Here is a 114338-nt window from a genome sequence, read left to right on the forward strand (position 1 = left end):
GAACAGCGCCCGGTCGACCTGCTCAGCCGGCTCGCCTCCATGCGTCACACCATCGCGGCCCACGCGCTCCGCCTCCCCCTCGCCGCCAGCATCATGTGTCAAAGGCAACTAAATGCTGGACTCAGATATGTGCTCGTGGCACACTTCTGCTGTGCGCACGCTTCTGTCCATGATACCGACCGAGAAGGGGCGATTGTTGTGTCGCTCAGCGGACCATCCCTGTCCACCGGACGCCGGCGGGGCCTGCGCGCGCTGACCGGAGTTTTCGCCGCCGCGCCGGCACTGCTCGTCTGGGCTATCGCCGCCCCTGGCCTGGGCGTCGAGCTGCCGTTCACCGACGCGCAAGGCAAGGAACAGGAGATCAACGCGGGCGCCGTCGTCATGTTCAGCATCGTGCCAGCGCTGCTGGGCTGGGTACTGCTGGCCGCGCTCGAACGGTTCGCACCGAACCGGGCCCTCGCCATCTGGACCGCGGTGGCGACCGCCGTCCTACTGGTGTCGTTCCTGCCGCTGGTCTCGATGTCCGCCGGCGCGGCGCTGACACTCGGCCTGATCCACCTCGTGGTCGGCGGCGTGATCATCGCCGTACTGCGGACGACCTCGCCACGCCGCACCGCGCCGGCACCCGCCGCCGCGGTCGGCTGACCGGCACCGAGCGCGCGGACGAGGCCGTCGCCGAGAGCCTGTGCTAGACGGAGATGTCGACGGGCGGCCGTAGCGGGGCGAGGCTCGCGAGCGCGTCGTGCACCGGGTTCTTCCGGAACGCGTCCACGAGCCCGCCGTCCGGCTCGGCGGTGCCGTCGAAGGCGGGAAAGGCGATCTGCTCGCACGCCGTCTGGAAACGAGGTCCCCACTTGCGGGCGCCGAGCCGGGCCGTGACCGAGCAGTTGTCCACCATGTACGCGACGTCGCGCGCGTGCATGTACGGCAGCAACGAGTCCACGGCCTCGATCACCGACTCGTTGACGATCTCCGACCAGGGGTGGCCACGCTCGGCGAGCAGGTCCACCTGGGCGGTCATCATGGCGAGAAAGGCGCCCGCGGTGAACGGCTCGATCGGCAGGTCGCGCTCGGAGCGGCGCGCCCGCACCGCCGGACCGGCCGCCCACATCGGCGAACCGCTGATCGGCGCCATCGGACGGCTCGCCAGCCGCTCGGCGGCCATCGCCACGCTGCGCAGCTCGTTGCCGGAGTCCACCTCGTCGTAGATCTCCGCGACCAGGTCGAAGGCCGGCCGGTACGTGACCGCGTACGCCCGGTCGAAGACGCCCTGCCCCTCCGGGTCCAGCCGGTCACGCACGGCGGCCAGCCCGTGGGCGGAGATGGTGCGTGCGATGGGGCCGGTCACGTTCTCGCACGACCGCTCGTACGCCGTTTGCGAGTCGTCGCCTGCCAGCCGGAACCGTTGGTACAGGCTCTCCACGAGGCCGTGCACCGCACCGAGCAGGATTGCCCGCTCGCCGACGATGTCGGAACGGTACTCGTTGTCCAATGTGGTGCCAAACGTGTACGGCGATCCCAGGCCGATCGACCATGCCAGCGCGCGCTCGACCGCCCGACCATCGTGGTCCCGGTGTACCGCGACGCTGCTGTTGATGCCGGCACCGTTGACCTCCGCACCTTGTAGATAGAGCCGCCGCACGGAGTCGCCCATCCCCTTCGGACAGACCGCGACGACGCTGACACCCGCCGGGAACTGCCCGCCCGCCTGACTCAGGTGACCGACCAGAAAGCCGTGCGAGAGCCCGAGCGTCGCACCGGTACGCAGCGCGGCGAACAACTCACCGTGGTGCGCGACGAGCGCCGCGTCCGAGATGAGTGCGATGACCAGGTCGCTGTCGGCCGCCACGGACAGCCAGTCGCCCAGCGTCCCGTCGCCGGACTGGAAGCCCTCGGCCCGCGCGGCGTCCACCGACGCGGATCCGGGCCGCAGTCCCACCGCCACGCGGATCCCGCTGCCGGCCAGCGAGTCGCGCAGGTTCAGCGCCTGCGCGCGCCCCTGCGGTCCCCACCCGAGCACACCGATCCGGCGGACGCCGTCGAGCGCCGCCGGCAGCAGTGGGAACAGGTGCCGCCCGCCGGGCACGACCGTCTCGGCGCCGCCGGGCAGCTCGACGCCACGGACGGGAAAAATCTGGGAGCTAAGTGCGGTCATGAGGCCGTTCTATCGGCGACAATCGGGTTTCAGCAAGCGCAAGTATCGCAACGACCCGTTGCGGGAGGTGAAAGAGAATGGACTCGTTGGAGCCACTCCGGGTCTTCCTGCACCTCGCGGACACCCTCAACTTCGGGCGCACCAGCGTGGAGCGGCACCTCAGCCCCGCCACGCTCACCCGCACCGTCCAGCGGCTGGAGGCACAGGTCGGGCAGCGCCTGCTCGACCGCGGGCCGCGCGGAGTCGCGCTCACCGATGACGGCCGGCGTTTCACCGAGTACGCCCGCCAGGCACTCGCCCTCTGGGAGCAGTACCGGCAGCAGGGACCGGAGAGTGCGAGCCTCAGCGGCACCCTACGGATCTTCTCCTCGGTCACCGCCGGCCAGGCCATCCTGCCCGACCTGCTGGCGCCGTTTCGCCGCGCCCATCCCCAGGTGCGGCTGGAGTTGCAGACGGGGGACGCCGCCGGGGCGATCGGCCGGCTCGACGAGGGCGCCGTCGACGTGACGGTCGCCGCGCTGCCGACCCGGGTGCCCGAGCATCTCGCCAGCGCGCCCGTGACCGACACACCGCTGGTATGTGTCGTGGCCAAGACCGCCCGGAGCCAGCGGGCAGCAGCCCGCACCGGCGACTGGACCGCGGTTCCCTTCGTGCTGCCGCGCGGCGGCCTCGCCCGCGACGCCGCCCGGCGCTGGTTCCACCGGCAGCGGCTCGACCCCGCGATCGCCGCGGAGGTGGACGGACACGAGGCGCTGCTCACGCTCGTGTCTCTCGGCGTCGGCGCCGGCATCGTGCCCCGCCTGGTACTGGACACCAGCGCGGCCAAGGCACGGCTCACGGTCATACCCACCGACCCACCCATCGGCACCTTCGTCATAGGCCTGTGCGCACGCCGCACCGATTTGCGCCGGCCCATCCTCTCGGCGTTGTGGGCGTCCGTGGCCAATACCCGTCCCTAGGCCCTGCTCGTTGTGGGCGGCCCTCATGCCCGCCCGGGCGCGGCGCGGGCGCCGATGCTGACGGCCGCCAGCAGGCAGGCGACCGCGACCGCGGCGAGCACCGCTGGATAGCCGCCGGCGCCGGTGAGCAGGCCGGCGGCGGCCAGGGGTGCGCCGGCCTTGGCGAGCAGGATCGGGGTGGCGAGGATGCCGGCGATCGTCGCGTACGCGGTGGTGCCGTAGCGGTCGGCGAGCATGGTGGGTTTGGCCAGGCTGGCCACGCCGAAACCGATCCCGAAACCCACCACCGCGAGCGCGGCGCCCACCCGGCTTCCGCCGGCCGCGAGCAACCCGAGTGCGGCGACCGCCTGGACGGCGAAGACGACCGCGACCACGACTGCGACCGGCAGCCGGCGCTGGATCCCCGTCAGCAGCAGCCGCCCGGTGACCGACAGCACGCCGAGCAGTCCGGCCACGCTCGCCGCGAACGTCGCGGAGTGTCCCTTGTAGACGAGAAATCCGACAAGGTGGATGGTCATCGCGGCCATGGCGGCGCCGTGGGCGACGAACGCGGTGGCCAGCCACCAGAACCGCCGGTCGCGCATCGCCGCCCGCACCAGCGCGGCGCGCTCGGGCGGCGTCGCGCGGTGGTGCTGGCTCGCCAGCCGCGGCGGCCCGCGGACCGCAAGAGCATGCAGCGGTACGGCGACCGCTCCGTAGACGCCCGCGAGGATCAGCAGTGCGGTGCGCCAGCCGTACCGGTCGAGCAGCACGCCGGTCAGCGGCATGAAGATGGTGCTGGCGAACCCGGCGATAGCGATCACACCCAGCACCGCCCTGGCCCGCCGGTCAGGCTCGAACCAGGAGACCACGACCGCGAGCGCGGGCTCGTACAGCACCATCGCGGCCGTGATCCCGATGCCGGCGAGTACGGCGTAGAGCTGCGCGACCGACCGCACCTGCGACCAGGCCGCCACCAGCGCGGTCGCGAGCAGGGAACCGGTGGTCATCAAGGCACGGCCACCGTGCCGGTCGAGCCATCGGCCGACCGGCACCGCCGCGGCGGCGCCTGCGAGGACGGAGCCGGTCAGCGCACCGGTCACGGCCGCGATGGAGGCGTCGAGGGACCGGGCCATCGGCTGGAGCAGGACGGCGAAGGCGTAGTACAGCACCCCGTACCCGATGGTCTGCGTGACCGCGAGCGCGGCGACGATCCGCCATCCGCCACCTTCTCGCGCACCGCGGCGTATCAACCGCGACAGCCGCCCGAGGCCACGCCGACGGTCAGCAACGGCAGGGCCGCCGCCCTGCCGCACACCCCGATCTGCGGCAGGTCGAGCTGGGGACTATCCATAATAGACTCCGTTGTGCGCTAGAGCAGAGGGCTGCGACGCTCGATGAGGACGACGTCGCGCCACTGGTTGGGGCGGCTCGCGTCCGCGTCGCCGTCACGCATCGGGCGGATCCTCACGCGTTGGCCTCCGCTGGGACGGGGGCGGGGTTGCCCATGACGACGTCGACTGCCGACGGGAAGCAGCTCACGCAGTTGTCGTTGATCCGGTAGTGCCGGGCATTGCCGACCGGCTCGATCAGCACGAACCGCACCTCGGCGAGGATCTTCAAGTGCTGTGACACGGTGGACTGGGCCAGCCCGATCGCGGCGACGATCTCCCCCACCGGCATCGGTCGCGCCTGGCGGGCCAGGTACTCAACGATCTGTACGCGGGTCGGGTCTGCCAGCGCACGGAACCAGGACGCGTACCGCTCCGCGACCTCGCGGTCCAACAGTTCGCCCACCGCTCACCGCCTTAATCGTCTATCGCCGATTAACGATAGAAAGCCTAGCGGCTTCCGTCGACGCGCCGCAACAGCCGCGCCCGGCCGTAATCGCGGTCCCGCCGGTTGACGCCGCACAATCACTCAGTCATCATTGACTCAATGTCTACTGAGTATCCCTCCGTCCGGGCGCGAGCCCGGATCCACGCCGCGCTCGGCGACCCGGCGCGGCTGGCAATCGTCGACACGCTCGCCCTCGGCGACGCGTCCCCCGGCGAGATCGCCCACGCCCTCGACATGCCGACCAACCTGGTTGCCCACCACGTGAAGGTGCTGGCCGAGACCGAGCTGGTGACGCGCACGCGCTCCGAGGCCGACCGGCGCCGCACCTACCTGCGTCTGAACCCCGACGCCCTGGCCACGCTCGCGCCGCCCCAGCTGGCGCCGGCGGGACGGGTGGTGTTCGTGTGCACCCACAACTCGGCCCGCTCCCAGCTGGCCGCCGCGCTCTGGCGCGACCGCACCGGCCGCCCCGTGGCCTGCGCCGGCACCCGGCCGGCCGCCAGGGTGCATCCCCGCGCGGTCACCGTCGCCCACCGGCACGGCCTCACCCTCGACCCGACCCGCACCGCCCACCTGCGCGACGTCGCCGTCGACGAAACCGACCTCGTCGTCGCGGTGTGCGACAACGCTTACGAAGACCTCACCGGCCCGGCACGTCCACGGCTGCACTGGTCGGTCCCGGACCCGGTGCGCGTCGACACCGACGCCGCGTTCGAAGCCGCCTATACCGACCTCGCCGGCCGCGTCGACCGCCTCGCCACCGCCCTGCCGGACGAGCCGGGGGCGGCGGCCCGATGAGTGAACCCGCGCTGTGGCGGCGGATGCTGGCCGAGTTCTGCGGCACCGCGCTGCTCGTCACCGCCGTCGTCGGCTCCGGCGTCATGGCCACCCGGCTCTCCCCCGACGACGTCGGCCTGCAACTGCTGGAAAACTCCATCGCCACCGCGCTCGCCCTCGGTGCCCTCATCCTCACCTTCGGACCCGTCTCCGGCGCCCACTTCAACCCCGCCGTCTCCGCCGCCGACTGGCTCCTCGGCCGCCGCACCGGCACCGGCCTCACCATCACCGCCCTCGGCGCCTACGCGCTCGCCCAAACCACCGGCGCCATCGCCGGATCCGTCCTGGCCAACCTGATGTTCGACCTGCCCGCTGTCGACTTCTCCACAAAGGACCGATCCGCCGCACACCTCTGGCTCGGCGAAACCATCGCCACCACCGGGCTGATCCTGCTCATCTTCGCCCTCGCCCGCTCCGGCCGCGCCGCCGTCGCACCAGCAGCCGTCGGCGCCTACATCGGCGCCGCCTACTGGTTCACCAGCTCCACCAGCTTCGCCAACCCCGCCGTCACCATCGGGCGCGCGTTCACCGACACCTTCGCCGGGATCGCCCCGGCCTCCGTGCCCGCGTTCGTCGCCGCCCAAATCGTCGGCCTCACCGCCGGCATCGGGCTGCTGGCCGCGCTCTACCCCGACGCCGGGCAGGCCGCTGGCGACATCGTCATCCCGCACGACACCACGAAGGAATCCGTGTCCTCATGAACGACAAGCCCACCGTCCTGTTCGTCTGCGTACACAACGCCGGCCGCTCCCAGATGGCCGCCGGCTGGCTGCGCCACCTCGCCGGCGACCGCGTCGAGGTCCGCTCCGCCGGCAGCGAACCCGCCGACCAGATCAACCCCGCCGCCGTCCAGGCCATGCAAGAGGTCGGCATCGACATCACCGGCCAGACACCCACCAAGCTCACCTGGGACGCCGCCGAAGCCTCCGACGTCATCGTCACCATGGGTTGCGGCGACGCCTGCCCCGTCTTCCCCGGCAAGCGATACGAAGACTGGAAGCTCGACGACCCCGCCGGCAAAGGCGTCGACGCCGTCCGACCCATCCGCGACGAGATCAGACACCGCGTCGAACAACTGCTCACGGGGCTGTAGGCCCCGCATAGGGTAGGAAGCGTGAAGCTGGACGACCGGTCCCACCTGACCTGTCAAATCCCGCTAACCGGGCTTCCACTCGGCTACTCCCTTTCACCCTGAGCGGGGAGGATGTCGCGGAGTTGGGCGCGGGCTGTGATGCCCAGCTTCGGGAACGAGCGGTACAGGTGGGTGGCGACCGTCCGCGGTGACAGGAAGAGCTGTTCGGCGATCTCCTTGTTGGTCAGCCCGCGCGCCGCGAGCCGGATGATCTGCTGCTGTTGGGGGGTCAGGTCGGCCAGGGCGTCCGGCTCGGCGGCGACCAGGCTGACGCCCGAGGCGCGCAGTTCGGCGTGGGCGAGCGCCGTCCACCCGCGGGCGCCGAGGCGGCGGAAGGTCTCAAGGGCGGCCAGCAGCAGCGGCCGGGCGTCTCCGCCGCGGCGCCGGCGGCGCAGCCACTGGGCGTACTCCAGCTCGGCCTGGGCGCGTTCGAACGGCCACCGGGTGCCGTCGGGGTCGGTGGCGGCGCGCAGGAAGTGCGGCTCGGCGTCGTCGACCTCGACGAGTAGGGCACGGGCGCGCTCCGTCAGCAGGATCAGCCGGGTGGAGAGCCCTCCGGTCACTGCCCCGGTCAGCCGGTCGAGTATCTCGCACGCCTGGTCACGCCGGCCGGTCCGGGCCGCCGCCGCGGCAAGGTCCGCCACGGCGTACCAGGATCCGTGGAAGTGGTCCGGGTCGCCGTCGCGGGTGAACAGGGTCCGGAAGTGCTCGTACGCCAGCTCGTGGTCACCGTCGGCGCTGGCGGCGAGGCCGGCGGCGTGCCGGGCCCGGCCGGCGATCGCGCGGCTCTGGCGCGGGTCGATGGCGGCGAGAGCGGCGGCCGCCTTGTCGCGGGCGGCGGCGGTGTCTCCGCGTACCGCCAACAAGCTGGCTTCCAGCGACAGGGTGCCGGCGGCGACCAGCTCGACTTGCCCCTCCGCCGCGATCGCCGCCGCGGCCGCGACGGCCGTCTCGGCCTCGTCCCACCGCCCCTGGTCGGCGTAGGCCCGGCCGAGGCACACGAACGTCGACCCGCTGCCACCTAGCGCCCCGGCGGCCCGGCGGCCCTCGATCGCGGCTTCGAGCAGGTCGACGGCCTGCGCGGTCTCGTCGAGCGTCCAGGCGGCGGCGCCTAGCGCGCCCAGTTCGAGGGGGTTGTCGGTGCGGGCCTTGGCCAGGCTCGCGAGCAGATCCTCCCGCTGGCCGAACGGGTCGGTGGCGGCGACGATCCAGATCCGCCATGGGTTGTCGGCCGGCAGCGGCATCCTGGAGGCCGCGCGCAGCACGTCGTGGCGCGCGGGCTCCTCGCCCGCGTGGTAGGCGGCGAGGGCCGCGTTGACCAGCGCGACCGCCGCGTGCTGGCCACCGGTGGCGGCGGCCGGCAGCAGCACGGCCAGCGCGGCGCGGTGGCGGGTGGTCTGGGACAGCGCCCAGCCGGTGGAGTGCGCGGCGAGCGCCAGCACGGCCGGGTCGCTGGTGTGCGGGGGTACCCGCGCGGCCAGCTCCTGCACCCAGCCCAGCTGGCCGGTGAACGTGGCCGCGTCGGCGCCCAGCGCCAGGCGCCGGGCGCGGTCGGCGGGGTCGGGACTGAGTTCCGCGGCGCGTTCGAGCGCGCGGGCGGCGGCCGCGTACCCGCCGCGCTGGCGGGCCCTGTCGGCGGTGGCTTCGAGCGCGGCGGCGACGCTCTCGTCCGGCCCGGCGCTGGCCGCCGCGAGGTGCCAGGCGCGCCGGTCCGGCTGGTCCTGCAGCGCCTCGGCGAGCGTGAGGTGGGCCGCACGCCGTTCGGCGAAGGACGCCGCCTGGTAGATGCCCGAGCGCACCAGCGGGTGGCGGAAGCGGGCCTGCCGGCCGTCGAGGTGGACGAGTCCGGCGCGTTCGGCGGGCAGCCAGTCGGCGAGGTCGGTGGCCGCCGGTCCGGCGGCGAGCACGTGGGCCAGGTCGCCGTCGGCCGCGGACGCGAGCAGGAGCAGGCGGCGGGTGGTCGCGGGCAGGTCGGCCACGTCCGCGGCGAAGATGGCCTCCAGGCGCGCGGTGAGCGGCAACGCGTTGCCGCACGGCGCGGGGCCGGCGGCGACGGCCGTTCTGGACAGCTCGACCAGGGCCAGCGGGTTGCCGGCGGCGTGGCTGAGCACATCGAGCCGGGCCCGGCCGGCGGGCGGGTCGGGCTGCAGGTCCAGGATCCGGTTGGCCTCGTCGGGGGCCAGCGGTCCGAGGGTGACGGCCGGTACGCCGGTGTCGAGGCCGGGCGGCGCGGACCGCCCTCGCGCGGCGGCGAGCAGCGCGACGGGTACGCCGTCGAGGCGGCGCGCGGCGAACGCCAGCGCGTCCAGCGAGCCACGGTCGATCCACTGCGCGTCGTCGACCACCACGAGCAGCGGCTGCTCCCGGTCGGACAGCAGGGTCAGCACCGCCATGCCGATCAGTAGGCGGTCCGGCGCGACCGGCTCGTCCTCCATGCCGAACGCGCCCAGCAGTGCTGAGCGCTGGCGGGTAGGTAGCCGGTCGACTCCGCTCAGTATCGGGCGCAGGAGCTGGTGCAGCGCGGCGAAGGCGAGGGCTGTCTCGCGTTCGCTGCCGTCGGCGCGCAGCACCTGCCAGCCGGACCCGCTGGCCTGCTCGGCCGCCGCGTCGAGCAGGGTGCTCTTGCCCATGCCCGGCTCGCCGACCACGACCAGGGCGCGACCCGGCGCGTGGAGCAGGGCGAACACCTCGGTCAGCTCCCGTTGCCGGCCGACGATTTCCCCCGCACCACCCCGGACGGGAAATGAGCCAGTTTCACGAATCAACGGGATACCTCGAATCTTTCCGCGAAGGCCCCCCGAGCTGGGCAAAGTGTAGTCAAGTGACTGACGAGCGCGCGATGACGAAGATCGCACAATGCCAGCAACGGACATGAATCGTTGGGGGACAACCATGGAGGATCAGCGCGCGCTCGCCACCGTCACCCTGCCCGAGGTCGACACCACCGGGTACCTGCTGCTGGCTGCCGAGGTGGACGGGCACAGCGGCCCGCCGAGCGAGGTCAAGCGGGCACTACTCGCCGATCTCAGGGGCAGCGCGTCCCAGCTGCGCCGCGAGATGTTCGCCAATCTGCTGATCATGACCGCGGAACGCTTACGGCCGGGAACGGACGGCCCACCCCGGTACGACGTCGCCGTGGTCGTCCAGGCGCCCACCATCGAGTCCGCGCACTGGTTGAAGGGCGACCCCGCCTTCGGCGGGCTCTACAAGCGGGTCCACGAGGCCGCCCGCCGGACCCACGTCGTCGTCACCTACAACGTCCGCAAGAACGCCTGCGAGTACGGGCCGCGGCTGCCCCGCGCCTACATGCTGATGCGGTACGTGGCCGGCGACGAGCGCGAGGTGGTGCCCGGCTGGGGTTGGACGTACCGCCGGCACCTGCTGACCGACCTGCTGTTCAGCCCCAGCGTGCGCCGCTACCGCCGCCGCACGCCCACGAGCCGGAGCATCATGTACCGGCTGGCCTGAGCCGGGTGGCGGTGCCGGCTGGTGAGGACGTGACCCCGACCGAAACCGGCAGGCATCGACGACCGCCAAGCTGACCTTCTGGACGATGACCGCGATGGTGGTCGGCAACGTCACCTACTGGGTGCTGATCATGTCGACCATCGGCGCCGTCGCACCCGCAGTCGGGGACGGCGACACCGTGCTCGCGATCGTGTTGTCCACGGTCGGCCTGTGGGGTTCTTCTTCCTCATCCGCAAAGGCGTCAAGGGCGCCACGGCGATCAACCGGATCGTCACGGTCGCCAAGCTCCTGCCGATCGTGTTCTTCGTCGTGCTGGCGCTGTTCTACCTCGACCCCGGGGTCTTCGCCGACAAACTGGGCGGGGCAGACTACGCTGGCTCGCTCTTCGACCAGGTGCGCGGCACCATGCTCGTCACGGTCTTCGTCTTTCTCGGCGTCGAGGGCACGAGTGTCTACTCTCGACACGCCAAGCGCCGCGAAGACGTGGGCCGCGCGACCATCCTCGGTTTCCTCAGCGTCTTCGCCGTCTTCGCCTCCGTCACGATCGTCTCGTACGGCATCCTGCCGATGGAACAGATCGCCGAGCTGCGCCAGCCGTCGATGGCGGGCGTGCTGGAGGCCGCGGTCGGCGACTGGGGCGAGGTCTTCGTCAGCGTCGGCCTGATCGTCTCCGTACTCGGCGCCTACCTGGCCTGGACGCCCGCGAGGCCCGATCCGCGAGGTGGCCGTCGGCGTTCTCGCGACCATCTACATCGCCTTCCTGCTGTTCGCGGCCGGCCTCAAGTTCGTGCTCGTGTCGTTCATCATCTACGCGCCGGCCACGATCCTGTTCGTCATCGCTCGCCGCGAGCAGGGACGCCGCCTGTTCTCGCCGGCCGAGTTCGAATCCCCTGTACTGGCCCGCCCGGCACCACGAGACGCTGCTGATGAAGACGATCTACGAGTTCCACCCGGACTTCGTCGGCTCGCGTTCTCGCTGCGGCCGAGCGACAAGGCACCGGGCGTTTCGGTCGTCGATCACGGCACTCGGTCCTTCGTCGACGTCGTGGCGGACGCCCTCGGTCTTGACGGGCTGCGGGTCATCGCGACCGGCGGCGACGTGTACGCCTCCGAGCGCCAGCAGTGGGACAGCGGTAACAACGCGGTCGCGCTCGAACCGGGCGTGGTCTTCACCTACGACCGGAACACCCAGACGAACACCCTGCTGCGCAAGGCCGGCATCGAGGTCATCACGATCACCGGCGCCGAGCTCGGCAGGGGCCGCGGCGGCGGCCACTGCATGACCTGTCCCATCATCCGGGAGCCCGTGACCTTCTAGCGGTGAGGGTGCTGCCTGGCCTACCTCCCTCCATGCCTGCTCAAAGGCTGAGGAACATACCGGACCGTCGATCTCGACGCAAATATCGGCTGGAATGGATTAGGTTTTCCTTAAGTACCTCATGCCAGCTTTGTCGGCGTCGCATCGATCGATACCGTAACGCCCCGTGTCTGCACCTCACCCTTCGCCTTCCCAGCCCAGACGGCGCCGCGTGCGCCGTATCGCCCTGGTGGCCGCCGTCCTGCTCGGCGCCGGCATGCTCGCCGTACCATCCGCGCTCGGCAGTGCCTGGGCGCCATGGAACGATCCCGTATCGACCTCCGGCTTCGGCCCCGGCGCCGACCCCATCGACGCCGTGCCCGCCGACGACCCGGCCGCCGGCCTGGTCTACCGCGGCCTGACGCCCGCCAAGAAAGGCTCGCCGTGCGCCGGCGGCTACGAGGTCGGCGACCGCAACACCTGCTCACACGGCCCGGACGCCGCACCACCCGGTCTGAGTGTCTCCGGCACTGTCGCGCCGATCGCCCCCGCGGCGCCCGCGCCAAAGCTGCCGAAGCGCGACAGCGCCGCGCCGAGCGAGACAGACGTGGTACAAGATGAGGGCGGCTCCCTCGCCGGTGGCGTCGCGCTCGCCGCCGACGCCGCCCCGGCAGCCGCCGCCGAGGTCGGCCCGCACGGCGTGGTGTGCGACGGCGACGGGCAGTCCGGCAAGCGGGTACAGGTGCTGTACGTCTACGGCACCGGCACGGCGAGCCGGTTCAGCGAGTACCTCGCCTCCTTCCGCAAGTGGGCGGCCGGCGTCGACACCATCTACGACGCCAGCGCCAAGGAGACCGGCGGCTCCCGCCACATCCGGTACGTGACCACCGCCGACTGCGAGGTCGACGTGCGCGAGGTGGAGATCGCCGCGGCGTCGATGAACGACTTCAACGCCACCATCTCGGCGCTGAAGAAGCTCGGGTACAACCGCACCGACCGCAAGTACATGATCTTCGGCGAGTCGCGCGTCTACTGTGGAATCGGCTCGTTCGCGGGCGATGACAGGGCCGGCTCGGGCAACCGCAGCAACGGCGGCCCGTCGTACGGGCGCAACGACGCCGGCTGCTGGAACGCCGGCGTCGCCGCACACGAGCTGGGGCACAACCTCGGCGCGGTCAACGACAGCGCACCCAACTCCAGCAAGGCCGGGCACTGCGTCGACGAGTACGACGTCATGTGCTACAAGGACGCTCCGGGCACCACGCTGCGCACCGCGTGCACGGACCGTGCGCACGACCAGCGGCTGGACTGCAACCACGACGACTACTACCACTCCAGCCCGAGCCCGGGCAGCTACCTGGCGACGCACTGGAACGTGGCGGACAACCAGTTCCTGATCCGCGGCGATGTCACGACCACGCCGACTCCGACGCCAACCACCGCGTCGCCGACGCCGTCGCTGCCCACGCCGTCGATCCCGGTGCCCACCACTCCAGCGCCCACGACTCCGGCACCCACCACCCCGGCGCCGTCCTCTCCCGCGCCTTCCTCACCGGCTCCGCCGACCGCATCGCCCACGGCTACGGGGAACCCTGCCCGGACGCTACGGATCAGCGATGTCACCGCGACGTCGGCGCGGCTGGCTTGGGACGCGGCGGCGGCCGGCACCCGGTACGGGGTGGCGCTGAACGGGCGCGTGCTCGGCTGGACCACCGCGACCGGCGTGCGGGTGAGCGGCCTGCGGGCCGGCACCACGTACCAGGCGCAGATCGTGCTGCGCGGCACCGGCTCGGCCACCGTCCCGTACACCGGGCCGGCGACCATCACCACGCCCGCCGCGGCGCGACCAGCGGCCGGAGCCTGGTTCGTCCTGGGCAACGCGCTGACCGGCACCGCGGCCGAGCTGTACGGCGCCCGCACCGCCGACGGAACGCCGCTGGTGTCGCAGCGCCGCGCGGGCACCGCCAGCCAGCTCTGGCAGCTGGAATCCGCCGGCGGCGACACGTTCCTGTTGCGCGCCAAGGCTTCCGGCAAGTGCGCGAGCGCCGCGGCGGTCGCCGGCACCCCGGTGGTACAGCAGGCCTGCGCGTCGGCTCAGCGCTGGCGGCTCCAGCAGGCGGCCGATGGCACGGTCGCGCTGGCCACGGCCTCCGGCGATCTGGTACTGGGACTCGGCGGCCAGCGGTACGCGGGCCAGCGCCTGCTGGTGCTCCAGAAGCCGGGCTCAGCCCGCTACCAGGCCTGGGTCACCATGCCCAGCGCATGAGAAAGCTCAGGGTATGAGAGGAACCAGCCGCGTTCTCGGGTTCGCGGCGGTGCTGGCGGCGGTGCTGGGTTGGCCCGGCACCGCCGCCGCGCACGCCACGGTCGCGCTGACCGTCAACACCGACGGGCGCGGCAGCGTCTCCGTCGACGTCGCCTGGTCCGACGGCCACCCGGTGACCGAGCCGATGGCCGCCACGATGACCGCGGTTCCCACCACGGCGACCGGGGCGGCGGGTGTGGGGCCGGTCGCGCTCACCCGCCTGCCTGGCCGGCCCACCGTCGTTTACTCCGGCACCCTCCCCGCCGGGGAGTGGCGGGTCACTGTGGACACGGCGCTCCCCGGCATCGGACACTGCGAGGCGCTGGTCCGCGTAAATCCGGCGGGCGCTCCCGCCAGTACCCGATGCGGTGTCACGGCCTCGGCCACGGCGCCGGCCGCCACGGCGACGGCGCCCGACCGCTCCCGCGCCCTGCTGCTCGCGGCAGCCGCGGTGGCGGCGGTGGCCAGCGCGGGGGGCGTGCTGCTGGCCATCCGCCGCCGTTCGCGGCGCCGGACCTGACCCGTGGGTCAGCGGGCCGCGCAGCTCCAGCGGACCGGCTTGCCGCCGCTGACGCCTGCCGCGAGGATGCCGTCGTCGCTCAGCGCGTAGGCGTAGGTCTTCGCGCCCTTGTTCACGCCCGGCAGCGGCCGCGGCGTGCCGTCGGCCTCCCGGAGGGACGCCGTGTGGTCGTCGTGGTTGACGGTAACCTGGCCGGTGCGGCTGACCGCCTCGATCCGTCCAGTGTCGACGGTGAAGCTCCGCCCCGTCGCCAGGTTCCACACGGCGGCGACGCTCCAGTCCACCGATTCGGGACCGGAGACGACCTCGCCACGCGCGGGCGTGGTTCCGTCCGGGGTGTCACCGCCGGGCGGGTCGCCGGCCTTCGCCAGCCGGCCGTACACCCAGTCGCCGCGAACGCCGAGCGCGTCGCCGCCCTCCGCCCCGGCTGGGCTAGGCAGGTCGCGTCCCTTGCCGTCCACCCACGCGTACGCCGACCCGCCGTCGCGCTTGCCGCCGACAACGACGCCCTCGTCGGAGATGCCGAACGCCATCGCGCCGCCGGCGGGCGCCTTCAGCACCTTCACCTGGGTCGTGGCGGTGGGTTGCTGCCACACGGCCGATGCCAGCTGGTCGCCCTTGAACAGGACGCCGCTCACCTGTCCCCGCGCGTTGATCCCGGTGGCCTCCGCGCCCGTGTACCCGTCCGGCAGCGGCAACTCGACCACCTTGCCACCGGTGTAGGCCCACGCGAACGAGCCCCCGCCCTCGCGGTCACTCTCACCGACGACGACGCCACTGTCGTTGACGCCCTGCGCCTCCCCGATGCCGTCGACCGGAATGGCCATCGCCTTGGCACCGTCCCAGACCACGGGAGTGCCCGCCGTCTTACCGCTCGTCATGGCGCCGACCAGGTACCGGCCGTCCGGCGAGCCCGCATTGACGAAGGCCTCGGTGGCGCCGGCTGGCAGCCTGAGCGGCGCGACCGTGCAGCTCGCTGGAGCGGCCGCGGCCGCCTCGGTGGCGGTGTCCTGGCCTGGTGCCGTCCCGGCCGGCTGGTTCACGAGGCTGACGCCGCCCACCGCGACGGCGACGGTGGCCACTGCGGCCGTGCCCGTCGCCAGCCAGCGGCGGCGGCGCCGGGTACGGCGCCCCGCGTTCACCACATCGGCCACCGTCATGCTGGCCGGGGGCGGCTCCACCGTGGCCAGTACCTCTCGCACTCTGCTCTCGCCGTCCGGCGTCATCGCACGCTCCTCTTGTCTGTCGTCACCGCTCGTGGATGCCACTCCTCGCCGAGCAGGTCGCGAAGGGCCGCGAGGCCACGGGCTGTCTGGCTCTTGACGGTGCCGGTCGAGCAACCCAGCGCGGCGGCCGTCTCCTGCACCGACATGTCGCAGAAGTAACGCAGCACCAGGACGGCGCGCTGGCCCCGGGTCAGCGCGGCGAGCGCGTCACCGACCGCATGCGTGTCCTCCACGCTGCGTACGGCTGGTGCCGGCACCGACGTGTCCCGCCAGGCCAGCAGGACCTTCGCCCACGCGGCGCGGCGCTCGTCGATGTACCGGCGCACCAGGATGCGGTGCACGTACCCGTCGAGGTTCGCGACCTTCCGCGCCCGCTTCCAGTGCAGGTACAGCGAGACCAGCGCGGCCTGGACGATGTCGTCGGCCCGGTGTCCGTCGCCGCACAGCAGGTAAGCCGTGCGCCTCAGCCGGTCGAACGCGGCTGAGACGTACTCGACGTACTCCCGGTCCTCCTCCGTCGACAACCCGAACGCTCCCTTCTCTGGCATCACACCGTTATCGGGACCGGCCCCGGGAAAGGTTGTCAGGTGCGGCGGGCAATTCAACGCTTAGCCGACGATCAGGCGCCTCGCCTCCTGCATCAGATCCTGTTGGACGGGCGGGTTGGCGGGCAGGCCGCCGTAGTTGCCCAGGATGACCACGACCCAGCCGCTGTCGAGGTAGATGTCGATCGCGGTCGCCGCGCCCGGTGACCCGCCGCCGTGCCCGATGACACGCTGGCCGCTGGTGATCGACGCGATCGGCCCGTACGCCTGGAACGGCGTGCCGGCGCTGGCCGGGGCAGCCGGGTTCCTCCGGATCGGATGCGGACACTTACCGGTCACCGCGAGCGTCGTGTAAGCGGGGCCGACGAGCCGGTTTCCCGCCAGCGCCCGCGCGAACCGCACCATGTCAGGCGCGCTCGCGAACGCGTCGCCGGCCGGCTCGCCGATGAACCCCGCCCCGAACAGGTCCGGACGTTCGAGGGTGTCGACCCGCTCCCCCGTAGGCAACAGCGCGTACGGGCGGGCGATGCTGTCATCGGTGAGCCGCTGCGGGAGCGTGTAATAGTCGGTGCGCGTCATGCCCGCGGCGGTGAAGACGTGCTCGCGCACATAGTCGTAGAACGACTGACCCGACACCGCCTGCACGATCGCGCCCAGCGTGACGAAGCCCGAGTTGCTGTAGTTGAACCGCGTACCGGGCGTGAAGAGCAGGCCCGTGTCGCGGACGACCCCCATGATGCCGTCGAGCATCGCGGCGCCGCTGGTCCACGACGCCACGTTCGCGCGGAACTCCTCCGACTCCTGGAAGTTGCCCATGCCCGACGTGTGCGTGAGCAACTGGTGCACCGTGACGGAGTCCGCGACGCCGGCCGGAAAGCCGTCCAGGTACGCGCCGATGGTCTGCCCGAAATCGACCTGGCCGCGTTCGGCGAGCTGGACGACCGCGATGGCGGTGAAAAGCTTGGCCACGGACGCGAGCGCGAACGCGGTGTCGGGCCCGTTGGCCGCCGACGTGCGCGCGTTGGCCATCCCATACGACCGCGCGAGCACCGTCTTCCCCCGGTGCGCCAGCAGTACGGTGCCGGAGAGCTTGCCCTCGGCCGCGAGTCGCCCCAGCCGCTGGTCGAACGCGCCACCAGGCCGCAGGTCGCGCGGTATGCGATCACGGCCCGCCCCGGTCCACCCGGCATGGGCTGGTGTCGCGCCCGCGAGCGCGCCGCTGGCCACCACGGGCACGACGCCCAGCATTCCGAGCGCCGACCGGCGCGACCATCGAGATGTCGTCATGGGCGTGATGCAACATGACCGCCTGTTTCGCGAGCGTTATCGTCACGCGCGGCGGAAATGGGTCGCAGATGGTGTCCTCGTGCCCCCGCAGTCGCCGCACGTCAACGGCTACCACGTATACCTGCCCGGCTCGCCCGACGTGCTGAGGGAGCGGCACTTGGGGTTCGCCGCGAAGCACGGCGAATGGCCCTTCAGCCACTTCTCTCTGACGCCGGCGCAGGGCCAGTCCGTCGTGGAGATACGGGTAGCCGATTCGACCGCGGCCTTTACTCGGCCGGTAGTCATCTCCGCTGGTGATACAGAATGGTCCCGCGCGGGCGGCAGAGCGCCGGTGTGGTCTCGCCCGACCCGCTGCGGCTGAAGCGGCGGATGCCGCGTCAGCGAGCCCACCCCCGGCGTCGCCGATCAAGGGCCTCTGCATCGATCAAGGGCAGACGCACGCGAAAAGAAGATCGAACCACGTGCGTTTGCCCTTGATCGACGGGAGGGGGAACAAGGGGAGGCGGCGCGGAGCGGAGGGGAAGGGTCAGCTTGAGGGGGCATGATCTGCGGGTGTTCTCGGTCCGTATAGCAGGGTGCTGCGTTTAGGAGGCGCCTGGTGAACACAGACGAACATGACCATGTGTGCCTGGTGTCGGCCGCCGAGGAGATCGTGGCGGCGCCGTCGCTGTCGATCGCGCTCGTCAGCCACGACGGCGAGCAACCACCCAGCTTGCCCCCGCTGCGCCCGCGCGTGACCGGCGACGTTTCCGCCGTACGCGCCACCGACGACGTGGTCGTCTGCTACGGCGAGCAGGCGGCCGACGACATCAAGCGACTGTACGGGCTGCTCGGGCGCAGTATGCCGGCGGTGCTCGTGGCGGCGCGCGGCTTCGACGAGCGCGACGCCATCGCCGCCTTCGACCCCGGGGCGACCAGTTATCTCGTGCTCAGCCAGACGCCGGAGGTCTGTCTCGTCGGGGCTGCCGTCACCACCGCCCGGGGCGAAAGCTGCCTGAGCCATCGGGGGCCGCCCACGGCGTCGACGGCCCCCGATCGCGGGGTCAGCTGGTTACGCGGTACGTCGCGTCACCGCGTCCCTGCGCGGTCGTGATGGGTTCGAGCTTCAGCAGGTAGTTGTAGTGCCGGATGTAGCGGTCCGGGTAGTTGTAGGACTGGAACGACGCCCACGTACTGTCGGCGAGCCCGGCCACCCGTCTGAAGGTGGCGTCGGCGGCGAACGTCGTGGTGCCGTCGTTGGGCGCCAGCACGAAGTCGAACCCGTAGTGGCGCAGGTAGTAGCCCGGGTAGTTGACGGACTGGAACGAAACGTGTCCGGAGCTGTTCGCAAGGCCCGGCACCAGCCGGAACTGGGCGTCCGCCGCGGGGCTGACGTTCGGGTCGATGCGCACGTCGAGGTTGGCGTGGCGCACGTACCGGTCCTGCACGTTGTACGACTGGAGGCGGTTGATGGGCGCGTTGAGGTTCCACTTGGCCAGTACGCGGCTCTGCTCGGCGGCGGTGAGGTTCAGGATCGAGCCGTGGCGCTTGCGGTTGGTGCCCATGCCGTAGTCGGTGCGGGTGCGGAAGTTCTGCGTGCTGCCCAGGTTGGACGACGTGATGGGCATGTAGCCGCGGCCGGTGGCGTACTGGTCGAGCCACAGGTTCCACTCGTTGCGGCCGTTGAACTGCGCCCACATTGGACCCTCGACGACGTTGCCGCCGCCGGTGCCGTTGGAGATGCCCATGTGTGACAGGTTGCCGATGGTGGTCCAGGAACCAAGGATCGAGTTGCTGCCCTCGATGGTGATGTGGCCGTCGGCCGAGGCGCGGTAGTAGCGGTACCCACCCACGCTGTTCGCCACCTCGATGATCTGCGTGTCGATGATGCCCTGGCCGGATCCCCGGTCGATGTACAGCTGGGGCGTGGTGAACGTGCGGAAGTTGCTGGTGCGCACATACCAGATGCGGTGCTTGGTGACGCCGTTCATCGCCGAGTTCGTCGCCCAGTACACGACGTAGTCACCCGTGGCCGGGTTGTAGATGGCCTCGGGCGCCCAGGCGTTGCCCGCGCCGGAGATGCCGCCCGCGACGTTGATGAGCCACGGCGCCGACCAGTTCACCAGGTCGGTCGACTCCCACACGACCAGCGACTTGCTGCCGGCGTTCGCGGCGTTGCTCCACGAGGTGCCGCTGGCGATGCGCAGGTCGGTGGCGATGATCCAGTACCGGTCGCCGGCCGGGGAACGGACGAGCGCGGGGTCGCGGACGCCGCGCGTGCCGATGGTGGAGTACAGGACCGGGCCGCCGTAGTTCAGGTCGGTCCAGTTCAGGCCGTTGGTGCTGTAGGCGAGGTAGATCTGCTCGCCGGCGGCGGTTTCTCCGGTGAAGTGCGCCATCAGGTACCCGGTGAACGGGTCGAGCGCGGCCGCCTCCCGCCGCGTCGTCACCGCCCACGACGCGAGTATCAGGACGACGGCGCTGAGCATCGCGCCCATCCGTGTAGCGACTCTCGACATGCGACTCTCCACTTCAAAGGGCGGGGACGATACTTCAGAGGCTGGGCACGATCGGCTGGATCGTGCCGTCCGCGTTGAACTGCATCCGGTCGACGGCGGTTTCCCGGTTGGTGCCGTTGCCGGCTGGTACGGCGAACCGGTGGTACGCCACATACCAGGTGTCGGTGCCGGGTGCCCGTACGACGGAGTGGTGGCCCGGCCCGCGGATGCCTGCGGCCAGGCGCTTCTGTAGCACGACGCCGCGGTTGGTCCACGGCCCCAACGGTGAGGAGCCGGTGGCGTACGCGACCCGGTAGTCCTCGCTGCGGGTGTCGTTCTCAGACCACATGAGGTAGTAGGTGCCGTTGCGCTTGAACACGAACGGCGCCTCGTTGTAGCCGGATGGCGTGATGGTGCGCGCCTGGGAGGCGTCGAAGGAAATCATGTCGGCGTTCAACGGCACCACGCGCGCGACACCTTGCCCCCAGTACAGATAGGACTGTCCGTTGTCGTCGGTGAAGACCATCGGGTCGATGGCCTGGCCGCCGGAGAACTGCCCGCTGGTCACCAGCGGCCGTCCGAGCGCGTCGCGGAACGGCCCGGCCGGCGAGCTCGACACCGCGACGCCTAGTTGCTTGGCCGTGTTGCCGCTGGCTAGGCCGCCGCTGAAGTACAGGTAGTACTGGCCGTTCTTCGCGGCGACGGCGGGCGCCCACGCGGAGTTGTCCGCCCAGGACACGTCGGGCCCGTGGTCGAGGATGACGCCGTGGTCGGTCCAGTTCACCAGGTCGCTGGAGGAGAACGCCTTGTAGTAGGTGCCGCTCCAGCTCGCGTACCCGTCGGTCGTCGGGTACAGGTAGTAGCGCCCGCCGAAGTTCGCGATGTGGGGGTCGGCGAACAGGCCCGGGATCACCGGGTTCACGGCCGTCTTGGGCGCCCACGGGGCGGTGAGCCGAAACGAGCTGTCGGCGCGGAAGACGGCCGTGTCCTGGTACGTGTCCAGCCACAGCGCGAAGTCGCGGTGCCGGATTCGCCGGGCCGGGTAGTTGTGCGAGGCCAGCGAGACCGACCCGGCGACGGAGCCGTCGACCGCGCAGAACGTGGCGTCGCCGCGGAAAGTCGCGTCTCCGGTGTTGGCGTCGACGCGCAGCCGCCAGTCCCGGTGCCGCAGGAACAGCCCGCCCTTGGTCTGGAACGAGTAGCAGGACGGCGACGCCAGCCCGTTTACGACGGTGAACGTGGCGTCGAGCTTGACCTGTGCGGTGCTGGCGGCGGTGACTGCCTCCAGCTGGCCGAGCGAGTTCAGGTGCCGGGCGTACCGGCCGGGATAGTTCACGGACTCCAGCGACGCCGCCCCGGTGGGCAGCGTCGCCGCCTGTGCCGGGGCGGCCGTCACGATCACCACGAAGCCGGTCGCCAGCGCCGACAGCGCCAGTCCCACACGAGCACGCATCGCAACCTCCGATGTTAGCGTTCACACACCCGCTACAACGCCCCGTGTTGGTGTTTCGAGATTGTGTCGAAGTGTTGACGGTGGATGTCTGAATGTCAAGGAGTGCCTGTGCGATACCGTCGCGGAGTGCGACTGCAGCCGCTCACCGCCGAGCACCGGGACGCGATCCTGGCCTTCGAGACGCTCAACCGCGAGTACTTCGCGGCGTCCGTGCCCGACCGTGGCGACGACTTCTTCGCCGACTACCCCGCGCGACACGCCGCGCTGCTGGCGATGCAGGCTGACGGCACCGACCACTTCCACGTCCTGGTCACCGAGGACGGCACCATCGCGGGCCGGGTCAACCTCGTCGGCATCGAAAACGGCGAGGCCGAGCTCGGATACCGGATCGGCCGCGATTTCGCGGGCCGCGGCCTCGCGACGGACGCCGTCCGCCGGATCTGCGACCTGGCCCGTGCGGACTACGGCCTGACGCGCCTGCGCGCCGCCGCCACAGTGGACAATCGAGGCTCGCGCACCGTCCTGCTCCGCAACGGCTTCACCGTCGTTGGCGATACCACTTTGGACGGTCAGCCGGCGCTTCAGTTCGCCCGGGACCTGAGTGACTGACGGTGCGTCGGCGGCTCAGGTCTGGTCCGGGTCGTCGTAGCCTTCGTCGGCGCGTTCACTTCGCAGGTGCTCCTCGGCTCGCCGGGCGAGCGCGCCGCGCTCGGCAGCCAGGCCCGCGTACATGGGTTTGATCTTCTCGTACGCCTGCAGCGGCGGCAGCAGCGGCACGGCTGGATCGACGACCGCGTCGATCAGCACCGGCCGGTCGGCGGCCAGCGCGGCGTTCCAGGCCGGCTCCACCTCGTCGGGCGCGCTGACCTGGATGCCGCGCAGGCCCAGTGACTCCGCCCAGTCGGCGTACGGCACCCGCGGCAGGCGCTGCGAGGTGTCGAAACGGGGCTCGCCCTCGGTCTCGCGCTGCTCCCAGCTCACCTCGGCCAGGTCACCGTTGTCGAGCACGCACACCACGAACCGCGGGTCGACCCAGTCGCGCCAGCGCGCGGCCACGGTGATCAGCTCGGCCAGGCCGCTCATCTGCATGGCGCCGTCGCCCGCGAGCGCGACCAGCGGCCGGTGCGGCGCGGCCAGCTTGGCGGCCAGCCCGTACGGCAGCGCCGAACCCATCGAGGCGAGCGTGCTGGACAGGTGAGCGGGGACCCCGCGCGGCAGCCGCAGGTGCCGGGCGTACCAGTAGGTGACCGAGCCGACGTCGACGGACACCTGTGCGTCGGCCGGGAGGCGCCCAGACAGCGACCGGATCACCTGCTGCGGGTTCACCGGGTCGGCCTGCCGGGCGGCGCGCGCCTCGGCGATCTCGTGCCACCGGCGTACCCAGGACTCGACCTGCTCGCGCCAGCCGCGGTCGTCGCGGGGTTCCACCGCGGCCAGCAGCGCCCGCAGTGTCTCGCGCGCGTCGCCGAGCAGCATCGTCTCGATCGGGTACCGCACGCCGAGCCGCCGCCCGTCGATGTCGATCTGCACCGCCCTCGCCTGGCCGGGCGCCGGATAGAACTCCGTCCACGGGTCGTTGCTGCCGATGATGAGCAGCGTGTCGCAACCGCGCATCAGCTCCGCGCTCGCCGTCGTGCCCAGGTGCCCCATCACTCCGGTGTGGAACGGCAGGCCCTCGTGAAGCACCGGCTTGCCCAGCAGCGAGGCTGCCACGCCGGCGCCGAGGCGGCCAGCCAACTCGACGATCTCCTCCGCGGCGCCGTACGCACCCTGCCCGACCAGGATCGCGACCCGCTCCCCCGCGCCGAGCACGTCGGCCGCCGCCCGGATGTCCTCCTCGTACGGCACCACCCGCGCCGGCCGCAGGCCGGGACTGGTCATCACCACCCCGTGTGTGTGGGCACTCGGGTCGGGCGCCGGCGCCGTCTGCACGTCGTGCGGCAGCACCACGCACGTCGGGCTCCGCGTCGCGAGCGCGATGCGGAACGCCTTGTCCAGCAGCATCGGCACCTGCTCCGCCGTGTACGCGGTCTGCGTGAACTGCGCGCACACGTCGCCGAAGAGCCGCACCAGGTCGATCTCCTGCTGGTACGCGCTACCGAGCACTGTGGACACCTGCTGCCCGACGATGGCCACGACCGGCTTGCTGTCGAGCTTCGCGTCGTACAACCCGGTGAGCAGGTGCGTGGCACCCGGCCCCTGCGTAGACAGGCACACGCCGACACCGCCCGTGTACTTGGCATGCCCGACCGCCATGAACGCGGCCATCTCCTCGTGCCGTGCCTGCACGAAATGCGGCTTACCGGCCCGCCGCAGCGCGCCCATCACGCCGTCGATGCCGTCCCCGGAGTACCCGAACACCCGCTCGACGCCCCACGCCGTCAGCCTCTCGACCACCAGGTCCGAGACCGTCTTGGTCATCGCACGTCTCCTCCCGCGAGGCTGCCATCCCCGGTTACCCCGATGCGCCCACATGAACCCCGGCTTGGCGTTTCGGCGGTCACCGGGTCGGGCATTTCGGTCCTGGCGATCGGAGGTGGCCATGTCATGAGGTGGGACGTGGAAGCCGGCGCTACCTGGCACGCGGTGATCGTGGACCTGCTGGCCCGGTTGGACTACGCGCTGGGTGACGAGCTTCCCGACGAGATCAACAAGGCCGTCCAGCCGCTTGGCCTGGATGTCACGGTGTACCTGGTCGACCACGAGCAGCAGCGCTTGTGGCCGCTGCCCCGGCAGGGAAAGCCGCCCCCGTCACCGCTGTCGGTCGACGGCTCGATGGCAGGTCGGGCGTTCACCTCGGTCCGCACTCACGTACCGGACCGCGACGCGGTCCCGTACCGGCTGTGGGTGCCGCTGATCGACGGCGCGGAGCGGCTCGGCGTAGCCGAGGTGCTCGTCGATCCGCCGCCGGCGGATCCCACCCGGTTCCAGCGGTGGTGCGAGTCCCTGGTGGGGCTGCTGGGGCACCTGGTGGCGGTGAAGATGCCGTACGGCGACTCTCTGCAGCGGGTCCGGCGCACGCGCGCGATGTCGGCGGCCAGCGAACTGCTCACGCAACTGCTGCCGCCCCTGACGTTCAGCTCGCATCGCCTGTCGATCAGCGCGGTGCTCGAACCCTGCTACGACGTCGGCGGCGACGCGTACGACTACGCCGTGGACGGCCCCACGGCCCGGACCATGGTGCTCGACGCGATGGGCCATGGCCTGCGGGCCGGCCTCACCTGCGCTACGGCGCTGGCCGCCCTACGGGCCGCCCGGCGCGACGACCACGGCCTCTACGCCATGGCCCGCGCCGCGGACGTCGCCCTGACCGAGCAGTTTCCCGACCTGCGGTTCGTCACCGGCGTGCTGACCGAGCTCAACATGGACAGCGGGATGCTGCGGTACATCAACGCCGGGCACCCGCTGCCGCTGCTGATGCGGGGCACGAAGGCGGTGCGGGAGCTGCCCGGCGGGCGCCGGCTGCCCATGGGCATCGAGGACAGCAGGATCGTGGTGGGCGAGGAGGTCCTCGAACCCGGTGACCGGCTCCTGCTCTACACCGACGGGGTCGTCGAGGCGTACGACCGCAGTGGCGAACGGTTCGGCGTGGAACGCCTGGTCGACCTGGCCGAGCGGTGCGCCGCCGCCGGCCTGCCCGGCCCCGAGACGCTGCGCCGCCTCGCGCACACCGTGGTGGCCCATCAAGACGGTCCGCCCACGGACGACGCGACGCTGCTGCTCCTGGAATGGTCACCACAAGCCGCTGAACGGACGCAGCCATGAACGAGCACATTCCTGTACCCGGCCGGCGTCGCGAACCCACCGGTGGCCCGCATGGCGAGTTGGGGCTCGCCGTGGACGTCGACGAACGCGAGGGCCACGTACTGGTCAGGGTCCGCGGCGTCATCGACTTCTGGAGCGCCGGCCCGCTTCAGGAGCAGGTCAACACCTCTCTGAGAGGGCGCCGGCCGCACCTGGTGTTCGACCTGCGCGAGGTCACGTTCATCGATTCGACCGGGTTGGGGTTGCTGGTGTCGGTGCACCGGCGGGCGGAGGCCGGCGGCGGATGGCTGCACATCGCCCGTCCGAGCCCGCTGGTACTTCGCCTGCTGGAGGCAACCAACCTGGATCACCTCTTCCACCTGTACGCCGACGTGGACGCGGCCGCCGCGGACTCGTGATCGCCGCCCGCGGTGGGGTACAACGGGGGCATGGAGTTCGGAGTCGGGTACTTCCCCACCTATGACGGCATGCGACCCGGCGAGGTCGCCCGGCTGGCCGAGGAGCGCGGCCACAGCGCCATCTACTTCGCCGAGCACACGCACATCCCAGCCACGGAGACGGATCGGGCGCCCGGCAAGCCGCTGCCGGCCAAGTACTGGCGGACCTACGACCTCTTCGTCGCTCTCACCGCGGCCGCCGCCGCGACCAACCACCTGCGCGTGGCCAGCGGCATCTGCCTGGTCATCGAGCGTGACCCCATCATCACCGCAAAGGAGGTCGCCAGCGTCGACCACCTGTCCGGTGGGCGGCTGGAGTTCGGCGTGGGCGCCGGTTGGAACCGCACCGAGATGCGCAACCACGGCACCGACCCTCGCGTGCGCATGGCCGTGCTGCGCGAGCGGGTCGAGGCCATGAAGGAGATCTGGACGCACGACGAGGCCAGCTACTCGGGAAAGTACGTCTCCTTCGACCGGATCATGTCGTGGCCCAAGCCCGCGCAGCGTCCGCACCCGCCGGTGCTCGTCGGCGGCGCCGGGCCCACGGTGCTCGACCGCGTGCTCGCCTTCGGCGACGCGTGGTTTCCCAACTACCACGCCGAAATCTACGACCGGGTCGCGGAGCTGCGGGCCCGCGCGGATCGGGCCATCGATGTACAGGTGATGAGCGTCCCCGCGGACCCGAAGGTGTTCGAACGCCTGCGCGCGGCCGGCGTCAAGCGCGTCTCGCAGTGGCTGCCGTCCGGGCCGCGCTGGCGCGTGGAGCGCGCCATGGACACGTGGGAGGCGGCGATCACCGACTACAACCCGGAATGACGCGACTGCGCACCGCTTTTCCTTGCGGCACAGGGCATCCGGCCCGGCCGACCGTGGTGCACCATCGACGCTAGACTCCCCCAAATGTCGTCAGGCTTCGAGCTCGCGGTGGACTTCGGCACGTCGAATACGGCCGCGGTGCTGCGGGGGTCCGACGGCCGGATCCGTTCCGTGCTGCACGACGGATCGCCCGTGCTGCCGTCCGCTGTCTGCCTGGAGCCGTCTGGCCGCCTGCTGGTGGGCAAGGACGCGCTCGCCGCCGCCCACATGTACCCGGGCGCGGCCGAGCCGCACCCGAAGCGCTGCGTCGACGACGGCGTGATCCTGCTCGGCGGCCACAGCGTCCCCGTCGACGCGGCGATCGGGGCAGTCCTGAGCCACGTCGCGGCGCAGGCCCGGCGCACCGGCGAGCTTTCGCGCGTGGTGCTGACGTACCCGGCGGCGTGGGGCCCGCGGCGCAAGGCGGTACTGGCCGCCGCCGCGGCCCGAGCCGGCTTGCCCGCCCCCGTCCTCGTACCGGAACCGCTCGCGGCCGCCGCGCGCTTCGTCCACTCCGGAGCGAGCCAGCTCCCTGTCGGCTCCTGCCTTCTCGTGTACGACTTCGGCGCGGGAACGTTCGACGCGTCGGTGGTACGCCGTACGGCCAACGGGTTCGACGTGCTCGGCTCGGCGGGCCTGCCGGACGCGGGCGGGCTCGACGTCGACGCGGCGGTGGTGGCCAACCTCGGCGCGACGTACGCCAACCGCGACCCTCGGCTGTGGCAACGCCTCGCGGCACCGGGCGACGCCGCCGACCAGCGTGCCCGCCGCCAGCTGTGGGACGAGGTCCGCCTCGCCAAGGAGTCGCTGTCACGCGCCAGCTCGGCGGTGGTGCACGTGCCGGGCATCGAGGTCGACGCGCCGATCGGGCGCGAGCAGCTGGACCGCCTCGCGATGCCGGTACTGGAACGCACTGTGACGTCGGCGCGCGCCACCATGCTCGACGCGGGCCTGACGGCCGGCCAGCTCGGCGGGGTGCTCCTGGTCGGCGGTTCGAGCCGGATACCGCTGGTGGCGACGCTGCTGCACCGGGCGTTCGGCGTCCCGCCGACGGTGTTCGAGCAGCCCGAACTGGTGGTGGCGGAGGGTGCGCTGACCGCCGCCGACGCGGTACGCGCGATGCCACCCGCTGCCCCCGGCCCCTCCGAAGAGCCCACCGGGGTCCTGACACCGGCGGCGGTGCCACAACCGGGCCCTACCGCCGTGGCTGCGGGATCGCCGGACGCGGCAGCCGCCCCCGCCGCGCCTTCCCAGGGTGCGCGCCGGCGCCTGATGACCAGTGCCCCGGTCCTGGTCGCGGCGGCGGTCGTCCTGGTGTTGGCGCTGGGCGGCGTGGCCGCCAAGGTCATCGGAATCGGCGACGGAGGCGACGACGACGGCTCCCGCATCGGGAGCGGGCCGGGCGGCGGCCAGTGGGCCGGTGCCGGCGGTGTGGTGTCCGGCTCCCCGGTTCCTGGCGCGAACGGCAGCGGCGGGGCCCCGTCTGCGGCGGCCAGCGGCACCGCGAAGCCCAGGACCACCGCCAGCGCGTCCACCGGAGGCGGCTCCAGCACCGGGGGCGGCTCCACGGGCGGCGGCACCTCCACGCAGACCTCCGCGCCGGCCAGCGGGGAGGACACCAAGGCTTCGACCATGAAGTGCACGTCGTACCGGAAGATCACCCTCACCCGGGTCGCGGGATCGGGAGGCACGACTCCGGCCTTCGAGATCCGCGCCTGCATCTGGAAGACCAACTCCCAGGTGACCTTCAACTACGACTACCGCATGGACGCGGCCAGGAAGACGGGATACACCTTCTACCCGCTCGGCATGTACAAGTGCGACGCCGGCCTGCTCAGCAACCTCGGCCAGCGCTCCGGCAGCTCGACGACGCCCTACGACGACGGCGAGATCACCGGCGGCAGCGTCAAGCGTGGCCAGGCGGCCAGCTATCACGGCCAGGGCGACTTCAAGGTGTCGGTCACCGACGACAACGGCAACGAATGGTCCACCAACGGCAGCGCCGTCACCATCCGCACGGTTTGCCTCAACGAGTAACCGGGTACAGGGCGAGGACCGCGCGCACGAGCCTGCTCCGGGTCGTGGGCATCAGCCGACCGCCAGCCGGCGCAGCCCCTCCGACAGTCCAGACATCGACCCTCCACTACTACGTTGCGCGTAGCAACGCAGAACGTAGTAGTGAGGTCAACCCGTGGGCCTTGTCGCGCGGCGGCGGAGGAAGAGCAGGACGGCCGCCGCGGCCACCAGCGCGAGGCCGAGCCCGAGGAGTAGTACACCGATCAGCGTCACGGCGCCACCCGACTCGAGCGCCGCCGCTTCGCGGGAGACGCCCTGCGGTGCGGTGAGCACGACGTCGTTGCCGTCGCCGCCGCGGTACGTCAGCGTCATCGCAGCGCCACCCACGTGGACCATCGCGCCTTCGGCGAGGCCGTCGAACGCACCGTCGACCGGCTCCTCGCCCGTGTTGTCGACGACCGTGACCGCCTCGCGGGCGCCGGCCGGCGGGGTGAAAGCGCCCGCCAGGACGACCTTGCCGCGCACCCGCAGCTGCCCCGCCAGCACACCGCTCGCTGACTGGGCGTAATCGCCGTCGACGGCCAGCGGCGTGCCGTCGTCGCAGCCAGCGGCGACCGTCGCCGCGCTGGTCAGCTGGCCGACGGTGCCGCAGCCGGCGAGCGTGGCACCGCGCTCGACGCGCACCGGTGCCTTGACCACGGCCTTCGGATCGCCGAGCCGCAGCGTGCCGGCGCGGACCGTCCACACGCCGCCGGTCGCGCTCGCGCCGGTCAAGGTGAGCGTGCCGGTGCCGGCCTTGGTCACGCTCCCGCCGCCGGTGACCGCGCCGCCGTACGCGGTGGAGCGGGCCGAGCCGGCGGTCAGCGCCTTGCCGACGCGCACGGTGCTGCCGGCCACGCCCGCGAGATCCTGGACGGTCTGGGCGCCGGCGCGCGACAGGTCGAGGGTGGCACCGCTCCTGGTGAGCTCGACGCCCCGGCTCGCCGCGAGCGTGCCGGCGGCCAGCACGAGGGTGCCGCTGGCAACGGTGGTGGCGCCGGTGTACGTGGTCTGGCCGGTCAGCGTCGTGGTGGCGACGCCCGCCTGGGTGAGCGATCCGCTGCCGCTGATCCGGGACAGTGAGACGGCGGTGCGGGTGTTCTGGACAACGAGGGCGCCGTCGTTGACGACCTTGTACCGCGAAGAGATGAGCAGGCTTCCGTCACCGCCGGCCTTACCCGTGCCCAGCCGCAGCGACGCGCCCTTGCCGATCGTGGTGCTGCCGTCGTAGTTCTGCGGCGCCGCGAACGTCACCGCGTTGCCCTTCGTACCCGCGATGACCACATCGCCGCCGCCGGGCTCCTTCAGCGTGTCGTGGTAGCGGCCGCCGGAGATGGGCGCGCCGAGCGTCACCGGTCCGTTGTAGTCGAACGTCAACCGCCCGCGCACACCGCGGTGGGTGTGCAGGTTGATGTATACGGTCTTGCTGTTGCCGGGCAGGAAGAAGCGGTTGTGCGTGCCGTCGCCCCACTGCACGTTCGAGCCTTCGATGTTGACGCCACGCTTGTTGTCGTTGTGCGGCACGGTCTCGTAATTGAGTGAGGGGTCACTTAGCGACGGGTCACTGTCCGGCCCAGTGTCGGCCCAGCTGTAGACGCCGCTCATCACCACCAGCGCGCGCTTGGAGAGCGGGAAGTTGAAGTTGATGTCGTTGCCGTACTGGCGAGAGTAGAAGTCCTGGGTGATCACATGCCGGTGGCCGGTGGGCGAGCCAACGATGGCCGAGCCCTGGTTGACGATCTTGCGGACGCTGGGCAGCCGCAGCGTGTAGTACGGCGAGCCAAGGTCGACGCCCGTGCCGTTGTAGATGACGCCCGCGAACGGCTGCGCACCCGCCAGCGTGAGGCCGTCCCAGGTGAACCTGCGCTGGATGACGAAGCCCGACCCGCTGAGGATGCCCAGGTTCACCTTGCGGTGGGCGGCGATGTCGAGGGTACCGTCGACCCGGATGTTGAGGCCGTTGAGCTGAAACCCTGGCGTGCTGTACGGGTAGTGGCCGATCACACCGGCCGCACCGGTCCCTGGTCCATATTGGAGCTTGGCGCCGCGCTTGACGACGACCGCTGGCGGGTCGGGGTCGCTGATCGTGGTGACCGCGTAGCTGTCCCCGCTCCGGCCAGTGACGACCCGCTGCCGCTGGCGCGCCTTGGGCAGCGTGAAGTCGCTGTCCTTGGTGAGCACGAGCCGGCCCGAGCCCGCGATCGTGAGGGTGCCCTCGCCACTGATCGCACCGGTGTACGTGGTGGTGCCGGCGGGCAGCGTGACAACGGCGTCGCCGGTGAGCGTGACGTCGCGGTTCGCGCGGATGGCGCCGGTGACGTCGTTGGCGGCGCTCGCGGGCGCCGCCGGCGCCAGGGTCAGGACCACGACGCCCGCCGCCACCCACCGCGATACGTTCAACTCACCCCTCCAGCCCTAGCGAGATGCCGTACCGGAGGCCCCGTGGCAGGCATGGAAATAACGAAAACCTGGCCTGTACCGTCGGCGGCGTGACAGCACCCAAGATCACCGTCGCCAGCGTCACAGATCGTGACACCGTCGTCGACTCGCTGGTCGCCGCGTTCGTCAAGGACCCGGTCCTGCGGTACCTGTTCCCGGACGAAAACACCTACCCGCGGTACGCGGCCGCCTTCTTCTGGCACCTCTTCGACAAGCGGGTGCACAAGCAGTCCATCTGGACGATCGAGCGCGGCGCGTCCGTCGCGATCTGGCAGCCGCCGGGAGCATCGGAAGGCGGGAAGCCGCCGCTGCTTGAGGACGAGCAGGCCCGTGTCGACGCTTACGACGAGGCACTGCATGCCGCGCTGCCCACCACGCCGTTCTGGTACCTCGGCGTGCTCGGCACGCATCCCGACCACGCCGGCCGCGGCTGGGGCCGGATGGTCATGGCGGAAGGGCTGCGCCGCGCCGCGGCGGACGGGCTGCCCGCGATCCTGGAGACCAGCAACCCCGGCAACGTCGAGTTCTACCGCCGAGCCGGCTGGAACCTCATCAGCACCGTCGAGTCGCCGCTCCCCATCTGGATCATGCAGCAATAGGGCTATCCTTGCGTTACAGCCGCCGCGGAGGTTGTCATGCTCATACTCTTCATTGTGTTGATGGTCCTGTGGCTCATCTTGACGATCGTCGGGTTCGCCATCGAAGGCCTGTTGTGGCTCGGCATCGTCGGGATCGTTCTCCTCGTTGGAACCGCCGCGATCGGGGCGGTTCGGCGTAGGGCGCTACACCGCTAGACCCTGTCCAGTCGATCATTGCCCGCCGCAGGCCGGCAATGATCGGCAGGACAAGCGCCGAGCCGCAGCTCAACGCCGCTGGACTGGCCAGCGAGCACGTCGCCGGGGCGCACCCCGCTCCGGTGGAGCGCCGTGTCGGCGCGACCTCAGCACCCCCGACCCGAGGGCTGCGACGCAGCCGGCCGAGCAGGATGGCTGCCGCCTGAACGACGCTCGGGCGCCGCCGCGGCTGCGACATGAGCGCCCCCCGCCTGTCGCCACGTGGCTCGCCCCTCTCGCGGCCGGCCACCCCCTCCCGGAAGCGCGACCTCCGCGAACGATCGCGCAAGGCCGGGCCTCGGTCACGTATCCCCAGCGAACCACACCTGAGCGGGCTGCGGGATCAGCCGAATTCGGCAAGTTGATCCGGTTGGCCCGCTTACATGCTTACGATGCGTAATGCTGCTATCACCACCGGTATGCGCGATCTATGCGGTTCGGGCAGGGTGCGGCTGGTGAGGCACATGCGGTAGGTGCACCTTACGGGAGGGGTTGTTCTGTGCCTGTTATAGCCACTCATCACGTTCGAGGTGTGCTCCCCTCGGTGCTGGCAGGCCTCGCGGCCGCCGCGGTGGCGGCCGCGTTGCTCGTCTTCAACCCGGCCGGCGCCCGCGCCGCGCCAGCGCCGGTCGGTCTGGGCACAGCCGCGAACTTCTCCGTATTGGCCGGCTCCACCGTCACCAACACCGGCGCCACCTTCATGTCCCAGAGCCTCGGCGTTCATCCCGGGAACACGGCGGAGGGCTTTCCGCCGGGACTGGTCGGCGGCGCGATCCATCTCGCTGACGCGGTTGCCTTACAGGCCAAAAGCGACCTGACCACCGCCTACAACGACGCCGCCGGGCGGACCCCGTTCACCATCCTTCCCGCCGAGCTCGGCGGCAATACCGTCATTCCTGGCGTCTACCGGATTTCGGCCGCGCAGCTGACCGGGCAGTTGACGCTCGACGCCCAGGGCGACCCGCAGGCCGTGTTCATCTTCCAGATGGACTCCACGCTGATCACCGCGTCGAACAGCAGCGTCATCCTCGTCAACGGCGCCTCGCCGTGCAACGTGTACTGGAAGGTCGGTAGCTCGGCCACGCTCGGCACCGGCACCATCTTCGTCGGCAACATCCTGGCGCAGGCGTCGATCACAATGAACACGGGTGCGACCCTGCAGGGCCGCGCGTTGGCGCAAACCGCCGCCGTCACCCTCGACACCAACACCATCACCTCATCCGTGTGCGTCACACCGACACCAACGGCCAGCCCGACGGATTCGCCCACGGCGAGCCCAACGGCCAGTCCAACGGCCAGCCCGACGGCCAGCCCGACGGCCAGCCCGACGGCCAGTCCAACGGTCTCGCCCACGGCCAGCCCAACGGTTTCACCCACCGTGAGTCCCACGGCCAGCCCAACGGTTTCACCCACCGTGAGTCCCACGGCCAGCCCAACGGTCTCGCCCACGGTAAGTCCCACGGCCAGCCCGACCGTTTCACCCACGGCCAGCCCAACGGTCTCGCCCACAGTGAGCCCCACGGCCAGCCCGACCGTCTCGCCCACAGTGAGCCCCACGGCCAGCCCGACCGTCTCGCCCACAATGAGCCCCACGGCCAGCCCGACCGTCTCGCCCACAATGAGCCCCACGGCCAGCCCGACCGTCTGGCCCACAATGAAACCGACCGTCTGGCCCACAGTGAAACCGACCGTCTGGCCCACGGTGAAACCGACCGCCAGCCCGACCGTCTCACCCACCGTGAAACCGACCGCCAGCCCGACCGTCTCACCCACCGTGAAACCGACCGCCAGCCCGACCGTCTCACCCACCGTGAAACCGACCGCCAGCCCGACCGTCTCACCCACCGTGAAACCGACCGCCAGCCCAACGGTCTCGCCCACGGCCAGTCCAACCGTGATCCCGACGGTCGCGCCTACCGACACCCCGCCGGGAGGACCGACTGTTCGTCCGCCGGGCGGGCCGGACCGGCCCGGAGGCCTGCCGACAACCGGCAGCGGCCTGGTCCCGATCCTGATGGGCACAGGAATAGGCTTGATCGTCCTGGGTGCGATCATCCTCATCCTGTACCGCCGCCGCCTTCGCGAATCCTGATCAACGGCCCGGCCGGCGACATGCCGGCCGGGCCCTCAAGATCCGCTCCAGGTAGGCGCAACGACTCCGCTGGGCCTATCTGGGGTACCACGGCTGTCTGCCCCGCCGCGGAACCGCCCAAGGGACGGCTGCGCGCCGCGAGAGGGACAGCGGACCTGTCGAGGACGAGGACACACACGCGCCGGGCGGCGCCGCCTTCAGCGGTCGCGCCGCCCGGCGCGCCCATCTGTTCACGCGGCCCGATCGCCGCGCCGGTTCAAGCGCAGCAGCCGGGTCGGGGAACGGGACGCGCGTGCTTGACGAGCCCGTCAGGGCGTCAGGGCGGCGAGGTGGCGGGCCACCGGGCCGAGGGTGAGCATGCCGCTGCCGGCGCCCGCCAGCTCGGCCGCGGCGGGTGCCAGCGCGGCGCGGGCGCGGGCGGCCAGCTTCCGGTCGCCGAGCGCGAGGGCGGCGCGGCCGGTCAGGCACCACAGGGCCTCGAAGAGCAGGTCGTGCGGCGGTTCGGGGATGCGGCGCAGAGCGGCGGCGGCCTTCGATGGGTGGTCGCGCGTCAGCAGTACCCAGGGAAGAGCCCACGGCGCGTAAGGGCCCCACTCGGCGTCCGGATCGGCGGCGGCCGGCTCGTCCCGGTCCACGCGCAGGCACAGCAGCGCGAGCGGCAGCAGGCCGCGCTCGACGCCCGGCATGCCTGCGCCGTCGAGCGTGGCCGCCGCGTCGCGGTAGGCCGCCTCGGCGGCCGGCAGCGGCGCGCCGGTCGCGGCCAGCCGCAGCGCGCGGTACCAGGTCGTGAAGACGCCGGCCAGCGGGCGCTCGTGCCGCGCGGCGAGCTCGTCGGCGGCGTCGGCGTGCCCGTCGGCGCCCGCGAAGTCGGCGAGTGCGCTACGCGCCTGGAGGCGGACGAGGTGGCCGAGGATCTCGCACGTCGGCAGTCCATGCTTTGTGGACAGTGCGATGAGCTCGCTGCCGATCGCGTCGCGGGTGGGTGCGAGGCCGGCCCGGTGGCACGACTGCATGAAGAGCCCGTTGAGCGCGAACGCGACCAGCGCCGGGTCGCCGAGCCGGCGCGCGATCCGTTCGGCTTCGCGGGCCGCCTCGGGGCCGCGCGGCGCGCGGGTGCCCCGGGACTCCAGCGCGATCGTGGCGAGTAGCCGCGCGCGTGCGGCGTCGTGAACGCCGGCGGCGAGCGCCCGCTCGGCGGCCGCCACGACCCGTGCCGCCTGCTCGGGGTCGTCGGCGCGGGTCCAGATCGCCGGCACGTCGTACCCGCCGATCACCCGCGCGGTCAGCTCCGGGTCGCCGGAGCGCTCGGCCGCCGCGATGGTCGCGTAGCGCTGCTCGCGCGCCGCCACCAGCCCTCCGCCGCCGGCCACCGCGAGGCCGCGCAGCAGGTCGACGGTCGTCTCCAGCCGGTCCGCGGGCGCCACCGCCCGCTCGTACGCCGCCGCGGCCTCCGCCCACACCCGGTCGGCCGCGCCGGCGTCGGCCTGGCGCAGGATGTCGGTCTCCAGCCGGCGCAGCCCTGGGCCCGGATCGACGCCCAGGTGGTCGCGGAGCAGCCCGCGCGCGCGGCGTAACACCGCCAGCGCGTCGCCCTGGCGGTCGGTCAGATACAGGGCCAGGGCCAGCAGCCGCCAGGCCTCCTCGCGCCACGGATGCTCGGTCGCGTGCGCATCCAGATCGGGTACCGCGTCCGCGGCCCGACCGAGCGACAGCAGCGTGTCGGCGCGCCGCTCGACCGCGCCCAGCCTCAGCTCCTCCAGCCGTACACGCTCCGCCCGTGCCCACGGCTCATCGGCGACGTCTGCGTACGCGGGCCCACGCCACCAGCCGAGCGCCTCGTCGAGCCGGTCGAGCGGCGGCGTGCCGCTGACCGCCCGCTCAAACCGCTCGGCGTCCGTCCGGCCTCTGATCGCGTATCCGGGCCCTTCCGTGACCAGCACGGTGGGGGGCATGCGGGGTGGCCGGTCGGGCTCCAGCGCCCGCCGCAGGGCCGCCACGAACGTGCGCAGCGCGCTCACAGCGCCCGGCGGCGGCTCGTCCCACAGGTCGTCGACGAGGCGGCTGACCGGCACGACCCGGCCGCGCGCGACGAGCAGGCGCGCCAGGACTGCCCGGTGCCGCGGCCCCTTGAGGTCGATCGGCGCCCCACGCTCGTCCCAGGCGACGACCGGCCCCAACACCCCGAACACCCGATCAAGGTAGCGCGCTCATTGGTTGCTCATCCGCGGACGGCAGCCTTCGTCGCATGAACATCCCCGGATTCGAGTACGAGCGCGTGGCCGTGGACACGGGCGTGGCGCTGAACGTCGCCGTCAGCGGCGCGGGCAGGCCGGTCGTGCTGCTGCACGGCTTCCCGCAGACCCACCTCATGTGGCGGCACGTCGCCGCCGACCTGGCCGCCGACCACACCGTGATCTGCGCCGACCTGCGCGGTTACGGCGCCAGCGACAAGCCGGTCGAGGGGCCGTACGACAAGCGGACGATGGCCGCCGACATCGTCGGTATGGCCCGGGCGCTCGGCCACGAGCGGTTCGCTCTCGCGGGCCACGATCGGGGCGCGCTCGTCGCGATCCGTGCCGGCCTCGACCACCCGGACGCCGTGACCCACCTGGCCGCGCTGGACGTGCTGCCCACTCTCGACATGTGGGACGTGCTGCGCGGCGCGAGCGCGGCGGTCGCCTTCCACCTGTATCTGATGGCCCAGCCGCCGGGCCTCCCCGAGCGGATGATCGCCGCCAGCGCGGACGACTTCTTCGGGCACTTCCTCGACGCCTGGACCCGCGACCCGGCCGCGATCCCGGCGAACGTGCGAGCCGAGTACCTGCGGGCGTCCCGCGAAGCCGTACCGTCCATTGTGGCCGACTACCGCGCCTCCGCCGGGATCGACGCCGCACACGACCGCGCGGACCGCGAGGCCGGGCGCACGCTCGCGATGCCGGTGACGGTCGTCCAGCAGGACTGGGGTGCGGCGCTCGGGTACGACGCGGCCGCCGTGTGGCGCGCCTGGGCGCCGGACCTCGACCACATCATCACGTCGGCGGGGCACTTCATGGCCGAAGAGGCGCCCGCGGAGGTGGTCAAGGCGCTGCGCACCCTGCTGGCCCGGTAGTGCGCCGAGCCGCCGTCCGGGCGGCCGCGTTACTCGGGCGGTAGCGCGCCGTCGACGGCCTCGGCGCCGGGCTTCACGACCGCCGTGCCCAGCGAAGCCTCTGGGCAGATGCGACCCACGACACCGTCACGCGGCAGATGATGCGAGCTGCCCACCAGGTTTCCCATCGCAGGTGCGAGAAGCTACGCTCGGGCTGTGACGCTGTTTCGGATCGGGGAGGCCGCCGAGCTGCTCGGGGTCAGCGCCGACACGGTGCGCCGCTGGGTCGACGCCGGCCGGCTCACCGCGACGCGCGACGAGCTCGGCCACCGGGTGATCGACGGCGTCGACCTCGCCGGGTTCGTCCGCTCGCAGGGCGCCGAGCCGGAAGACCGGTCGGACGCCTCGTCGGCACGCAACAGGTTGCGGGGCATCGTGACCGCGGTCGTGAAAGACACGGTGATGGCGCAGGTCGACATCCAGGCCGGCCCGTTCCGGCTGGTGTCCCTGATGAGCCGGGAGGCGGTCGACGAGCTCGACCTCCAGGTCGGGTCGGTGGCCGTAGCGGTGATCAAGTCGACGACGGTGGTGGTGGAGCGGTCGGCGGCCCCCCATCGCGTGAGGGGCGCATCGTGAGAGCAAGAGCCATCGCGGCGCTCCTCGCCGTAGCCATGCTGGGGGCCTCCGGCTGTGGTGACGACGCGGGCGCCACCGGCACGGGCGCGGTGACCGTGTTCGCGGCGGCGTCGTTGACCGAGCCGTTCACCACGATCGGCAAGGACTTCGAGGCGGCCAACCCGGGCCTGACAGTGAGGTTCAACTTCGCCGGCAGTTCCGCGCTGGCCACGCAGATCAACCAGGGTGCCCCGGCGCACGTGTTCGCCTCGGCCTCCCCGGCAAACATGAAGGCGGTCACCACCGACGGCACGCCCGAGACGTTCGTGGAGAACCAGCTCGTCATCGCCGTCCCCGAGGCAAACCCCAGCGGGGTTACCGGCCTCGCCGACCTGACCAAGCCGGGGATCAAGGTGGCGCTGTGCGCGGAGCAGGTGCCGTGCGGTGCCGCGGCGAAGAAGGCACTCGAAGCCGCCGACGTGAAGCTGACCCCGGTCACGCTGGAGCAGGACGTCAAGGCCGCACTGTCCAAAGTGAAGCTCGGGGAGGTCGACGCGGCGCTCGTGTACCGCACCGACGCCAAGGCCGCTGCGTCCGATGTGGACGGCGTCGAGTTTCCCGAGTCCGCCGGAGCCGTCAACGACTACCCGATCGCGGTGCTGAAGGACGCGCCGAACCTGACCGCCGCTCAGGCGTTCGTGGCGTACGTCCAGTCGGACAAGGGCATGGCGGTGCTCACCGCGGCCGGGTTCCAGGAGCCCTAGTGCCCGCCCGTGCCGGGCGCCGGGTGCCGGCACCCCTTCTCATCCCCGCCGGCCTGGGACTGCTGTTTCTCGTTCTGCCCCTGGCCGGGCTGCTGATCCGCGCACCGTGGGCCACGCTGCCGCAGCGGCTGACCGAGCCGGGCGTGCTCACCGCGCTGCGGCTGTCGCTGCTGACCGCCACGCTCGCCACGGTGCTGTGCCTGATCCTCGGCGTACCCCTGGCATGGCTGCTGGCCCGCGTCGAGTTCCCCGGCCGCCGGCTGGTCCGCGCCCTCGTCACCGTGCCGCTCGTGCTGCCGCCGGTGGTCGGGGGCGTGGCCCTGCTGCTGGTCTTCGGCCGCCGTGGCCTGGTCGGCGAGTGGCTCGACTCGACGTTCGGCGTCACGCTGCCGTTCACCACCACCGGCGTGGTGCTCGCCGAGGCGTTCGTGGCCATGCCGTTCCTGGTCATCGCCGTCGAGGGCGCGCTGCGCGGCGCTGACACCCGCTACGAAGAGGCCGCCGCCACGCTCGGTGCCGGCCGCTGGACGACGTTCACCCACGTCACCCTGCCCCTTGTCGCGCCCGGCGTCGCCGCCGGCGCCGTGCTGTGCTGGGCCCGCGCGCTGGGCGAGTTCGGCGCCACCATCACCTTCGCCGGCAACTTCCCCGGGCGCACCCAGACCATGCCACTGGCCGTCTATCTGGCCCTCGAAACCGACCTGCAGTCCGCGATCGTGCTCAGCCTCATCCTGCTCGCCGTCTCGGTGACCATCCTGGCCGCCCTGCGCGACAAGTGGATCACGAGCCCATGAGCCTCGACGCGCACCTGACCGTCGACCGTGGTGGCTTCCACCTCGACGTCGAGCTGACCATCGACGCCGGCGAGGTCGTCGCGCTGCTCGGCCCCAACGGCGCCGGCAAGACCACCGCCCTGCGCGCCCTCGCCGGTCTCCAACCACTGTCCGCCGGCCACATCGCCCTCGACGGGCAATCCCTGGACCGGACGCCACCGGAGCGGCGGCCGATCGGCGTCGTCTTCCAGGACTACCTGCTCTTCCCCCACCTGAGCGCGCTCGACAACGTCGCGTTCGGACCCCGCAGGCACGGCGTCGGTCGCCGGGCCGCCCGCGAGCGGGCCGCCGCCTGGCTCGACCGGGTGGGCCTTTCCGGGTACAGCGGCCGCAAGCCCCGTCAGCTGTCCGGCGGCCAGGCCCAGCGCGTCGCCCTCGCCCGTGCCCTGGCGGTCGAGCCCGCGCTGCTGCTGCTCGACGAGCCCCTGGCCGCCCTCGACGCCCGCACCCGCCTCGACACCCGCACCGAACTGCACCGCCACCTCGCCGACCACCCCGGCGCCACGCTGCTGGTCACCCACGACCCGCTCGACGCGCTCGTCCTCGCCGACCGGCTCGTCATCGTCGAAGACGGCCGCGTGGTCCAGGAAGGCGACGCGGCAACCATCACCGCCCGGCCCCGCACCGACTACGTCGCCCGCCTGGTCGGCCTCAACCTCTACCGCGGCCACGCCACCGGCCACACCGTCAAGCTCCGTGACGGGTTCACGCTCACCGCCACCGACCGCCTCGACGGCGACGCGTTCGTCGCGTTCCCGCCCTCAGCCGTCGCGCTGCACCCGCACCAACCCGACGGCAGCCCGCGCAACACCTGGCCCGCCACCATCGCCGGCATCCAGCGCCACGGCGACAACCTGCGCGTACAGCTCGACGGCCCGATCGGCGTCGCCGCCGACATCACCCCGGCCGCCGCCGCCCACCTGCACCTGGTCCCCGGCCAGACCGTGTGGGCAGCCGTCAAGGCCACCGAGACCCGCGCCTACCCCGCCGGGTGAAACCGCGCCTGGGTCTACGTCGCCGCGACGCCCCTGATCGCCCGAGGCGGCGGTGTGCCACGATCGTGCCCATGGTGGAGCTGTCCGTACGCCCGATGACGCAGGCCGAGTACGACGAGTGGATCGAGAGGCTCGCGCGGTCATTCGCGGAGTCGCAGGTCGCCGCAGGTAACTGGGCTACGGACGACGCGATCACCTTGGCTCGTCAGGGCAACGCCGTGCTGCTGCCCAACGGCCTGGCCACCGAGGGCATGCTGCTGCTCAAGGGGGTGCTGCCGGACGGCACCGCCGTCGGCGTCGCCTGGATCGGGCTCAACCACCCGCGCGGCAACCCGGGCTGTGCCTTCCTGTACGACATCGAGGTCGACGAGGAGCACCGCGGCGCCGGATACGGGCGGGCGCTGCTCGCGGCGGTCGAGGAGGCGGCACGCTCGCACGGCAGCAAAGCCCTGGAGCTGAACGTGTTCGGCGGCAACGCGCCCGCGATCCACCTCTACGAGACGTCCGGCTACGCCCTGGTGACCCAGCAGATGCGCAAAGAGCTCAGATAGATTTGACCAACACTTAGGCTTCCGCGCCCTCGCGCCAGCCCACCCACCTGTACGACGATGGCGTGCATGCGGGTGCTGCTCGTCGAAGACGACGCCCGGTTCGCGCGGGCGCTGACCGCCGCGCTGCGTCGCAGCGGGTACGAAGTGGACCATGCGCCCACCGCGGCGGCCGCGCTCGCGGCGCCTCCGGGCGACCTGGTGCTGCTCGACGTCGGCCTGCCCGACGGCGACGGCATGGACGTGTGCCGGCAGCTGCGCGCCCAGGGCGAGGTCGCCATCATCATGCTGACCGCGCGCGGCGAGGAGCGCGACCGGGTGGCCGGGCTGCGCGGCGGCGCCGACGACTACGTGGTCAAGCCGTTCGGCTTCGCCGAGTTGCAGGCGCGGATCGAGGCCGTGCTGCGCCGCGCCCGCCCCCGCCCGGCGGGCGTGCGCGAGGTCGGCGGGCTGCGCGTCGACCTCGACCGGCACGAGGCGCGCGTGGGCGGCGAGCCGGTGACACTGACCCGCAAGGAGTTCCATTTGCTGACGCTTCTGGTGACCGAGCCGGGCGCGGCGGTGCGCCGCGAGCGCCTGCTCACCGAGGTGTGGCACACGTCGTGGCGGGGAACGTCGCGCACATTGGACGTACACATGGCGACGCTGCGCGGAAAGATCGGCGAGAGCGCGCAGATCGAGACGATCCGCGGCGTCGGATACCGGATCGTGCCCGGCCCAGCCCGCCCATAGCAGCCCCGGAGACCCGCCGTGCAGCGCCGACTCCTCATCACGTATCTGAGCCTGCTCGCCGCCGTGCTCGCGGGCCTGAGCGTGCCGCTCGGCGTCGCGGTCGCCTCCCGCAACGCGCAGGAGATGTTCATCGACCGCCTGAACGACACCGCACGGTTCGCCTCCCTCGCCGAACCAGCGCTGCGCACCGGCTACGTCCAGACCCTCGAAGCCGAGCTGCGCCAGTACGACGAGATGTTCGGCATCGCCGCCGCCGTGACCGGGCGCGACGGCCGGCTCGTCCTCACCTCGCGCGACGACCTCGACGTGGCCGCCGAGCCGGTGCGGGCTCGCGTCGAGGCGGCGCTGTCTGGCGAGCGAGCCGGCTTCGGCGGCGGACTGTGGCCGTGGAGCGACGAACCGCTCGTCGTCGCCGAGCCCATCGGCCGGGGCGGTGACATCATCGGCGTCGCGGTGACAGTGTCCCCATCGGACGCTCTGCACGCTCTCACGCTGCGCAACTGGGCGCTGCTGCTCGGCCTCAGCCTGCTCGTGCTGGTGGTCGGCGCGGTCGCCGCCGTGCCGCTGACCCGCTGGATGCTGCGACCCGTGCGCGACCTCGACGACGCCGCGCTCGCCTGGACCGAGGGCCGCTTCGGTGACCGGGTGCCCGCCGGGTCCGGACCGCCGGAACTGCGCCAGCTCACCGCGTCGTTCAACACCATGGCCGAACGGATCGCCACGCTCGTCGAGCGCCAGCGCAGCTTCGTCTCGTACGCCAGCCACCAGCTGCGCACCCCGCTCGCGACCATGCGGTTGTCGCTGGACAACCTCGGGCCGGCGGTGCGCGACGACGGCGCCGACGACTACCGGATGGTCGCCGAGGAGATCGTCCACATGGGACGGATGTGTGACGCGCTGCTCGCCTACGCCCGCGCCGAGGCCACCGCCGACGAGGTCGTCGACGTCGACGCCGCCACCGTCGCCGACGAACGGGTCGCCGTCTGGCGCCAGGCCGCCGAACTGGCCGGCGTCACACTGTCTCGCGCCGGCGCCGACCGGGCACCCGCTCGCGCCGCGCCGGAGGCCATCGACCAGGCGCTCGACGCCTTGCTCAGCAACGCGGTCAAGTTCGCTGGAGCCGGGGCGACGGTCACCGTGACGGTCGAACCGTCCGGATCCGATGTGGACATCCACGTCGTCGATACCGGGCCTGGCATGCCGCCGGACGACCTGGCCAGGGCCGCGCAACCGTTCTGGCGCCGCTCCGCGCACCAGAACGTCGAAGGCTCCGGCCTGGGGGTCACGGTCGCGGACGCGCTCATCGCCGCATCCGGCGGCAGGCTCGACCTCCTGCCGGCCGAACCGCACGGCCTGCACGCGCGCGTCCGTCTGAGGGCAGCGTCATGAGGGCGGTGTCAGCGTTCGTCGCGGTCCTGCTATTCCTTGGTACGCCCAGCGCCTGTGACGCGGCACCGGACGCGTCTTTCGACGGGCTGACCATCGCGGCCGGCGCCCCCGGCGACGTCTACCACGCGCTCGGGCAGGCACTCGCCGGTGCCGCCCGAGGCACACGGGTGGTGACGACCGGCGGCTCGCTCGACAACCTGCGCCTGGTCGCCGAGGGCGGTGCCGACGCCGGGTTCGCCACCGTAGACACCGTTACCATGGCCGCCCACGGCGACCAGCCGTTCCGCGCCGCACGGCCATTCGTGGCGCTGGCCCGCCTTTACGACGACTACCTGCAGATCGTGGTACCCGCCGACAGCGACATCGTCCGGATCACCGACCTGGCCGGCCGGACCGTGTCGACCGGCCCCGCTGGCTCGGGCAACGCGGTGGTCGCGGCACGCGTGCTGGGCCCCGAGGTGAAGACCGTCCAACTCTCCCCCGCCGACTCCGCGGAGGCGCTGCGCACCGGCAGAATCGACGCGTTCGCGGTGACCGGCGGGCTCCCGGTGCCGGCGATCCAGCAACTGTCGGAGCGACACCCGATCCGGCTGCTCAGCCTGCGCACCGAGATCGCCGACATCCAGTCCCAGCACGGCGAGCAGTATCAGGCCCGCACGATCCCGGCCAGGACGTACGGCGTGCGGACCGAGGTGGAGACCCTGGGCGTGGCCAACGTCCTCTTTGTCCGCCCTGATCTCCCCGACGACACCGCGTACCGGCTCACGAAGCTGCTCTTCGACGCGAAAGCCGACCTGGTAGCCGCCCACGCCGAGGCCCGCCGCCTGGACCGCCGCCAAGCCCCCGCCACCTTCCCCGTCCCCCTCCACCCAGCAGCCTCCCACTACTACCGCACCCAAAAACCCTTCACCTAACCCCCCCGGCCCCACCCGGGCCCGCCCTGCGCCGCGCCCGCGCCGGGCCTGGGCCCGGGCCCACCCTCTCCCCGCCGATCAAGGGCAAATGCACGTGATTGGATCTCTTTTCCACGTGCATTTGCCCTTGATCCATGCAGATCTCCTTGATCGGCGGGGCGGCTGGCCGGGTTTGGAGACGTCCGCCGACCACGCCGCCACGGCGCTGCCACCTCTCCCCGCCATGACCTGCTGCCCTCCCGGCCCGCCGCTCTCCCCGTTGATCGACGGCAGTGAGAGTCAGAGGCGTTGGAGGGTGAGCCAGTTCAGGTACCAGCCGCCTCCGCCCTTGGGGACGGAGAGGGTGATGGTCTGGCGGCCGGCCGGGAGTGTCACCGGGTCGGCCGCGCGGACCGTGCGCCACGTGCCGCCCGTGCTCACCGGGTCGACGTGCCGCCGGCCGCCGGCTGAGAACTCGATCCGCGCGTCCTTCGTGACCGCGAACGTGGCGACCCGGTAGCTGACCTGGTACTGGCCGGCCACCGGCACGTCCACCGCGTACTCGACCGAGCCATCGAGCACGCCGTACCCCGAGTCGTCGCCGAGTACAAAGCCATTGCCGGCCACTCCGTCGTATCCGCACGTCGTGGGCGTCGGCCAGTCCAGGCAGGTGTGCACATACGTCCGCGCGTCGACCTCCAGCTTGGCCCACCGGCCCGGCCGAGTGTCGGTGCCCGTGGTGCGGGTGCGTTCGGCCTGGACCGTGACCGAGCGGCCGGGCGTGTCTGGCAGCCGCACTGGCGCCGGGGCGACCAGGTCGGCGACGTCCACCGAGTACAGCCACTGGTCCAGTGATACGCCGGCCTGGCCGGGGCGCGCGTGCATGGCCGCCATCCACATCCGGCCCTCGGCGTCGACCGGGCCCAGCCGGTGGTCGTCGACGTTGCCCACGACCGTGGGCAGCAGCTTGCGCCCGAGGTCGACCGGGGTGCCGGTGCGGAACGTCAAACCGTCGCCGGCCCGGTCGACGCGGATCGGGAGCACCGTGCCGCCGAACGACAGCGCGAGCACCGCCTTGGTGCGCGGGTCCTGGGCCAGGTCTTCGATCGTGAGTACGTCGTCGGCCTGCACGATGTCGTAGTCGGGCCGGCAGGTCAGTCCCCACACGCTCTTGCCGTTGCCGGACGTGTGGTACCGGTGCTGCGCCCAGCCGGGCCGGAGCCGGCACTCGCCACGCTCCAGCCGCCGGCGCCCGTCTCGGGCAGCGTAGACGGCGAGGCGGCCGCCCTGGAAGCCGTCCATTCGGGACACCCACAGGTTGCCGAGGTGGTCGTAGAGGAAGGCTCCGGACGCGTAGAACGCGTCGTCCTCCGGGTTGCGGTCGCCGGGCACGATCGGCGCTGAGATCGGGCGGATCGCCCCGCTGGGGGCCTCGTAGCTGAACTCCTGCACGACCGTGTGCGGAAACTGGCCCCGTCCCCGGTACACGTCGAGGCCGACGGCGAACCGCTCGTCGCCGTCGCGGCCGGTCGGGTCGGCTTGTATGGCTCGCACCGATATCCGCTCGCCGTCCAGCACCGGGTACCGGTACTCCCCCATCACCGCGATGGTGAAGCGTCCCTGCCGGTCGGGCCCGGTCAATCTCAGCGCCAGGAGGCTGCCGTTGGATTCACCTCGCCCGTAGCGGGCCACCACGATGTCGCGGGAGCGTGGCAACCGCGCCAGGTCGTGCAGGTCGTCATGGTCGACCGAGCCGGCCGTCGGGGCGACCCGCCAGCGGCCACCCACTTTGGACAGCACGCCGAATCCTGGCCAGGCTCCGGGCGCGGCGTCGTCCGCGCGGCGCGTGGTGAACGCCACGCCTCCCTCTACCGGCAGCAGGTCGGTCACCGAGGGCGCCCCCGGCCCCACCGGGCCGATGCCGATGGTGCGGAACACGCCCTTCGCCGGCTGGTAGGCGCCCACGACCGTGCGGTCGGCGGTGGGCGCGCTGAGGTCGGCGGTATGGCTGAACCCGGCGATCAGCAGCGTGCCGTCGGCGGCGAGCGCCGTGCGGTAGGCCTGCACGCCGGGCGGGAAATGCCAGCCGGGCACCTCGACCCGCGCCACGTCCTGGCCGGAGGGGGTGACCGTCTCGCCGGCCATCGCGCCGAACGAGCCGGCCCGGCCGTGTACCGTCACCGTGGCGTACACCGGCTCCTTCCGCGTTTCCGGTGGTGGCGGGCGGTGGCCGTTGGGCGCGGCGGTCAGCCCGACCGCTACCACGAGTCCGCACGCGGCGACTACCCGTTTGCCTCCCACGCAGGCACGGTACCGGCTCAGGTGGCGCCGGCACCGCCCCCCGCGTGCGTCACCTTCTTGTCAGAGTCATCCAGTTCAGCTGCCAGCCGCTGCCCGCCAGCCGCAGCGTGTTGACGCCCGCCGCGAGTTGCACGGTCGGTCCGGCGACCAGCCGCCACGCCCCGCCGGTGTCCAGCGACGTCGTGTGGATCGTGCCGCCCACGCCGAGTTCGACGCGCGCACCCGCGCCGCCGCTGGCCCGGTACCCGATCTCGTACGCGCCCGCGGCCGGCGCGTACACGGTGTATTCCGCTGAGCCACCGCGCAGCGCGAACCCGTCACCGGGTACGCCATCGTCGGCGCACGCGCCGCGACACAGCACCATGTGCGCGTCGCTGTCCACGGCCATGCTGCCGTCCGGGCCAGGTGCTTGCCGCCGGGTGCTCGTGGTGCGCGTCTGCTCGGCCTGTACGCGGGCCTGTTGCCCGGCGGCCACCGGCAGTGCGGCCGGTGCCGGAGCGAATAGGCTCGCCAGGTCGACCGACGCGACCCAGTGGTCGATCTTCTGGGTGTGCCCCTCGCCCGGCGGCCAGATGTGGACGGTGAACCATGCCCGCCCGGTCTTGTCGAAGACCGGCGGTCGCTGCTCCGGCGGACCTTGCCGGGGCAGCAGGTTCCGTCCACTGTCGACGAGCGTACCGACTGTGAAGGTCTTCTGCCGCCCGGAGCCGGCGTGCCGCACCGCGAGCACGTTGCCGGTGTCCCAGGTGTCGACGCCCACGATCGTGCCGGTGGCGGGGTCTTCTGCGAGTTGGAGGAAGCCTCCGAAGAGCCCGCCGCCGGCCGCGTCGGCGCCCTGTCGCAGCGTGTAGTCGGGAGCGCAGGTCTGGCCCCAGACGGTACGGCCGCCGGCTGTGGAGGTGTAGCTCTCCGGCTGGCTCTCCCAGCGCACCGGGTCGAACGGGCATGCTGGGCCGCCCGCCCAAACCTGTACGCCGTTCGATCCCGACCACAGGTTGCCCTGCCGGTCGTAGATGCCGCCGTGCACGCCCCGGAACCCGGTTCCGTCGGCGGCGGCGATGAACGGCGCGGACACGGGGCGGATCGCGCCGGTGCGGGCGTCGTAGCTGAACTCCTGTGTGACGCTCGGGTCCAGCCCTGGCGGGACCGTGTCGGGGTTTCCGTCGTCGTCGGCGTGCCAGATGTCGGCCACCACGTTGAACCGCTCATCTCCGAGCGGGCTGGTCGGGTCGGTCTCCACGGTCTTGAGAGCGATGCCGAGGTTGCCGGGGCGTTCCGGGTTCGGCGGGTTGATGTCCGGCACCTCGGGGTAGGCGTAGTATCCGACGATCCGCGCCTGGTACCGCCCGCCCGAGTCCGGGCCGGTGACGCGCAGCGCCATCAGACCGCCGCTGGCGCGCCGCCCGTCGCCGGCGTACAGCGCGACGATCAGGTCGCGGGACTTCGGCGCGACGGCCATCTCGTTGGGCCCGCCGCACAGGCTGGTCGCGTCCGGCAGCCCCTCGTACGGCGTGCACGCCCGCTCGTCCGCATCGGAGTCCGGATTGGACCGCGCCAGCTCGGCCGCCGTCCACTGGTTGACGATCTGCCAGCGGCCGTCGCGCTTGGCGATGACGCCGAGGCTCGGCCAGACGCCCTCCGGCGGGATCCGGCGCCGGTTCAGGTACGGCGGCCACGGCACGCCGAACATGTTGGTGAACGCGACCGCGTTGCCGTCACCGATCGGCAGCACGTCCCAGGACGATGCCCCCCCGTGGAAGGTCTTGCCGTCCTCCACGAACGGCGAGACCGTGCGGGTGCCGGTCGACGTGGTCGCGTTCAGGGTGCTCCACGCGCTGGTCTTCGGGTCGTACACCCCGGCGGCCACGTAGTCGTCGGCCACGTCGGTGTTGCCGCCCTGGATCACGAACGTGCCGTCGGCGGTCATCGCGTTGAAGATGCCGTTGTGGCCCGCCGGCCAGCCCCAGCCAGGCACCGCTCTGGTGGCCAGGGCGTGGCCGGACGGGGTGGCCGGACCGAGCAGGTCGGTGCCGAAGCTGCCCTCCCGGCCGTGAATCGCCACCGTGCCCGGCTCGTACAGCGCCGGCGTCACGCCGGTCGTGTCTAGCCGGAACACCATCTGGGTGCGCAGGTTCGACGCGCCGCCCCAGAAGATGTGCGCGGTGGCGTACACCGGCTGCTGTGCGGGCCCGGTCGGGTCCGGTACCGCCACCGACAGCCCTCCAAACCCGGGCAGGTCCGGGAAGGCGTTCAGCGGTGTCGCGTCCACATTGGGCATCGGCGCGGTGCGGCCCGACGAGCCCCACCACGGCCGGTACCGGCTGGCCGGGTCGAACGAGTTGACGAGGCCGCACGCGCCTCCGCTTGTCGGCGCTGACCGGCCGCACAGCGCCCAGCCGGTCGCGTAGTTGTTCGACGCCCAGGCGTTCGCGGAGAAGAACAGCCACAGCTCGCCGGAGTCAGCGCGCACCAGCGTCGGGTTCTCGATCACCTGCTCGGCCTGTCCGCTCGCGTTGGTGAACTCGTCGAACCCGAGGTCCGGGTGGGTCTCCTGAAGCAGTGCCCGCACCGGGCCGACCAGCGAGGCGGTCGCCGGGTCGAACCGCTGCACGTTGAGTGGCCCCGAGTCCCACAACAGGTACCAGGCGGATGTCTGCCGGTCGTAGAAGATTTCTGGATCGATCGCCCACCAGCCGTTCGATGGGCAGATCAGCGGCTGGGCGGGGTGCAGCCAGTTCGGCCCGGTGGACCGGTCACCGGCGGCGACGCCGATGCACTGCTGGCCGGTGCCCGCCTTGCGGGCCACGTAGAACAGCCACCAGGCGCCGTTGATGCGGGCCATCGTCGGCGCCCACAGCCACATCCCCACCTGCGGCGGACGGTCCGCCCACGGCCCGGGGCCGCCAGGCAGAGCATCGCCCATCCAGCAGTCGCCGAGCTGGTCCGGTGCCGGTCCGGTCCGGTACGGGATGTAGGCGAAGCCCTTGTCCCACACCGGATCGGCCGGGTTACACGCCTTGGCGGACGGCGCGGACAGCGACTCGTTCGTGGACAGCGACACCCACGTGTCCCCGTCCCGCGCCAGCGTGGGATCGGCGGCCCGCAGGCTGCCCTGCGGGCGCGCGAGCGCCACCTCCGGCACCACCAGCGCCACCGTGGCCAGCAACACCGTCACGGTCATCCAGGTAATCCGTCGCATGGCTACCTCACCACGCAGTAGATGCCGAAGATGGCGCTGCCCGCCGCGACGTAGGGATTCGCACGGGTTCCCATCGCGATCGTGTATCCGCCGCCCGCGAGGCTGTTCGCGTCGCACAGCGTGGTCATGAAGTCGGTGCTGTGCAGCTCGGCGTAGAGCTCGTCGCGCCGCGCCTCGTGGTAGGCGCTCTCGTACTCCAGGTCGGCGATCCGGCTCTCCGCGGCCATCATCTCCCCCTCCAGTCTCGCGCCCTGCCGCTCGGCTGCGACGCGTCGCGAGCCCAGCATCTCCAGTTCGCCATTCCAGGTCGCTGCCACCAGCGGTCCGGTGTTCTCCAGCGTCTCCATGTTGAGCGAGTGCACCATCCGGATCGGGATGCCGTTGCCGCTGAAGATGCTCGACAGGACGAAGCCCTGATACTCGGGCTGGATCGCCTCGTAGACCAGTGCCGCGATGATGCCGCGCTGGTAGTTGATGACGCCGGCCTGGTAGCGGATCACACCCGCCTGGTAGCGGATGATCTGTTGCTGGCGCGCGACCACCCAGCGCAGCCGGCTGATCTCGCGCTGCTGGGCGACCACGACACGTTCGAGGTACGCGACGCGCGCCTGGAGCTGCCGGATGATGCTCGCCTGCCGGGAAAGCTCGGCTTCGAGAGCCTCCACATAGCTCACCAGCTTGTTGATTTGCTTCTGCTGCTTGCGAATGACGTCCTGCAGGTCCTCGATGTAGTTGCCGAGCCGCTTGATGTGCGCCAGAAGCTCCTTGTTCTGCGCCTTCAGCTGCGAGTTCTCCATCTCGATCCCCCAGGTGTATTGGGAGTACAGGCCGCTGGGGTCGGTGAACGTGGCCGGGTTGTTGGCCGAGTAGCCGTACGGGTTGAGCGACTTCACCTTCGCCGTGTCGTAGACCGGGTCGGTGGAGACGAACACGCCCGTGCTGGCGTCGTAGTAGCGCGCGTTCAGATAGGACAGTCCAGTAGACTGGTCCTCCACCTGTCCGATGAACCCCCGGTCGGTGTCCTTGTCCCCCGACCGCTCCCGCACCCGGCCGTACGGGGTGTAGAGCCGGGACGCGTCCGGCGCGCCGCCGGACGGCACCGACTGCTCGACGGATCCCGCCGGGTCGGAGATCAGGTAATCGACACCGGCTGGCGTCCGCGTCGCGATGAGTTGGCCGTCGAACTGGTACGCGCGGACCGCGGTCACCGAGGTCCCGTCCGCGCTGGCGGTCACCTCGTGGCCGGCCACGTACAGCGTGACCCGCCCGTCCGGCGCCCGGCGCAGCAGCCGCTGCCCGGAGGCGTCGTAGACGAACCCGGTTGTCCCGCTAGGCCCCGCCACCGATGCGAGCCTTCCCTGCACGTCCCACACGTACGTCTCGGTGCCGCCGCCCGCGCTCCGGGTGGCGAGGTTGCCGTTGGCGTCCCACGTGTACGTGCCGGCGCCGATGGTGGTCGGCGCGTGCGGGCGAGCGCCCGACGTCGGGTACTGGTAGCCGGTGCTCACGCCGTTCTCGACGCGCTCCAGCAGCCGCCCGTCCGGGCTGTACCGGTAGGTGTGGGCGTAGGGCCGGTCACCCGTACCGGGCTGGCCGTCCACACACGACGTCGTGGCCGGCACCGTGTGCGCCGACGTGAGCCGGCTGCGCGGGTCGTACCCGAAGCACTCCCGCCACGACTGCCCATTGTGACGAGTCACCTTTTCGCGCAGGTTGCCGGCCGGGTCGTACGCCAGGTCGTGCTGCGAGACGACGTTGCTCGCGCCGAGGTACGTCTGCCATCCGCTGGGCCGCTGGTCGGCGTTGAACGTCCAGTTCCGCGCCATCCACGTGCTGCCCCCGGGGCGTGGACCGAGACCGGCCGACGTGCGGCGTCCACGGTCGTCGTAGCCGGCGCCCCATACGTACTCGGCGAGCCCGGCCATCCGGGTCGGCAGGCCCATCGCGTTGTACTCGGTGACGACCTCCTCGCTCGGTAGGCCGCCGACAGCGGGGTATGTGGTGCGGGTGACGTGGTCGGCCCGGTCGTAGGCCAGCTTCACCTCGTACTGGCCGGACAGTCCGGGGATGCCGGCGGGCACGGTCAGGCGGCTGCCGCTCGGGCGTCCCTTGTTGTCGTAGCCGGGCACCTCGGAGATCCAGTCCCCGCCCGCGGTGTGCGTGATCTCGCGATGCGCCTTGCCCTTGCCGCCTGGCGCCGTGTCGTACACCCATTCGGCCAGCAGCGGCCCCGTCGGTGAACCCGACCGTCGGGTCAGCTTGCGGCCGGACGCGTCGTAGCTGGTGTGAATCTGGTTGCCGGCCGCGTCCGTGGCGCTCGTCTGGTTGCCGGCATCGTCGTAGGCGAAGCTGGCGTTGCCCCGGTCGGGGTCGCGCTGGCTGGTGCGCCAGCCAGCCAGGTTGACCGTGTAGTCGATGCGGTTGCCCGCCGGGTCGGTGACTGACAGCAGCCGGTCCGCCAGGTCGTAGCGGTAGGCGCTGGACGCCCAGGCTTGGCCGTCCTGTTCCTCCACGGCGACTGTGCGTCCGAGCCCGTCGACCCGCTCGCGCACCTTGCGCCCGTCCGGCCCGGTCACCGTCACGCTGTCCACTGTGTACGCGGTGGTGGTGGCGTGCGCCACGTCGTTGCCGTGGAACCACTCATTGCGCACCTCCCGCCCTAGCTCGTCGTACTGGTGCCGGGTCCGGTTCTGCCAGATGGTGCCGCTGGGCAGCGCCAGATACTTGCCCGGAGCGCCGGCCACCGCCTGCTCCACGGTCTCGTCGCGCAGCTGCCCGCGATTGTCGTACGTGGTCTCGGCGAGCAGCACCCGGCCGGAAACCGGCGAGCGTCCCTGTACCTGCCGCTCCCGCCAGAACCCGTCGTACACCAGCCACGTGTCGTCGAACGTCGCCCCTTCACAGCACCGCACCTGCGAGGTGAGCTGGCGCGACCGCACGGTGCGGTTGGGGACGTCGTACGAGAACCGCCACGACGGCTCGGCGAAGTCCACCGGGGCGTCCGGCAGCCACACGGTCTCCAGCCGCCCGAACTCGTCGTACCCGTACTCGGTCACGTTGCCGTTGGCGTCCCGTTCCCGGGACGGCACGCCGAACTCGGGATGGAAGTTGGTGATGGTCTGGTGCCCGAGCGGGTTCGTGACCGTCGTACGGATCGGGATCTGCGTGGTCGGCGCCCCGGCGGTCACCCCGTACGCCGTGGACGTCACCGCACCGGTGGGCCCGGTCACCTTCACCGGCCGTCCGAGCGCGTCGTACTCCATGCGCGCCTCGCTCCACCGTCCGTTCTCGACCAGCGTCCGCTGCCGGGTCGGGTTGCCGACACCGGGCAGCGCGCCGAGGGTGCCGCTGCCGTCGTAGTACGTCTCGCTGAGCGTCAAGACCTGAGTGCTGGCGCAGTCGCCGGCGACCTTTTTGTTCGTGGCCGGGTAGACGTACATGCTGCGGCTCGGGTCGTCGGCGTACGTGGTGATCGAGCAGCGCTCGTCGCCGGCCTGGTCGAGCCAGCCCTCTTCGAGGGTGGTGGTGGGCTGGAAGTGCGCGTTGTGCGTGGTCTGGCTGCGCCGCTGGCGGAACACGCCCGGCGCGGTCGCCACGCTCTCGGTGGTGCTTCTCGGCCCGACCCACTCGGCGTCGAAGAGGTAGTCGCCGCCGGGGTCGTGGGTGATCCGCCGCTCGTACTCGTACCGCCGCGACTCCAGCACGCTGTCGGGCGCCCCGTCGATCGTCCCGAGCTGCTGCTCCTCCAGCGTGCGACCGGCCAGCGAGCGGTGGTCCACATAGGTCGCCGAGCCGTCGAACGTCCTGACGGACTCGGGGCGCTTGCCCAGCGGCACCCAGTCACCGCTGCCGTCCTGCACCAGCATCGGATCCTGGTCGAGGCCGCGGAAAAGGCGCAGCTGGGTGCGGCTCGTGCCCTTGGTGATGGTCACGGTGCCGTATCCGCGCCACACGGCCCAGCCGGTCTCGTCCTCGTCGCGGGCGAACGCGCCGGTGTCGAACGCCCAGACGGGCTCCTCCTGGTAGGCGTAGCTGGTGGTCATGTCCGGTGAGCCGCCACCGGGCGACTCGACGACCCGCTGCACCAGCCACTTGTTGAACACGCCGGTGCGCAGGTGCGCGCCGTCCTTGACGGACTGCGGGAAGCAGTCCTGCTCGTTGGTGTCCCACCGGGGCCACGGGTTGTAGTCGGGAGCGCAGACCCTGTTTCGGAAGTAGGTGATCGAGGTGGCGCCGCCGAACGGGTTCGTCACCTTGACGATCCGGTCGTGCCGCATCGCCTTCGGGATCTGTCCACCGTGGTCGACGCGGTTGTCCCGCACCGCGTACGTGAAGCTGGTGTGTGGGTACGCGTTGAGCTTTCCGAACGCGATGGCCGCGTGCTGGATCGAGTCCAGCCGCAGCTTGAACGCCGTGCCTCGCCCCTGCTCGCCGAAGGAGTGGTACAGGTTGTGCTGCGCCACCGGCTTCCATTCGCTGCCCACCTTCACGTCGGTGCGCACCGACGCGTACCGCCGGCCGGTGAAGAACGACGGCGCGTGCACGCTACAGGCGGAGGTCGCGGTGCAGATCAGGTCGACCGGTACGTCCGGGAAGCCGGTCGAGCCGGCCGCCGGCGCCGGGCACGCCTCGACGAGGAAGCCGCAGCGCCATTGAAGCCCGAAGGTCACGCGCGCCGAGTAGCTGTTCGCGTCCCACCCCTGCCCGCCGTAGATGATCTCCTTGAGCAGGGCGCCGCGGTGGTACCCGTCGTTGCCGGCCAGCCCACCGACCGCCGAGTAGTAGTTCGACTCCCGCTCGTACAGCAGCGACTGCACGTTGCCGTCCGGGTCGGTCACGCGGTCCAGGTACCAGCGCCAGCCCTGGTCGCAGCCGCCCACCGTGTCGCCCGCGCCCCGGCACGGCTCACCGGTGTTGTCAGCGATCACCGGCACGGCCAGGACCGAGTTGGTCTGCCGGCCCGGCATGTGCCCCAGCCCGAAGTCGTACATCGTGCCGTCGGGACCGGTCACCCGCCAGCGCTGCTTCTGGTAGATGTTCGCGTACTGGGCGTCGTTCAGGCGCTCGACCTTCCACCCTGGATCCGACTGCACCCGCCACTCGGTGTGCGCCGCGTTGACCGGGATCAGCGGCCCGCTCAGGCCGTTGAGCGAGATCGTGGCGTTGTCGGACTTCCAGCACAGGTCCGCGGTGCCGATGTTGCGGAAGCACGGCTCGTACCGCCGCTCGATGAACGCGTTCGCGAAGTCGCTCCAGCCGAGGCCGGTCGCGGACGCCTGCGTGTTGGTGGCGAGCGTCAGCCCGTCGACTGCCCCGGACGAGTAGCCGAGGCCGACGGAGGGCGCGCTGCCGCCGCCGGGCGCCGGAACGTCGACCGGGTACGAGTAGCTGAACTCGCCCGAACCCGGCGACACCTGCCAGCTCCCCGACACCGACAGCGACGAGGCCGCGAAGGTGCCCTCGTCACCGCCCACGTCGGCGGTGACCGCGAAGACGGCCGTCGCCGCGCTGTCCGCAATGGACTCCGCCCTGGACTTCACGGCCGCGGCCAGGTCGACGTCGAGCGCGAGCTTGTTCGCCATCCGGTCGTTGCGCGCCGCCAGCGGTACACCCGCGATGTCGCATCGGGCCGGCACCGGGTTCACGATGGCGCAGTCCGGCAGCGCGACCACCCGCAGCCGGTCGGCGTAGCCGGCGCCGTACGCGTTCGCGAACGCGCCATAGTCCACGGTCACGTCGGCCGGCAGCCGCCCGCTGCCGAGGCCCGTCACCGTGAACACGAACCCGGAGGCGCCCACGCGCTGGGCGGCGGCCCGGTCCAGCACCCGCACAGCAGGGGCCACCTTTCCACCGCGCGGCTTCACCGCGACGGTACCGTCGCCCGCTCCCGGCTTCGGGAAGGCGAACGTCGCCGGCGGCGCCGGCCTGCTGCGGCCGAGCGGCGCCGACGACGACTCCCGCCACGGTGCGGGCGCGCCCGTCCCCGCGCCCTTACCGTCCTCCAGATCCGTTACCCAGCTGGGTTTGCCGGGGTCGGCCGCCCGCGCCGGTCCGGTCGTCACCGCGATGGACCCGCCCCCTCCAACCACCAACGCCAGTAACGCGACCAAAGTCCGCCGCAGCCGCTCCCGTGCCATCGTCAGCCCCCTGCCCGACTCATCAACTGAGATGCATGGATGTGCAGCGCCGAGAGTAGGGGCCCGCGTTGGCGCCGGGCTACGCGTCTTTACGTTCTCTGAACGTCGGAGATTTCACGCGCTTGCGGCGAACCCAGCGGCCACCGCGCGGCGTGCCCTGACATACGGTTGGCACCATGGACGCCGACCGCGCACGCGACTTCATCAGCCGCAACCACCGAGCCGTACTGACGACGTATCACAAGGACGGGAGGGCCCAGGTCTCGCCCGTGACCGTCGGCGTCGACGAAGCCGGACATGTCGTGATCAGCACCCGCGAGACCGCGATGAAGACCCGCAATCTCGCCCGCGACCCGCGCGCCGTGATCTGCGTCCTCAACGACGGGTTCTTCGGCGAATGGCTGTACGTCGAGGGCCGCGTCGAGATCGTCCACCTGCCCGACGCGATGGAGCCGCTGGTCGACTACTACCGGAGGATCTCCGGCGAACACCCGGACTGGGACGACTACCGCGCCGCGATGGTCCGCGACCGCCGTGTGCTGCTGCGCGTCACCATCACCCACGCGGGCCCCGACCGCAGCGGCTGAGTATGCTGACACCAGAAGTTACCTATCAGTAACCCCCCGGGAGGTGGCGCCGTGCCGACGCTTGACCGCCACGAAGACGTCTTCGTCCTCGACCTCGGCGACACCGAAAACCGCTTCCACCCCGACTGGCTCGCCTCGGTCGACGCGGCGCTCGACGAGGTGGAGAAGGCGGATGGACCGAGGGCCCTGGTGACCGCCGCGACGGGCAAGTTCTACTCGAACGGCCTGGATCTCGACTGGCTGTTCGCCAACGGCGACCAGTACGAGCGGTACGCCGCGAGCGTCCACGGCCTGTTCGCGCGGATGCTCACGCTGCCCGTCATCACGGTGGCCGCCCTACAGGGGCACACCTTCGCCGCCGGGGCGATGCTCTCCCTGGCGCACGACGTCCGCGTGATGCGCGCCGACCGCGGCTACTGGTGCCTGCCCGAGGTTGACATCAGCATCCCGTTCACCCGGGGCATGTCGGCGCTGATCCAGGCCCGGCTGGCCCCGCGGACCGCGCACGAGGCCATGACCACCGGCCGCCGTTACGGCGGCGCCGACGCGCTCGCCGCCGGCATCGTCGACCACGCGGTGGACGAGGACGCGGTGCGCACGACCGCGGTCGAGCTGGCCGGCTCCCTCGCCGGCAAGGCCGGCGACACCCTCGCAACGATCAAGACCCGCATGTACACGACGGTCCTGGAAGCCTTGCGTGACAGGAGCTGAGGTTACCGGGCCTGCGGTGGTCCACGCCCGCCGCAAGGAGCAGCAGGGGATCGTCATCAACGTGATCATCCTGCTGCTCGCCGCGGTCGTGGTATGGCGGTTCGGTCCCTACCCGTTCACGTCCTGACCCCGCCAGGTCGCCGGCTAGTCGGCAAGGCGGAACGCCAGCTCGCACTCCCACCTGTTCATGTCGGGTTCCTCGAGCGGGTTGGTGTGGTAGATCTCCAGCCGGCAACCCCAGCGCTGTCCCGCGTCCGTGTCGGTCACGTCCCACGCCAGGCCGTGACGCTCGGCGTGGGACAGCAGGCCGGCCGTCACGTCGAGAAGCTCGTCCGGGTGCCCCACGTTGGTCACTGTCAGGTACTGGCCAGCCGGCAGCACGCTGCCGCACACCGTCCCGTCGCCCCCGATTTCTCGCTCGACGGGCACCCCGGCCTCGACCTCCAGCTCCCTCGCCATGTCGATGACGTTGTACTTGAGGAACGGGGCGCCCGCCAGCGGGACACCGCGCTCGGCCAGCCAACCGATCACCTCGGGGATGCGGTCGGCGATCTCGGGAATGGTCTCCATCGTGACCAGCCGTTTCATGGCCACGTACGGCTGGGCCTCCCGGTGCGTGATAGCCGGCTCCACCGGCCTGATTATCGTCATGACCTGTAGACGACGCGAGACGCCAAAACTCATCGCCGCCGGCGGCACCCCTCCAAACGCGGCACGGCGTGCGTGTACGTAATGTGCCCCCCATACCTCCGGCCGCCGACTCGTTCCGCGACTACGTGCACGCGCGTGGCGCGGCGTTGTCACGCACGGCGCTATTGCTGATGGGCGACCCGCACCTGGCCGAAGACCTGGTGCAACAGAGGGCACGCTTGGCGGGCCCGGCATCAAGCCATCGCCGTGGCAGGCCCAGTGGTGGGCGTACGCCCTCCTGTTCGTCGCGCTCCTCCTGGCCGCGGGCCTGGTCGTCCGCCACCGTACGCGGCGTCGCTCAGCCCGTCTTCCGGGTGCGTAGCTGGTCGAGCGCGACGGCGAGGATCAGTACGACGCCGAGCACGGCCATCTGCCAGAACGACGAGATGTCCAAGAGGACGAGGTCGTTGGTGAGCGTGCCCATGATGAGGGCGCCAACCAGCGTCATCCACACGCGACCCTGGCCGCCGCTCAGGCTGGCGCCGCCGAGCACCGCCGCCGTTAGCCCGTACAGGCCGACGATCTCACCCGGCCGCACCCGCAGGTCGAGCCGACCAGCACGTCCTGCTCGGCGCGGTGAACGACGGTGCGGTGGTGGGCACCCACAGGGTCGGCGAGGTGTCCCGCGGGGAGCTGGTCACCGAGATTCTGCCGCAGTCCGGTGAACTGGTGCGCGGCGAGCAGGGACACCGCGGCGAGCACCGCCAAAGCCTTGCGTCGCCTCATGCGATCACACCGTCCGGGTACCGGTCGAACACCTTGGGGTCGTACAGGGGAACGATGTGGTCGGCGACCCGCCTGGTGCGTTCGTAGCAGGCGAGCCCCTCGTACATGTTCTCGTTGATGCCGAGCATCCTGCCGTCCTCGACGTTTTCGTAGTAGAAGAACGCGTCGGAGGCGACCACGGTGCCGGCCGCCGAGTCCGCCTCGACGGCGATGGAGGCGCGGTGGTGGGTGCCGGCCCACCACGTGCGCAGGCCGGGCACGACCTCGTCTTCGTCGTCCAGTAGCCGCACCCGGTCCCAGGCGTCGGTGACCAGGTGCACGAGGACGTCGCGGGAGAGGGAGGTCCAGCGGTTGTCGTGCGGGTGCTGGTGCGTGGTGTGGAAGTGGACCCAGCCCTTCTTCGACAGGCAGATCTGGGCGTTGGTGAACAGTGGGATCCCAGCGGTGGTGTAGAGCTGGAACGGCGTCGCGATGACGTGCGTGACGTCCGCGGGGCGTACACCGACCCGGTCGAGCTGCGCCTCGATGGTCTCGGTGGCGTCGCGCTCGTAGCGGGAGCGCTCGCCGAGGATCGAGGTCCAGATCTCGTTGAGCGGTGCGAGGTCGTCCGGCGCTCCGGTGTTGACCAGCGCGGTGACGCCGTCACGCTGGAGCAGCAGGACGTGGAACGACAGCGGGAACCAGTGGTCCCACTCCCCCATCCAGAACAGCTCCGGCCCCGGTATCTCCGTGCGGCCGACCGGTAGCGCCCGAACTGTGAAGCTCATGCCGACTCCGTTCGCATACCGAAACCTGGTTTCACGTCGGTGAACAGCACCTTATCGACCGCGAGGGTCTTGTCAAGGCGACGAACCTCTGTTCACATATACGAATTACAAGTGACCTTGGGGGTGGAGCTTTGGCACGCGGCGAGGCGGAGGCCGTCAAGTCGGCGCTGCGCGGGCTGGAGATCCTCGACCTGCTGACGCGGCGCGAGGCGCCGATGACCTTCACCGAGATCGCCGACGCGTTGGGCTATCCCCGGTCGAGCCTGCACAGCCTGCTGCGCACCCTGGTGCGATCAGGCTGGTCCGAGCTCAATCCCGAGACCCGCCGCTACACCCTGGGCATCCGCGCGTGGGAGGCCGGCAACGCGTACCTGCGCGCGGTCGACCTGGCCGACCGGGCCCGCTGGTACATGGAACGCGTCCGGGACGCGCTCGACGAGACCGTCCAGCTCGCCGTCCGGGATGGCCGGTACAACGTGTACGTGTCCAAGGTGGATGGCAGCCAGATGCTCGTGCTGGCGTCCGCGATCGGCCGCCGCCTGGAGGCCCACGCCACGGGGGTGGGCAAGGTGCTGCTCGCCGACCTGCCCGCGGCCGAACGCCGGTCGCTGCTCGGCGGGCAGCCGCTGGAGCGGTTCACCGACAGCACCATCACCGACCTCGACGCGCTGGAAGCCGAACTCGCTCTCATCGGCGAGCGTGGACACAGCGTGGACAACGAGGAGTACACCCGGGGCGTGCGGTGCGTCGCGGTGCCGGTGCGCGACCACACCGGGCGTGTCGTCGCCGGCATGAGCGTGTCGGTGCCGACGATCCGCTTCGATGCCGACCGTGCCGAGCAGGCCCGCTCACTGCTGGTGGCCGCCGCCGCCGAACTGTCTACGGCGCTGGGCTGGCGTTCGCCATGATTCTGCCAATGTTGTCGGGCGTGAGGTACTCCCCGATCGGCGTACTGCCCTGCAAGGCGCCGATGTACCGGGTGGACTCCGCCGGGTCGGCGGCGATCGCGGCCAGCAGCGCCGCCATCTCCGGCGGTGGCGGCTCCATCGCGGCAAGCTGAGTGGTCAGGTCGAGGTACGGCGTGAACCAGGCGTCGCGGCGGGCCACGTACTCCGCCAGCGCCTCGTCCATGCGGCGCTCGCCCGCCAGTCCACCGTGGATCGCCCCGGCGAGCGTCTCCGCGCACATGAACGCGTCCATGATGCCGGACGCCATGCACGGGTCCTTGTGGTAGCCGGCATCGCCGACGAGCGCCCACCCCGGGCCGTGCGAGGTGCGGAAGAAGTTGGGCAGGTCGGCCGTAGCCCGCATCCGCTCGACCCGGCCGCCGGCGCGGACCCGGGCGGCCAGTTCCGGCACCCGGTCGATCGCGGCCGTGTACTGACCCTCCACGTCCGTGCGGAACTCCGCGAAGTCTTTCGTCGGGCAGGACACGAACACGCACGCCAGGTCGTCGTTCGTTGGAAAGACCACGACCGCCCGGTCGCCACGGCTGTAGATTTCGCCGCCGCCGGCGGCCACTCCCCGGTAGTAGGCGTAGTAGGTCGCCGTCAGCGACGGCGTGGCGTGGTAGGGCACGGCACCGACCTCGCGCGCCACTGTCGACCGCAGGCCGTCGGCGCCCACCACGATCCGCGCCCGCTCGACGACCTGCGCACCCGACTGGTCCCGGCCGTGTATGCCGACCACGGTGCCGTCCTCGACGACCAGGCCATCCACAGTGAACCCCTCACGCACCTCCGCGCCCGCCTCGGCAGCCGCGTCGACGAGAACCTTGTCCAGCACGGTGCGGCGTACACAGTACGGGTGCCGGACACCGTCGACCGCCGGGGCCGGCGCGTTGATGGCGAAGTCGCCGAAATCCATCCGGAAGAACTCGTACGGCGGCGTGCCGGACGCGAGCACCCGGTGCAGCAGGCCCCACCCGCGCAGGATCGCGACCGCCGGCACGTGCAGCAGGTGCGTCGAAATCACGTCACTCGGAAACCGCGCCTTGTCTACCACAAGCACCCGGTGCCCCTGCCGGGCAAGCAGCATCGCGGTGGGCGAACCGGCGACCCGCGCTCCCACAACGATCACGTCGAACACCCATCCAGCTTGGTGTGCGACCGCGACCGCGTCAAACGAGCCGCTGCTCCAGGACCTGCCCCGGCCACTCGCCCACGGTGAAGGGCTCCGTCGCCGTGAACCCGGCCCGCTCGTAGTACCGGACCAGCGCCCGGTCGCCGCCCGCGTAGCAGTCGACCCGCAGGAGCCCGATCCCGCGCGCGACCGCCAGGTCCCGAGCGTGGCCGAGCAGCGTGGTGCCGACGCCGCGCCCGGCGAAGGACCGGCCGGTGACCAGCAGGTTGACGTACAGCTCAGGCTCGGTTGCGGGCGGGACGTACGCCGGGGCGGTGCCGACCGCCAGCGCACCAGCCGGAACGCCCTCCACACACGCGAGGTACAGGCTGCCGTCGTTGGCCCACCCAGTCACCGCGTCGATCCGCCGGGCCTGCGTCGACGCCAGTTCGGTGCCCCACTGCCCGACGCGCCCTCGCTCCACCAGCCACCGCACCGCATTGTCGAGCATCGCCAGCACAGCCGCGACATCCCCCGATGTCCCCGCCCTGACTTCCACGGGGTGGACGATACGCCCCCGGCTCGCGGGTGGCGTTAGACCCCGCAGCGGTGACGGGCCCGCGCGATCCTTGATCGTGGACAGTAGACTCCCCGCCCGTGTGCTGTCCATCGACGAGGCCTATTCACTGTCGCCTGAGGACGCTGGCCGCGACTTCGAGCGGGAGGCCATCGACACGCTGGTGAAGCTGATGGAGGACCACCGCGACGAGGTGGTCGTCATCGCCGCGGGTTACACCGGTGAGATGGTGCGGTTCACGGCCGCGAACCCGGGCCTGCGGTCGCGGTTCGGCCAGGTCATCGCGTTTCCGGATTACAGCCCGCCGGAGCTGGTGCGGATCACCGAGGCGCAGGCGGCCTCGCACGACTACACACGAGTGGACCGATCGTTAGGGCATGTCTCCAGGAGGCACGCCTAGGACGTGGGACGCTCGCAGGTGCCGGCCGGCGCCTCGGGCTGACCGATGTCGGCGAGGGCGATGTTCTTGTCCGTGAGGCGGGCGAGTTCCTGGAAGTCCTTGCCGACGACCAGGTCGACCACCGCGCCGCGCCGGTCCGGATCGTACTCGCGGGTCGCCTCGCCGAACAGGTACGCCCGGACGACCTGGGCGGAACCCACACCCTCGGGCCCGAACCGCACCATCCCAACACCGGACACGTCGTCGTGCTTCGGGTCATCCTTCTCGGCCTTGGCTTTGAAGCCGCGGTCGCGCAGGTCTGCCGCCACGGCCGCGGCCACTCCCGCGCGGTCGGTCCCATTGAACACGGCGATGGTGATCTTGTCTTCCTGCCGGATCTCCGTGTCGGCGTAGGGCTGGCCCGGCGCGCATCCGGCTGACGCACCGTCGGCCTGGTCGTCGGCGACGACGGTCACCAGCGCGACAATACCGCCAACAACGGCAAGGCACCCGAAAACGACTATCGCGCGGACGCGAGCAAAGGTCATACCTGTATGACGCTTGCGGGGACTACGCGGTTGCACAACGTCCTATGTAGACGGAGAAGGTGATTCCGGGCGCATTGATCGGTGTGCATGCCGCGCCGTAGTATCCAGATCAACTGGACGGCGCCGGGCACGCCGGCCACGATCCGGCCGGCGGCGCCGGTCTCGATCAGCAACGCACAGCAGGTCGCGCTGCGCGTCGTCCTCGGCAACACGGCGGGCGTCAGCTTCGTCGTCGCCATCACCGATACCGCCGGCCGGCGCGGCCATCGACGAGGGTCAGCGCGGCGTCGCAGGAGACGCGACCACGGCCTGGTTGCAGAGCGCCATGGCCCGGTGCGTGTCGATCCCGCTCGCGTACGGCGTCGGCGAGATCCTGGCCGGCAGGATGCCCGCCGATCTGCAGCGGGCCGCCGAGAACGCCGGCGGCGCGCGGCGCTGGCTGGAGTTCCTGCGCGAAGCGGGGCATCGACTGCCGCCCGGAGCCCCGCCCGTCCTGAGGCGCCGCGGGCGAGGCGGCGCGCCTTCAGGAAGCGGCGGCGTGCGGGCCCTGGATCTCGCCGGAGCCGCGTACCACCAGGCGGGTCTGTACATAGTGGGTGGTGGGCGGCCACGCCTCGCCGTCCAGGCGGCGGAAGATGAGCGACGCCGCCAGCCGCCCCATCGCCGACGGGTCCTGCGCGACCACCGTCACCGGCGGCTGCAGCAGGTCGGCGAGGGGGAAGTCGTCGAACCCGACCAGCGCCACCCGCTCGTGCAGCCGCAGCGACCGCAGGGCGCGCAGCACGCCGATCGTCACCAGGTTCTGCGCGGTGAACAGCGCGGTCGGCGCGTCCTCGCCGGCGAGGATGCGGCGCGCCGCCGCCTCCGCGTCCTCCTCGGTGTGCAGGTCGTGCGCGATGTGCTCGGGTGACGGCCGGATGCCGTGGTCGCTGAGCGCCTCCTTGTAGCCCTGGAAGCGCTGCCGCGCGGTCGCGATCGCCAGCAAGTCGCCCAGGTACGCGATGTCGCGGTGCCCGTGCGAGACCAGGTGGTGCACGGCCTGCGCCGCGCCGGCGTGGTTGTCGACCAGGACCGCGTCGACGTCGACGCCGACGGGTGGACGGTCCACGAACACGACCGGGGTGCCCGCGTTGACCTCGCCGGCGAGGTAGTGCTGGCTGTCACTGGCGGGCACGACCACGAGGGCGTCCGCCTGGCGGGTGGTGAACGCGTGGATGAGCGCCCGCTCGCGCGCCGGGTCCTCGTCGACGCTACCCGCGAAGATCATGACGTCGCGGTCGCGGGCGACGTCTTCGAGGGCCCGGTGCAGGGCGGACGAGAACGGGTTGGAGACGTCCTCCAGTACGGCCGCGATAGCCGCGGTGCGGCCGTTGGCGCGGCGCAGGCTGCTCGCGGTGAAGTTCGGCCGGTAGCCGAGCTTCGCGACCGCGTCCTGGACGGCGGCGACCTTCGCGGCCGTAACGCCGCCTTCGCCGGTGACCACCCGCGAGGCGGTCTTGGTGCTGACCCCGGCGAGCAACGCCACGTCGCGCAACGTGGGGCGCCCTCGGGGCGCCACCGGCTCTTCGGTCATCTCATCCCTCCGCGGGCAGTCTGCGTCCGCCAGGTAACGATGTCAACTCACTCGACAACGTTGTCAGATTGCTATTGACACATGGCGGAGCACAAGAGTTAACCTCCTCGACAACGTTGTCGAGTCGGTGACACGCCGGCCGCGACGGGACACCCCCCGAAGATGAAGGAGCGGACATGAGAGAGCGCACCCGCCGGGCCGCGCGTCTGTTCGCCGCCACAGCCGCCCTCAGCCTGTTCGCCGCCGCGTGTGGCGGCGGCGACGACGCGGGCGACGACAGCGTGGCGGTCTCACTGATCACCAAGAACTCGACAAACCCGTTCTTCGTCACCATGCAGGACGGCGCCAAGAAGGCCGCCAACGCCGACGGCGTCAAGCTGACCATCGCGGCCGGCAAGGAGGACGGCGACGAGGCCGGCCAGGTGCAGGCGATCGAAGACGCCATCGCCCGCGGCGACGACGGCATCCTCATCACCCCGAACGGGCCGGGCGTCAACCCGGCCATCAAGAAGGCGCGCGAGGCCGGGCTGTACGTCATCGCGCTGGACACCCCGCCGGATCCGGCCGACACCGTCGACATCACGTTCGCGACGGACAACTTCAAGGCCGGTGAGCTCATCGGCAAGTGGACAGCCGGGCAGCTGGCCGGAAAGCCGGCGACGATCGCGCTGCTCGACCTGTTCAACGACAAGATCGTGTCGGTGGACTACAACCGCGACCAGGGCTTCCTGACCGGCATGGGCATCGACACCGGCGACAGCAAGAAGAACGGTGACGAGGCGCCCACCGGCAGCTACTCCGGCGGCACGTACACGATCGTCTGCAACGAGCCGACCAACGGCGCCGAAGACGGCGGGCGCACCGCCATGGAGCGCTGCCTGGCCAAGAACCCGAACGTCAACGTCGTCTACACCATCAACGAGCCGGCCGCGGTCGGCGCGCAGAAGGCGATGCAGGCGGCGGGCACCAAGGACGTGCTCGTCGTGTCCGTCGACGGCGGCTGCAACGGCGTACAGCAGGTCAAGAACGGCGTCATCAACGCCACCTCGCAGCAGTACCCGATCAAGATGGCCGAGCTCGGCGTCCAGGCCATCAAGCAGATCGCGACCGGCGGCGCGAAGCCGGCCGTGACCAGCGGCCTCGACTTCTACGACACCGGCGTCGCACTGGTCACCGACAAGCCGACCACCGGCGTCGAGAGCATCGACAGCACCAAGGGCGCGACGCTCTGCTGGGGCACCGCCTGACGATCCTCACCCGGCCGCGGCGCAAGCGCGCCGCGGCCGGCCGTCCCGAAGGAGCGGCGTGTCCACCACACTCCAACCAGCCAGTACCGCCACCGAGCAGTTCGCGTTGCGCCGGCGCTCGCCCGTGCAGCGGGTGCAGCACCTGCTCCACTCATACCCCGCGATCAGCCCCTTCCTGGTGCTGGTCATCTCGTTCGTCGTCTTCTCCAGCATCAACCCGAGATTCGCCTCGGCGAACTCGCTGTCGCTCGTCGTGCAACAGGTGGCGGTGATCGGCGCGCTGGCCGTCGGCCAGACGCTCATCATCCTCACCGCCGGCATCGACCTGTCGGTCGGCGCGATCACGATCCTGTCCATGATGGTCGCCGCGAAGCTCGCCGAGGGTGCGGGCCTGCCGGGCGTGCTGGCCGTCGCGGTCGGCATCGGATTGGGTATCGCGGCCGGCCTGCTAAACGGCGCTCTGGTGACCCGGATCAAGCTGCCGCCGTTCATCGTCACCCTCGGCACGCTGAGCGTGTTCACCGCGATCGGCCTGCTGTACTCGCGCGGCCAGAGCGTCCAGGCATCGGATCTGCCGTCGCTGCTGAACTGGACGGGTGAGTCGTTCCGCATTGGACAGTTCCGGATCACCACCGGGGTGGTGCTGGTGGTTGCGCTCTACGTCGTGGTCGGGTTCGCCCTCGCCAACACCGCGTGGGGTCGGCACGTCTACGCCGTCGGCGACGACAAGGAAGCCGCTCGGCTGGCCGGCATCCGGGTCGACCGGGTGCTGCTCAGCGTCTACACGGTGGCCGGCGCCATCTACGGCCTCACCGCCTGGATCCTCATCGGACGCGCGGGCGCCGCCAGCCCCAACGCCATCACGGACGCCAACTTGGAGAGCATCACGGCGGTCGTGATTGGCGGCACCAGCCTCTTCGGCGGCCGGGGCGCGCTGCTCGGCACCCTGCTCGGCGCGCTCATCGTCGGGTTCTTCCGCAGCGGCCTGTCGCTGGCCGGCGTCGACGACCAGTACCGGGTGCTCGCCGTCGGCCTGCTGGTGATCATCGCCGTCGCCGTCGACCAGTGGATCAGGAAGGTACGCGCATGAGCGAGCGAATCAGGAGGCACCGCGCATGAACCCCGTGCTTTCCGCGCGTGGCATGGTGAAGACGTTCGGGCGGGTGGTAGGGCTCGACGGTGTCGACCTCGACCTGTACCCAGGCGAGGTGCTGGCCATCATCGGCGACAACGGCGCCGGCAAGTCCACGCTTATCAAGTGCCTGACCGGTGCGCTGGTGCCCGACACCGGGCAGATGTTCATCGACGGGCAGCCGGTGCACTTCAAGCGCCCGCAGGACGCGCTCGACGCCGGCATCGAGACCGTGTACCAGACCCTCGCGGTGGCGCCCGCGCTCGACATCGCCAGCAACCTGTACCTGGGACGGGAGCGGCGGCGCCCCGGCTTCCTCGGCAGCGTGCTGCGCATGATCGACAAGAAGGGTATGCGCCGCGACGCCGGCCAGGCCCTCGCCGACCTCGGCATCGGCACCCTGCAAAACATGGCCCAGCCGGTCGAGACCCTCTCCGGCGGGCAGCGCCAGGCGATCTCGGTGGCGCGCGCGGCCGCGTTCGGCAGCAAGATCATCGTACTGGACGAGCCGACGGCGGCGCTCGGCGTCAAGGAGTCCAACCAGGTGCTCAAGATGATCCAAGAGGTGCGCACGCGCGGCCTGCCGGTCATCCTGATCAGCCACAACATGCCGCACGTGTTCGAGGTGGCCGACCGCATCCACATCCAGCGCCTGGGCCGGTGCGCCGGCGTGGTGACCCCGAAGACGCACACGATGTCGGAAGCAGTCGCCATCATGACAGGCGCGACCACCCTCGCCGAGACCCCCGGGCGCGCCTAGCGAGTAACACTGGGACGCATGAGCACCCGCATGCGTGACGCGATGCTGAGCCGGTTGGCAGAGCTACGGTACGAGCCGACCGAGAAACGGGTACGGGCGGTGCTTGGCGACCAGACGGTGGTCGACACCACCCGGGCGGTACTGGTGTGGGAGCCGCGCCGGGTGGTGCCGTCGTACGCCGTTCCGGTCGACGAGGTGCGCGCCGAACTTGTGGAGTCCACATCGGATCGCCCCGACGACGGGCGACCCGTGCTGCACCCCGGCATCCCGTTCGCGGTCCATTCCACTCTGGGCGAGCCCTACGGCGTACGCCTAGACAAGCTGGACCGCGACGGGGCCGCCTTCCGGCCCGCGGACGCGGCCCTGGACGACCTGGTTGTGCTTGATTTCCAGGCGTTCGACGCCTGGTTCGAGGAGGACGAGCCGATCCACTCCCACCCGCGCGACCCCTACCACCGGGTGGACGTGCGGCCCAGCTCGCGGCACGTGCGCGTGGAGGTGGGCGGCGAGTTGCTCGCCGAGAGCACGCGACCGACCCTGGTCTTCGAGACCAGCCTGCCGACCCGCTTCTACCTGCCCCTCGAAGACGTCCGGGCCGAATTGCTGCCCAGCGACCGCGTCACCTACTGCCCCTACAAGGGCCGGGCGACGTACTGGTCGACGGCCGCGCGCCCGCACCTACTGTGGACCTACCGCGAGCCGCTGCCCGATGCCGCCCTGCTGGCCGGGCTGGTGGCGTTCTTCGACGAGCTGGTCGACGTCACCGTCGACGGGGTGCCTCGACCGCGACCCGACACCGACTTCGCAAAGGCCATTGTGGAGGAGTCCGGCATGTGAGCGTGGGCGGCGCCCTTCGCGAGGTCGCACGGTCAGGTCAGCGACATTCACCGCGGGCATGTCGCGAGGCTTGCCCTCCGTAGCCTCTGGGAGACTGTCCGCCATGAATCGGCGCCACGTCTGGGCACTGTCCGGCACCGCAGTCGTCCTCATCACCGCGATCGTCGCCGCCGCCAACCTGCGCGAGATCTACCTGTCACAGAAGGACTTCGTGATCGGTTCGCTGCTGTCGCTGGCGGGCTTCTGCTTCGGCAAGGCCGTCAACCGGACCGCCGAGGAGCGCGCCCAGTGGCTGCAGGAGAGCGGCGCCTCCGACGACCTGTCGAAGCTGGAGAGCAGCATCCATTCCACCACCGAGCGGCTGTCGGAGTTCTACTGGCGCCTGGACGACCGGCCGGACCTGCTGCGGGTGGCGGTCGACGACCTCAACAAGGCAACCGCCTACCTGTCCAGCCTGCGCCACGAGTTGGGCGCCACGGTCAACAGGCAGGAGTGGCAGATCCCCGCGACGGCCGAGGTGGCGCTCGACCGCATCCGCCGCGACCTGCACGAGGCGATCAACCGGTTGAACCGGACACGCGAACGCCTCGCACCGGCTCTCGCGGGCCCCGAGTACGAGAGGCTCTGGGATCTGTTCGACGTCCTGTCGACCGACCTGCTCAAGGCGAACCGGAACCTGGACGCCACCCGCGGCGCGCATTTGCCGTTCCCGCCACAACTCCAGGTCGAGAACGCCGCCAATTACCTGAACGCCGCCTCGGAACGCGCCGACGAGTTCACCGCGCTCCTGACCGCCCGCGGCGTGGAGATGCCCGAGACGTTCCGCATCATGTGCCGCGACCTGCGGGGTGCGATCGACGGCCTGGGCATCGTCGACCTTTCCGCCCTCACGCGCTGACGCCCCTGCCGCCGTCCCGTCCGAGGCGCGCCGCCGCGCCGCCGCCCCAGCGCCGCCGGGCCCTTGCGCCGCCGGGCCAATGCGCCGCCGATCAAGGGCAAATGCACGTGCTTTGATCTCCAATCCGCACGCATTTGCCCTTGATCAACGCAATCGCCCTTGATCGACGCACCGCGCTGGGCGCGGGAGCGCCGTCAGCGCGTGGGCAGCACGCGGGCGATGCGGATGGACGTGTTGCCGCTGCCGGCGGCCGGGTAGGCGACGCTGCCGTCCGGGTACGCCTTGAAGGCCTGGTAGTTGTGGTCCTTGACGTTGATGGTGAGCTTGCCGCCCACGGCCTTTCCGCTACCCGCGTCGTAGACCTGTGCGGCCATCGAGGAGCCCGACTGCCAAGCCAGCAGCATCCGGCCGGTGCCGTAGCTGACCAGGTGTGGATGGCTCGAACTGGCCGCTGTGGTGACGGTCTTGTCGGACGCGCCGGTGGTGAAGTGTTCGAGCCGCACCTTGCCGCCCTGGCTCCACGCGGTCCAGTAACCCTTGCTCTTGGCCAGCACGAGGTCACCGCCGAACAGGGTGCCATCGCACTTGCCGGCCGCGACGCTGCGGTACGGGTCGGGTTGAGCGATGCGGCACGCGTTGTCGGTGGCGCAGACCATCACGTAGTGCTTGGTGCGCGGATCCCAGACGATGCGCGAAGTCCAACTGTGACTGCAGCCCACTTCGAAACTGTCGCGGTGCCCGGAAGCCAGCGAGCCGTTGGCGTTGACGACCTGCATCCGGTCGCCCTCGTGGATGTCGACGCAGTTGCCGTTCTTGACGGTGATGGCGACGCCGAAGTAGGCCGCGTAGGTCTTGCCGTCGCTCGCGAGCCGCCCGTGATGCTGGTACCACCAGATGAACCGGGCGCCGTCGTCGTAACCCTGCCGGCTGCCGCTCAGGTTGGTGACCTGGCGCTCCCACACCTGCTTGCCCGAGTTGTCGAAGCGAATCATGTGCATGGTGTTGCACGGGCTGGACGAGCCGCCACACAACGGCCCGTCGCCGCAGGTGCCCCGCCGGGTGAGCAGCACGACGCCGCCGCTGGCATCGGCCTGTACGTCCTGCAGGTTGATCCCGGTGAAGCTGGTGGGCGTGCCGACGAGCTTGTCGTCGCAGTCGAGCTTGCCCAGGTACACTTTGCCGTTGGTGCCGAGCCACGCGAGCCAGGAGCCGCCGTCCGGCCTCGCCGCGATCGCCATGGGCAGCGGGTCGGTGTCGCCCTCCTGCCCGTAGCCGGTCACCCGCACTCCCACCTTCACCTCGGTGACCTTCGCGGCTGGGGCGGTCCCCGCCGGGCGGCCGCATTTGCCGACCGCCACCGCCGCTGTCGAGGTCGGGCTCGGTGTCGCGCTGGCCGCCGCCACGGGCGTGCCCGTCGGGGTCGCTCCCGGAATCGGCGCGCCACTACCGTCGGCACCGGAGGTCGCGCTCCTGCCGACCTGGCCGGCGGTGTCGCTCTTGGGAGCGGCCGCGGAGAGCGCGGCGGCGGTGCCCAGCGCCGTGGCGGCCGCGAGCCCGATGGCAACCGCGATGACGATGCGCCGCCGCATCGGCGTGCGGCCCGCGCCCTGCCCCGGCGCGGATTCCGGCGTTTCACTCATGCCTTTTGCCTCTTTATTAAATCCACGTTATGGAAAGCTTAGATTCATCACTGCGAATGCAAGCGCATTCCCGCCCGAGGACTTTACAGACTCCGCGTCGCAGGTCAACCCGGTGCCCACCGGTCAGGGCCCGCGAATGTTGAGGTTCTCGCCTGAGTCATCGGCCCGTTACCCGAGCGGCGATGCGCCGAGTACCGCGCGGCCGTAACCTGCGAGAATGGCGGGCCCTCGACGGTGGACCCTCGCCCTGGTCGTGCCCCTCCTCGCCAGCGGGTGCGGTCGCGACGTCCAGGAGCCAGAGCCATCCCCCACGCCCGGCCAAGCGGCGCGCGCCGACCTCGCGCTGACCCGGCGCCTCACGGGCCGACAAGCCCGGCTGCTCCGCGGCGGTCGGGGTGGACGGTCAGGTGGTGTGGACCGGCGCGCGCGGCGTCGCCGAAGTCCAAGGTTCAGGAAGCCGACGACGTGTACTACCGGTAGCAAACTCCGTTGCGCGCACGGTTTCGCTGCTGTCTACTGTGACCATGTCGCGACAAGCATCATCGAGAGCCTATACGGGCCGGTGGCGAGCGTAGCGCGTTCTCGACAGCGCGCTCACGCCGCCCACCCTGCTCGGGACGGGCGGCGTCTTTTCTTCTCCACAACACTTTCCACAGTGGAATCCTGCTGCGCCCTGGAGAGGCATAACCATGGGATACGAACTGCTCGCGGGCACCAAGGCACCCGTCCGGGTCTGGACCGACCCGTACGGCATCGAGCCTCAGGCGGCCCAGCAGCTGCGCAACATCGGCCAGTTGCCGTGGGTCGAAGGGGTCGCGGTCATGCCCGACGTCCACTTCGGAAAGGGCGCGACGGTTGGTTCGGTCATCGCCATGCGGCAGGCCGTCTCGCCCGCGGCCGTCGGGGTCGACATCGGCTGCGGCATGTCCGCGGTCCGCACCTCCCTGACCGCCGCCGACCTGCCGGACGACCTCGGCCCGCTGCGCACCGCGATCGAGGCGACCATCCCGGTCGGCTTCGCGCAGCGCGACCGCGAGGTCGACCCGCGCCGGGTGCGAGACCTCGACCAGAAGGGCTGGGACTGGTTCTGGCGGGGCTTCGGCACGCTGCACGACGGTGTGAACGGCCTGGAGAGCCGGGCACACAACCAGATGGGCACGCTCGGCGGCGGAAACCACTTCATCGAGGTGTGCGTCGAGCAGGGCGGTCCAGACGACGGGCAGGTGTGGTTGATGCTGCACTCCGGCTCGCGGAACATCGGCAAGGAACTCGCCGAGCGGCACATGGCTGTCGCCCGCAAGCTGCCGCACAACACCGGCCTGCCCGACCGCGACCTGGCCGTGTTCCTGGCCGGCACGCCGGAGATGGAGGCGTACCGCCGGGACCTGTGGTGGGCCCAGGAGTACGCGCGCCGCAACCGGGCGGTCATGATGGCGCTGCTGTGCGATGTCGTACGGCAGCACCTGCCGCACGTCGCGTACGGCGAGCCGATCTCCTGCCACCACAACTACGTCGCCGAGGAGACCTATGGTGGCGTGGAGGTGCTGGTGACCCGCAAGGGCGCGATCCGGGCGGGCAAGGGCGACCTCGGCATCATCCCGGGCTCGATGGGCACCGGCTCGTACATCGTGCGCGGCCGGGGCAACACCGAGGCGTACTGCTCGGCGTCGCACGGCGCGGGGCGGCGGATGTCGCGGGCGAAGGCGAAGCGCACGTTCACGGCCGACGACCTGGTGGCGCAGACCGCCGGCGTCGAGTGCCGCAAGGACGCTGGTGTGGTCGACGAGATCCCCGGCGCCTACAAGGACATCGGCGAGGTGATGAAGCAGCAGGAGGACCTGGTCGAGGTGGTCGCTCACCTCAAGCAGGTCGTCTGCGTGAAGGGATGACCAGCGACGAGGGCGTGAGGGCGGTTCCTACGCCGGCACCCGTACCGTCGCGAAAGCGGCGGTAAGGCGTTGGAGTTCGTCGAGCATGGCCACAGCGGTGGAGTGCATGCCGGCGGTCGGCTGGAGCTGGCCGTCGGCGTCGACCGCTTGGCGTAGCGGGATGCTGACGGCCTCGGTGACCGGCATCATCTTGAGCGTGGTCACCACCTGCTTGATCATCTGTACCGCGCGGAGGCCGGCTGAGGTCATGCCGTAGCTGACGAAGGCGACCGGCTTGTACTGCCATTCGTGGTACAGGTAGTCGATCGCGTTCTTCAACGGCGCGCTGAACCCGAAGTTGTATTCGGGCATGACGAAGACGAACGCGTCCGCCTCGGCGATCGTCGCGCTCCACCGGCGGGTGTGCTCGTGCAGGTAGCGACCCTCGGAAGGGTGGTGCGGCTCGTCGAGGAAGGGCAGGTTGATCTCGGCGAGGTCGGCGACGGACACGTCGAAACCGCTGTGGTCGCGGGCGATGCCGGTGAACCAGTCGGCCACGCGGCCGCCGATCCGGCCGGGGCGGGTGCTGGCGATGATGACGGTCAGGCGGGGCATGGTTGGCCTACTTCCGGCTTGCGGGCGGACGGGACGGTGAGCTTCGGGATGAGGTAGTGGACGAGCGGCCCGATCGCGATCGCGTACGCGAGCGTGCCGACGCCGACGGAGCCGCCGAGTAGCCAGCCGACTCCGAGCACGGCGACCTCGATGCAGGTGCGCATCACGCGGATCGAGTGCCCGCGCGCGGCGAGGCCGGTCATGAGGCCGTCGCGCGGTCCAGGGCCGAGCCCGGCGCCCACGTACAGGCCGGTGGCGACGCCGTTGAGCAGGATCGCCCCGGCGAGCAGCCCGGCGCGGACGACGAGGGCGTCCGGTCGGGGTGTGACGGCGAGCGTGGCATCGGCGGCGAGCCCGACGACGATGACGTTGGCGACGGTGCCGATGCCAGGGCGCTGCCGCAGCGGCCACCACAGCAGCAGGACGAGGACGGCGACGCCGTTGACGACCCAGCCGAACGGCAGGCCGGTGCGCTCGACGATCCCCTGGTGCAGCACGTCCCACGAGGCGAGGCCCAGGTCGGCTCGGATCATGAGCGCGACGCTGATCCCGAACAGGACCAGCCCTATATGCAGGTTGAGCAGGCGCCGGACCAGGTTCGTTGACATATCACCAACATAGGTCGAGGTTGGTGATATGTCAACATCGCGGTACGCTGAACCCCGTGAACGAACCCCGCTGGCTCGACGAGCGGGAGGAGCGGGCATGGCGCGGCTACCGGCGCATGCGCGCCCTCCTCGACCTGCAACTCGCCCGCGACCTCATGCGCGACAGTGGACTGTCCGAAGCGGACTATGACGTGCTGTCCAGCGTGTCGGAGGCCGAAGGGCAGCGGCTGCGCCTGACGGAGCTGGCCGGGCACATGCTGTGGTCCAAGAGTCGCCTCTCCCACCAGATCACCCGGATGCAGCAGCGCGGGCTGGTCGTCCGCGAGGAGTGCGCCGACGACGCGCGCGGCTCGGTCATCGCGCTCACCCACGAGGGGGTCCGCGCCATCGAGCAGGCCGCTCCGAAGCATGTGGCCTCCGTGCGGCGCCACCTGATCGACGTGCTCACCGACGACGAGGTGGCAGCGCTGGACGCGTTGACCGACCGGGTGGTCAAGCGCCTCACGCGGTGACGATCGCCCGGCTCCCTCCCCCTCGGGAGGGAGCCGGGCCGCTCCCCTGGGGGAGGACCGCAGCCGGGCGGTTTCCCTAGCGTCGAGGCATGGCTTACGGGCATCTGGTACACCCGGCGCGGCCACGGGGCGCGCCGGGCTTCAGCGGTACCACGGTCGCGGTGATCCAGGTCACCCGGCCGTGGTTCTGGCCACTGGGCTGGGCCGGCGCGTACCTCGGTGCGGTGCTGGCCACCCGCACGTGGCTGCCGCCCCTACACGCGGTACCCGAGTCGCTGGCCGCAGCGGCGGTGCTCGGCCCGCTGGTGTGGGGCGCGGTACTCACCCTCAATGACCGGTACGACCTGCCCAGCGACCGGCTCAACCCGCGCAAGGCGACCGCGCCGCTGGTAACCGGCGCGGTGTCCGAAAAGGACCTGGTGCAGTGGTGCGGGCTGTTCTCGTTCACGGCGCTCGCGGTGGCCGCGGCGGCCGGTCCCGCGTTCACCGTCGGTACGGCGTTGGTGCTGCTGCTCGGCTGGCTCTACAGCGTGCCGCCGATCCGGCTCAAGGCCCGCCCCGGCGCGGACGTGGTCGTCAACGCCGTAGCGGTGGGGGTACTGGGACCGCTGGCCGGCTGGTCGCTGCACCGCCCGATCGGCGACTACCCGCCCATCATGGTGGTGCTGGGCCTGCTGCTGGCTGCCGCGCTGTACCTGCCGACCACCGTGATGGACATGGACGCCGATAGGGGCGCCGGCGACACGACCTCGGCCGTGCGCTGGAATCCGTCACTGTGCTACGGGCTCGGCGTGACACTGTGGACGGCCGCGATAGCGCTGTGGCTGGCCAGCTGCCACCTGGGCGTGCTGGTCAGCCGCGACGCGTGGCCGTTGCAGGACCTCATGGCGCCGGTGCTGCTCGCGGCGTACGCGGTGTTGGCCCGGCGGCCGTCGATCCCGCGCATGGCGGTGGTGTCGATCGTGTTCGCGATCCCGGCGGCCGACTTCCTCATGGCCCTCACCTAGGAGTGGCGGAGCCGGCCCCCGGGCCCCCGCCCCCACCCCTTCCCCCCGGCACCGCGCCGCCCCCCTCCCCCCTTCCCGCGCCCGTGCGCACCTCGCCGTCGGCGTACGTCACCTTAAGCTTGGCCTGCAAGGTGCCGTACCGCTTGTAGGTGTGTGTCGGGTTGGCCTGGGTGGACGGTTTGCTGCCGTCACCGACGGACGGGCGAGGCCGAGCGCCCACCGCATCCGAGCCGCGGAAGACTCCGGCCGCTCGCCGAACTCGGCGGCCATGACGGCCGCGCAGCCGGGCGCGCCGCCGCGGCGCAGCAGCGCCGCGCGGATCGCGAGCGCCACCTGGGCCGGTGTCGGCTCGTCGGAAGGCTGTAGGTCACTGACGAAGAGGGCCTCCGCCCTCGCGATCTCGGTCACCGTGCTCACCGCCTGAAGACCGTTTCTGGGTATGACATAGAGAGTCCTCGTCACCCGACGGCGATACATCCGGGGGTTTCCCAGACGGAACCCTGACATCTCCCCGACGGTCCCAGGCGGCTGAGCCAGGGGTCACTAGGCCGGCGTGATGTTGTGGTTGAGGCGGAAGAGGTTGGTCGGGTCGTACCGGCGCTTGACCGCGGCGAGCTTGTCCCACGTCGCGCCGGGATAGGCGGCCCGGACGCCCGCCTCGCCCTCGTCGCCGAGGAAGTTGACGTAGATGCCCTGATCGTCTTGGCGCAGGGCGCCGGCGAACTCGTCGACCCACGCCTCACGGATCGCCTGGTCTTCGGCGCCGGTGAAGAACGCCGCCACGTTGACCATGATGCGCGAAGCGCGGTGCGCGAACGCCGTCTCGTCTGCCGCCACGCGGGCCATCGCGCCGCCGAGCACGCGCAGCTGCGCGACCCGCATGGGCGCGTCCGACGCGCGCAGCCACTCGACGATCGTCTCGGCCCGATCCAAGCCGACAGTGTCGACGAACAGCGAACGACCGACGGCGGTCGGGTGGTACTCCCCCTCCTCCGGCGGATACATCTCCGGGTACCGGATCGGGCGGACCATGTCGGCGATCGGGGTCGCCAGCGCCCGGAAGGGCGCGATGGCGCGCTCGCCGGCCTCGGCGTCGCCCGCGTAGCAGAGCAGGCCCATGATGATCAGCTGGCCGTGCATCTCCTCCGGCACGAACGGCATCGGCGGCGCCGGCATCACATTGGCGATCGTGCTCAGCTCGTCTGGTGCCGCCTCAGCGGCGGCCACGAAACCGGCGATCGCCTCGGGCGTCGCGGGCAGCATCAGCATGCCGCCGACGACCGCGCCGACCGGATGCAACCGGTACTGGAAGCGGGTCACCACGCCGAAGTTGCCGCCTCCGCCGCGGATCGCCCAGAACAGGTCGGGATGCGACTGCGCGTCGACTCGCAACAGCTCGCCGTCGGCGGTCACGACCTCGGCGGCGAGCAGGGCGTCGATCGTCAGGCCGTACTTACGGGTCAGGTAACCGACGCCGCCGCCCAGCGTGATGCCGCCGAGGCCCACCGAACCGGTGTCGCCGAACCCGGTCGCCAGCCCGTGCTCGCCGACCGCGGCGGTGTATTCGCCAGCGGTCAGGCCCGGCTCGGCCCACGCGGTGCGCCCCTCGACGTCGATGTCGAGCCCGCGCAGCGCCGCCAGGTCCAGGACGATGCCGCCGTCCCACACGCAGTGGATGCCGTGCCCGCCGCTACGGATGGCGAGCGGCAGCCCGGTGTCGCGTGCGATCAGCACGACGCGCGCCACCTCGGCCGCGTCCAGCGGCCGGGCGATGACCGCCGGGCGGCGGTCGATGGCACCGGAGAAAACGGTGCGGGCCTTGTCGTACTGCTGGTCGTCGGGCGTGATGACCTCGCCTTTCAGCTCGGCGCGGAGCCGCTCGACGGCTAAAGAGGTGGATGGCATGACAGAAACTCCCCGTGTGCTCGATTGACCGTCCGACAGTATCCGCCGCCTCTGACATCGTGAAGCTGACCCGCGTTTGCCTATCGCGCCGCGCGGGTAGCCGACCAGCATGGACGCCCTCACGGACGTCGCCGTACCGGTCGACGGTGGACTCCTGGCCGCGACGCTGGCGTTGCCCGCACCCGCACGCGGGATGGTGGTGTTCGCCCACGGTTCGGGCAGCTCACGGCACAGTCCGCGCAACCAGGCGGTCGCACGCTACCTGCACCAGGGCGGCTACGGCACGGTGCTGCTCGACCTGCTCACGGAGCGCGAGGAACGCCTCGACCAGGCCACGGCGGAGCTGCGGTTCGACATCGGGCTGCTCGGCGACCGGCTGGTCGCCACCCTCGACTGGCTGCCCACGCAACCAGACGTCGCTGGCCTGCCGGTGGGCCTGTTCGGCGCGTCCACCGGTGCCGCGGCCGCGCTCGTCGCCGCCGCGCGGCGCAGAGACGTCGCGCGCGCGGTCGTCTCGCGCGGCGGCCGGCCCGACCTGGCCGCCAACGCCCTCGACAGCGTCCGGGCGCCGACCCTGCTCATCGTCGGCGGCGAGGACCACCGCGTGATCGAGCTCAACAAGCAGGCCGCGGCACTGCTCGGCAGCCTCGCCCAGACCGTGATCGTACCGGGCGCGTCGCACCTGTTCACCGAGGCAGGCGCCCTCGAGCAGGTCTCCGCGCACGCCCGCGACTGGTTCGACCGGCACCTGCAGGTTTAGCCGATCCCTCCGGTGGTAATAGACATGCCCACCGGAGGTGATCATGCAATACCTGACGATCGACGAGATCGCCAAGCAGTACTGGGTGCGGCGCGGGTTCGCGCCCGAACTCGCCGCTGTCGGCCACTGGCGGCAGCGGCGCGACCTGGACGGCACGGTGCGGTACCGCCGCGACGACGTCGAGGCGCTGCTCGGGCGCCCGTTCCACACGGCGGTCAGCGCGACGGTCAGCGCGACGGTCAGCGCGACGGTCAGCGCGACGGTCAGCGCTACCGCCGGCTGATCCCCGGGGGCGGCCGCCGCGACAGCACCAGCGCCGCCGCGACCGCGAGGTATGGCACCGCGAAACCCGCGAACGCCCAACCGTGGCCGGTCGCCCCCGCGATCACCCCGTAACCGGCGTACACGGCGATCGTCGTGAGGTCGCTCAGCATCCCCGCGAACGACGTCACCGTCGCGCGGGACGAGCCCGTGATCCGGTGCTGGAGCCGGGCGTCCACGGTCACCGACGCGAGCTGGAACCCGCAGAACGCGACCGCGAGCAACACGAAGCCCGCCGGGTGCCCGCTGGCCGCTCCGACGGCCAGCAGCGAGGCGGCGGCCACCAGCAGACCCGCGAGGCCCGTCGAGGACAGCCGCTCCCCCACGCCGCCGAGCAGGCCACCGGCTGTCGCACCGGCCCAGATCAAGAGCATGAGCAGGGGCACGGTCGCATCCGACACGCCCGCGTCGCGGGCCAGCAGCGGCGTGTACTCCTCCAGCGCACCCCAAACGACGGTGACCGCCGGCACCAGCAGAACCGCCGCACGTACCGCCCGGCTGTGTCGCACCTCGGCGAGCCCGGCACGAAGCACGCCCAGGTATCCGGTGTCCGGTGCGGCGGTGTCCAGTACCGGCGTCTCCGGCAGTGGCGGATGGGTGACCGATGCCGCGGCCTCGCCCACGGCGGCGGTCATCGAATGGCCCCGTGCGCTCGGCGCGTGGGCCGCCGCCTTGACCCGGTGCTCGGGAAGCCGGGCCGCGATGGCGGCGGCGACCAGGCAGGCGAGCACGCTCGCCCCACCCACCGCGTGGTATCCGCCCGCGTCGAGCACCGGCGACGCCAGCCCCATCGCCAGCACCACCGAGACCAGGCCGGCGGCCTCCGCGCGCCCGATCGTCCGGGCGTAGCGGTCGGCGGCGCCCAGGCGGTCGAGCTCCTCGTACACGAGGGCCTCGAAGGCGCCGGAGGCCAGGGCCTCCTTCGCGCCCCAGAGCACGAAACCGAGCGCGAACGCCCAGTACGACGGTGCGACGACCCACAGGCCGAAGCCGACCGCGGACAGCAGCGGGCCGGCCACGAGCAGGGCGCGGCGCGAGAACCTGTCGGCCCAGACTCCGGACGGGACCTCAAGCACGATGGAACTGGCCGACCAGATGATGAACAGCGACGAAATCTGCCATACGGACAGGCCGGTGTCGCTGAACAGCAGCGTGTAGACCGGGTACAGCAGGATGAGATCGTCGAAGAGGCAGTACAGGTAGAGGGTGGCGTTGAGCCGCGACGTAGTCAGCATGGGACCTTCCTGAAGGGAGGAATCGGACGCTGGGCGCACGACTCCCTCAGGAGGACCTCGGGTGCTAGTTAGGCATCAACATCGCCACATCATACCGCCATCCTACGGCTCCTCGCCGTGCGGGCCGCACCCTTTTTCGTCCTGGCGCGATCGGACTAGCCGGCGGCGGCGAAGGCCGCACGGATGCCCTCGCGATCGGTGCCCGCGCACAACAGGACGTGCAGCCCGCCCCGAACGCCGCGAGAACCACACTGTCCACATGGGACCCCAGCGCACCCAGCAGGGCACCATCGTCGCCGAAGGTGACCGTCACGACCGCGACCCTGGGCCGCCCTTCACCTCCCACCGGCTGCGGCGCGGTTATCCGGCGCAGGCGCTCGACGAGCATCCGCGGCTGCCCCTCCACGACGTACCCCAGCGGACTAGCCAACCGGCTAGCCGCCACAAGGGGACTGCCCGGCCCACCGTGACCCGCGCCTGCCGGAAGGGGTCCTCGGCCACCTGGCGGTCGCCTGCCAGCGGGTACGCCGAAGCGCGACGGGGTGGGGCGGTGTCCGGAGGGCGACACCGGTAGCGTGGTGCGGCGTGCCGGCGGCACCCCCTTCTGCTCCGCCGGCAGGGCGCTCGGTGACGTATGGAGGATGGCGCATGTCTCAAGGCGGGGAGCTGTTCGCGGTGCGCGAGAGCATGGGTTCGCAGCCGGGCTTCGAGATCAAGCTGCGCGGCTACGACCAGCGGCAGGTCGACCGGTACCTCGCGCACAAGGACAGCGAGGTCGCGGCGCTACTGGCCGAGCGCGACCACGCGTTGGGGCAGGTGCAGGACCTGGCCGCCCAGCTCCAGCACACGCACGCCGAGCTGACCGAGCTGCGCCAGCGGCCCGCGCAGGTCGACCGGGCGTCGTTCCGGCACCTGGGCCCGATGGTCGACCAGATCCTCGCCCTCTCCGAAAACCAGGCCGAGGCGATCACCAACAAGGCCGTCCAGCAGGCCAACGAGGTGCGCGCCGAGGCCGACAAGGTGCTGGCCGACGCGCGCGAGCACGCCGCGCAGGCCCGGCACGACCTGGACGCGGAGGTCGCGGCCAGGCGCGCCGAAGAGGAGGAGAGCGCCGAGGAGCGCCGGGCGGCGACCCAGGCCGAGTTGGCCGAAGTCCGCGAACTGGCCGAGCGGCTGCGCGCCGATGGTGAGGCCGCGCACGAGCGGGCGGTGCAGGAGGCCACGCGGGTCCACGAGCAGAGCGTCCAGCGAGCCGAGCAGGCACGAGCCGAGGCGGAGGCGCTGGTCGAGGCCGCTCGCACGCAGGCCCAGCAGGAGATTGAGGCTGCCCGCGCGCAGACCCAGCAGCAGTTGGCGCAGTGGCAGTCCGAGGTGGAGCGGGAGCTCGGCGACGTGCGGGCCGCCGCCGAGGCTGAGCTGGCGGAGCAGCGCCGGCACGCCGAGGAGCAGAGCGGTATACACCAGCAGCAGCTCGACGTGGTACAGCAGGAGATCCGGGCGCGGCGGCAGGCCCTGACCCACCTTCAGGCCGAGATGGACAGTGCCCAGCAGCGGCTCACGCAGTGGCGCCAGGAGGGCGCCGCGGCCGAGCGCGAAGTCGCCCAACTCCAGCAGCACATGGAAGAGGTACGCCACGACCTGGCCACCGAGACCGACCGCCTCGAGGAGGTGCGCCGGTCGGTGGAGTCCGCCGAGCGGCACGCCAAGGAGATCCGGGCACGGGTGCAGCGCGAGGCCAAGCGGGTCGCCGACCTGGCCGCGGCGGCGGTGATGGCCGCCGCCGCTGGCGGCGCGCAAACCGGCGAGTACCCGATGTTGGCGCACGCCCGCCCGACAACTCCGCAGCCCGCGGAGCCGGCAGCCGAGGCGGCGCCGGCCGACGCGCCACAAGAGGTGGCGGAAGTGGTGGAAGTGGCGGAGCCGGCGCCAGCGGCCGACGCGCCGTCACACCCCGACCCGGCACCGCAGGTGGAACCGGCGCCGCAGGGTGGCGCGGCGCCAGCGGAGTACGAGGTGACGCACGCGTTCCGGGCCGCGCCGGCGACCGAGCCGGTGCGAGGCATGTTCGAACCCGCGCCGTTCAACGCGGCGCCGACGTTCGAGGCGCCCACCGTGGTGTCGGCCGCGGTGGACCGCGCGCCCATCACCAAGCCGCTGGCCGTGCCCGTAGCCGACCTGGCCGAGCCGCTCACCGAGCCGGCTGGATGGGCGCCCGTCGCGGTACACGGCGACGGTCCGCTCCAGCACGACGCCGACCTCGCGGTACCCGTCCAGCGCGCCCCGGCAGGCCACCCGATCCCCGCAGACTCCGATCACCGCTAGGCGCGCGGTTACACCGTGATGGCCACCTTCGCGCGCGCGTGCTCGACCTGGAGGTAGCGCACCGCCTCCGCCACCTCGGCCAGCTTGTAGGTGCGGTCGATCACCGGGGTGACCTCGCCGGACTCGATCAGCTCACGCAGGGCGGCCAGGGTGTCGGCGCGCGGCGGCACGTTGTTGAGCACGACCAACCGCTGCCGGACGAATCGCGCCACCAGTTGGCCAGCGATGACCAGTCCCATCGGCCCGACCACGCGCGGCCGGGCGCCGGACACGCCGCCGCCGGAGAACACCAGCGTGCCGGAGGGCGTGAGCACCCGCCGCAGGTCGGCCAGCGACCGGTTCGCGACCAGGTCGAAGACCACGTCGTACCGTTCCGGCGCGCGGGTGAAGTCGTCGTGCCGGTAGTCGACGACGTGGTCGGCGCCCAGCGACCGCACCAGGTCCACGTTGCGGGTGCTGCACACGCCGGTCACATCCGCGCCCAGCGCCTTGCCTATCTGTACCGCGAACGTCCCCACCCCACCGGACGCGCCGTTGACCAGTACCCGCTGTCCTGGTTGGACGCGAGCCGTCTCGCGCAGCCCGAGGAGCGCGGTAGCGCCGGCGATCGGCACCGTGGCCGCCTGCTCGAACGTCAAGTTGGCGGGCTTGGGCGCGAGCTGTCCCTCGGGCACGCACACGTACTCGGCGAAGGCTCCGTCGAGCTCGCGCACATCGCCGTACACGTCGTCACCGGGCTGGAAGCGGGTCACCGACCGGCCGACAGCCTCGACCCGGCCCGCCAGGTCGCTGCCCCGGATCATCGTCTTCGGCCCCCGGAAACCGAACGCCTCACGCAGCGCCAGCCGCGCCAGGTACGGGTCGCCGCGCATCAGGTGCCAGTCGCGGGCGTTGATTGACGACGCGTGTACCCGGACCAGCACCTCGCCGTCGGCGGGCACCGGCACCTCGACCTCCTTCAGCGCCAGGGATTCGGCGTTGCCGTACCGGTGCTGGACGATGGCCTTCATCGAAGCCTCCTTCTGATCAGCCATTCAGCGAACGCGAGGTTGGCGACCCAGGCGACCGCGTGCAGCAGCGCCCGGGGCAGCCCCTGCGGCTGTCCGAACGCGACGATCCACGGCCCGAGGGTCAGGACCTGTGTGCCGGCACCAATGCCGATGGCGTAGGCGCGCAGCATCCACGCCCGGTGCCGGCGGATGTCCCGCCGCCGCACCGCGACGACACTGGCCACGATGGACAGTGCCATCGCGGAGCCGAACATCAGCCGGAACGCGATCAGCAGCCCGTCGTTCGGCGGGTGCGGGTAGAACACGGTCATCCACATGCCGGACAGCGCGGCGACGAGCCCGCAGACCGCCAGTACCCGGCCGGCGGCGCGGTGCCAGCCGAGCCACCGCCGGCGCAGGCCGGTCGGAAACTGGAAGGCGCCCACCACGCAGAACAGGGTGGCGCCGACGATGTGAAGCACGACCGGCACCGGCGAGTCGACGAACCGGGCGTTCTCCACGGTGACCTGGGGGCTGGACGCCAGCTCGGTCACCCGGACGGCGCCGGCGATCACCGGCACCAGGCTGAGCGCGATCAGCGCGGCGGGTACGGGCCAGATCCGCTTGGCGACGGGGACGGCGGTAATGGTCACGGTTCGATGGTCGTCGCGGCGGCGTGCCGTTTCATCGGAACTTGGGCCGCGGGCGCACTGGCCGATGGTGCGGCCGAAAGACCGTACTTTAGGCGGAGGGACGGACGCGGTCGGTCTCGTACGCCCACATGGCGATCTCGACCCGGTTGCGAGCGCCGAGCTTGGTCATCAGGCTCGCGATGTGCGTCTTCACGGTGCTCAGCGTGATGTACAGCTCGCCGGCGATCTCGCTGTTGGTGTGCCCACGGGCGACGGCGGCGAGCACCTGCTCCTCGCGGTCGGTGAGCGCCTCGATCGGCTGTTTGGGGGGCGCGGCGGGCCCTGAGTCGGCGAAGGCCTTGAGCAGCCGGGTGGTGACGTTCGGGGCGATGAGCGCCTCGCCGCTGGCCGCCGCGTGCACCGCCTGGGCGAGCAGGGCGGGCCCCGCGTCCTTGAGCAGGAACCCCTTCGCGCCGGCCCGCAGCGCCGCGTAGACGTACTCGTCGAGGTCGAACGTGGTGATGACGACGACCGCGATGGGGTCGGCGACGGCCGGTCCGGCGAGCGCGCGGGTGGCCTCGATGCCGTCCAGGCCCGGCATCCGGATGTCGAACAGGCACACGTCGGGGCGTAGCCGGCGGGCCAGCTCGATCGCGCGCCGGCCGTCGGCGGCCTCGCCGACCACCTCGATGTCGGGCTGCGCGTTGAGGATCATCGTGAGCCCGGTGCGGACGATCTCCTGGTCGTCGGCGACGACGACCGTGACACTCATGAAGCGGTCCGCGGGAGCACCGCGGTCACGGTCCAGCCGCGGTCGGGTGCCGGGCCGGCCTCGCAGGTGCCGCCGAGCAGGCCGGCGCGTTCCATCATGCCGACGAGGCCGTACCCGGACGAGCTGGCCTGGCGGGCCGCGGTGGCCTCGCCGTCGTCGCTGACCCGCAGGCGCACCGCCGCGTCGTCGACGGCGACCCGCACCTCGATGCGGGTCGCGTGCCGGGCGTGCCGGCGCGCGTTGGTTACCGATTCCTGGGCGAGCCGGTAGATCGCGGTGCCGACCGGGGGCGGCAGGGCGTCGACGTCGCCGACCAGTTCGACCTCGACGGCGGGGCCGGGCCGGGTGCGTCCGGCGAGCTGGTCGAGGTCGGACACCCTCGGCGTGGGCGCCCGCTCGGCCGGTTCGCCCCTGCGCAGTACCCGGACCATTGCCCGCATTTCGGCTAGAGCCTGGGTGGCCTCGGCCTCGATGACGCGCAGCGCGTCGGTGGCGGCGGCCGGGTCGGCCGGCGCGGTCGCGAGGCCGGCCTGGGCGCGGATGGCCATCGCGGACACGTGGTGGGCGACGGTATCGTGCAGGTCGCGGGCCAGGCGCTCGCGTTCGAGGAGCTTGGCCTGGTCGAGCTCGCGCAGCCGGGCGCCGGCCCGGTAGCGCACAGCGGCACCGACGGCCATGGCCGCGAAGAGCACCACGGACCCGCCACCAGCCTCGCCGAGGCTGATGTCTCCGAGGGCCGCCGCGAGGCCGAGCTTGGCGTACATGATCGCGAGGCCGAGGACGGCCTCGCGCCCGGAGCCCCAGCGGAACACCGCGTAGGGCAGCAGAATCATGAACGCGAGGCTGTTCATGTCTGGCTCGGCGCCTGTGAACAGCGGCGTCACCGCGCAGGTGCCGAAGGCGATCGCCACCATGAGCAACGGCCGGGTGCGCCGCCACAGCAGCGTCGGCATCAGCCCCGCGGTGATCACCAGCGCGACGACCGGCGCGTGCAGATCGGACCAGCGCACCACCGCCTCGAGCACGACGAGCGGCACGAGCACCGCGACGAGGGCCCAGTCGCGCCACACCCGGTGCGGCGCGCCCGGCGGACGCGGCTCATCCCACACGGAGCGCAACAGACCCTGCACAGGGATCAGCGTACTAGCTCGCGCAGCCAGCGGAGCTGGCGGCGCACGTGTACGGCCTCGCCGCCCTCGTGGTGGTTGAAGGGATACACGTGGATCGTCCGGTCGGTGCCCGCGTACCGGTTGTAGGCGGCGTACACGGTGCTCGGCGGGCAGACCGTGTCGCGCAGCCCCACCGCGAAGTGCGCGGGCGCGGACGCCCGCCGCGCGAAGTTCGCACCGTCGATATAGGACAGTGTGTTTCGGGCGGCGGCCTCGGCCTCGCGGTGGATCGCCAGAAACGTCACGATCTCGCTGTACGGGGCGGCGTCGGTGATTTCGATGGCGCGCTGGATGTGACACAGGAACGGCACGGTGGCCAGCACCGCGGCCAGGTCCGGCACGAGACCGGCGGCCGCGAGCGCGAGCCCGCCGCCCTGGCTGTTGCCGGCCGCCACCACTCGCGCCGGGTCGACGCCGGGCAGTTCCCGCACCGCCTCGACGGCCCGCACCGCGTCGGTGATCAGGCGCCGGTAGTAGTAGTCGCGCGGCGAAAGGATGCCCCGGGTCATCGGTCCGGGGCCGCCGAGCGCGTTGCCGTGCGGGTCGGGGGTGTCGCCGCCGGTGCCGTACTGCCCGCCCTGACCCCGGCTGTCCATGAGCAGGTGCGCGTATCCGGCCGCGGCGAACGTGAGCCGCTCGTGCGGCAGGCCCCGCCCGCGCCCGTACCCGAGGTACTCCACGACGGCGGGCAGCGGCTCGTCGACGCCGGCGGGCCGGGTGTACCAGGCGCGCACCGGGTCGCCGCCGAACCCGGCGAACGTGACGTCGAACGACTCGACCAGGCGCAGGTCGGTCGGCTCCGGCTGTACGTCGATCAGCACCTTCGTCGCGCGTGACTCGTCCAGTGTGGACTGCCAGAACTCGTCGAAGTCGGCCGGCTCGGCGATGGTGGGTGCGTACTGCTCCAGCTGCGCGAGTGGCAGGTCGAAAAGCGCCATCAGCGCGCCTGCGCGGGGGGTGCGGTCGTTTCTCGTACGACGAGTTCGGTCACCAGGTCGATGCGGCTGGTCGACAGCTCGACGCCGCGCGCGATGTCGAGCAGCATCCGGGTGGCGGTGCCGGCCATGTCGCGCAGCGGCTGATTGATGGTGGTGAGCGCGGGACCGATCCACGCGGCGACCGGCAGGTTGTCGTACCCGATCACCGAGACGTCCCGGGGGACGTCGAGGCCAAGCTTGCGCGCGGCGCGCAGCACCCCCATCGCCTGCATGTCGGACCCGGCGAAGATGGCGGTGGGGTGGTCTGGCCTGCCGAGCAGTTCCAGGCCGTACTCGTAGCCAGCGTGGACGTAGAAGTTGCCGTACCGCACCAGGTCGGGGTCAACCAGTACGCCCGCCTCGTCATGCGCGGACCGGAAGCCGGCGACGCGCGCCCGGCTGCACAGCACGTCTTCCGGGCCCGAGATGATCGCGATCCGGCGGTGGCCGAGGTCGAGCAGGTGGCGGGCGGCGAGCAGGCCGCCGTTCCAGTTGTTGGAACCGACGGTCGGCACGGACGCGGTGGTCGCGCTGTCGGTGTCGACCACGACGAACGGGATGCGCTGGCGCTCCAACTGCTGGCGGTGGGACTGCGCGGGGTGGCAGAGCACGAAGACGATGCCCGTCGGGCGACGGCTGAGCACCCCGTCGAGCCACTGCTGCGGCGGCTGGTGCGCACCGCCCAGCTGCGACAGCACGAGATCGACCTTGGCGGCGGCCGTGACCGACTCGACGCCGCGGATGATCTCCATGGCCCATGCCGCGGCGAACTCGTGGAAGACCAGGTCGACCTGCTCGCGGCCGGTCGGGCGGCGCTTGACGCGGCGCCGGTACCGGTGCCGTTCCAGGCTCGCCTCGACCCTGGCCCGGGTCGCGGCCGCGACGTCGGAGTGCCCGTTGAGGACCTTGGACACGGTCGTCACGGACACGCCGACCTCGTCGGCGATCGTCGCTATCGTTGCGGAACTCGTCATCGAAATCTCACCCAGCATCGCCGGAAGTTTCGGCGGTCACTGTAGCACTTGATCACCGCTGGGCGGATCATCGTCTATGACTGACCCTTGACACACCTCTGACAAGGCGCCTAACTTGCCGTCAGATGTGACCGGCATGTTGCGGAAACTTTCGGCAAAGCCGGGTTAGGGGAGGCATGAGTAACCAGGTGAACGACGACGCGTGTTGGCGCGACCCGGAGCGGTCCACCACGGAGCGGGTCGATGCGTTGATCCCGCTCATGACGCTGGAGGAGAAGGTCGCCCAGCTGGTCGGTGTCTGGGTCGGTGCGGACGCGTCCGGTGGCGGCGTCGCGCCGTACCAGTCCGACATGGTCGGCGGCGCGTCCTGGGACACGCTGATCCGCCAGGGACTCGGCCAGCTCACGCGCCCATTCGGCACCGCGCCGGTCGACCCCGTGCGTGGCGCCCAGTCACTCGCGGCCGCGCAGGAGGAGATCGTCACGGCCAGCCGGTTCGGGATACCCGCGCAGGTGCACGAGGAGTGCCTGACCGGGTTCGCGACCTGGCGGGCGACCGCGTTTCCGGCGCCGCTGTGCTGGGGCGCCGCCTTCGACCCGGAGCTGGTCGGGCAGATGGCCGGGCACATCGGCCGCACGATGCGCGCGGCCGGCGTGCACCAAGGCCTTTCGCCGGTCCTCGACGTGACCCGCGACTACCGGTGGGGCCGCACCGAGGAGACGATCGGCGAGGACCCGTACCTGGTCGGGACGGTGGGCGCGGCGTACGTGCGCGGGCTGGAGGACGCCGGCGTGGTCGCCACCCTCAAGCATTTCGCCGGATACTCGGCCTCGCGCGGCGGCCGAAACCTGGCGCCCGTGCCGATGGGGCCGCGCGAGCTGGCCGACGTGATCCTGCCGCCCTTCGAGATGGCGCTGCGCCTCGGTGGGGCGCGCTCGGTGATGAACTCCTACGCCGAGATCGACGGCGTCCCCGTCGCCGGCGACGCGGAGCTTCTGACCGGCCTGCTGCGCGACGAGTGGGGCTTCACCGGCACGGTGGTCTCCGACTACTTCGCGATCCGCTTCCTGCAGAGCCTGCACGGCGTCGCCGCCGACGGCGCGCAGGCCGCGGCGCTCGCGCTGCGCGCCGGCATCGACGTCGAGCTGCCCAATGTGGATGCCTTCGGCACCCCATTGATCGAGGCCGTCAAGTCTGGCGCCGTCGATGAGTCGCTCATCGACCGGGCCTTGCGCCGGGTACTGACGCAGAAAGCCGAACTCGGCCTGCTGGACGACGGCTGGCAGGCCCTGCCCGACGAGGCCGACGACCTGGACCTCGACAGTGCCGAAAGCCAGGACGTCGCCCTGCGACTGGCTCGACAGTCCATTGTGCTGCTCCGCAACACAGACGGCATCCTGCCACTGCGCGAAGGTCAGCGGGTCGCCGTGGTGGGCCCGGTCGCCGACGACCCGATCGCGATGCTCGGCTGCTACTCGTTCCCCGCGCACGTGGGCGTGCACCACCCCGAATACGGGCTCGGGCTGGATATCCCGTCGCTACGCGAGGCGCTCGGCCGGGCGTACCCGGACCTGGCGTACGCGCCCGGCTGCGAGATCACCGGCGACGACACCTCCGGCATCGCCGAGGCCGCCGCGCTGGCCGCCGACAGCGAAGTATGCGTGCTGGCGGTCGGCGACCGCGCGGGGCTCTTCGGGCGCGGCACCTCCGGCGAGGGCTGTGACGCAACCGATCTGCACCTGCCGGGCGCGCAGCGCGAGCTGGTACGCGCGGTGCTCGCCACCGGTACCCCGGTGGTGCTGGTGCTGCTGGCCGGCCGCCCGTACGCGCTGGGTGACGAGGTAGAAGGCGCCACCGCGATCGTGCAGGCGTTCTTCCCCGGGCAGAGCGGCGGGCAGGCGCTCACCGAGGTGCTGACCGGTGCGGTGAACCCCTCGGGACGGCTGCCGGTGAGCGTGCCGCGCGACGCCGGCGGCGTACCGGCCACGTACCTGGCACCTCCGCTGGGCCGCCGCACCGACGTGTCCTCTGTAGACCCGACACCGGCGTTCCCGTTCGGCCACGGCCTGAGCTACACGACGTTCGAGTGGCGCGACGCCGACGGGCCCGCCGAATGGCCGGTCGACGGTGACGTTCACGTGAAGGTGACGGTCGCCAACACCGGGTCGCTGGCCGGCACCGAGGTCGTGCAGCTCTACCTGCACGACCCGGTCGCGCAGGTCACCCGTCCCGTCGTACGGCTCGTCGGGTACGCGCGGGTGACGCTTTCGCCTGGCGAGCGCGCCCGGGTGACGTTCGCGGTGCCGGCGGACGCCGCGTCGTTCACCGGTGTCGGCGGGCGCCGCATCGTCGAGCCCGGCGAGGTCGAGCTGCGCTTCGGCCGCTCGTTCTCCGACATCGAAGGCACTGTGCCGCTACGCCTGGTCGGGCCGGAACGCGAGGTTGGCCACGACCGGAAGTTGCTCACCCATTCCACAGTGGAGACAGCATGAGCACACCCACGGTGAACGCGCCGCCACCCGGCGCGGTACGCCCCGAGCCGGCGCTCGCCGCGGCCACCCGCCGCGTGAAACCGCCCAAGCGCACCTGGCGGCAGGCGCTGCGGCGGGATTGGCAGCTCTACTCGCTGGCGATCCTGCCGCTGCTGTTCTTCCTCGTCTTCCGGTACCTGCCGATGCTCGGAAACGTCATCGCGTTCCGGCGCTTCCAGCCCGGCGGCAGTGTCTTCGGCGAGTACTGGGTCGGCCTGCGGTACGTGAAGATGTTCCTGAACGACCCGACGTTCTGGGAAGTCTTCACCAACACCCTGATCCTCGGCGGGCTCGGGCTGCTGATCTGCTTCCCGCTGCCGATCGTGCTGGCGCTGCTGCTCAACGAAGTGCGCACGCGCTCCCTGAAGCGGTTCGTGCAGTCGGTGTCGTACCTGCCGCACTTCCTGTCCATCGTGATCGTGGCCGGCATGGTCATGCAGATCCTGTCGGTCGACGGTGTGGTCAACCAGGCCGTCAAGGCGTTCGGCGGTGATCCGATCGCCTTCCTGCAGGAGGCCGGCTGGTTCCGCACCATCTACGTCTCCTCGGAGGCGTGGGCGACCGTCGGCTGGGGCACGATCCTCTACCTGGCGGCGCTCACCACCATCGACGAAGACCTGTACGAGGCGGCACGGATCGACGGTGCCAGCCGCTGGCGCCAGACCTGGCACGTGACCCTGCCCGGCATCCGGCCGACCATGGTGACCCTGCTGATCCTCAACATCGGCACGTTCATGGCGGTCGGCTTCGAGAAGGTCCTGCTGCTGTACAACCCGCTGACCTACCCGACCGCGGACGTCGTGGCCACGTACCTGTACCGGGTCGGCATCGTCTCCGGCAACTTCAGCTACGCCGCGGCGATTGGCCTCTTCGAGGCCTTGATCGGGCTGACGCTGGTGCTGTCGGCGAACTTCATCTCCCGTCGCACAGTGGGGGCGAGCCTGTGGTGACCATCGACTCCAGCAAGATTCTCGCCAAGCCGGCCGGTCCGAAGCGCCAGCAGGTCACGCGCGGCTACCGGATCTTCCAGGTGGTCAACGCCATCGTGCTGACCGGCGTCGTGGTGGTCACGCTGTACCCCTTCCTCAACATCGTGGCCCGCTCGTTCAGCGACCACGCGAACGTCGTCGCCGGAAAGGTGAACCTGCTGCCCAAGGGGTTCAACCTGAACGCGTACGAGGAGGTGATGAGCGACTCGCTGTTCTGGACCAACTACCGCAACACCCTCTTCTACACCTTCACGGCCACGGTCATCGCGATCGTGCTCACCACCTGTTACGCGTACGTGCTGTCCAAGCCCCAACTCAAAGGCCGCGGCTTGCTCGTCGGCGTCGCGGTGTTCACCATGTTCTTCAGCGGCGGCCTGATTCCCAACTACATCCTGGTGACCAGCCTCGGGTTGAAGAACAGCGTCTGGGCGATCGCCCTGCCCAACGCGATCAGCGTCTTCAACCTGCTGGTGATGAAGGCCTTCTTCGAAAGCCTCCCCACTGAGCTGGAGGAGGCCGCCTCCGTCGACGGCCTGTCCACGTACGGGATCCTGTGGCGGATCGTGTTACCACTGTCGAAGGCGATCGTCGCCACGATGGTGCTTTTCTACGCGGTGTCTTTCTGGAACTCCTGGTTCTCCGCGTTCCTCTACATGGACAGGCAGGAGTTGTGGCCGGTCACCGTCTACCTGCGCAACCTCATCGCGGGCGCCACCTCGACCGCGTTCGGCGGCAACGCCGTCGCCGAGGGCGCGGAGGCGCTGCAGATCGGCGCCACCGTCAAGGCGGTCGCGATCGTGCTCACCACCCTGCCCATCCTCCTGGTCTACCCCTTCATCCAGCGGTACTTCGTTTCCGGCGTCATGCTCGGCGCCGTCAAGGGATGACCCACCCCGGAAAGGAATTCCCATGGTCTACCAACCGTCCCGGCGCCAGGTTCTCGCCGCCGCCGCGGGCCTCGTCGCGCTCGGTCTCGCCGGCTGCGGCGGTGACGACTCGAACGAGTCCAGCGACCTCGAGGGCAAGCGGGTCGGCGCGATGGAGAAGTACGGCGTCGGCGACCAGTTCAAGGCGACCGAGGCGCTGACTTTCTCCGTGCTGTACAACAACCACCCCAACTATCCACTGAAGACCGACTGGCTGTTCTGGTCCGAGCTCGGCAAGCGCACCAACATCAAGCTCGACCCGGTCGCCGTGCCGCTGAGCGACTACGAGCAGAAGCGCAGCGTGCTGATCGGTGCCGGCGACGCGCCGCTCATCATCCCCAAGACCTACCACCCGGCGGAGAACTCGTACGTCTCCTCGGGCGCCATCCTGCCGGTCAGCGACTACCTCGACCTGATGCCCAACTTCAAGGACAAGGTCGAGAAATGGAAGCTACAGCCGGAGATCGACACACTCCGGCAGGCGGACGGCAAGTTCTACCTGCTGCCCGGCGTGCACGAGAAGCCGTGGGCGGACTACTCGCTGGCCGTGCGCACCGACATCCTCCAGCAGCTCAACCTTCAGATCCCGAAGACCTGGGACGAGGTCTACACGATGCTGAAGGCGATGAAGCAGGCGCACCCCGCCCTTTACCCGTTCTCCGACCGGTGGAGCAAGCCCACGCCCGGTGGCCCGCTCTTCAGCCAGATCGGCGCGGCCTGGGGCGCGCCCGGCGGCTGGACCTACCAGCACGCCACCTGGGACGCCGACGCGAAGAAGTACTTCTACACAGGCGCTAGCGACAAGTACAAGGGCTGGGTCGAGTACCTCGCCAAGCTGGTCGCCGAGAAGCTGATGGACCCGGAGAGCTTCACCCAGGACGACGACATCGCGCGCCAGAAGCTGGCCAACGGCAAGTCGTTCGTCATCAGCACCAACGCGCAGACCCTCGTCAACGACTACCGCAAGGACCTCGCGGCGACCCTCCCGAGCGCGAAGCTCGTCAAGATTCCGGTCCCGACCGGCCCGCTGGGTGAGATCAACCCGGCCAGCCGCCTGGAGAACGGCATCATGATCTCCACAAAGGCCAAGGACAGCAAGAACTTCGTCGCCATGATGCAGTTCATCGACTGGCTCTGGTACTCCGACGAGGGCCAGGAGTTCGCCAGGTTGGGTGTCGAAGGCACCACGATGGTCAAGGGCTCCTCCGGGCAGGCGGAGCTATCGCCCAATGTGGACATGGTCGGCCTGCACCCCCAGGCACCCAAGCACCTTCAGAAGGACTTCGGCTTCGGCAACGGCGTGTTCGCCTACGGTGGCAAGCCGGAGCTGGTCCAGGCGTTCTTCTCCGACGAGGAGAAGGAGTTCCAGGCGGTGATGAACGCCCGCAAGCAGGCCGCGTTCGTCACCCCGCCGCCGGCGCCGTTCACCGACGAGGAGCGCGAGCAGGCCACCCTCTGGGAGACCGGCCTCAAGGACTACGTCTTCCAGCAGACCCTGAAGTTCATCCTCGGCCAGCGTCCACTGTCCGAATGGGACGCCTACGTGAACGAGCTCAAGAGCAAGAACATGGACGCCTACATGGAGCTGGTCCAGAAGGCGTACGACCGCTACCAGAAGGAACACGGCTGACCGTGCGCGTCATCGTTCCGGAACACTCGTCCGGCCGGTTGCCCGGCGCCTGGCGCGCCTGCGTCGGCACCGGCCGGTTCGAGCTCGCGCTACGCAAGGACTACCAGGACTCCCTGGCGCTGATCCAGCACGAGATCGGGTTCCGGCACATCCGGGGCCACGGCCTGCTCAGCGACGGCGTCGGCGTCCACCGACCGTACGAGTACGACGGTGCCCGCCACGTGCGGCACGCTTTCACGTACGTCGACCAGGTCGTCGACGCGTACCTGGACCTCGGCATCGCGCCGTTCCTGGAACTGGGCTTCATGCCCGAAGACCTCGCCTCCGGCGACCAGACGGTCTTCTGGTGGCGGGGCAACGTCACCCCGCCCCGGTCGTGGACCGAGTGGGCCGCGCTGGTGCGGGCGACGGTGGCGCACCTGGTCGACCGTTACGGTTTGGACCAGGTGCGCCAGTGGCCAATCGAGGTGTGGAACGAGCCGAACCTCAAGGATTTCTGGCAGGGCGCCGACCAGGACGCCTACCACCGCCTGTACGAGGTGACCGCCCACACCGTCAAGGAGGTCGACGCCTCCCTTCAGGTTGGAGGGCCGGCCATCTCCCCCGGCGCCGACGAGTGGATGGATCGCTTCGTCGAGTTCGTCACCGCCCGCTCGGTGCCCGTCGACTTCGTCAGCCGGCACGCGTACACGTCCGGCCCAGCACAGCACGTGCCGTTCGGCACCTACCAGACCCTCGCGCCCGCCACCCAACTGCTCGCTCAGTTCGCCCGCCCGCGCGAGCAGCTGCGCGGCACGCCACTGGCCGACCTGCCGGTGCACATCACCGAGTTCAACTCCTCCTACCGGCCCGACAACCCGGTGCACGACACGGCTTTCCACGCCGCCTACCTGGCGCCCGTCGTGGCGGCCGGCGGCGACCTGGTGGACTCCTTCTCGTACTGGACGTTCAGCGACATGTTCGAAGAGGTGGGCGTCCCCACCGCGCCGTTCCACGGCGGGTTCGGGCTGCTTACCCACCGCCAGATCAAGAAGCCGACCTTCCACCTGTACGCCTTCATGGCCCGCATGGGCGACCAGGTCCTCGCGCGCGGCGACGACCACCTCGTCACCCGCGACGCCGCCGGGCGCGTCACCGTCCTCGCGTGGGCGCCCGTTCGCGAGGACGGACACACCCTCCGGCTATCCCTGCCGCTGCCCGGCGCGGTCTCCGCGTTCGTCCTGCGCTCCTCGGTCAGCGAGGAGGCCGGCAACCCGTGGCGGGCCTGGTGCGAAATGGGCCAGCCCCGCTCGCCGCGCGAGCGCGAGCTCGACGCGCTGCGCGCGGCCGCTGAGCCGGCGGTCAGCCATCGCGCCCTGCCGGTCGCGGGCGGGCGCGCCGACCTCGACCTCGCCCTCGACCGGCACGAGGTCACTCTGGTAGAGATCACCCCGGTAGTCACCGACGAAACACCGCCGTGGTGGGACCTGTCGCGCCTGCACCAGGAGCATTCATGAGCACCGTCGCCGCGCGCCGCTACTTCGGTGAGGGGCCACTGTCCCGGATCGCCGCCTTCGTGTACACCGTGCTGGTGGTCGAGGTGATGCTGGTGGCCGCCACGCTGCCCGGCCTGGTGCCGCTGCTGCTGCTCGACCGCCACCCGTCGAACGTGCCCCTCGCCGCGCTCTGCGCCCTGCCGCTGGCGCCCGCCGTCTCCGCCGCCGTCTACGCGATCCATCACCGCAGCGGCGACCTGACCGACCTGCACCCGGGGGCGCGGTTCTGGCGCGGGTACCGGCTCAACCTGGTCGCGGTGTTGCGGATCTGGGTGCCGTGGCTGGCCTGGGTGGCGATCGTCGGCGTCAACCTCGCCTACTTCGGCGCGGCCGGCGTGCCCGGCTGGTGGGCGGTGCTGCTGGTCGTCATCGCGGTCGCGGCGACGCTCTGGCTCGCCAACGCGCTCGTCATCGCCTCCCTGTTCAGCTTCCGCACCAAGGACGTCGCTCGCCTCGCCGCCTACTTCCTCGCCCGCACGCCCGGCGTCGCACTCGCCAACGCCTGCCTACTGTTGGTGGCGGCCGGCGTCATCGTCCTCGCGTCCGAGGCGGTGCTCGCACTGCTCGGCGCGGTGTTCGTGATGGCGTTGGTGCGCAACAGCCGGAAGATGATCACGCAGGTCCAGGAGGAGTTCGCCGCATGAGCCTGCCGGTCACGCCCAAAGTGCCCTTCGGCGGGGACTACAACCCGGAGCAGTGGCCCGAGGAGGTGTGGACGGACGACTACCGGCTCTTCGACACCGCCCGCATCGACACCGTCACCCTCGGCGTCTTCGACTGGGCGCTCACTCAGCCCGCCGAAGACGTGTACGACTTCGGGACGCTGGACCGCGTCGTCGAGCGCGCCGCCGCCGAAGGCAGGCAGGTCTGCCTGGCCACCGGCACCGGCGCCCACCCGGCGTGGCTCGCGCGGGCGCACCCGGAAATCACCCGCATCGACTTCGAGGGCCGCAAGCACCGCTTCGGCGGACGCCACAACTCCTGCCCCAGCTCGCCGGTCTTCCGCCGGCTCTCCACCGAGATGGCCCGCCGCCGAGCCGCTCGGTACGCCGGTAACCCGGCCGTCGTCGCCTGGCACGTCGGCAACGAATACAGCGGCGCCTGCTACTGCGACCTGTGCGCGGCCGGCTTCCGTGACTGGCTGCGCAAGAGGTACGAGAGCCTGGACGGGCTCAACGCCGCCTGGTACACCAGGTTCTGGTCGCACACGTTCTACGACTGGGACGAGATCGAGCCGCCCTCGGCGCTGACCGAACATTGGCGCGGGCCCGACCACACCGCCTTCCAGGGCATCACCCTCGACTACATGCGCTTCATGTCCGACGCCATGCTCAACAACTACCTGGACGAAAAGAACGCCATCCGCGAGTCCAGTGTGGACCTCCCCGTCACCACCAACTTCATGGGCATGTTCCGCGGGCTCGACTACCACCGCTGGGCGCCGCACCTCGACTTCGCCTCCTGGGACAACTACCCACCCGACGACACCTCACAGGCGCGCATGGCGTTCACCCACGACCTGATGCGCGGCTTGAAGGACGGCCAGCCGTTCTGGCTCATGGAGCAGACGCCCAGCTTCACCGCCTGCCGCGACGTCAACCCCCTCAAGCGCCCCGGCACGATGCGGCTGTGGAGCTGGCAGGCGGTGGCCCACGGCGCCGACGCGGTCCTGTTCTTCCAGATGCGCGCCTCCCGCGGCGCCAGCGAGAAGTACCACGGCGCCGTCATCGGCCACAGCGGGCGCGACGACACCCGCGTCTTCCGTGAGGTGGCCGAGCTCGGCGCCGAACTCGACACGCTCGGCGGCGCGGTCCTTGGCGCCCGCACGCCGGCAAGGGTCGCGATCCTCTTCGACTGGGACAGCTGGTGGGCGCTGGAGATCTCCGACGGCCCGTCCCGCCTCGTGAAGTACCAGTCCGTCGTGCTGGCGTACCACCAGGCGCTGTGGGAAGCCGGCGTCGACGTCGACGCGGTGCCGGTCACCGCCGACCTGTCCCGGTACGACGTGGTGGTCGCGCCGGCGCTGCACATGCTCAAGGGCGACATCGCACAGCGACTCGAAGAGGTGGCCGCGCGGGGCGGATCCGTCGTGACGACGTTCCTGTCTGGGCGCGTCGACGAGCACGACAACGCCTTCCTCATGGACGTGCCCGGCCCGCTCGGCGCCCTGATGGGCGTACGCGTCGACGAGTGGGACGCACGCGGCCCTGAGGTCGTCAACCCCGTGCGCCTCGGCGACCTGGTGGTCGAGGCGCGGCTGCTGTTCGAACTCGTGATCCCGCAGGGCGCCGAGGTGGTCGGCGAGTACCAGGCCGACTTCTACGCCGGCACGCCCGCCGTCACCCGCAACGCGTACGGCACCGGCGAAGGCTGGTACGTCGCCGCCGGCCTCGACCAGGCGGGCGTCTCCTGGGTGATGCGCCAGGTGCTCGACCGGCACGGCCTGTCGGGCCCGTACCCGGACGTGCCCGACCTGGAGACCGCCGTGCGGGTCACGCCCGACGGGACGCGGCTGCTGTTTCTGCTCAACCACAACGCCGCACCGGTCGAGGTGCCCGCCCGGGTGGGCGGCGTCGACCTGCTGACCGGCACCCGCGTCGAGGTCGGCCAGCTCCTGACCCTGGACGCCCGAGGCGTCATGATCCTCCGCCAGTAACGAGCGGTCGGGGCGGACGACGATGGTGCTGACGGTCCGGTGGTTCACGCTGACCGACCTGCGGCCGCACGCGGGCCAGTCAGGGTCAGATCCACCGCCACGCAGGCGTCGGCGCGAGGGAAAGTAGGTTGCATCGAAGATCTGGGGGCGCGACGCTTCCCGGTGTGCAGATGCATGCCAACCAACTGACCGTATCGCCGGAGACGGTGCGCGGATTGGTCGATGACCAGTTCCCCCAGTGGCGGGGCATGGCCGTGAGAAGCGTCGCTTCGCAGGGGACTGTCAACGCCATCTTCCGCGTTGGCGACCATCTTGCGGCTCGGTTTCCCCTACAGCCGGGCGACGTCGAGGCGACGCGGCGTTGGCTGCAAGCCGAAGCGGAAGCGACCGGCGAGCTGGTGGGGCGTACGCGGTTCCCCACACCCGAGCCGGTCGCACTCGGTAACCCCGGGCCGGGCTACCCGCTGCCATGGTCCGTGCAGACGTGGATACCCGGCGTCGTTGCCAGCGACGATGACCCAGGTGAATCGACCGCGTTCGCGCACGACCTCGCTGAGTTCATCGACGACGTACGCGCCATCGACACCCGTGGTCGGACCTTCGACGGCAGCGGCCGAGGAGGCAACCTGCAAGCGCACGACGGATGGATGGAGACCTGCTTTCGGCACAGCGAGCAGCTCCTAGACGTTGCGCGGCTTCGCCGAATCTGGGCAGCCATGCGGAATCTGCCGCGCGGCGAGACCAAGGACGTGATGAACCACGGTGACCTGATTCCGGACAACGTGCTGGTGAGCGGCGGACGTCTAGCCGGGGTTCTGGACGTCGGCGGCCTCGGACCAGCCGATCCGGCTTTGGACCTCGTGGGCGCCTGGCATCTGCTTGGGGCTGGACCTCGACGGACGCTCCGTGAGGACCTCGGGTGCGACGACCTCGAATGGCAGCGCGGCAAGGCGTGGGCCTTTGTGCAGGCGATGGGGCTCGTCTGGTACTACCGCGAAAGTAACCCAGCGATGAGTCGGACCGGCCGACGCACGCTGGAACGTATCGTCACTGACGCCTGGCGAGTGCCGCCACGAGGATCTTCCCGATCCGTCGCGGATCCAGGCTGACGTCGGATCTGGCGTGTCACGCGCCGCGAGGGTGTTCGCTGAGTCGAAGGTCGTTGCGAGCGCTTCTTGGCATCGGCCCAACGGGCGCGCTGTCTGGTCAGCGGTGACTGACCACAATGACCTCCTCGCCCTCGCCATACGGTGGCTCAAAGCTGTCCAGGTAGCGAGCCAGTAGCCCATCGGTAATCGGGAACGCGGCATTGGCGTCGAACCGCTCAGCTCGCCCATGCAGACGTGCCCGCAGCAGTGCCGGGTCGACCTGAAGGTAGATCAGACGCCAGCCCCCGCCGGCCTGCTCGATCAGGTGTTTGTACTCCTGCCGCCGTGAGCGTTGCCAGAAGCTAGAGTCGACGACGACGTTGCGGCCCTCCGCAAGCAGTGAGAGCAGCCGCTCTCGCACGGCCTCTCTCGCCACCTCGGTATGCTGCTCGTACTCGCCGGGCCGGTAGTCGATGCCGTAGCGGCCGAAGCGGTGCCAGATCTCCTCATCGATGGACAGGCGTACATAGCCCTTGGTTTCGAGGTCCTTGGCGTACGTGGTCTTGCCCGAGCCCGCTATCCCGCACATGAGGACTACCTCAGACCGCCCAGGGCGCAGACCGTCGTTCATTCCCATGATCGCCATGGTGCACGGACCGCGAAGGTGTTGTCATCCGCTATTTGACCGTGCGGCTGCCAAGTTGGCCCTTGGGACGGCATCCCCGCGTCGGGCGGCTGACGAGCCGGTCAGTAGATGCGGCGATTCTTGGCGTCGGGGACGCCGGACTTGCGGAAGAAGTACGTGTTGATCTGGTCGCGCCACTCCTCGGCCGATCGCACCTGCTCGTCCAGGCGTTCCCGTACCCGCGCGTCCACACCGGGGTCGACGAGGTGACCGACCACGCTCCACGAGTCACGAATCCGCGCCGCTTCGTCGGCTCCGTCGAAGTGGGTGTCGTAGATGTGCTGGATGACGGTCGAGCCGCTGCGCAGTACGTGCCCGTACGGGACGTGGTGGAAGAAGAGCAGCAGCTCGTCGGGGCACTGGTCGAGCGACTCGTAGACGTCCGCCCACGGCTGCGGGTACTGGCCGGTGAAGCCGGTGCCGGTGGCGCGGGTGCGGTCGACGCCGACCCCGTCGCGGTCTGCGAAGTGGTAGGTGCCCCAGGACGTGTACTCGTATCCGTCGACGTCGGGACCGTAGTGGTGGCCCGGCCGCACCATGAAACCCACGCCGAGCGGTGCGGTGTACTTCTCGTAGGTGTGCCATGAATCGTCCATCATGGCGCGCAGTGTCTGCCGCAGTTGCGGTGGGGCGGCCGGGAACGTGAGGCCGATCCACTCGTCGAGGATCGCCAGCGGGTCGGCGTCGGGTGCCCAGGCAAGGCGTCCGAAGGCGTAGAGGTTGGCCTGGGCGAGCGGGTGGCCGGTCCAGAACGGATCGTCGCCCACGTTGGAGACGGCCACGAGGCCGCCGCTCTCGGCGATCGCGGCTACGGCCGGGCCGTCGTCCGCGTGGAGACGGAACCGCAGCATCTCACTCCACATCGGAGCGAGATAGCAGACATGCCGCTGCTGGCCGGTGTACTCCTGGGTGGCCTGCAACTCCACCGCGAGGCGGGTGCCGGGCATGGCCGCGATGACGGGCGAGACGGGCTCGCGGGTCTGGAAGTCGATCGGACCGTGCTTGACCTGAAGGATGGCGTTGTCGTGGAACTGGCCGTCGAGCGGCGCGAAGTGGTCGTACGCGGCGCGGGCCCGGTCGGTGGAGCGGTCACGCCAGTCCTGGCGGTGGTTGTAGACGAAAGCCCGCCAGTGCACCACTCCCCCGTGCGGCGCGAGCGCGTCGGCGAGCATGTTGGCGCCGTCGGCGTGACTGCGGCCGTACGCGAACGGGCCGGGCTGCCCCTCGGAGTCGGCCTTGACGACGTATCCGCCGAAGTCGGGGATCGTCTCGTACACCCGGCTGGTGGTCGCGGCCCACCACTCGCGCACGGACGGGTCGAGCGGGTCGGCGGTGGCCAGACCGCCGAGCATGATGGGCGAGGCGAAGTTGACGGACAGGTGCACGCGGATGCCGTACGGGCGCAGCTCGGCGGCGATCGCTGCGACCTCGCCGAGGCGGTCGGTGAGCAGGTGTGCCTCGGTAGCGTGCACGTTGACGTTGTTGACGGCTACGGCGTTGATGCCGCAGGAGGCCAACAGGCGCGCGTAGTCGCGTACCCGGCGAAGGTCGGCGCGGAGAGCGCCGCGCTCCCAGAAGAGCGACCCACCCGCGTAGCCGCGCTCGACCTGGCCCATCACCGGGTTTACGTGGACATTGTCCCAGTGTTCGACCATGCGCCGCCGCAGCGCGGGCCGGTGCTCCTCGACCGGCCGGTCGGCGTTGAAGGCCGCCTCGCCGAGCCGGACCACGTGGAAGAAGCCATAGAGCAGGCCGGCGGGCGCGTCGGCGACGACCGTCGTGACGCCGTCGCTGCGCGCGAGCGCGAACCCTTCGTCGCCGAGTGAGCCCGGTGTGGCCGCGATCGACAGCGCCAGGTCTGGCGACGACGAGGACGGCGATCCCGCCGACGCCACCTCGGCCCGGATCGTGTCGACGAGCTCGCCGTCGCCGTGCACCGCCACGCGCCGCGAACCGACCGCCCGGAAAGCCTCCGCCGGCAACCAGGCCGGATGAATCCCCGTCACCCGACCAACCTACCGGAGCGGGCGACCACCCGCCCCCGCTTGAGGACCAGCTCACGCGGCGGCCGGGTGACGACGGCCTCGGCGGGTGTGCGGGCGTCGACGACGACCAGGTCCGCCGGCGCGCCGGGCCGCAGCCCGTACCCGGGCAGCCCCAGCAGTGCCGCGCCGCCGTACGTGGCCGCCTCCAGTGCCAGCTCGATGTCCTCGTCGCGGCGGAAGGTGTTGCGATAGGCGAGGTGCATGGCCCGTTCCAGCATGTCGCCGCTGCCGTACGGGCCCCACAGGTCGCGGATGCCGTCGTGTCCACACGCGACGGTGACCCCGGCGGCGGCCAGCAGGTCGGCGACGCGTTGCTGGGTGGCGCCGTCGGCCTGGCCGAGCCCGTACGCGTGGCTGACCGCGACGCGGCCGCCGAGCCCGGTGGCGACGGTGCGCTCGGCGATGAGCTCGAGCTGCCAGATGCCGAGCGTGCCGCCGTCGTGCAGGTGGATGTCGACGTCGGCGCCGTGCTCCTCGGCGAGCCCGAACACCACGTCGAGGTGGCGCACGGGGTCGCGGTCGAACCCGGCCGGGTCGAGGCCGCCGACGGTGGCCACACCGGCTTTGAGGGCCTGGTCGAGCAGGTCGGCGGTGCCGGGATTCGCGAGGATCCCGTACTGCGGAAAGGCGACCTGTCGCACGGTGATGGCCCCACCGAGCCGCTCGACGGCGGCGTTTACGGCGTCCACACCGGACAGCCCGAGTGCCGGGTCGATGTCGGTGTGGCTGCGCACGTGCGTGGTGCCCGAAACCGCCATCCGCTCCAGCAGCGCGGTGATCCGGTCGATGTCGGGCACGCCGACCTCGCCGCGGCGGCGGCGCTCGGTGGCGATCCGGTCGCTCAGCGCGTCGCCTGCCGTGTGCGGCACCCACGGACCGCCGTAGAGCGTCTTGTCGAGGTGGCAATGCGACTCGACGAGCCCGGGCAGCACCAGCCGCCCGGACACGTCGAGCACGTCGGCGTCCGGCACGTCGACCCGCCGTTCGATCCGCTCGATGACTCCCGCTCGGATCAGTACGTCCATCGGGCCGTCGCTGCCCCATGGCCGGCCGCCGCGCAGCACCACGTCGTCCATGCCCTGCCCCTCCCCCGGGTCGGTGCGTCGCCGGGGGCGGACGGGGTCAGGTGGTGCTGCCGGTGACGTTGCCGCCGGACTTGGTGACGTAGTAGGTGAGGGTCGTGCCGCTCCAGAAGTGGAACGTCAGCGTGACCCGCGCCCCGTCGTTGACCTCGGCGAAGAAAGCGGATGTCAGTGTAATCGTGTTGGCGGTGTAGTTGGGAGCGAACGCGACGTCGAACTCCTTGAAGGAGGTCCAGTTGTGCGGGCCGGCGTTGCTGCCGTCGGCGTACTTGGCCTCCATCGTGGCGAGCTGGTCGCCGCGGAACTGTGCCGGCACCGCGAACGAGCTCGTCGTGCCGCTGGCATTGGACAGCACCGGCGGGTCGTACGTGATGATGCTGATCCGCCACGGCACGCCCTGTGAGAAGTGGGCCTGGAGGTTCGTGTTGACGCCGTACGCTCGGTCGCCGACGAGCCGGGTTACCGCCGAGGCGGTCAGCGTGAGCTGGCTGCCGGACACCGTGTAGTCGGTGCCGTTGGCCAGGTTGGTGCTGCCCTGGCTCAGCCGCTGGAAGGTCGTGCCGTTCAGGTTGAGCGTCAGCGACTTGCTGGTGATCGAGCCGGTGCGTGGCACGTACACCTGGTCGCTGGACGCGGTGCCGGAGCGGGTGGTCCAGCTCGACTTGATCTGCGCGATCAGCTCCGGGTCGCTCCATTGGAACGAGGTGCGGCCGAAGTGCTGGCCGTTGTCCCACAGCATGGTGGTGAGCTGCCTGCTGCGCGCGTAGTAGCCGAAGAACTCGAAGAACTTCAGCTTCTCGCCCTGCTCGATGGTGCCGGTGTGGCGGTCGAAGCCGAGCAGCCCGTACTCGCCGATGATGACGGGGATGTTGCGCGAGACGAACGCGTTGTAGACGCGGTCGAAGGCTCCGGTCAGGTCACTTTGGACGGTGGAGTCGAAGCGGGTGCCGCCTGCGACGTTGACGCTGAACGGCCAGTAGCCGTAGTAGTGCACGGTCGCGATGAGGTTCGGGTCGTTGGTCGAGGTGAACCACGAGAGGGCGGGATCGACCCGCGCCGCGTCGGCGGAGGTGTGCAGGGTCGGGATCACCAGCAGGCGCGAGGCGTTTCCGCCGCCGGACTGGCGCACGATGCTGCGGAACGACGTGTTCAGCTCGTTGAGAAGCGTGATGCTCTGCGCCTCGTCGGACGCGCCGGTGAACTGCGGTTCGTTCACGCTCTCGAACACGAGGCGGGAGGACGAGTCACGGAACGCGGCGGCGAGCTGTGTCCACAGTGCGTTGTACCGGTTGAGCACGTTGGTGCGGTCGGTGGGCATCGTGTTGATCCACTGCCACGAGTCGTGGTGAATGTTGATCATCACGTAAAACCCGTCGGCGAGTGCCCAGTTCACGACCTCTTTGACCCGGTTGAGCCAGGCGGCGTCGATGGTGTAGCTCGGGGCGGCGCCGTGGTGGTTGCTCCAGGTCACCGGAATGCGGACGCTCTTGAAGCCTTGGGCGCGGATGTTGTCCAGCAGCGCCTCGGTGACCCGCGGGTTGCCCCACGCGGTCTCGTCGGCGCCGACCGCATCGAGCGAGTTGCCAAGGTTCCAACCGGGCTGCATGGCGGCGACGGCGGCCATCGCGTTACCCGCCGGCGGCGGAGTGGTGGGCGGGGCCGACGTGGGTGGCGTGGATGTGGGTGGCGCACTGGTGGGGGTCCCGCCGACGTTTCCGGTACACGCCACACCGTTGAGCGTGAACGACGTCGGCGCAGTGTTGGTGCCCGACCACGCCCCGTTGAACCCGAACGAGACCGTGCCGTTCGTGGCGATCGTGGCGTTGTAGCCGGCGTTCACAGCGGTGGCCTGGCTGCCGGACATGGTCACCGTGGCGTTCCACGCCTGGGTCACCCGCTGCCCCGACGGGAACGTCCACACCAGACTCCACCCGTTGATCCGGTCACCGAGGTTGGTGATGGCGACGTTTCCGTTGAAGCCGCCTGGCCACTGGCTGGCGGTGGAGTACGCCACCCGGCAGCCGGCAGCCGCCTGGGCGTTGACCGCGACCGTGATACCGAGGCCGACGAGCAACGCCGTGACCGCGCCGGTGATCACCCCAACGCGGCGCAAGCGACCGATCCGCGAGCCAGCCATGACGCTCCCTCCAACACATGCCACCGGGCACGCAGATTAAGTCGGGGCGTCAAACTTTGTCAATCGTCAGCTGCCGATATGGTTATCCTCCAGCGCGCGCAACAGATCGATCACCCGGCGCAGCGCGGTGCGTACCCGGACGACCCACTCGTCGTCGCCGAGCAGGATCACGGCCTCGCCGCCGAGGAACGCCAGGCCCACCAGACCGGCCAGATCCGCCGGGGAGAACGGGCCGAGAGACCCGAAGCGGGCCTCCGCCTCCAGGGCCACCTCTTCGAGTACCTCGAACCAGCCCCGCATCATCGACAGCACCTGCTGCGCCACCTCGGTGTCCGACCAGCCCGCCGCGATCATCTCCTGGAGCACCCGCACGTACCCGGACGCCAGGTCGTCCTCGAGAAAGTCGCACGCCTGCTCGTACCGCTTCCACAGCGGCTCCGACGCCGCGTACATCTCCCGCTGGCGCCCGACGAGCAGTTGGTTCTCGTGGTCGAGCAGTGCGAGCACCAGGCCGCGCTTGCCCCCGAAGTGGTAGTGGATCTGACTGAGCGGCATCCCGGCCTTGTCGGCGACCTTGCGGGTGGACAGACGGGCGTACCCGTCGGCGAGCAGGCACGCCCGCGCGGCCTCCATGATCCGTACCGCTGTCGTCATCAGGACTCCCTCTTGTTCGGTCGGTCGACCGAATGATAGCGTGCCGAGATATTCGGTCGGTCGACCGAACGATCATTGCCAAGGGGGACCGTCATGGCACGGCGCATCCTGGTCCTGGGGTACGGAACAGTCGCTTACCTGCTCTTTCTCCTCGTCTTCGCGTACACGATCGGTTTTCTCGCCGGGGTCGGCGTCCCGAAGGGCGTCGACGACGGCGACCGCGACCCCGCCTGGGCAGCGGTCCTGGCCGACGGGGCGCTGCTGGCGCTCTTCGCGGCGCAGCACAGCGTGATGGCGCGGCCGTGGTTCAAGCGGCGCTGGACGCGGATCGTGCCGGCCGCCGTCGAACGCAGCACGTATGTGCTGGCCGCGAGCCTGGTGGTGGCGCTGCTGCTGTGGCAGTGGCGACCGCTGCCGGAGACGATCTGGTCGGTGGAGGCGGGCTGGGCGCGCGCCGGGCTGTGGACGCTGTACGCCGCCGGGTGGGCGGTCCTGGTGAGCAGTACGTTCCAGATCGGGCACTTTGACCTGTTTGGCCTCCGCCAGGCGCTCGCCCGCGCCCGCCACCGCGCGTACGCCGAGCCCGGATTCCGGCAGTCGCTGTTCTACCGGCTGGTGCGGCACCCGATCATGGTCGGCTTTCTGGTCGCGTTCTGGGCGGCGCCCGACATGAGCGTCGGCCGGCTGCTGTTCGCCGCCATGGCGAGCGCCTACATCCTGGTCGCGGTCCGGTTCGAGGAACACGACCTGCGGCGCGAGCTCGGCGACCGGTACGCGCGGTACGCCGACGAGGTGCCGCGGTTCGTGCCGCGCATGCCCGACGCCATGGCGCAGCGCGGCGCACACTGAAGGATCGGAGGCGAACCATGCGGGCACGGCTGGCGGACAGCGAAGGCTTCGTCGAGCGCGGTGGAGTCAAGATTCACTACGAGGTACACGGCACCGGTGGGCCGACGATCCTCCTGATGCCCACATGGACGATCATCCACAAGGGCTTCTGGAAGGGGCAGGTGCCTTATCTGGCACGGCACTTCCGGGTGGTCACCTACGACGGGCCCGGCAACGGTCGCTCGGACCGCCCGCTCGACCCGGCCGCCTACGGGCAGGACGCCCAGGTGGCGTACGCGCTGGCGGTGCTCGACGCCACGGGAACCGACCGCGCGGTGCTGGTGGCCCTGTCCATGGCGGCGAACTGGGCGCTCGACCTCGGCGCCAACCATCCGTCCAGAGTGCACGGCACCGTCCTCATCGGACCGTCGGTGGGCCTGGCACCGCCTTCCTCCGAGCGAGCCGCGCATATCGCGCTGAGCGGTCCCGCGCCCGACGTCGAACGCTCACGGGTGCCGCACGTGCGGCCAGACCCGGCTGAGCACTGGGTCAAGTACAACCGCGAGTACTGGGAGAAGGAGCACGAGGACTTCCTCTGGTTCTTCCTGGGCCAGTGCTTCCCCGAGCCGCACTCCACCAAGCAGATCGAGGACGGCGTCTGCTGGGGCCTTTCCACGAATGGCCAGGTGCTCGTGGCCAATAGCAAGGCCCGGATGCCCGATGCGGACACTCTTTCCGACTGGTGCCGGCGGCTGGCCAGTCCCGTACTGCTCATCCACGGCGACGACGACCGGATCAGCCCGCTGCGGCGCAGCGAGATCCTGCGCGAGCTGACCGGCGGCGAACTCGTCACGCTCGCCGGCGCCGGGCACGTGCCGCTCGCCCGCGACCCGGTACGCGTCAACCTGCTGATCGGCGAGTTCGCCGCGCGGTTCCGGACAGCCGCTCCGCCGCCACGCACGTGGATCCGCGGACGGCACCGGCCCAAGCGGGTGCTCTATCTGAGCTCGCCGATCGGGCTCGGCCACGCCCGGCGCGACATCGCCATCGCCGCGGCCCTGCGCACCCACCACCCCGACGTGCGGATCGACTGGCTGGCACAGCACCCCGTCACCCACGTGCTCGAACGGGCCGGCGAACACGTCCACCCGGCCAGCGCCTGGCTCGCCAACGAGTCCGCCCACATCGAAGCCGAGGCCGGCGAGCACGACCTGCACTGCTTCGAGGCGTTGCGGCGCATGGACGAGGTGCTGCTGTCGAACTTCATGGTGTTCCACGACGCGGTACGCGAGACCCCGTACGACCTGGTGGTGGGCGACGAGGCGTGGGACGTCGACCACTTCCTGCACGAAAACCCTGAGCTGAAGCGCTTCGCGTACGCGTGGTTCACCGACTTCGTCGGCTACCTGCCGATGCCCGACGGCGGCGAGCGGGAAAGCCTCGTGACCGCCGACTACAACGCTGAGATGATCGAGCACATCGCCCGGTACCCGCGGGTGCGTGACCGGGCCATCTTCGTCGGCGACCCGGATGATGTGGTTGGCGACGCGTTCGGCCCCGGCCTGCCGCGGATCCGCGACTGGACCGAGCAGCACTACGACTTCGCCGGCTACGTAACGGGTTTCGACCCTGCCGGCGTCGCCGACCGCGCGGCGTTGCGCGCCGATTTGGGGTACGCGCCGGACGAGCGGGTCTGCGTCGTGACGGTCGGTGGCTCGGGCGTCGGCGAACACCTGCTGCGACGCGTGGTGGGTTCGTTCGACGCGGCCGCCGCGCGCGTGCCCGGCCTGCGAATGGTGGTCGTCACCGGCCCGCGCATCGACCCGTCGTCCTTCCGTCCCGCCGAACGCTTGGAGATCCGGCCTTTCGTGCCTGACCTGCACCGCCACCTCGCGGCCAGCGACCTCGCCATCGTCCAGGGTGGACTCACCACCTGCATGGAGCTGACCGCTGCCGGCAGGCCGTTCATCTACGTTCCGCTGCGGCACCATTTCGAGCAGCAGATCCACGTCGCGCATCGGCTGCGCCGGCACGGCGCCGGCCGCCGCCTCGACTACGACGACATCGACCCTGACACGCTCGCCGACGCCATCGCCACCGAGATCGGGCGGGAGGTGAGATACCGGACCGTCGACGGCGGTGGCGCCACACGGGCCGCGGGCCTGCTCGCCGACCTGTTGTGATCCGGATTAGCTCAGCGACCGGTCGGGTACGGGAGCGGCATGGATGACCGGACACAGCGGCGCGCCGACCACCTGCTCCCCGAGGAACAGGCGGCCGGCAGCGACGACGCCGAAGCGCAGGCCGAGGCGATCCTCGACGACTCGGACGCCCGAGAGGCGTACGCCGAGACCTCACCGGACCTGCGCATCGACCACCGGCGGTCCGCCGCGGACCCGATCCCTGAGTGACTGGTCAGCTGGCTAGGCGTGAGCGCAGGAGCTGCTTGCCCTTTTCGGCGCCCTTCCGGCTCTCTTCCTGGGCTCGCCGGAAGAAGTCGGCCAGCTCGGTGTCGCCGTCTCGCTCGGCGTCCTGGATGTAGGTCTCCAGGCGCAGCGCGTTGTCCAGGCAGGCCTCGGTGAACCAGATGATGTTGTAGTCCTTGTCCTTCGTGCCGGTGACCTGACCGGTCTCCTGGGTACCCGTCATCGTGTCCTCCTTGATAGGTCCGATGCAGATAGCACTACCCAGGTCCGCGTCGATTAGTCGCGCGCGTCGAGTTGGCCGGCGAGGCGCGGCGGCGCCACCACCCGGTAAGCGTCTTCGCACAGCTCGGCCAGCTCCGCCCAGTCGACCGGTCGGTCCAGCCGGATGCCCACCCAGCCGCGCCCACCCACGTACGGCGGCCGGAAGAACCGGTCCGGATCGCCCGCGACCAGCTCCTCCTGCCCGCCAGGTGGGGCGGCGCACCACAGGTGCGGGAAGTCATTCTGGTGGTGACCGTCGATCCACAGCGTCACGAACGCCTTCTTGTCGCGCACGAACCAGGTCGGTGCTCCGTGGCTGGGGCGCTCCGTCACCTCTGGGAACGCGAGGCAGATCCGTCGCAGTTCGGGCAAGGCGTCCATGCGGACCGACCCTACTCTCCCCCATGCTCACTACTGTGATGTAACTGTCCGTGAGTCCCCATGATTCGGAGTGGCTCATGCCGCGAGCTGGAATAGTTCGGGGCTACCCGGTCAGGTATTTCTAAGCTTTTCCGGAAGCCCCTGTGACCTGCGATTTCGTTGTCTCGACAGGCCGCCGGATGGCCCCATTCCGTGATCCGCGTTGAACCAGCACCCGGTGGGCGCCGTACTCGCAATCAACCAAGGCATCGATGTCCAGCTACGAGGAGTGATGATGGGATTGCGTGCGTACCGCAGGAGCCAAGGTATCCAGGGCCACCGGCGCAAGGTCATCGGTGCCGTGGTTGTCAGCGGTGTCCTGGTCGCTGCCGGGATCGGTGGCGTACAGCTCGCTTCCGCCACCACCACCCCGAAGGCCGCCGATCTCATTACGGTGAACGGCCAGCAGTTCGACGTGTCCCAGTGCGAGCAGTTGGAGATCAACGGCGAAGAGGTGATCTGCGACGGCGCGGAGCTGGCCCCGGAACAGGAGCAGGACGCCAATGAGGCGGCCCTCGCTTCGGCTCAGGCGCTCGAGGCTTCCTGCGACGAGTTCGCGGCGGACGTACAGGCCGTCGAGGACGGGCAGGCGGCCGAGGACGAGCAGGCCGCCGAAGAAGAGGCCGCCGAAGAAGAGCAGACCGCCGAGGAGGCTCGGGCGGAACGCAAGCTCCTCGCCAAGAAGTGGTCCGCGGCGATGGATGCCGCCGAAGAGAAGCAGAACGCGGCAGGCGAAAACGCTGCAGGCGAAAACGCTGCAGGCGAAAACGCTGAGGACGAGAACGGCCAGAACGAGGAGGCCGCCGCGGAGGCCGTGACCTCGGCCCAGGCGACGCTGCTGCAGGCCTGCCTCGCGCTGGCCGACGCCAAGGAGGCCGCCGGCGTGGCCGACAACGGAGCGGACCAGCAGGGCGCCGAAGAAGCGAACGGCGCGGACGAGAACGCCGAAGAGCAGGACGCCGAGGCGAAGACGACAGAATGAGCTGAGCAAGAACGACGTGAGGCGCGATCCCGGAACCCCGGGGTCGCGCCTACGTCATTCCCAGGTGTCAGGCCGCCGGCTTCCCAGCGGCGTCACCTACCCGCGAGAGCGGGTTCGAGGTCGGGCTTGCCCGCTGGCGGCCGGGCGTCGTCGTGCTGCCTGAACAGTTTGCTGGGCCACCACATCAATCGACCCACGTCCAGCAGTCGGCCCTGGCGGGGCTCGTCGAGCATCCGGTACGACAAGGTCGATCCCGGCCGGGCCATGGACCGGTGGCACGAGAGTAGGCGGTCACAGCAGCATAAGTTCGAGTCCGATCAGGATGTCGAGGACCCCGCACCATTCGGCGTACGAGCGCGCGACCGTCTTGTCCCGGTGCAGGTGGACGAAGTCCCAGATCCCGTGCAGCAACCAGCCTGCGCCCACGATGTACCGCCCGAGGTCGGGGTCCACGGCAAGCCCGACGAGCGCGAGCACCCCGAAGCCGACCATGCCCAGCGCCTGCAACTGGAGCTCGCGGGACCGGCGCAGGTCGCCGTCGATCGCGCCCCACAGGAACACAAGCAGGGCCACGAGAACGAAGAACACGGCCGGCGACACCACGTCGAGCAGCTTGAGTCCGAACAGTACGGCTGAGCCGCCGATCAGGATCGGCCAGGACGCGGCGCGCTTGCGGAGCTTGGCCACGAGGACGTACAGCAAGGGCAGGATGGGCAGGATCTCGCCCATGGCGGTCACGGTGCTCGATGTATCGCTGCCACCCGCGGTGAGGACAGCCAGTGCGACGGCGGCGGCGGCGGGCCAGCGCCGCAGGATCCAGCGGATCATCGGGGATTCTCCTCCAATACGGGGCAGGGGTATTCAGACTCGCGATACCGGAGCGCGGCCGGTAGTGCCGTATCCACACCTGATCTCCTGACATTTGTCACGCGCTGCCTGGGCGGCTGAGCTGCGAGAATGGCCAGATGCGGGGGTTGCGCTGGTACACGTGGTCGGCGGTGGCCGGCATGGCGGCCGTGGTCCTGGTCCTCGCCGTTGGCGGGTGGCTGCTCGATTCCGGGACGCCCGGATGGGCGCGGGCCACCGGTGCCGTCGCGCTGCCGGTCACTGTCGGCGCGACCACGGTCCTGCTGAGCCGTCGCCTGACGGGCACAGTGGGCGCGGACCTCGGCGCCAGGTGGCTCGCCGCGGCCGGAGCGGGTGCCGCGGTGCTCGGCGCCCTCGTGCTCGCCGACCGGAACTACGGGCTTTGGGCGGTCGCACCGTCCATCGTGGTGTCTGCCGCGGCCACGTTTCTGCCGCCGCGACGCCAGTGGATCGCCATCGCCGTGGCGGCCGCCGCGCTGGCGGTACCAGGGGCGCTCGTCAGCCTGGCCACCGATGACGGCGAGCTGCCTTACGCGGCCGCGTTTCCGGCCGGTCTGCTGGTCTTCACGGCGTGGGTGACTGTCGGTCCGCTGTGGGTGTGGGACGTCGCGGAGCGCCTGCATCGCGCACGCCGCGTCGCGGCGGAGCTCGCGGTGGCGGACGAGCGGCTGCGGTTCGCCGCTGACCTGCACGACATCCAGGGCCACCACCTGCAAGTCATCGCGCTCAAGAGCGAGCTCGCGGAGCGGCTGGTCGCCGCCGACCCGGCGCGGGCCGCCGCTGAGATGGCGGAGGTGCGTCGGCTCGCGGCCGACGCGCTGCGCGACACCCGCGCGCTCGTGCAGGGGTACCGTCGCACGACGCTCGAAGACGAGATTGCCAACGCGACGCGGGTGCTCGCGGCGGCCGACATCGACGCCCGGATGGACGTGGCACCGGCTCCGGACCGGCTCTCCGAATCCAAGCGGCACCTGTTGGGACTGGTGATGCGCGAAGCGACCACGAACGTGTTGCGCCACAGCCGCGCGGCGCGCGCCGACGTCGAGTACCAGATCGAGGGCGAGCGCGCACGGCTGCGCGTGAGCAACGACGGCGCCGGACCACCCGGCGCGCCCAGCGGGCTGGAGACGCTCGCGGCGCGGCTGGAGGCGGCCGGCGGCGAACTGAGCTGGCGGTACGACGGCGGCCGATTCGTCGTCGCGGCGGCCCTGCCGGTGGGTGCGGCATGATCCGCCTGCTGCTCGCCGACGACGAAGACCTGATCCGGGGCGCCCTCGCGGCGCTGCTGGCCCTGGAAGACGACATCACCGTGGTGGCCGAGGCGGCGACGTCCACGGACGCGGTGCGGCTGGCGCTGGAGCACCGGCCCGACATCGCGGTGCTCGACCTGGAGATGCCGCCGACCGACGGGCTGAGTGCCGCGACGGAAATCCGCGCGGCGCTGCCGACCCGCATCGTGCTCGTCACGCGGCACGCCCGTCCGGCCGTGTTGCGGCGCGCGTTGGCGGCCGGCGTCACCGGCTTCGTGCCGAAGACGACGGCCGCGAGCCGGCTCGCGGAGATCCTGCGCGACGTCGCCGCCGGCAACCGTTACGTAGACCCGGAAATCGCCGCGTCCGCGCTGACCGAGGGCGCGTGCCCGCTGACCGATCGGGAATTGGAGGTGCTGCGCGCCTCCCGCACCGGCGACTCCGTCAACGAAATAGCCACGCGCGTCCACCTGGCCCCCGGTACGGTCCGCAACTACCTGTCCGCGGCGATGGGCAAGCTCGGCGTCAGCTCCCGGCACGCCGCTGCCCACCGCGCCTGGGAGGAAGGCTGGATCTGAGGTGCTCGCTCCCCCGCCGGATCTGACGTTGGAGGCGCCGGCACTGGGACGTCGATGACCCTCTCGACTACCAGCCGGTCGGATGGGGCAGCCACCACTACCGGCTCGGCGACCAGTGGTTCGTCACAGTGGACGAACTGGAGATGAAGCGGCGCACGCGTGGCGAGCCGCTCGACGGGGCCTTCGACCGGCTGCGGCGCAGCCTCGCCGCCGCGCGCGGCCTCGCCGAACAGGGTCACGCAGGGTGGCCCTTTACAATAGTGTGCGCCACACAGTATCGTGTGATGCATGCCCGAAGATGAGCTGCTCGCCACGCACCTCCAGGAGCTGCGCAGAGGCACCGTCGTGCTCGCCTGCCTCCTCATCCTCCAGCGGCCGAACTACGGGTACGCCCTGCTCGACCTGCTCGAGAAGTACGGCTTCGCTGTCGACGCCAACACCCTCTACCCGCTGCTGCGCCGCCTGGAGAAGCAGGGGCTGCTGACCAGCGATTGGAATACCGACGAGTCCCGGCCGCGCAAGTTCTACCGCACCAGCGCCGACGGCACGGCACTCGCGCAGACCCTCAGCCACGACTGGGACGAGCTTGACGCCGCGTTCCGCAGCCTGAAAGGCGAGTCATGACCCTCACCGACCGATACGTCGACGCGGCCCTGCGCCGCCTGCCCGCCCGCCAGCGCCCCGACATCGAGCGCGAGCTGCGCGCCTCCATCGCCGACGCCGTCGACGACCGCGTGGACGGCGGCACCGACCCCGACGCGGCCGAGGTGGCCGTGCTCACCGAGCTCGGCGACCCGCAGCGGCTCGCCGCCGGATACGCCGACCGGCCGCTGCACCTCATCGGGCCCGCGCTGTTTCTGGACTACACGCGCCTGCTCGCCATCCTGCTCGCGACGGTGCTGCCGGCGGTCGCCGCCGTGGTCGCGCTCATCCGTGCCATGGACGACGCGGACGCCGGGACGGTGGTCGCCGACGCGTTCAGCGCGACGTTCACCGCGGCCATCCACATCGGATTCTGGACCACGGTGCTGTTCGCCGTCATCGAGCGGTTCCCCGGGCAGCATTGGCAGATCCGCACATGGACACCCAACGCACTCCCCGAGCCCCCCAGCCGCCGCCTCAAGTACACCGAGCTCGCCCTCGAAACCGCCGCGACGGTCCTCTTCAGCACTCTCATCCTGCTCACGCCCGTCGTGAGCACCGAGAAAGACGCCAACGGCGACCCGATCGGCCTGCTGGCGCCGTGGCTGTGGGACACCGGCGTCGTCTACGGCTTTATCGCGCTGGTGGTCGTGGCGCTCGGCTTCTCGTTCGCCCGGTACTACGGCCGGTGGAACGTGCCGATCGCCATCGCCCGCGGGCTGGCCACGATCGCGTGCTCGATCCTGCTGATCGCGCTCGCCGCCAACGACCGGATTCTCAATCCCGAATTCATCGCCGCGGCCGGCTGGTCCGGCGACGTGAACCGCTGGGTCTACATCGGAGTCGTCGCCACCTCGATCGGCACGCTCGCGCACGCC

The 114338-nt window shown here is 70.9% G+C and carries 105 protein-coding genes and 2 pseudogenes (2 of these 107 cut by a window edge); 61 read left to right on the forward strand and 46 right to left on the reverse strand.

What is annotated here, in order from left to right:
* Window positions 1–63 carry the 5' portion of a MarR family winged helix-turn-helix transcriptional regulator gene (locus V6V89_RS00260; RefSeq protein WP_334616777.1) on the reverse strand. The gene continues 411 nt to the left of window position 1, outside the view, so only the first 63 of its 474 coding nucleotides appear in the window; its start codon is at window positions 61–63; the stop codon falls past the left edge of the window.
* Between the two features lie 135 nt (window positions 64–198).
* Between V6V89_RS00260 and V6V89_RS00265 the strand changes: the two genes are divergently transcribed.
* Window positions 199–645 carry a DUF6069 family protein gene (locus tag V6V89_RS00265; RefSeq protein WP_334616778.1) on the forward strand — a complete coding sequence of 149 codons (447 nt, stop codon included), beginning with the start codon at window positions 199–201 and terminating at the stop codon, window positions 643–645.
* A gap of 43 nt (window positions 646–688) precedes the next feature.
* On the opposite strand, the gene V6V89_RS00270 is transcribed toward V6V89_RS00265, so the two are convergent.
* Window positions 689–2155, reverse strand: a complete 1467-nt coding sequence (locus V6V89_RS00270; protein WP_334616779.1) for a hypothetical protein — start codon at window positions 2153–2155, stop codon at window positions 689–691.
* Between the two features lie 77 nt (window positions 2156–2232).
* Here V6V89_RS00270 and ilvY point away from each other — a divergent pair, with 77 nt between their 5' ends.
* Window positions 2233–3114, forward strand: coding sequence for an HTH-type transcriptional activator IlvY (gene ilvY / locus V6V89_RS00275; protein WP_334616780.1), 882 nt, complete (start codon window positions 2233–2235; stop codon window positions 3112–3114).
* Between the two features lie 23 nt (window positions 3115–3137).
* On the opposite strand, the gene V6V89_RS00280 is transcribed toward ilvY, so the two are convergent.
* Window positions 3138–4346 (reverse strand): MFS transporter, encoded by a 1209-nt coding sequence (locus V6V89_RS00280; RefSeq protein ID WP_334616781.1) that lies wholly within the window; start codon window positions 4344–4346, stop codon window positions 3138–3140.
* 214 nt (window positions 4347–4560) lie between these two features.
* The gene (locus tag V6V89_RS00285; RefSeq protein WP_334616782.1) at window positions 4561–4890 is read right to left on the reverse strand and encodes an ArsR/SmtB family transcription factor; all 330 of its coding nucleotides are present in this window, start codon (window positions 4888–4890) and stop codon (window positions 4561–4563) included.
* A 141-nt stretch (window positions 4891–5031) separates the two neighbouring features.
* Between V6V89_RS00285 and V6V89_RS00290 the strand changes: the two genes are divergently transcribed.
* From V6V89_RS00290 to V6V89_RS00300, 3 genes are read left to right on the forward strand one after another with little or no spacing between them, the layout of a single operon-like run.
* Window positions 5032–5730 carry an arsenate reductase/protein-tyrosine-phosphatase family protein gene (locus tag V6V89_RS00290; protein ID WP_334616783.1) on the forward strand — a complete coding sequence of 233 codons (699 nt, stop codon included), beginning with the start codon at window positions 5032–5034 and terminating at the stop codon, window positions 5728–5730.
* Complete coding sequence (locus V6V89_RS00295) at window positions 5727–6470, forward strand: MIP/aquaporin family protein (protein WP_334616784.1); 744 nt, start codon at window positions 5727–5729, stop codon at window positions 6468–6470. Before V6V89_RS00290 ends, V6V89_RS00295 begins: the two co-directional genes overlap by 4 nt.
* A complete protein-coding gene (locus V6V89_RS00300; RefSeq protein WP_334616785.1) occupies window positions 6467–6862 on the forward strand; it encodes an arsenate reductase ArsC in 396 nt (131 codons plus the stop codon). Before V6V89_RS00295 ends, V6V89_RS00300 begins: the two co-directional genes overlap by 4 nt.
* A gap of 83 nt (window positions 6863–6945) precedes the next feature.
* Here V6V89_RS00300 and V6V89_RS00305 read toward each other — a convergent pair whose 3' ends face one another.
* Window positions 6946–9666, reverse strand: a complete 2721-nt coding sequence (locus V6V89_RS00305; RefSeq protein WP_334616786.1) for an ATP-binding protein — start codon at window positions 9664–9666, stop codon at window positions 6946–6948.
* Between the two features lie 127 nt (window positions 9667–9793).
* Between V6V89_RS00305 and V6V89_RS00310 the strand changes: the two genes are divergently transcribed.
* The 5 genes and pseudogenes from V6V89_RS00310 to V6V89_RS00330 all read left to right on the forward strand — a co-directional run bounded on the left by V6V89_RS00310 (window position 9794) and on the right by V6V89_RS00330 (window position 14491).
* Window positions 9794–10369, forward strand: a complete 576-nt coding sequence (locus tag V6V89_RS00310; RefSeq protein WP_334616787.1) for a hypothetical protein — start codon at window positions 9794–9796, stop codon at window positions 10367–10369.
* A 210-nt stretch (window positions 10370–10579) separates the two neighbouring features.
* Window positions 10580–11008: pseudogene (locus V6V89_RS41580) on the forward strand (amino acid permease); the annotation flags it as partial.
* Window positions 11009–11345: 337 nt separating this feature from the next.
* Entirely contained in the window at window positions 11346–11687 is a 342-nt protein-coding gene (locus V6V89_RS00320) for an arginine deiminase family protein (RefSeq protein WP_334617197.1), read from the forward strand.
* Between the two features lie 211 nt (window positions 11688–11898).
* Window positions 11899–13932, forward strand: coding sequence for an RICIN domain-containing protein (locus tag V6V89_RS00325; protein ID WP_334616789.1), 2034 nt, complete (start codon window positions 11899–11901; stop codon window positions 13930–13932).
* Window positions 13933–13945: 13 nt separating this feature from the next.
* Window positions 13946–14491, forward strand: a complete 546-nt coding sequence (locus tag V6V89_RS00330; protein ID WP_334616790.1) for a hypothetical protein — start codon at window positions 13946–13948, stop codon at window positions 14489–14491.
* An 8-nt stretch (window positions 14492–14499) separates the two neighbouring features.
* On the opposite strand, the gene V6V89_RS00335 is transcribed toward V6V89_RS00330, so the two are convergent.
* From V6V89_RS00335 to V6V89_RS00345, 3 genes are read right to left on the reverse strand one after another with little or no spacing between them, the layout of a single operon-like run.
* A complete protein-coding gene (locus tag V6V89_RS00335) occupies window positions 14500–15717 on the reverse strand; it encodes a hypothetical protein (protein ID WP_334616791.1) in 1218 nt (405 codons plus the stop codon).
* Window positions 15714–16265 carry a SigE family RNA polymerase sigma factor gene (locus V6V89_RS00340; RefSeq protein ID WP_334616792.1) on the reverse strand — a complete coding sequence of 184 codons (552 nt, stop codon included), beginning with the start codon at window positions 16263–16265 and terminating at the stop codon, window positions 15714–15716. Before V6V89_RS00340 ends, V6V89_RS00335 begins: the two co-directional genes overlap by 4 nt.
* 60 nt (window positions 16266–16325) lie before the next feature.
* Window positions 16326–17549, reverse strand: a complete 1224-nt coding sequence (locus V6V89_RS00345; RefSeq protein ID WP_334616793.1) for a serine hydrolase domain-containing protein — start codon at window positions 17547–17549, stop codon at window positions 16326–16328.
* A gap of 598 nt (window positions 17550–18147) precedes the next feature.
* Between V6V89_RS00345 and V6V89_RS00350 the strand changes: the two genes are divergently transcribed.
* Window positions 18148–18642 carry a hypothetical protein gene (locus tag V6V89_RS00350; RefSeq protein WP_334616794.1) on the forward strand — a complete coding sequence of 165 codons (495 nt, stop codon included), beginning with the start codon at window positions 18148–18150 and terminating at the stop codon, window positions 18640–18642.
* On the opposite strand, the gene V6V89_RS00355 is transcribed toward V6V89_RS00350, so the two are convergent.
* Together V6V89_RS00355 and V6V89_RS00360 are read right to left on the reverse strand one after the other, a co-directional pair.
* On the reverse strand, window positions 18593–20047 hold the full coding sequence (locus tag V6V89_RS00355) for a glycoside hydrolase family 43 protein (protein ID WP_334616795.1): 1455 nt from the start codon (window positions 20045–20047) through the stop codon (window positions 18593–18595). The genes V6V89_RS00350 and V6V89_RS00355 overlap by 50 nt on opposite strands.
* A gap of 34 nt (window positions 20048–20081) precedes the next feature.
* A complete protein-coding gene (locus V6V89_RS00360; protein ID WP_334616796.1) occupies window positions 20082–21479 on the reverse strand; it encodes a family 43 glycosylhydrolase in 1398 nt (465 codons plus the stop codon).
* Between the two features lie 126 nt (window positions 21480–21605).
* Between V6V89_RS00360 and V6V89_RS00365 the strand changes: the two genes are divergently transcribed.
* The gene (locus V6V89_RS00365) at window positions 21606–22088 is read left to right on the forward strand and encodes a GNAT family N-acetyltransferase (RefSeq protein WP_334616797.1); all 483 of its coding nucleotides are present in this window, start codon (window positions 21606–21608) and stop codon (window positions 22086–22088) included.
* A gap of 15 nt (window positions 22089–22103) precedes the next feature.
* Here V6V89_RS00365 and V6V89_RS00370 read toward each other — a convergent pair whose 3' ends face one another.
* Entirely contained in the window at window positions 22104–23900 is a 1797-nt protein-coding gene (locus V6V89_RS00370) for a thiamine pyrophosphate-requiring protein (RefSeq protein ID WP_334616798.1), read from the reverse strand.
* A gap of 126 nt (window positions 23901–24026) precedes the next feature.
* Between V6V89_RS00370 and V6V89_RS00375 the strand changes: the two genes are divergently transcribed.
* The 4 genes from V6V89_RS00375 to V6V89_RS00390 all read left to right on the forward strand — a co-directional run bounded on the left by V6V89_RS00375 (window position 24027) and on the right by V6V89_RS00390 (window position 28573).
* The gene (locus tag V6V89_RS00375) at window positions 24027–25244 is read left to right on the forward strand and encodes a PP2C family protein-serine/threonine phosphatase (RefSeq protein ID WP_334616799.1); all 1218 of its coding nucleotides are present in this window, start codon (window positions 24027–24029) and stop codon (window positions 25242–25244) included.
* Window positions 25241–25642, forward strand: a complete 402-nt coding sequence (locus V6V89_RS00380) for an STAS domain-containing protein (RefSeq protein ID WP_334616800.1) — start codon at window positions 25241–25243, stop codon at window positions 25640–25642. Before V6V89_RS00375 ends, V6V89_RS00380 begins: the two co-directional genes overlap by 4 nt.
* Before the next feature lie 30 nt (window positions 25643–25672).
* Window positions 25673–26497 (forward strand): TIGR03619 family F420-dependent LLM class oxidoreductase, encoded by an 825-nt coding sequence (locus tag V6V89_RS00385; protein ID WP_334616801.1) that lies wholly within the window; start codon window positions 25673–25675, stop codon window positions 26495–26497.
* A gap of 84 nt (window positions 26498–26581) precedes the next feature.
* Window positions 26582–28573, forward strand: a complete 1992-nt coding sequence (locus V6V89_RS00390; RefSeq protein WP_334616802.1) for an Hsp70 family protein — start codon at window positions 26582–26584, stop codon at window positions 28571–28573.
* A gap of 147 nt (window positions 28574–28720) precedes the next feature.
* On the opposite strand, the gene V6V89_RS00395 is transcribed toward V6V89_RS00390, so the two are convergent.
* Complete coding sequence (locus V6V89_RS00395; protein ID WP_334616803.1) at window positions 28721–30991, reverse strand: autotransporter-associated beta strand repeat-containing protein; 2271 nt, start codon at window positions 30989–30991, stop codon at window positions 28721–28723.
* A gap of 89 nt (window positions 30992–31080) precedes the next feature.
* Here V6V89_RS00395 and V6V89_RS00400 point away from each other — a divergent pair, with 89 nt between their 5' ends.
* On the forward strand, window positions 31081–31629 hold the full coding sequence (locus V6V89_RS00400) for a GNAT family N-acetyltransferase (RefSeq protein WP_334616804.1): 549 nt from the start codon (window positions 31081–31083) through the stop codon (window positions 31627–31629).
* Between the two features lie 233 nt (window positions 31630–31862).
* The gene (locus V6V89_RS00405; RefSeq protein ID WP_334616805.1) at window positions 31863–32030 is read left to right on the forward strand and encodes a hypothetical protein; all 168 of its coding nucleotides are present in this window, start codon (window positions 31863–31865) and stop codon (window positions 32028–32030) included.
* A gap of 352 nt (window positions 32031–32382) precedes the next feature.
* Here V6V89_RS00405 and V6V89_RS00410 read toward each other — a convergent pair whose 3' ends face one another.
* Complete coding sequence (locus tag V6V89_RS00410; RefSeq protein ID WP_334617205.1) at window positions 32383–32565, reverse strand: hypothetical protein; 183 nt, start codon at window positions 32563–32565, stop codon at window positions 32383–32385.
* Between V6V89_RS00410 and V6V89_RS00415 the strand changes: the two genes are divergently transcribed.
* On the forward strand, window positions 32564–33955 hold the full coding sequence (locus V6V89_RS00415) for an ice-binding family protein (protein ID WP_334617198.1): 1392 nt from the start codon (window positions 32564–32566) through the stop codon (window positions 33953–33955). The genes V6V89_RS00410 and V6V89_RS00415 overlap by 2 nt on opposite strands.
* 308 nt (window positions 33956–34263) lie before the next feature.
* On the opposite strand, the gene V6V89_RS00420 is transcribed toward V6V89_RS00415, so the two are convergent.
* Window positions 34264–36144, reverse strand: coding sequence for a BTAD domain-containing putative transcriptional regulator (locus V6V89_RS00420; RefSeq protein ID WP_334616806.1), 1881 nt, complete (start codon window positions 36142–36144; stop codon window positions 34264–34266).
* A gap of 56 nt (window positions 36145–36200) precedes the next feature.
* On the opposite strand from V6V89_RS00420, the gene V6V89_RS00425 reads away from it, so the two are divergent.
* The gene (locus V6V89_RS00425) at window positions 36201–37064 is read left to right on the forward strand and encodes an alpha/beta fold hydrolase (protein WP_334616807.1); all 864 of its coding nucleotides are present in this window, start codon (window positions 36201–36203) and stop codon (window positions 37062–37064) included.
* 29 nt (window positions 37065–37093) lie between these two features.
* On the opposite strand, the gene V6V89_RS00430 is transcribed toward V6V89_RS00425, so the two are convergent.
* Window positions 37094–37231, reverse strand: coding sequence for a hypothetical protein (locus V6V89_RS00430; RefSeq protein WP_334616808.1), 138 nt, complete (start codon window positions 37229–37231; stop codon window positions 37094–37096).
* A 28-nt stretch (window positions 37232–37259) separates the two neighbouring features.
* Here V6V89_RS00430 and V6V89_RS00435 point away from each other — a divergent pair, with 28 nt between their 5' ends.
* The 8 genes from V6V89_RS00435 to V6V89_RS00470 all read left to right on the forward strand — a co-directional run bounded on the left by V6V89_RS00435 (window position 37260) and on the right by V6V89_RS00470 (window position 43833).
* Window positions 37260–37679, forward strand: a complete 420-nt coding sequence (locus V6V89_RS00435; protein ID WP_334616809.1) for a TOBE domain-containing protein — start codon at window positions 37260–37262, stop codon at window positions 37677–37679.
* Window positions 37676–38422 carry a molybdate ABC transporter substrate-binding protein gene (gene modA, locus V6V89_RS00440; RefSeq protein WP_442935048.1) on the forward strand — a complete coding sequence of 249 codons (747 nt, stop codon included), beginning with the start codon at window positions 37676–37678 and terminating at the stop codon, window positions 38420–38422. Before V6V89_RS00435 ends, modA begins: the two co-directional genes overlap by 4 nt.
* On the forward strand, window positions 38422–39216 hold the full coding sequence (locus V6V89_RS00445) for an ABC transporter permease (RefSeq protein WP_334616810.1): 795 nt from the start codon (window positions 38422–38424) through the stop codon (window positions 39214–39216). The genes modA and V6V89_RS00445 overlap by 1 nt, the downstream gene beginning before the upstream one ends.
* On the forward strand, window positions 39213–40250 hold the full coding sequence (locus V6V89_RS00450) for an ABC transporter ATP-binding protein (protein WP_334616811.1): 1038 nt from the start codon (window positions 39213–39215) through the stop codon (window positions 40248–40250). Before V6V89_RS00445 ends, V6V89_RS00450 begins: the two co-directional genes overlap by 4 nt.
* Window positions 40251–40321: 71 nt before the next feature.
* Window positions 40322–40801, forward strand: a complete 480-nt coding sequence (locus V6V89_RS00455) for a GNAT family N-acetyltransferase (RefSeq protein WP_334616812.1) — start codon at window positions 40322–40324, stop codon at window positions 40799–40801.
* A 66-nt stretch (window positions 40802–40867) separates the two neighbouring features.
* The gene (locus V6V89_RS00460) at window positions 40868–41530 is read left to right on the forward strand and encodes a response regulator transcription factor (RefSeq protein ID WP_334616813.1); all 663 of its coding nucleotides are present in this window, start codon (window positions 40868–40870) and stop codon (window positions 41528–41530) included.
* An 18-nt stretch (window positions 41531–41548) separates the two neighbouring features.
* Window positions 41549–42919, forward strand: a complete 1371-nt coding sequence (locus V6V89_RS00465) for a sensor histidine kinase (protein WP_334616814.1) — start codon at window positions 41549–41551, stop codon at window positions 42917–42919.
* Window positions 42916–43833, forward strand: a complete 918-nt coding sequence (locus V6V89_RS00470; RefSeq protein ID WP_334616815.1) for a TAXI family TRAP transporter solute-binding subunit — start codon at window positions 42916–42918, stop codon at window positions 43831–43833. The genes V6V89_RS00465 and V6V89_RS00470 overlap by 4 nt, the downstream gene beginning before the upstream one ends.
* 279 nt (window positions 43834–44112) lie before the next feature.
* Here V6V89_RS00470 and V6V89_RS00475 read toward each other — a convergent pair whose 3' ends face one another.
* From V6V89_RS00475 to V6V89_RS00485, 3 genes are read right to left on the reverse strand one after another with little or no spacing between them, the layout of a single operon-like run.
* The gene (locus tag V6V89_RS00475; protein WP_334616816.1) at window positions 44113–46113 is read right to left on the reverse strand and encodes a hypothetical protein; all 2001 of its coding nucleotides are present in this window, start codon (window positions 46111–46113) and stop codon (window positions 44113–44115) included.
* Window positions 46114–46162: 49 nt separating this feature from the next.
* Window positions 46163–49312, reverse strand: coding sequence for a family 43 glycosylhydrolase (locus V6V89_RS00480; protein WP_334616817.1), 3150 nt, complete (start codon window positions 49310–49312; stop codon window positions 46163–46165).
* A gap of 2 nt (window positions 49313–49314) precedes the next feature.
* A complete protein-coding gene (locus V6V89_RS00485) occupies window positions 49315–55449 on the reverse strand; it encodes an RHS repeat-associated core domain-containing protein (RefSeq protein WP_334616818.1) in 6135 nt (2044 codons plus the stop codon).
* 176 nt (window positions 55450–55625) lie between these two features.
* On the opposite strand from V6V89_RS00485, the gene V6V89_RS00490 reads away from it, so the two are divergent.
* Genes V6V89_RS00490 through V6V89_RS00500 form a run of 3 tightly spaced genes read left to right on the forward strand, consistent with a single transcriptional unit; the run spans window position 55626 to window position 56874 of the window.
* Window positions 55626–56036 carry a PPOX class F420-dependent oxidoreductase gene (locus tag V6V89_RS00490; RefSeq protein ID WP_334616819.1) on the forward strand — a complete coding sequence of 137 codons (411 nt, stop codon included), beginning with the start codon at window positions 55626–55628 and terminating at the stop codon, window positions 56034–56036.
* A 51-nt stretch (window positions 56037–56087) separates the two neighbouring features.
* Window positions 56088–56747, forward strand: a complete 660-nt coding sequence (locus V6V89_RS00495; protein ID WP_334616820.1) for an enoyl-CoA hydratase-related protein — start codon at window positions 56088–56090, stop codon at window positions 56745–56747.
* Complete coding sequence (locus tag V6V89_RS00500) at window positions 56734–56874, forward strand: hypothetical protein (RefSeq protein ID WP_334616821.1); 141 nt, start codon at window positions 56734–56736, stop codon at window positions 56872–56874. Before V6V89_RS00495 ends, V6V89_RS00500 begins: the two co-directional genes overlap by 14 nt.
* 17 nt (window positions 56875–56891) lie before the next feature.
* Here the strand turns inward: V6V89_RS00500 and V6V89_RS00505 are convergent, their stop codons facing one another.
* The 4 genes from V6V89_RS00505 to V6V89_RS00520 form a co-directional block, all read right to left on the reverse strand.
* Window positions 56892–57398, reverse strand: a complete 507-nt coding sequence (locus V6V89_RS00505; RefSeq protein ID WP_334616822.1) for a GyrI-like domain-containing protein — start codon at window positions 57396–57398, stop codon at window positions 56892–56894.
* A 337-nt stretch (window positions 57399–57735) separates the two neighbouring features.
* The gene (locus tag V6V89_RS00510) at window positions 57736–57975 is read right to left on the reverse strand and encodes a hypothetical protein (RefSeq protein WP_334616823.1); all 240 of its coding nucleotides are present in this window, start codon (window positions 57973–57975) and stop codon (window positions 57736–57738) included.
* A complete protein-coding gene (locus V6V89_RS00515; RefSeq protein ID WP_334616825.1) occupies window positions 57939–58163 on the reverse strand; it encodes a hypothetical protein in 225 nt (74 codons plus the stop codon). Before V6V89_RS00515 ends, V6V89_RS00510 begins: the two co-directional genes overlap by 37 nt.
* Window positions 58160–58930 carry a hypothetical protein gene (locus V6V89_RS00520; RefSeq protein WP_334616826.1) on the reverse strand — a complete coding sequence of 257 codons (771 nt, stop codon included), beginning with the start codon at window positions 58928–58930 and terminating at the stop codon, window positions 58160–58162. Before V6V89_RS00520 ends, V6V89_RS00515 begins: the two co-directional genes overlap by 4 nt.
* Before the next feature lie 131 nt (window positions 58931–59061).
* On the opposite strand from V6V89_RS00520, the gene V6V89_RS00525 reads away from it, so the two are divergent.
* Entirely contained in the window at window positions 59062–59838 is a 777-nt protein-coding gene (locus tag V6V89_RS00525; protein ID WP_334616827.1) for an IclR family transcriptional regulator, read from the forward strand.
* Here the strand turns inward: V6V89_RS00525 and V6V89_RS00530 are convergent.
* Together V6V89_RS00530 and V6V89_RS00535 are read right to left on the reverse strand one after the other, a co-directional pair.
* A complete protein-coding gene (locus V6V89_RS00530; RefSeq protein ID WP_334616828.1) occupies window positions 59810–61009 on the reverse strand; it encodes an NAD(P)/FAD-dependent oxidoreductase in 1200 nt (399 codons plus the stop codon). The genes V6V89_RS00525 and V6V89_RS00530 overlap by 29 nt on opposite strands.
* Before the next feature lie 40 nt (window positions 61010–61049).
* Window positions 61050–61550: a GNAT family N-acetyltransferase gene (locus V6V89_RS00535; RefSeq protein ID WP_334616829.1), complete on the reverse strand. Its 501-nt coding sequence runs from the start codon at window positions 61548–61550 to the stop codon at window positions 61050–61052.
* 76 nt (window positions 61551–61626) lie between these two features.
* Between V6V89_RS00535 and V6V89_RS00540 the strand changes: the two genes are divergently transcribed.
* Window positions 61627–61968 carry an AAA family ATPase gene (locus V6V89_RS00540; protein WP_442935049.1) on the forward strand — a complete coding sequence of 114 codons (342 nt, stop codon included), beginning with the start codon at window positions 61627–61629 and terminating at the stop codon, window positions 61966–61968.
* Here the strand turns inward: V6V89_RS00540 and V6V89_RS00545 are convergent.
* From V6V89_RS00545 to V6V89_RS00555, 3 genes are all read right to left on the reverse strand, one after another.
* Entirely contained in the window at window positions 61965–62423 is a 459-nt protein-coding gene (locus V6V89_RS00545) for a LytR C-terminal domain-containing protein (protein WP_334616830.1), read from the reverse strand. The genes V6V89_RS00540 and V6V89_RS00545 overlap by 4 nt on opposite strands.
* 310 nt (window positions 62424–62733) lie before the next feature.
* The gene (locus V6V89_RS00550; protein WP_334616831.1) at window positions 62734–62961 is read right to left on the reverse strand and encodes a hypothetical protein; all 228 of its coding nucleotides are present in this window, start codon (window positions 62959–62961) and stop codon (window positions 62734–62736) included.
* A gap of 57 nt (window positions 62962–63018) precedes the next feature.
* Window positions 63019–64068, reverse strand: coding sequence for a LacI family DNA-binding transcriptional regulator (locus V6V89_RS00555; RefSeq protein ID WP_334616832.1), 1050 nt, complete (start codon window positions 64066–64068; stop codon window positions 63019–63021).
* Window positions 64069–64244: 176 nt separating this feature from the next.
* Here V6V89_RS00555 and V6V89_RS00560 point away from each other — a divergent pair, with 176 nt between their 5' ends.
* From V6V89_RS00560 to V6V89_RS00580, 5 genes are all read left to right on the forward strand, one after another.
* A complete protein-coding gene (locus V6V89_RS00560) occupies window positions 64245–65315 on the forward strand; it encodes a substrate-binding domain-containing protein (protein ID WP_334616833.1) in 1071 nt (356 codons plus the stop codon).
* Window positions 65316–65373: 58 nt separating this feature from the next.
* Window positions 65374–66405, forward strand: a complete 1032-nt coding sequence (locus tag V6V89_RS00565; protein WP_334616834.1) for an ABC transporter permease — start codon at window positions 65374–65376, stop codon at window positions 66403–66405.
* A 25-nt stretch (window positions 66406–66430) separates the two neighbouring features.
* Complete coding sequence (locus tag V6V89_RS00570; protein WP_334616835.1) at window positions 66431–67207, forward strand: ATP-binding cassette domain-containing protein; 777 nt, start codon at window positions 66431–66433, stop codon at window positions 67205–67207.
* Between the two features lie 18 nt (window positions 67208–67225).
* On the forward strand, window positions 67226–68044 hold the full coding sequence (locus tag V6V89_RS00575) for a DUF427 domain-containing protein (protein WP_334616836.1): 819 nt from the start codon (window positions 67226–67228) through the stop codon (window positions 68042–68044).
* A 103-nt stretch (window positions 68045–68147) separates the two neighbouring features.
* On the forward strand, window positions 68148–68942 hold the full coding sequence (locus V6V89_RS00580; RefSeq protein WP_334616837.1) for a hypothetical protein: 795 nt from the start codon (window positions 68148–68150) through the stop codon (window positions 68940–68942).
* A gap of 194 nt (window positions 68943–69136) precedes the next feature.
* Here the strand turns inward: V6V89_RS00580 and V6V89_RS00585 are convergent, their stop codons facing one another.
* A complete protein-coding gene (locus V6V89_RS00585) occupies window positions 69137–70582 on the reverse strand; it encodes a hypothetical protein (protein ID WP_334616838.1) in 1446 nt (481 codons plus the stop codon).
* A 689-nt stretch (window positions 70583–71271) separates the two neighbouring features.
* Between V6V89_RS00585 and V6V89_RS00590 the strand changes: the two genes are divergently transcribed.
* Complete coding sequence (locus tag V6V89_RS00590; RefSeq protein ID WP_334616839.1) at window positions 71272–72471, forward strand: RtcB family protein; 1200 nt, start codon at window positions 71272–71274, stop codon at window positions 72469–72471.
* 27 nt (window positions 72472–72498) lie between these two features.
* On the opposite strand, the gene V6V89_RS00595 is transcribed toward V6V89_RS00590, so the two are convergent.
* Both V6V89_RS00595 and yczE read right to left on the reverse strand, forming a co-directional pair.
* Complete coding sequence (locus tag V6V89_RS00595; RefSeq protein WP_334616840.1) at window positions 72499–73065, reverse strand: NADPH-dependent FMN reductase; 567 nt, start codon at window positions 73063–73065, stop codon at window positions 72499–72501.
* Complete coding sequence (yczE, locus tag V6V89_RS00600) at window positions 73053–73673, reverse strand: membrane protein YczE (RefSeq protein WP_334616841.1); 621 nt, start codon at window positions 73671–73673, stop codon at window positions 73053–73055. The genes V6V89_RS00595 and yczE overlap by 13 nt, the downstream gene beginning before the upstream one ends.
* A 56-nt stretch (window positions 73674–73729) precedes the next feature.
* Between yczE and V6V89_RS00605 the strand changes: the two genes are divergently transcribed.
* The 3 genes from V6V89_RS00605 (at window position 73730) to V6V89_RS00615 (ending at window position 75616) form a co-directional block, all read left to right on the forward strand.
* The gene (locus V6V89_RS00605; protein WP_334616842.1) at window positions 73730–74185 is read left to right on the forward strand and encodes a MarR family winged helix-turn-helix transcriptional regulator; all 456 of its coding nucleotides are present in this window, start codon (window positions 73730–73732) and stop codon (window positions 74183–74185) included.
* Between the two features lie 89 nt (window positions 74186–74274).
* The gene (locus V6V89_RS00610; protein ID WP_334616843.1) at window positions 74275–75192 is read left to right on the forward strand and encodes a UbiA family prenyltransferase; all 918 of its coding nucleotides are present in this window, start codon (window positions 74275–74277) and stop codon (window positions 75190–75192) included.
* Window positions 75193–75460: 268 nt separating this feature from the next.
* Window positions 75461–75616, forward strand: a complete 156-nt coding sequence (locus V6V89_RS00615; protein ID WP_334616844.1) for a hypothetical protein — start codon at window positions 75461–75463, stop codon at window positions 75614–75616.
* Between the two features lie 119 nt (window positions 75617–75735).
* Here the strand turns inward: V6V89_RS00615 and V6V89_RS00620 are convergent, their stop codons facing one another.
* A complete protein-coding gene (locus V6V89_RS00620; protein ID WP_334616845.1) occupies window positions 75736–77097 on the reverse strand; it encodes an FAD-binding oxidoreductase in 1362 nt (453 codons plus the stop codon).
* A 109-nt stretch (window positions 77098–77206) separates the two neighbouring features.
* Between V6V89_RS00620 and V6V89_RS00625 the strand changes: the two genes are divergently transcribed.
* Both V6V89_RS00625 and V6V89_RS00630 read left to right on the forward strand, forming a co-directional pair.
* On the forward strand, window positions 77207–77857 hold the full coding sequence (locus tag V6V89_RS00625; protein ID WP_334616846.1) for a dienelactone hydrolase family protein: 651 nt from the start codon (window positions 77207–77209) through the stop codon (window positions 77855–77857).
* A gap of 43 nt (window positions 77858–77900) precedes the next feature.
* The gene (locus V6V89_RS00630) at window positions 77901–78140 is read left to right on the forward strand and encodes a hypothetical protein (protein WP_334616847.1); all 240 of its coding nucleotides are present in this window, start codon (window positions 77901–77903) and stop codon (window positions 78138–78140) included.
* Here the strand turns inward: V6V89_RS00630 and V6V89_RS00635 are convergent.
* The gene (locus tag V6V89_RS00635) at window positions 78127–79413 is read right to left on the reverse strand and encodes an MFS transporter (protein WP_334616848.1); all 1287 of its coding nucleotides are present in this window, start codon (window positions 79411–79413) and stop codon (window positions 78127–78129) included. The two genes, V6V89_RS00630 and V6V89_RS00635, sit on opposite strands and share 14 nt — an antisense overlap.
* 648 nt (window positions 79414–80061) lie before the next feature.
* Between V6V89_RS00635 and V6V89_RS00640 the strand changes: the two are divergent.
* A pseudogene (locus V6V89_RS00640) lies at window positions 80062–81423 on the forward strand (hypothetical protein); the annotation flags it as partial.
* Between the two features lie 320 nt (window positions 81424–81743).
* Here V6V89_RS00640 and V6V89_RS00645 read toward each other — a convergent pair.
* The 6 genes from V6V89_RS00645 to V6V89_RS00670 all read right to left on the reverse strand — a co-directional run bounded on the left by V6V89_RS00645 (window position 81744) and on the right by V6V89_RS00670 (window position 87248).
* Window positions 81744–82745, reverse strand: coding sequence for an NAD(P)-dependent alcohol dehydrogenase (locus V6V89_RS00645; protein WP_334616850.1), 1002 nt, complete (start codon window positions 82743–82745; stop codon window positions 81744–81746).
* Window positions 82742–83377 (reverse strand): DUF2306 domain-containing protein, encoded by a 636-nt coding sequence (locus V6V89_RS00650; RefSeq protein ID WP_334616851.1) that lies wholly within the window; start codon window positions 83375–83377, stop codon window positions 82742–82744. Before V6V89_RS00650 ends, V6V89_RS00645 begins: the two co-directional genes overlap by 4 nt.
* An 88-nt stretch (window positions 83378–83465) precedes the next feature.
* The gene (locus V6V89_RS00655; protein WP_334616852.1) at window positions 83466–84128 is read right to left on the reverse strand and encodes a response regulator transcription factor; all 663 of its coding nucleotides are present in this window, start codon (window positions 84126–84128) and stop codon (window positions 83466–83468) included.
* Window positions 84125–85258: a sensor histidine kinase gene (locus V6V89_RS00660; protein WP_334616853.1), complete on the reverse strand. Its 1134-nt coding sequence runs from the start codon at window positions 85256–85258 to the stop codon at window positions 84125–84127. Before V6V89_RS00660 ends, V6V89_RS00655 begins: the two co-directional genes overlap by 4 nt.
* 5 nt (window positions 85259–85263) lie before the next feature.
* On the reverse strand, window positions 85264–86235 hold the full coding sequence (locus V6V89_RS00665; RefSeq protein WP_334616854.1) for an acetylxylan esterase: 972 nt from the start codon (window positions 86233–86235) through the stop codon (window positions 85264–85266).
* Window positions 86235–87248 carry a LacI family DNA-binding transcriptional regulator gene (locus V6V89_RS00670; protein ID WP_334616855.1) on the reverse strand — a complete coding sequence of 338 codons (1014 nt, stop codon included), beginning with the start codon at window positions 87246–87248 and terminating at the stop codon, window positions 86235–86237. The genes V6V89_RS00665 and V6V89_RS00670 overlap by 1 nt, the downstream gene beginning before the upstream one ends.
* Before the next feature lie 176 nt (window positions 87249–87424).
* Here V6V89_RS00670 and V6V89_RS00675 point away from each other — a divergent pair, with 176 nt between their 5' ends.
* The 8 genes from V6V89_RS00675 to V6V89_RS00710 all read left to right on the forward strand — a co-directional run bounded on the left by V6V89_RS00675 (window position 87425) and on the right by V6V89_RS00710 (window position 98624).
* Window positions 87425–89740, forward strand: a complete 2316-nt coding sequence (locus V6V89_RS00675; RefSeq protein ID WP_334616856.1) for a glycoside hydrolase family 3 N-terminal domain-containing protein — start codon at window positions 87425–87427, stop codon at window positions 89738–89740.
* A complete protein-coding gene (locus tag V6V89_RS00680) occupies window positions 89737–90729 on the forward strand; it encodes an ABC transporter permease (protein ID WP_334616857.1) in 993 nt (330 codons plus the stop codon). The genes V6V89_RS00675 and V6V89_RS00680 overlap by 4 nt, the downstream gene beginning before the upstream one ends.
* Complete coding sequence (locus V6V89_RS00685; RefSeq protein ID WP_334616858.1) at window positions 90726–91655, forward strand: carbohydrate ABC transporter permease; 930 nt, start codon at window positions 90726–90728, stop codon at window positions 91653–91655. Before V6V89_RS00680 ends, V6V89_RS00685 begins: the two co-directional genes overlap by 4 nt.
* Window positions 91656–91677: 22 nt before the next feature.
* Window positions 91678–93324 carry an ABC transporter substrate-binding protein gene (locus V6V89_RS00690; RefSeq protein ID WP_334616859.1) on the forward strand — a complete coding sequence of 549 codons (1647 nt, stop codon included), beginning with the start codon at window positions 91678–91680 and terminating at the stop codon, window positions 93322–93324.
* A gap of 2 nt (window positions 93325–93326) precedes the next feature.
* The gene (locus V6V89_RS00695) at window positions 93327–94820 is read left to right on the forward strand and encodes a GH39 family glycosyl hydrolase (RefSeq protein WP_334616860.1); all 1494 of its coding nucleotides are present in this window, start codon (window positions 93327–93329) and stop codon (window positions 94818–94820) included.
* On the forward strand, window positions 94817–95503 hold the full coding sequence (locus tag V6V89_RS00700) for a hypothetical protein (protein WP_334616861.1): 687 nt from the start codon (window positions 94817–94819) through the stop codon (window positions 95501–95503). The genes V6V89_RS00695 and V6V89_RS00700 overlap by 4 nt, the downstream gene beginning before the upstream one ends.
* Window positions 95500–97515 (forward strand): beta-galactosidase, encoded by a 2016-nt coding sequence (locus tag V6V89_RS00705; RefSeq protein WP_334616862.1) that lies wholly within the window; start codon window positions 95500–95502, stop codon window positions 97513–97515. Before V6V89_RS00700 ends, V6V89_RS00705 begins: the two co-directional genes overlap by 4 nt.
* A 170-nt stretch (window positions 97516–97685) precedes the next feature.
* On the forward strand, window positions 97686–98624 hold the full coding sequence (locus V6V89_RS00710; RefSeq protein WP_334617200.1) for an aminoglycoside phosphotransferase family protein: 939 nt from the start codon (window positions 97686–97688) through the stop codon (window positions 98622–98624).
* A gap of 97 nt (window positions 98625–98721) precedes the next feature.
* Here V6V89_RS00710 and V6V89_RS00715 read toward each other — a convergent pair whose 3' ends face one another.
* The 5 genes from V6V89_RS00715 to V6V89_RS00735 form a co-directional block, all read right to left on the reverse strand.
* Entirely contained in the window at window positions 98722–99240 is a 519-nt protein-coding gene (locus V6V89_RS00715; RefSeq protein ID WP_334616863.1) for an AAA family ATPase, read from the reverse strand.
* A gap of 110 nt (window positions 99241–99350) precedes the next feature.
* Window positions 99351–101294, reverse strand: coding sequence for an alpha-glucuronidase (locus V6V89_RS00720; RefSeq protein WP_334616864.1), 1944 nt, complete (start codon window positions 101292–101294; stop codon window positions 99351–99353).
* Window positions 101291–102409, reverse strand: coding sequence for an amidohydrolase family protein (locus tag V6V89_RS00725; protein WP_334616865.1), 1119 nt, complete (start codon window positions 102407–102409; stop codon window positions 101291–101293). Before V6V89_RS00725 ends, V6V89_RS00720 begins: the two co-directional genes overlap by 4 nt.
* Before the next feature lie 46 nt (window positions 102410–102455).
* The gene (locus V6V89_RS00730) at window positions 102456–104552 is read right to left on the reverse strand and encodes a cellulase family glycosylhydrolase (RefSeq protein WP_334616866.1); all 2097 of its coding nucleotides are present in this window, start codon (window positions 104550–104552) and stop codon (window positions 102456–102458) included.
* Between the two features lie 66 nt (window positions 104553–104618).
* On the reverse strand, window positions 104619–105206 hold the full coding sequence (locus V6V89_RS00735; protein WP_334616868.1) for a TetR/AcrR family transcriptional regulator: 588 nt from the start codon (window positions 105204–105206) through the stop codon (window positions 104619–104621).
* Between the two features lie 93 nt (window positions 105207–105299).
* On the opposite strand from V6V89_RS00735, the gene mddA reads away from it, so the two are divergent.
* Genes mddA through V6V89_RS00750 form a run of 3 tightly spaced genes read left to right on the forward strand, consistent with a single transcriptional unit; the run spans window position 105300 to window position 108445 of the window.
* Window positions 105300–106055, forward strand: a complete 756-nt coding sequence (gene mddA / locus V6V89_RS00740; protein WP_334616869.1) for a methanethiol S-methyltransferase — start codon at window positions 105300–105302, stop codon at window positions 106053–106055.
* A gap of 17 nt (window positions 106056–106072) precedes the next feature.
* A complete protein-coding gene (locus V6V89_RS00745; protein ID WP_334616870.1) occupies window positions 106073–108217 on the forward strand; it encodes an alpha/beta hydrolase in 2145 nt (714 codons plus the stop codon).
* Window positions 108218–108256: 39 nt separating this feature from the next.
* Window positions 108257–108445 (forward strand): hypothetical protein, encoded by a 189-nt coding sequence (locus V6V89_RS00750; RefSeq protein WP_334616871.1) that lies wholly within the window; start codon window positions 108257–108259, stop codon window positions 108443–108445.
* Between the two features lie 4 nt (window positions 108446–108449).
* Here V6V89_RS00750 and V6V89_RS00755 read toward each other — a convergent pair whose 3' ends face one another.
* Both V6V89_RS00755 and V6V89_RS00760 read right to left on the reverse strand, forming a co-directional pair.
* The gene (locus tag V6V89_RS00755; RefSeq protein WP_334616872.1) at window positions 108450–108683 is read right to left on the reverse strand and encodes a hypothetical protein; all 234 of its coding nucleotides are present in this window, start codon (window positions 108681–108683) and stop codon (window positions 108450–108452) included.
* 53 nt (window positions 108684–108736) lie between these two features.
* Complete coding sequence (locus tag V6V89_RS00760) at window positions 108737–109102, reverse strand: MmcQ/YjbR family DNA-binding protein (RefSeq protein ID WP_334616873.1); 366 nt, start codon at window positions 109100–109102, stop codon at window positions 108737–108739.
* 217 nt (window positions 109103–109319) lie between these two features.
* Here V6V89_RS00760 and V6V89_RS00765 point away from each other — a divergent pair, with 217 nt between their 5' ends.
* Window positions 109320–110123: a hypothetical protein gene (locus V6V89_RS00765; RefSeq protein WP_334616874.1), complete on the forward strand. Its 804-nt coding sequence runs from the start codon at window positions 109320–109322 to the stop codon at window positions 110121–110123.
* 291 nt (window positions 110124–110414) lie between these two features.
* Here V6V89_RS00765 and V6V89_RS00770 read toward each other — a convergent pair whose 3' ends face one another.
* Complete coding sequence (locus V6V89_RS00770; RefSeq protein ID WP_334616876.1) at window positions 110415–110951, reverse strand: hypothetical protein; 537 nt, start codon at window positions 110949–110951, stop codon at window positions 110415–110417.
* A 137-nt stretch (window positions 110952–111088) separates the two neighbouring features.
* On the opposite strand from V6V89_RS00770, the gene V6V89_RS00775 reads away from it, so the two are divergent.
* The 4 genes from V6V89_RS00775 to V6V89_RS00790 all read left to right on the forward strand — a co-directional run.
* Window positions 111089–112219 (forward strand): sensor histidine kinase, encoded by a 1131-nt coding sequence (locus V6V89_RS00775; RefSeq protein WP_334616877.1) that lies wholly within the window; start codon window positions 111089–111091, stop codon window positions 112217–112219.
* Entirely contained in the window at window positions 112216–112818 is a 603-nt protein-coding gene (locus tag V6V89_RS00780; RefSeq protein WP_334616878.1) for a response regulator transcription factor, read from the forward strand. Before V6V89_RS00775 ends, V6V89_RS00780 begins: the two co-directional genes overlap by 4 nt.
* Window positions 112819–113106: 288 nt before the next feature.
* Window positions 113107–113442 (forward strand): PadR family transcriptional regulator, encoded by a 336-nt coding sequence (locus tag V6V89_RS00785; protein ID WP_265251572.1) that lies wholly within the window; start codon window positions 113107–113109, stop codon window positions 113440–113442.
* A protein-coding gene (locus V6V89_RS00790; protein WP_334616879.1) for a permease prefix domain 1-containing protein crosses the window boundary here: on the forward strand, window positions 113439–114338 show its 5' portion. It continues 36 nt past the right edge of the window; 900 of the gene's 936 nt are visible here — the first part of the coding sequence; the start codon lies at window positions 113439–113441; its stop codon lies off the right edge, out of view. Before V6V89_RS00785 ends, V6V89_RS00790 begins: the two co-directional genes overlap by 4 nt.

Source organism: Micromonospora sp. CPCC 206061 (assembly GCF_036906915.1).
GTDB lineage: Bacteria > Actinomycetota > Actinomycetes > Mycobacteriales > Micromonosporaceae > Phytohabitans.

Coding starts and splice junctions, on each gene's coding strand:
- V6V89_RS00490 (WP_334616819.1), top strand. CDS start 55,626: ATGGACGCCGACCGCGCACGCGACTTCATCAGCCGCAACCACCGAGCC.
- V6V89_RS00725 (WP_334616865.1), bottom strand. CDS start 102,409: ATGGACGACGTGGTGCTGCGCGGCGGCCGGCCATGGGGCAGCGACGGC.
- V6V89_RS00615 (WP_334616844.1), top strand. CDS start 75,461: ATGACGGCCGCGCAGCCGGGCGCGCCGCCGCGGCGCAGCAGCGCCGCG.
- V6V89_RS00760 (WP_334616873.1), bottom strand. CDS start 109,102: ATGGACGCCTTGCCCGAACTGCGACGGATCTGCCTCGCGTTCCCAGAG.
- V6V89_RS00555 (WP_334616832.1), bottom strand. CDS start 64,068: ATGACCGAAGAGCCGGTGGCGCCCCGAGGGCGCCCCACGTTGCGCGAC.
- V6V89_RS00410 (WP_334617205.1), bottom strand. CDS start 32,565: ATGAAGGTGGCGCCGGTGTTGGTGACGGTGGAGCCGGCCAATACGGAG.
- V6V89_RS00770 (WP_334616876.1), bottom strand. CDS start 110,951: ATGATCCGCTGGATCCTGCGGCGCTGGCCCGCCGCCGCCGCCGTCGCA.
- V6V89_RS00450 (WP_334616811.1), top strand. CDS start 39,213: ATGAGCCTCGACGCGCACCTGACCGTCGACCGTGGTGGCTTCCACCTC.
- V6V89_RS00355 (WP_334616795.1), bottom strand. CDS start 20,047: ATGTCGAGAGTCGCTACACGGATGGGCGCGATGCTCAGCGCCGTCGTC.
- V6V89_RS00655 (WP_334616852.1), bottom strand. CDS start 84,128: ATGAGTGTCACGGTCGTCGTCGCCGACGACCAGGAGATCGTCCGCACC.
- mddA (WP_334616869.1), top strand. CDS start 105,300: ATGGCACGGCGCATCCTGGTCCTGGGGTACGGAACAGTCGCTTACCTG.
- ilvY (WP_334616780.1), top strand. CDS start 2,233: ATGGACTCGTTGGAGCCACTCCGGGTCTTCCTGCACCTCGCGGACACC.
- V6V89_RS00485 (WP_334616818.1), bottom strand. CDS start 55,449: ATGGCACGGGAGCGGCTGCGGCGGACTTTGGTCGCGTTACTGGCGTTG.
- V6V89_RS00585 (WP_334616838.1), bottom strand. CDS start 70,582: ATGAGTGAAACGCCGGAATCCGCGCCGGGGCAGGGCGCGGGCCGCACG.
- V6V89_RS00310 (WP_334616787.1), top strand. CDS start 9,794: ATGGAGGATCAGCGCGCGCTCGCCACCGTCACCCTGCCCGAGGTCGAC.
- V6V89_RS00360 (WP_334616796.1), bottom strand. CDS start 21,479: ATGCGTGCTCGTGTGGGACTGGCGCTGTCGGCGCTGGCGACCGGCTTC.
- V6V89_RS00580 (WP_334616837.1), top strand. CDS start 68,148: ATGAATCGGCGCCACGTCTGGGCACTGTCCGGCACCGCAGTCGTCCTC.
- V6V89_RS00620 (WP_334616845.1), bottom strand. CDS start 77,097: ATGCCATCCACCTCTTTAGCCGTCGAGCGGCTCCGCGCCGAGCTGAAA.
- V6V89_RS00290 (WP_334616783.1), top strand. CDS start 5,032: ATGTCTACTGAGTATCCCTCCGTCCGGGCGCGAGCCCGGATCCACGCC.
- V6V89_RS00415 (WP_334617198.1), top strand. CDS start 32,564: ATGTCCCAGAGCCTCGGCGTTCATCCCGGGAACACGGCGGAGGGCTTT.
- V6V89_RS00520 (WP_334616826.1), bottom strand. CDS start 58,930: ATGAGCTTCACAGTTCGGGCGCTACCGGTCGGCCGCACGGAGATACCG.
- V6V89_RS00335 (WP_334616791.1), bottom strand. CDS start 15,717: ATGACGCCGGACGGCGAGAGCAGAGTGCGAGAGGTACTGGCCACGGTG.
- V6V89_RS00590 (WP_334616839.1), top strand. CDS start 71,272: ATGGGATACGAACTGCTCGCGGGCACCAAGGCACCCGTCCGGGTCTGG.
- V6V89_RS00625 (WP_334616846.1), top strand. CDS start 77,207: ATGGACGCCCTCACGGACGTCGCCGTACCGGTCGACGGTGGACTCCTG.
- V6V89_RS00745 (WP_334616870.1), top strand. CDS start 106,073: ATGCGGGCACGGCTGGCGGACAGCGAAGGCTTCGTCGAGCGCGGTGGA.
- V6V89_RS00425 (WP_334616807.1), top strand. CDS start 36,201: ATGAACATCCCCGGATTCGAGTACGAGCGCGTGGCCGTGGACACGGGC.
- V6V89_RS00345 (WP_334616793.1), bottom strand. CDS start 17,549: ATGACGACATCTCGATGGTCGCGCCGGTCGGCGCTCGGAATGCTGGGC.
- V6V89_RS00780 (WP_334616878.1), top strand. CDS start 112,216: ATGATCCGCCTGCTGCTCGCCGACGACGAAGACCTGATCCGGGGCGCC.
- V6V89_RS00550 (WP_334616831.1), bottom strand. CDS start 62,961: ATGCCCCGCTTCGCGCAGGAACTCCAGCCAGCGCCGCGCGCCGCCGGC.
- V6V89_RS00665 (WP_334616854.1), bottom strand. CDS start 86,235: ATGGCGCTTTTCGACCTGCCACTCGCGCAGCTGGAGCAGTACGCACCC.
- V6V89_RS00385 (WP_334616801.1), top strand. CDS start 25,673: ATGGAGTTCGGAGTCGGGTACTTCCCCACCTATGACGGCATGCGACCC.
- V6V89_RS00575 (WP_334616836.1), top strand. CDS start 67,226: ATGAGCACCCGCATGCGTGACGCGATGCTGAGCCGGTTGGCAGAGCTA.
- V6V89_RS00560 (WP_334616833.1), top strand. CDS start 64,245: ATGAGAGAGCGCACCCGCCGGGCCGCGCGTCTGTTCGCCGCCACAGCC.
- V6V89_RS00330 (WP_334616790.1), top strand. CDS start 13,946: ATGAGAGGAACCAGCCGCGTTCTCGGGTTCGCGGCGGTGCTGGCGGCG.
- V6V89_RS00470 (WP_334616815.1), top strand. CDS start 42,916: ATGAGGGCGGTGTCAGCGTTCGTCGCGGTCCTGCTATTCCTTGGTACG.
- V6V89_RS00570 (WP_334616835.1), top strand. CDS start 66,431: ATGAACCCCGTGCTTTCCGCGCGTGGCATGGTGAAGACGTTCGGGCGG.
- V6V89_RS00710 (WP_334617200.1), top strand. CDS start 97,686: ATGCATGCCAACCAACTGACCGTATCGCCGGAGACGGTGCGCGGATTG.
- V6V89_RS00295 (WP_334616784.1), top strand. CDS start 5,727: ATGAGTGAACCCGCGCTGTGGCGGCGGATGCTGGCCGAGTTCTGCGGC.
- V6V89_RS00675 (WP_334616856.1), top strand. CDS start 87,425: ATGAGTAACCAGGTGAACGACGACGCGTGTTGGCGCGACCCGGAGCGG.
- V6V89_RS00645 (WP_334616850.1), bottom strand. CDS start 82,745: ATGAAGGCCATCGTCCAGCACCGGTACGGCAACGCCGAATCCCTGGCG.
- V6V89_RS00460 (WP_334616813.1), top strand. CDS start 40,868: ATGCGGGTGCTGCTCGTCGAAGACGACGCCCGGTTCGCGCGGGCGCTG.
- V6V89_RS00405 (WP_334616805.1), top strand. CDS start 31,863: ATGATCGGCAGGACAAGCGCCGAGCCGCAGCTCAACGCCGCTGGACTG.
- V6V89_RS00630 (WP_334616847.1), top strand. CDS start 77,901: ATGCAATACCTGACGATCGACGAGATCGCCAAGCAGTACTGGGTGCGG.
- V6V89_RS00670 (WP_334616855.1), bottom strand. CDS start 87,248: ATGACGAGTTCCGCAACGATAGCGACGATCGCCGACGAGGTCGGCGTG.
- V6V89_RS00730 (WP_334616866.1), bottom strand. CDS start 104,552: ATGGCTGGCTCGCGGATCGGTCGCTTGCGCCGCGTTGGGGTGATCACC.
- V6V89_RS00785 (WP_265251572.1), top strand. CDS start 113,107: ATGCCCGAAGATGAGCTGCTCGCCACGCACCTCCAGGAGCTGCGCAGA.
- V6V89_RS00370 (WP_334616798.1), bottom strand. CDS start 23,900: ATGACCAAGACGGTCTCGGACCTGGTGGTCGAGAGGCTGACGGCGTGG.
- V6V89_RS00635 (WP_334616848.1), bottom strand. CDS start 79,413: ATGCTGACTACGTCGCGGCTCAACGCCACCCTCTACCTGTACTGCCTC.
- V6V89_RS00430 (WP_334616808.1), bottom strand. CDS start 37,231: ATGGGAAACCTGGTGGGCAGCTCGCATCATCTGCCGCGTGACGGTGTC.
- V6V89_RS00390 (WP_334616802.1), top strand. CDS start 26,582: ATGTCGTCAGGCTTCGAGCTCGCGGTGGACTTCGGCACGTCGAATACG.
- V6V89_RS00700 (WP_334616861.1), top strand. CDS start 94,817: ATGAGCACCGTCGCCGCGCGCCGCTACTTCGGTGAGGGGCCACTGTCC.
- yczE (WP_334616841.1), bottom strand. CDS start 73,673: ATGTCAACGAACCTGGTCCGGCGCCTGCTCAACCTGCATATAGGGCTG.
- V6V89_RS00380 (WP_334616800.1), top strand. CDS start 25,241: ATGAACGAGCACATTCCTGTACCCGGCCGGCGTCGCGAACCCACCGGT.
- V6V89_RS00300 (WP_334616785.1), top strand. CDS start 6,467: ATGAACGACAAGCCCACCGTCCTGTTCGTCTGCGTACACAACGCCGGC.
- V6V89_RS00340 (WP_334616792.1), bottom strand. CDS start 16,265: ATGCCAGAGAAGGGAGCGTTCGGGTTGTCGACGGAGGAGGACCGGGAG.
- V6V89_RS00735 (WP_334616868.1), bottom strand. CDS start 105,206: ATGACGACAGCGGTACGGATCATGGAGGCCGCGCGGGCGTGCCTGCTC.
- V6V89_RS00610 (WP_334616843.1), top strand. CDS start 74,275: ATGGCTTACGGGCATCTGGTACACCCGGCGCGGCCACGGGGCGCGCCG.
- V6V89_RS00690 (WP_334616859.1), top strand. CDS start 91,678: ATGGTCTACCAACCGTCCCGGCGCCAGGTTCTCGCCGCCGCCGCGGGC.
- V6V89_RS00775 (WP_334616877.1), top strand. CDS start 111,089: ATGCGGGGGTTGCGCTGGTACACGTGGTCGGCGGTGGCCGGCATGGCG.
- V6V89_RS00505 (WP_334616822.1), bottom strand. CDS start 57,398: ATGACGATAATCAGGCCGGTGGAGCCGGCTATCACGCACCGGGAGGCC.
- V6V89_RS00375 (WP_334616799.1), top strand. CDS start 24,027: ATGAGGTGGGACGTGGAAGCCGGCGCTACCTGGCACGCGGTGATCGTG.
- V6V89_RS00595 (WP_334616840.1), bottom strand. CDS start 73,065: ATGCCCCGCCTGACCGTCATCATCGCCAGCACCCGCCCCGGCCGGATC.
- V6V89_RS00705 (WP_334616862.1), top strand. CDS start 95,500: ATGAGCCTGCCGGTCACGCCCAAAGTGCCCTTCGGCGGGGACTACAAC.
- V6V89_RS00680 (WP_334616857.1), top strand. CDS start 89,737: ATGAGCACACCCACGGTGAACGCGCCGCCACCCGGCGCGGTACGCCCC.
- V6V89_RS00750 (WP_334616871.1), top strand. CDS start 108,257: ATGGATGACCGGACACAGCGGCGCGCCGACCACCTGCTCCCCGAGGAA.
- V6V89_RS00455 (WP_334616812.1), top strand. CDS start 40,322: ATGGTGGAGCTGTCCGTACGCCCGATGACGCAGGCCGAGTACGACGAG.
- V6V89_RS00715 (WP_334616863.1), bottom strand. CDS start 99,240: ATGGGAATGAACGACGGTCTGCGCCCTGGGCGGTCTGAGGTAGTCCTC.
- V6V89_RS00480 (WP_334616817.1), bottom strand. CDS start 49,312: ATGCGACGGATTACCTGGATGACCGTGACGGTGTTGCTGGCCACGGTG.
- V6V89_RS00755 (WP_334616872.1), bottom strand. CDS start 108,683: ATGACGGGTACCCAGGAGACCGGTCAGGTCACCGGCACGAAGGACAAG.
- V6V89_RS00270 (WP_334616779.1), bottom strand. CDS start 2,155: ATGACCGCACTTAGCTCCCAGATTTTTCCCGTCCGTGGCGTCGAGCTG.
- V6V89_RS00515 (WP_334616825.1), bottom strand. CDS start 58,163: ATGAGGCGACGCAAGGCTTTGGCGGTGCTCGCCGCGGTGTCCCTGCTC.